The following is a 90,266-nucleotide window of genomic DNA, read 5'->3' on the forward strand; positions in this document are numbered from 1 at the left end:
GGCACGCTGCGGGTGCCCTCCGGGAAGATCACCAGGGTGCCGCCGGCGCGTACCGCCGCCACGCAGTCATCGACCAGGCCGGCGCCGTCGTCGTTGGCGATGTAGCCGGCCGCCCGCACCGGGCCGCGCATGAATGGGTTGCAGGCCACTGCCCGCTTGACCACGCAGTCGGCGTTGGGCAGCAGCGAGATCAGGCAGACCACGTCGATCAGGGTCGGATGATTGGCCAGGACCAGCAGGCCGTCGCGCCGGAGGCGCTCGCCGCCCTCGATCTCCAGGGTCATCACGCCCAGGGTGCGCATCAGCCACAGGTGGCTGGCGAACGCGGCCTGCACCACGCGGCGGGCACGGCGGCGGCGGGCCACGGGGTCACGCATCAGCAGCAGCATCGGCATCACCAGCACGCCCAGCAGCAACCCGCCCACGCCGAATGCGGCGAAGCTCAGCCCGGTACCCAGCACCCGCCAGGCAAGATCGAGGCGGCGCAGCGCCTCACCCACGGCGCCCCCAGCGCCAGCGCTGGCCCTGGGTGACATGCTCGAGCGCCGAGGCGCCGGACAACAGGAAGCGGTGCAGGTCCAGTGCGTGCGGCAGGCTGGCCGGCGCAGTGCCGGCCTCGACTTCGGCCGGCTGCCACTGCAGCGACAGGGTCGGCCGGCCCTCGCTGGGCGCGGTCAATCGCCAGCACCATGCGAAGAACGGGTCGGGTTCGTCGGCGAACGTCTCGTAAATCTTCGGAAGCGGCGACTCGTAAACAACCACCCGCACCTCGCGGGCGCCGTCGGCCAGCAGGCCCGCAGCCTCCAGGCAGGCGCTCTCCACCGTGGCCTGGCCGGCGGCCAGGGCCAGGTAATTGCCGCGGTGGCCGCGGGCAATCGAGTACAGCGCGGCGATCGCATTGTGCACCGACAGGCCGAATCCGGTCGGCGACAGTGGCTGGTCGTCAACCAGCGCACCCAGCAGTTCCATCGACCGGGCCACGTCCCCGTGGCGACTGGCGAACACCAGTGGCACCGCACTGTCGGCGCCCTGCCCGTCCTCGCACCAGCACGCGGCCTGGATCGCCATCCGGCCCAGCCGCTCGATGCGGCGGCGCTGCATCGCCGGCACCTCGGCCAACGCCGGGGTGTCCACGCCCTGCGGGAGGTAGGGTGCGTCGGCCCAGCCCAGCCACTGGCTGCGCTCGCTGAGGCCGGGCGCCCAGGCCGCCCAGTCGACGATGGAGAATTCGATCATTTGGCGATGGTGCTTCAATGGGAGAACGATAGGCACGAGCCGTTACGGCGACGCGCGGCGGCCCCCCATTCCTGCAGCCGTGCGTCCGTCCAGGACGTCGCCGGCTGCCCCCTGGCCGCCGGAAAGGAGCGCACGCTAGCACGTCCTGCACGGGGTGTGCAGGTTTCACATTCCTCAACGCGGCCCTGTCGCAGCAGTGGGCCTGCCGCCGCCGCGATCAGTGGTAACCGGTGTCGGCGCGCACCTTGCCGCGGAACACGCGGTACGACCATGCCGTGTAGCCGAGGATGACCGGCAGCAGAATGGCCAGCCCGGCCAGGGTGAAGCCGAGCGAGGAAGCCGGCGCGGCGGCCTGCCACAGTGTCATCGAAGGCGGCAGAAGGTAAGGCCACATGCCCAGCACCAGGCCGAGGAAGCCGAGCACGAACAGGGCCAGGCTGAGCAGGAACGGCGGCAGGTCGCGGCGCGGATGGGTGGCACTGCGCCACAGCGCGGCGGCTACCGCCAGGGTCAGCAGCGGAACCGGCGACAGCCACCAGAAGTTGCCGTCGCTGAACCAGCGGTCCATCAGCCGCGAATCGAGGAACGGCAGCCAGCTGCTGACCAGGCCCATGGCCGCGATCACCGCCACCACCAATGGCCGGGTCAGCTGCCGCGCCAATGCCTGCACGCGCCCTTCCGTCTTCAGGATCAGCCAGGTGCTGCCCAGCAACGCGTAGCCGGCCACCAGCGCAGCACCGGTCAGCATCGCGAACGGGCTGAACCAGGCGAACGCGCCGCCGTGGTAGGCGCCGTCCACCAGGGGGATGCCCTGCACCAGCGTGCCCAGGATCACGCCCTGGGCGAAGGTCGCCAGCAGCGAACCGAGCCCGAATGCCACGCTCCACAGCCGGCGCGAACGATGCGCCTTGAACCGGAACTCGAAGGCCACGCCGCGGAACACCAGCGCTACCACCAGCAGCAGCACGGGCAGGTACAGCGCCGACAACAGCACCGCGTAGGCCTTGGGGAAGGCCGCCAACAGGCCAGCACCGCCCAGTACCAGCCAGGTCTCGTTGCCGTCCCAGATCGGCGCGGCAGTGTTCATCATCAGGTCCAGCTGTTCCTCGTCCTCGGCGAACGGGGCGAGGATGCCGATGCCGAGCACGAAGCCGTCCAGCACCACGTACATCAGCACGCCGAAACCGATCACCGCGAACCACGCCACCGGCAGCCAGGTCATCAGGTCCATCTCAGCGCTCCTCCAGCGGTTCGTCGGCGGCCGACAACGGACGTGCCGGGGTGTGGCTGCCATGGTCCAGCGACGGCCCCTCGGCATACGGCTGCGGCCCATGGCGCAGGATCTTCACCAGGTACCAGATGCCCCAACCAAACACGAAGGCGTAGCCGGTCACGTACACAGCCAGTGACAGCGCGGTCATCCACGCGCTCTGCGGGCCGACCGCGTCGGCAGTGCGCAGCACCCCATACACCACCCACGGCTGGCGCCCCATCTCGGTGACGAACCAGCCCGACAGCAGCGCGATGAAGCCACTGGGCAGCATCCAGTTCCAGCCGCGCAGCAGCCATGGCGAGTCCAGCAACCTTTTCCGCCACAGCTGGAAGGCCGACACCCACGCCAGCAACAGCATCAGCGTGCCCAGCCCGACCATGATGCGGAAGGCGAAGAACACCGGCGTCACCGGTGGACGCTCGCTGGCCGGTACCGAGGTCAGCGGATCGAACGTGCCGTCCAGCGAATGGGTGAGGATCACGCTGCCGAGCTTCGGGATGGCCACTTCGAAATCGTTGCGTTCTTCCTTTTCGTTGGGCAGCGCGAACACCACCAGCGGCACGCCCTCGCCTTCCTGGGTTTGATGCCAGTGCGCTTCCACCGCCGCGATCTTCATCGGCTGGTGCTTGAGCGTGTTCAGGCCATGCATGTCGCCGACGAAGATCTGCACCGGCACGGTCAGCGCAGCGAATGCCACGGCGGCGACCAGCATGCGCCGGCCCGCTTCCACGTGCGTGCCCTTGCGCAGGTACCACGCACCGACGCCACCGATCACGAAACAGGTGGTGATGAACGAGCCCAGCGCCATGTGCGCCAGCCGGTACGGGAACGAGGGGTTGAACACCACCTGCCACCAGTCCACCGGATGCACGATGCCGTTCACCATCTCGTAGCCGGCCGGCGTGTGCAGCCAGCTGTTGGACGACAGGATCCAGAACGTGGAGAACAGCGTGCCCAGCGCCACCATGCAGGTGGAGAGGAAATGCAGGCGCGGCGAAACCCGGCCCCAGCCGAACATCATCACGCCGAGGAAACTGGCTTCGAGGAAGAACGCGGTCAGCACTTCATAGGTCAGCAGCGGGCCGATGACCGTACCGGCGACCTCGCTCAGGCGTGGCCAGTGGGTACCGAACTGGAACGCCATGACGATGCCGCTGACCACGCCCATGCCGAACGACACGGCGAAGATCTTCTGCCAGAAGAAATACAGTTCGCGCCACACGGGCAGCTTCGTGCGCAGCCAGCGCCATTCGATGAAGGCCAGCCAGCTGGCCGTACCGATGGTGAAGGCGGGGAACAGCACGTGGAAACTGATGACGAATCCGAACTGGATCCGGGACAACAACAACGCGTCCAAGGGACGCCTCCTGCCTGCGACCGGTGGGATACCGGACCACTTTAGGAGGATTTCGTTAAGCGGGGATGCGACCGGGTGACGCGCTGCTTCACTTTGTCGCAGTCGGCAATCGCCACGCTGGGCGCCGTGAGGTGCTGCACGCCTGGACAGATCCTGTCGTCCCGGCTGTACCTGCCGGCTGCATCCGAACGGAATGGCGATCAGGCGGTACATGCCGTCGCAGAGGCCCGGGCGGTGCCATTTTGCCGATTCCGCCGCCATGACCTGTGGCCCCTGCCCCGGGCCGGGGTGGCTGCTACCCTTGCCCGGTTTCCTCTTCTGGTGCCGTCCGCCCATGTCCCGAGTGCTGCCCCTGTCCCTCCTGCTGTCGGCCGTGCTGGCCGTACCGGCCGCGCACGCCGCGCCGACGCCGATCACCATCGAACAGGCGATGGCCGACCCGGACTGGATCGGTCCGCCGGTCGAGAAGGCCTGGTGGTCGTGGAACAGCCAGCAGGTGGAATACCAGCTCAAGCGCAACGGCAGCCCGGTGCGAGACACCTTCCGCCAGCCAGTCGCCGGCGGCGTGGCCGCGCAGGTGGCCGATGACCAGCGCGGCACCCTGGACGTGGCCGACCCGGTCTACGATCGCGGCCGCAGCCGCAGCGCCTTCGTCCGCAATGGCGATGTGTTCGTGCGCGACCTGCGCAGTGGCGCGCTGACGCAGCTGACCCGCAGCAACGAGCGCGCGGGCAACGTGAACTTCGCCGCCGACAACGGTGTGATCTGGCGCGTCGGCCAGAACTGGTTCCACTGGACCGCCGCCGGCGGCGTGCAGCAGGTGGCGAGCCTGAAGGCCGAAAAGGACCCGCGTACGCCGCCGAAGGCCGACGTACTGCGCGACCAGCAGCTGCGCACGCTGGAAACCCTGCGCCGCGACCGCGACCAGCGTGAGGCACTGAAGGACCAGGACCAGCGCTGGCGCCAGGCCGACCCCACCCGCGCACCGGGCCCGGTCTACCTGGGCGACGACGTGGAGATCGCTGACAGCGTGCTGTCGCCGGACCTGACCCACCTGATCGTGGTGACCCAGCCGAAGGACTTCGACGACGGCCGCACCAGCAAGATGCCGCTGTACGTGACGGAGTCGGGCTACGAGGAAACCGAGGACACCCGTACCCGCGTCGGTCGCAACGGCTTCGAACCGCACACCCTGTGGTACGTGGACGTGCGCACCGGCAAGGCGGAAAAGGTAGCGCTGGCCAGTCTGCCGGGCATCGGCACCGATCCGCTGGCCGAGCTGCGCCGCAAGGCCGGCAAGGATCCGCTGAAGGGCGAGCGCAGCGTGCAGGTGATGAGCGACTTCATGGGCGGCGGCATCCGCTGGAGCGCCGACGGCCAGCAGGCCGCGGTGATGCTGCGTGCCAACGACAACAAGGATCGCTGGATCATCAGCGTCAACGCCGCCGACGGCCGTGTGCAGAATCGCCATCGGCTGACCGACAACGCCTGGATCAACTGGGGCTTCAACGATTTCGGCTGGATGGCCGATGGCCGCACGCTGTGGCTGCTGTCCGAGGAATCGGGCTTCTCGCACCTCTACACCCAGGCCGGCACCGCCAGGCCGCAGGCGCTGACCAGCGGCAAGTGGGAAACCTCGGCGCCGGTGCCGTCGGCCGATGGCAAGGGCTTCTACTTCCTGTGCAACCAGCAGGCGCCGCATGACTACGAAGTCTGCGCCGTGGACACCGGCAGCCGCCAAGTCCGCGAGCTGACCAGCCTCAACGGCGTGGAAGACTTCTCGCTGTCGCCGGATGGCCAGCAGCTGCTGGTGCGCTACTCCGGTGCCTACCTGCCGCCGCAGCTGGCGGTGTTGCCCAGTACCGGTGGCCAGGCACGCGTGCTGACCGACACCCGCACCGCCGACTACAAGGCGCGCGAGTGGATCCAGCCGAAGCTGGTGGCGGTGCCGTCCAGGCACGGTGCCGGCGTGGTCTGGGCCAAGTACTACGAGCCGGAGCACAAGGAGCCGGGCCGCAAGTACCCGATCGTGATGTTCGTGCATGGCGCCGGCTACCTGCAGAACGTGCACCAGCGCTACCCGGCCTACTTCCGCGAGCAGATGTTCCACAACCTGCTGGTGCAGAAGGGCTACATCGTGCTGGACATGGACTACCGCGGCAGCGAGGGCTATGGCCGCGACTGGCGTACGGCGATCTACCGCAACATGGGCCACCCGGAACTGGAAGACTACAAGGACGGCCTGGACTGGCTGGTCGAAACCCAGCAGGGTGACCGCGACCACGCCGGCATCTATGGCGGTTCCTACGGCGGCTTCATGACCTTCATGGCGCTGTTCCGTGCACCGGGCACCTTCAAGGCCGGCGCCGCACTGCGCCCGGTGGTGGACTGGCACAACTACAACCACGGCTACACCAGCAACATCCTCAACACCCCGGACATCGATCCGGAGGCGTACCGCGTCTCCTCGCCGATCGAGTACGCGCAGAACCTGCAGGACAACCTGCTGATCGCCCACGGCATGATGGATGACAACGTGTTCTTCCAGGACTCGGTGCACCTGACCCAGCGCCTGATCGAACTGCACAAGGACAACTGGTCGATCGCACCCTACCCGCTGGAACGCCACGGCTACGTGCGCGCCGATTCCTGGCTGGACCAGTACAAGCGCATCCTCAAGCTGTTCGAGCAGAACCTGAAGTGAGCAGCGCCGCAGCCACGATCCGGATCGTGGCTGCGGTCATCCTGGATGACCGCAGCCGGGCGCTGGTGGTGCGCAAGCACGGCGCCCGCCGCTTCATCCAGCCCGGTGGCAAGCCCGAACCCGGCGAGGCGCCGCTGCAGGCGCTGGCCCGCGAACTGGACGAAGAACTCGGTGTCAAGCTGCGCGCCGGGACCGCCATTGCGCTGGGCACGTTCGAGGACTGGGCGGTGAACGAGCCCGGCCACCGCGTGCAGGCGCAGGCCTGGTGGGTGCAGGTGGATGGAGCACCGCAGCCGCGCGCGGAGATCGCCGAACTGGCCTGGGTGCCGCTGCGGCCACCGCATGGCCTGCCCTTGGCACCCTTGAGCGAACACCATATCCTGCCGGCCGTCGCCACCCGGGTGACGGCCCGCTGAGCAGGCGGGCGCCGACTGCAAGGACATCGGATGTCAATGTCGATCCCGTCGATCCCCTCGCCGCCTTCCCCGGCCTATCACGCCTGGGTGCGCCCGCTGGCGCAGGCTTCGTTCTGGCTGTCACTGCTGCTGACGCTCTACTTCGTGCTGCAGGGACTGGTGCTGTGGCCGCTGCACAACCTCGCGCTGTGGCGCCTGGTGGAAGGCGAAGTGCGGCACCAGCAGCTGCACAGCCTGATCTGGCTGCTGGCGCACCCGGTGGCCGCGTCGATGGTCGTCGCGCTGTTGTGCCTGGCCTCGACCGTGTCCAGCTGGGGCCTGCTGCGCGAACGTTGCTGGGGCCTGTGGAGCTTCGTGGTGCTGCTGCTGCTGAGTGGCTTGAGCAACTTCGCGGCCGCCTGGTGGCTGGACGTGTTCATGCGCGACCTCATCCCGTTGCTGGCCGATGACCCGGCCCTGCTGCCGGAGCTGCAGTTGAAACGCTGGCTGATCACGTTGACCGTGGTCGGCATGTCGTTCGTGCTCCTCGGCCTGCAGGGCTGGCTGGCCTGGCGCCTGCTGCGGCCGGACGTGCGCGCGCGCTTCCGCTGAGCTCTCGACCCCGGCATTTTTGACGCGAACGGCCCGCCCGGCGCAGACGCCGTGACCGCAGCACAGGCATTCCAGCGGGATTGATTGCGGATCGGCGGGGGCTGGCTATCGTGGCCCGCGTCTTTCTGCCCTGGCCCCCGAAATGTCTGCTTTTGCCCCACGCCACCTGATTCCGGCCTTCATTGCCTTGTTGCTGCTGCCCTGGGCCCAGCAGGCGGCCGCAACCGGTCTGCCACGCTGCGGCGTATTCGAGGCCGAGGGCGGTGGCAACCAGCTGCGCGTGGATGGGCCTGACCGCGGGGTAGCGAAGAACACGCACATCTCTGATCGGCCCTTCGTTGTCCAAGAGATCGAGGGCGAGCTGAGCCTCGTCAACCTCACCTTCGGAGTTGCATCTGGACTGAACGTCCAGCGTGGCGGTCGCGTCCTGCAGCAGGGCAACACGCGCTACCGCCTGATCCGAGGGGCGGCGTGCCTGCCCCCGGTCGAGCACGCGCCAGGCAGCTGCCTGGCAGATGCCCAGCGCTGCCTTGACAGGCATCATCGTGAGCTGAGCCTGCCGGAGCTGGAATCGGCCTGTGCCGAAGGGGTTCCGTTTCTGTGCCAGCTCTTGCCCGAGCGCTATCGCGAGGCTGACCAGGCCTCCGACAGCGATACACCGACCGAAGCACAGATCGCAGTGATACAGGCCACGATGGAAAAGGCCATGACCGAGATGGATTTCCCCCGCCAGTGTCGCGACGATGATCCTGCGGCCGACGCCGAGGCCTGCATGGCCATCCTGGAAGAGCGGCCGGAGCTGGTCGAGGCCGTCGCCACTGCCATCCGCACGGCCTCGATGGCGGCCAAGATGGTTGAAGTGTTCTCGCCTGCAACCAAACCTGCGCTGTCCGACGCGCGATTGCAGCGCCTGCAGGACCTATGCACGCAGGTCGGTGAAAGTGACTTCTGCAAGGAGGTCGCTACGCTGCAGTGGACCGCCGGCAATCTGCAGGACGGCAGGGTGGCGTTGCAGATGGCCTGCGAAGGCCGCGACGAGACCTCCTGCCGGCAGGCGGCTGCATTGCGGGCGCTGGATGGGGAGCTGTTGCCGCAGGCCGCCAGCGCCGTGCCCTGTGGCCACTACGTGGCCTCCGGCGGGCTGTTGGACGAACTGACGTTCGGCGATGGTGGACTGGTGGAGGTCGGCTACGGTTCGCGGGTGCGTGCACGCGTGCAGGACGGCCAGATCCGCATGCGCCACGAGCTGGGGGGTGACTACGTGCTGCAACCCTTGGCCAACGGTGACCTGCTGGGGCTGGACGATTCGATGCGTTTTGAGCGCTTCCAGCGACAGCCGGGAAGTGCCCAGTGCAGCGCACCGCTGGTGTTCGACGAAATCCCATTCCCGCAGGATTGCCCGCGCGCGTCGGTCGACGGCGAAGCAGAAGCCTGCTGCGCGGCCGGCAGGATGCAGGGCTGCAATGTGCTGGGCAGCCGCGCCGCGATGGGCAGGAAGTGGGTCGAGGCCAGCGAGCACTACCAGAAGGTCTGCCAGGCCGGCATCCGCGAAGGCTGTGAAAACCTGGTCAGCGTGATGGAGAACAGCAGCAGTGTGGACGTCCGCCCAATGCTTGAAGCCGTCTGCGAGGCCGATGGCAGTGGCCGCCACGTGGCGTGTGACGTGCTGGCGACGCGCAACTGGAGCTTGCTGGGTTTCGGCCAGGCCTTGCAGCGTGCTGTCCAGGAGCAGTCGGCGGACGAGGATCAGACCGGACCGACGCCACGCACCCCCAACCACAAGCAGTAAGGGGCTTGCCTGCCCGGGCCCTGCGGTAAAGTACGCGCCATGAACGAATTCGAGCGCGTGCGCGCCTACCTCACCGACCTGCAGGACCGCATCTGTGCGGCGATCGAGGCCGTCGATGGCCAGGCACGCTTCCAGGAAGACCTGTGGCAGCGTGCCGAGGGCGGTGGCGGGCGTACCCGCGTGCTGCGCGGCGGTGCGGTGTTCGAGCAGGCCGGCATCGGCTTCTCCGACGTGGCCGGCAGCCGCCTGCCGCCGTCGGCCTCGGCCAACCGCCCGGAACTGGCCGGTGCCTCCTGGCGCGCCACCGGCGTCTCGCTGGTGTTCCACCCCCTCAATCCCTATGTGCCGACCACCCATGCCAACGTGCGCTTCTTCCAGGCGCAGCGCGACGGCGAGGTGGTGGCCAGCTGGTTCGGCGGCGGCTTCGACCTGACCCCGTTCTATCCGTTCGACGAGGACGTGCAGCACTGGCACCGGGTCGCACGCGACCTGTGCACGCCGTTCGGCGAAGAACGCTATGCCGCGCACAAGCGCTGGTGCGACGAATACTTCTTCCTGCGCCACCGCAATGAAACGCGTGGGGTCGGCGGCCTGTTCTTCGACGACCTGCACGGCGGCTTCGAGCGCGATTTCGACTACCTGCGCGCGGTCGGTGACGGCTTCCTCGATGCCTACCTGCCGATCGTGCAGCGGCGCAAGAACATCGCTTACGGCGAACGCGAACGTGAGTTCCAGCTGTACCGCCGCGGCCGCTACGTGGAGTTCAACCTGGTCTACGACCGCGGCACCCTGTTCGGCCTGCAGAGCGGTGGACGCAGTGAGAGCATCCTGATGAGCCTGCCGCCGCGGGTGCGCTGGGAATACGGCTTCAGCCCGGAAGCGGGCAGCGCCGAGGCTCGCCTGGCCGACTACCTGGTACCGCGCGACTGGGTCTGATGAGTATCGTCGCGCTGGGCATGGGCCCGGCGGGCAGGCGATACCCGCTAAGGGGCGGCCGAGCGTGGACTCGGCGCTGCCAGGTCAGGTGTTCTTCCGCGGAATGATGGTGATGTGACCGGTCGTCTCCAGCAGCGCGATCTGTACGTCTTCGATCCGCAGCCCGCCCTGTTGGCGCAGCGCGGCTTCGAAATCGGCGCGGCTGATCAGTTCGCGGCGCAGAACACCGTCGAAAAGCCGGCCATCACGTGCGATCACAGTGGGTTCTCCCTCGATCATGCGCTCCATGCGCCGGCTCCGTGTGGTCACCCAGCCCACCCCGTAGTTCAGCAGGATCAGGGTGGCGGCGAGCAATAGTCCCCCACCCAGGGAAGTGTCCGTACCCAGCAGCGCGTTCTGCACCGCGTTGCCCAGCAGCACGATCAGCAGCACGTCAAACGGCGTGATCTGCCCCAGAGCCCGCTTGCCGCCCAGCCGGACCATGCCCAGCACCACGACGTAGACCACCACCGCGCGCAGGATGAATTCCCACCACGGCATGGCCAGGGCGAACAGGTCGGGCATGGTCTTCCCCTGCAGAACGGTGGCCCAGCCTAGCACCTGGGGTCAGATCCCTTTGCCCCATCAGCGCCTGGGGTATTCCATCGGCACAAATAAAAAGCCCCGCTGACCAGGGGGAGGTCAACGGGGCCGGGGAACGGGCACTTGGGGAGGAGTCCCCGTTCCGAGATCTGCTCCAGGGGATGGGAGAGATCCACAACAGGCATTGCGCCTGTCGAGGGCTATGGAAGCACCCCGAACACTAACGGTTCGTGAAGGGCCCCAATTTAATGAACCTCAATCAGGGAAACATTCATGATCGAGTCAGAAACCTCCAGCGAATGAACAAATTCACGTCGCTTTCGGCCTGAAACGCGTTCAGTGAGCTTCGTCCCAGTTGCTGCCAACACCGGTATCGACCACCAATGGCACCCGCAGTGTGGCCGCTTGCGACATGCGCTCGACCACCTGCAATCGCAAGTCTTCAACAAAACTGCTTTCGGTTTCGAAAACCAGTTCGTCGTGCACCTGCAGGATCATCCGCGCGGGCGCTCCGCTCTCGCGCAGCCACCGGTCCAGATCCACCATCGCCCGCTTGATGATGTCCGCAGCGGTGCCTTGCATCGGTGCATTGATGGCCGCGCGTTCGGCGCCGGCCCGCAGCCCCTGGTTGCGCGCATGAATGTCGTTCAGGTACAGGCGGCGGCCAAACAGGGTCTCCACGTACCCCTGGTCACGCGCCTGCTGGCGCATCCGTTCCATGAAGTCGCGCACGCCCGGATAGCGGCTGAAGTACAAGGCCACGTAGTCCTGCGCCTGGCCACGGTCGATGCCCAGGTTGCGGGCCAGGCCGAACGCGCTCATGCCGTACATCAGGCCGAAGTTGATCGCCTTGGCGGCCCGGCGCTCGTTCGGGGTCACCTCCTCCAGCGTACGCCCGAACACCTCGGCGGCGGTGGCACGGTGGACGTCGGCGCCCTGCTCGAAGGCACGCACCAGGCCCGGGTCCTGGGACAGGTGGGCCATGATCCGCAGCTCGATCTGCGAATAGTCGGCCGCCAGCAGCTGGCAGCCCTCCGGCGCGATGAACGCGCGGCGGATGCGGCGGCCATCCTCGGTGCGGATCGGGATGTTCTGCAGGTTCGGGTCCGACGAGGACAGGCGGCCGGTGGCGGCGCCGGACTGGTGGTAGCTGGTGTGCACCCGGCCGGTGTCCGGATTGACCATCTCCGGCAGCTTGTCGGTATAGGTGCTGCGCAGCTTGGCCAGGCCCCGGTAATCGAGGATCACCCGCGGCAGCTCGTGCTGGTCGGCAATCGCCTCCAGCGCTTCCTCATTGGTGCTGGGCTGGCCCTTGGGGGTCTTCACCACCGCCGGCAGCTTCAGCTCGTCGAACAGCACCGCCTGCAGCTGCTTGGGCGAATCCAGGTTGAAGCTGCGCCCGGCCAGTTCAGTGGCCTTCTGCTGCGCGGCCAGCATGCGCGAGGAGAGGTCCTGGCTCTGCCGGCGGAGTTCATCGGTATCGATCCGCACGCCATTGGCCTCGATCGAGGCCAGCACCGGTACCAGCGGCATCTCGATGTCGCGGTACACGCTGTCCAGCGCCGGCTCGGCCAGCAACTGCGGCTGCAGTGCATGGTGCAGGCGCAGGGTGATGTCGGCGTCCTCGGCCGCATAGCGGCTGGCTTCATCGATACCCACCTGCGAGAACGGAATCTGCTTGGCACCCTTGCCGGCCACATCCTCGAATTTGATCGTGCTGTACCCCAGGTAGCGCAGCGCCAGCGAATCCATGTCATGGCGGGTCGCGGTGGAGTTGAGCACGAAGCTCTCGAGCATGGTGTCGTCGTGATAGCCCTGCACGTCCACGCCGTGTCGGCGCAGCACGTGCAGGTCATACTTGCCGTGCTGGCCCAGCTTCTTCTTTGCGGGGTCCTGCAGCATGGGTCGCAGCGCGTCCAGCACCTGCGGCAACGGCAGCTGTGCCGGCGCTCCCGGATAGTCGTGGCCGACCGGAATGTACGCCGCCCTGCCCGGCTCGACCGCCAGGCTGATGCCGACCAGGCGCGCGCGCATGGCGTCCAGGGCGTCGGTTTCGGTGTCGAAGCTGATCAGCTCGGCCTGCTGCAGGCGCCCGACCCAAGCCTGGAGCTGTTCGACGGTGAGCACGGTCTCGTATTCGCCGGCTGCGGACAGCGCCGGATCCAGGGTTGCCGCGGCCGGTGCCTCTGCGCTGCCGCGGGCAAAGCCGGCCGCAGTGCCACGCAGGCTCGGGGTCGCCTCGCTGGCGGCCGCCGGTGCCGGCACCGGCGCCCCCAGCTCCTTCAACGCCTGGGTAAAGCCATAGCGCGTATACAGTTCGGTCAGCGCCGGTACGTCCTGCTCGCGCAGGGCCAGCGTGGTCGGGCGGGCGTCCAGCACGATGTCGGTGCGGATGGTCACCAGCTCGCGGTTCAGCGGCAGGCGTTCGAGCGCGGCGCGCAGGTTCTCGCCGATCTTGCCCTTGATGCCCGGCGCGGCGGCCATCACCCCATCCAGGTGCTGGTATTCGGCCAACCACTTGGCAGCGGTCTTCGGCCCGCACTTCTCCACCCCCGGCACGTTGTCGACCGCGTCGCCCATCAGCGCCAGCAGATCGACGATCTGGTCGGCGCGCACGCCGAACTTGTCCATCACCGTGGCATCCGAATCCATGCGGCTGCCGGTCATGGTGTTGACCAGTTCGATGCCCGGCCGCACCAGCTGGGCGAAGTCCTTGTCACCGGTGGAGATGGTCACCTTCAGGTCCTGCGCCAGGCCTTGCAGGGCCAGCGTGCCGATCACATCGTCGGCCTCCACGCCGGGAATGCGCAGGATACTGATGCCCAATGCCTCGACGATGCGGCACATCGGCTCGACCTGGCTGCGCAGTTCATCGGGCATCGGCGGCCGGTTGGCCTTGTACTGGTCGTACAGGTCGTCACGGAAGGTCCTGCCGGGTGCATCGACCACGAACGCCACGTAGGCGGGGCGCTCCTTCAGGGTCGAGCGCAGCATGTTGACCACGCCGAACAGCGCGCCGGTGGGTTCTCCCTGTGCGTTGGACAGGGGCGGCAGCGCGTGGAACGCGCGGTACAGGTAACTGGACCCGTCGATCAGGACTAATCTGCTCATGGGTCGATTCTACGCGCCCATGCCCGCACCGCGGCGACACGGCGCGCACGCAGCGATGGGGCATAATCAAGGCTCATTCCAGGCAAAGGCCCCCGCCGATGAAGACCCTGATGCTGGCTTCCCTGCTCCTGCTCCTGCTCGCTGGCTGCGCCAGCATGGGTGGCGCGGGTGCTCCCCCGGTGGACGTCAAGGGTGCGGATGTATCCAGGCGCACCATGGACAACGGCGATGTCATCGAGGAATACCGCGTGTCCGGCCAGCTGCGAATGGTCAAGGTAACCCCGTCGCGCGGCGCGCCGTTCTACATGTATGACAAGAATGGCGACGGCCGTTTCGACAACGACAAGGACGGCGTCTCGCCGGTGTACTGGAAGCTGTACAGCTGGTGATGTGACGCGGGGTCAGGGCCCTTTCCTGCGGAAAGGGATCCGCCCCCCTCGATCCCGGCCCCACAAAAAAACAACGCCGGCGCGCATCCTGCGGCCGGCGTCGGGTTCCCTCCCCGGGAACGCTTGAATCCGTGGGTATGGATCAGCGGATGACCAGCACCGGCAGCTTACTGCGCGCCAGCACTTCAGCGGTCTGGCTGCCCAGCAGTACACGGGTCACGCCACGGCGGCCATGCGAGGTCATCACGATCAGGTCGCTGTTGCGCTCGGCTGCGGTCTCGATGATGCCGTCGGCCGCGTACCGGTCCAGCACGTGCACCGGATTGGCGCTGATGCCCTGCTCGGCGGCCTTGGCCAGCGCCGGCTGCAGCACCTTCTGCGCGCCTTCCTCGCGGTCGGCCTTGTATTCCGGGCTGTTCATGTAGCCCACGCTCCAGCCCATGGCGTCGTACATGCCGACCGCCCACGGCTCGGAGACGGTCACGATATCGACCTCGGCATTGAGGTCCTTGGCCAGCTCCAGGCCCTTGGCCAGGCCCTTGTCGGCCAGCTCGGACCCGTCGGTGGCAATCAGGATGCGCTTGTACATGGTGGGGCTCCGTGGCGGTCTGCCAGATGGGAACGACACCATTGCACACCGGATGTGGAGGCCGCGCCTTGAGCAGGATCAATCCGGGATGCACGGCCGCAGGCACGCGCCATGGCATGATCGGCCGATGCGACGCCTCCGCCTGCCCTGCCTGCTGCTGGCTCTGCTGCCCCTGCCGGTCGACGCGGCCGACGCCATCCTGGTGTTCAGCCGTACCGAGGGATTCCGCCATGCCTCCATTCCCGCCGCTGTTGCCGCGCTGCGCGACCTTGCCGCCGAGCAGGGCTGGCAGGTCACGCACAGCGAAGACCCCGCGCAGTTCACCCCGTCGCGCCTTGCAGGCTTCCGCGCCGTGGTGTTCGCCAGCACCACGGGGAACGTGCTGGACGCCGCACAGCAGGCTGCGTTGCAGGCCTACATCGAAGGCGGCGGCGGCTTCATGGGCGTGCACGCCGCGGCCGATACCGAATACGACTGGCCCTGGTACGGTGAACTGGTGGGTGCCCGATTCGCCAACCATCCCTCCGGCCTGCAACGCACCCGGGTGCAGCAGGTCGATGGACACTCATGGCCGGTCACCGACGAGCTGTACAACTTCCGGCGTAACCCGAGGCCGTGGGTGCGGGTACTCGCGACCGTGGATGAAGGCCGATACAGCGGCGGCACGATGGGCGAGGACCATCCCATCACCTGGTGCCGTCCCCAGGGCAAGGGGCGCAGCTGGTACACCGGGCTGGGCCATGACGCGGCGGTGTACGCCGACCGGAACATGCGCGCGATGCTGAAGCGGGGCCTGGCGTATGCCGGCGGTGCGTCGGCAGAATGCTGGCAGACCCCTGTGGAGCCGGGCCCGCGCCCAGCCTCCGTTGCATGGGCGGGGCAAGCGCGGCATGCTGTCCGCGTCGGTTTGGCCGCACCGGAGATGTCGCATGCAGAATCGCAAGCCCGGTAGATGGAGTCTCCGCAGGAGCATGCTGGTTGTCTGCATCGCGGTGCTGGCCCTGGCGCTGTTCTACGGGGGCTACCAGCTGGGCAGGGACATGGCCCTGCGTGACAATGCCCGGCAGGCTGCGGGCCGGTAACGCTCTTCAGCAGGGCCCCAGGGCCTGGCCTGGCTCCGGATGGATGAGCCGAGCATGGGCTCGGCTCTGCAACAATGTCACTCAGGCGATCTGCACGATGCGCGCGTTCTGGCACAGCGGATAGCTGGCCACGAATTCGTCAATCGCATCGCGCATCGCCGCGAACGACTGGCCGTACATGTACAGCGCGGTCTCGGTCGGGCCCTGCCACCAGCTGCAGATCTCGCCCAGGCCATCAATGCGCTCGGACAGCTGCTCGAACACGTGGTTGGAGTCGCACTGTTCGTAGACCTCGTCGGGCAGGTTCAGGCCATCGAGGTAGATGCCCAGGCCCTCGGTCACGCCGAAACTACGGTCGGCATCGCCCGCGCCCTGGACCTTCGAGCCCTTCGGCGCACCCAGCTGCTCCAGCAGATCGATCAGCTTCGGTACGCCGGCCGCATCGACCAGCGCCACTTCGATATCGCCGTACTCGACCTCACCGAGGTCGGACATCGCGGTGCCGCCGCCAGTCAGCTCGCCCACCTGGGCCGCCTGCAGCAGCGCGTCGAGCGGATCCTCGAACAGTTCGTGGCGATGCTCCGGCTGCAGCCGGGCGTTCAACTTCACGGTGACGTGCAGCGTGGGTTCGGTCATGGGGCGTTCCTGGAAGACGTGCCGCCCATTGTAGAGCCGAAGGTAGCGGCAGGAGCCGCTGCCTTCGGCTCTACAACAGTGCAGTCAACGCAGGAACGGCGTCACCTTGCGCTTCAGCAGCTCCACCAGCACCGGGTCCATGTAGTCGTAGTCATCCGGAATATCCAGGCAGATCACCCGCTTGCCGTTCAGCCATGCCTTGTAGCGGCTGGACAGCCGGTTGCGATGGGCCCTTTCCATCACGAACACCAGGTCGGCCCACTGCAGCAGCTCAGGGCTGAGCACTTCCTCGGCATCGGCCAGCAGCCCGGCCGAGGCGGTCTCGATGCCCGGCCAATCGGCGAATACCTGCTCGGCCGTCGGACTGCGCAGGCGGTTCTGGCTGCAGAGGAAGAGCACGTTGCGGGTCATGAGCGCAGCCTGATCGGGGTCGGATCCCTTTTCCAACGGAAAGGGATCCGACTCCTCGGCGGTGATCAGATCACTGTGAGGTTGGCATACGCCATCACCAGCCACTTGCTGCCGGCGTCGGCGAATTCGACCTGCACGCGGGCGTGTGCGCCGCTGCCTTCGTAGTCGGTCACCATGCCTTCGCCGAACTTGGGATGGGTGACCAGCGCGCCGAGCTTGATCGGCGGTGCCTCGATCGAGGCGTGGCCCATCACGCGGCTGGCGCCCATCGAGGCTGGCCGCGAGACCTGCACCTTCGGGCGCACTTCGTGCAGCAGCTCACGCGGGATTTCGCGCAGGAAGCGCGACGGCAGGCTGTAGTTGTCCTGGCCGTGGATGCGGCGCGATTCGGCGTAGCTCAGCACCAGCTTCTGGCGCGCGCGGGTAATGCCCACATAGGCCAGGCGACGCTCCTCCTCCAACCGTCCACTTTCCTCCAGCGAACGTGCGCTGGGGAACAGGCCCTCTTCCAGGCCGGCCAGGAACACCAGCGGGAACTCCAGGCCCTTGGCCGAATGCAGGGTCATCAGCTGCACGCCTTCTTCGCCGGCCTGCGCCTGCCCCTCACCGGCCTCCAGCGCGGCATAGGCCAGGAACGCGACCAGCTCGTCCATGTCCTCGCCCACTTCCTCGATGTCATCGGCACGGCGCACGAAACGCGAGGCGACCGAGACCAGTTCGTCGAGGTTGTCGGTACGCGACTCCGAATCCAGCGAATTGCGGCTTTCCTTGCTCCAGTGCTCGCGCAGCTGCGAGCGGGCCAGCACGTGGTCCACGCGCTCGGCCAGGGTCATGTGCACGGTCTGCGCCTGCAGCTCGTTGACCAGCCCCAGGAAGCCCGCCAGCGCATTGCGCGCACGTGCGGCCAGCGCACTGCCCTGGGTGACCAGCATCGTCGCTTCCCACAGCGAGATGCCCTGCGCGCGCGCCTCGCGGCGTACTTCGTCCAGGGTGCGGTCACCAATGCCACGGGTGGGCGTGTTGACCGCGCGCTCGAAGGCGGCGTCATCGTTGCGGTTGGACAGCAGGCGCAGGTAGGCCAGCGCGTCCTTGATTTCGGCGCGCTCGAAGAAGCGCATGCCACCGTACACGCGGTACGGCACCTGCTCGCTCAGCAGCGCCTCTTCCAGCGCACGCGACTGCGCGTTGCTGCGGTAGAGCACGGCCACTTCGGTGTAGCTGCCACCGTCGCGCACCCACTGGCGGGCGCGCTCGACGATGTAGCGCGCCTCGTCCATCTCGTTGTACGCCGCGTACAGGTCGATCGGCTCGCCGTCGCCGCTGTCGGTCCACAGCTGCTTGCCGATGCGGTCGGGATTGTGCGCGATCACCGCGTTGGCGGCGCCGAGGATGTTGGCGGTGGAACGGTAGTTCTGCTCCAGGCGGATGGTCTGCGCACCCGGGAAGTCGCGCAGGAAACCCTGCACGTTCTCGACCTTGGCACCGCGCCAGCCGTAGATGGCCTGGTCATCGTCGCCGACCACGAACACGTGCCCGGAATCGCCGGCCAGCACGCGCACGAAGGCGTACTGGATGGCGTTGGTGTCCTGGAACTCGTCCACCAGGATCTCGCGGAAGCGGGCACGGTAGTGCGCCAGCAGCGCCGGGTTGTCGCGCAGCAGCTCATGCGCGCGCAGCAGCAGCTCGGCGAAGTCGACCAGGCCGGCGCGGTCGCAGCGCGCCTGGTACTCGATATAGGCCTGGCGCATGGTTTCCAGCCATGCATCGTGCGGCTCGGGCTGGATGTGCTGCGGGCGGCGGCCCTCATCCTTCTGCGCGTTGATCCACCAGGCGATCTGCTTGGGCGGATATTTGCCGTCGTCCAGTTCCAGCGCCTGCACCACGCGCTTGACCAGCCGCAGCTGGTCGTCCGAATCCATCACCTGGAAGCCTTCGGGCAGCTTCGCGTCCTGCCAGTGCAGGCGCAGCAGGCGGTTGGCCAGGCCGTGGAAGGTGCCGATCCACATGCCACGGCTGCCATGCGGCAGCTGTGCGTCGATGCGGTGGCGCATCTCGCCGGCGGCCTTGTTGGTGAAGGTCACCGCGAAGATGCCGTGGGTCGGAACGCCGAAGACCTCATGCAGCCAGGCGATGCGGTGGGTAAGTACGCGGGTCTTGCCGGAACCGGCACCGGCCAGCACCAGGTGGTGGCCGGGGGGAGCGGAGACAGCGTCGCGCTGGGCCGGGTTCAGGCCGTCAAGCAGGTGGGAGACATCCATGCGCCCATTTTACGGTATTGCCGTCGCGGCTCCTGCGACCACCCGGGTCGCCAGCGCCTGCGCCTGCTGACGCAGTTCAGGCACCGCCAGGCTCTCCCACAGGTTGCCGATACGCAGGCTGCCGAGCACGCCCAGTCGCGCCTGCGGCTGGCCGCCCGCAGCCAGCAGGCGATCGCCGGGCACCGTGCTGTCCAGGCCCAGACCGTGCGGTCCGGGGCGCGCCAGCCCATCAGCCTGCAGCTGTTGCAGCAACGGATTGCGCAGCGCGCCGGCGCGGGTTTCCACGCCGGTGGCGTTGACCACGCCGGCAATGGCCCAGTGCTGTTCGTTGCCGCCGGCATCGTGGCCGGAGAGCTGCAGGGCGTTGCCTTCGCGCCAGACGCGTTGCAGGCGGGACCGGTGGATGCGCAGCTGGCCGCTGTCGCGCAGCGCCTTCAGCTGCGCGTCGACCTCTTCGGCAATGCGATGGCGATGCACGTCCCAATAGCGCACCCCATGGCGCAGGAAGCGGCGCTGGTCGGCCGCGTCGAGGCTGCACCACAGCGCCTGCCCGTGCGGACGGATGCGGTCCATCACGCCCTGCCACGGCAGGCCGTCGGCCTGTGCCTGGCGCGCAAACCCGCGCAACGCACGCAGGCGCTGGCGCAGGTTCATCGGCAACAGCGTGGCCGGGTCGAACGTGGGCAGGCCGCCATGCGCGTGTGGCAGCGGCAGCAGGCCATGGCGCGAGATCACGTGCAGCGGGCCGGTGTGGCCGGCGGCGACCAGTGCCAGCACAGTGTCGGCCATGCTCAGGCCAGACCCGACGATGGCCACGGCCTGCTCGCCGGCCAGGGTACGCACGCCGTCGTAGTCCCAGGCCTCGATCACATCATCGGCGGGCAGTGCCTCGGCACCGGCCACCGGCAGCGGCCGCATGCTGTTGCCGGTGGCGAGCACCGCCTGCGCGGCATGCAGCGCCTGGCCATCGCCCAGTGGCAAGCGGTAGCCATGGTCATCCGGCTGCAGGCCCAGCACCGGCTGCGCGATCACCCGCAGCTGCGCCGGGCTGGCCGCGGCGGCCTCCCGCAGGCGCTGCTGCAGGTAGGCGGCATAGTAGTGGCGGCACACGTAGCGCTCGCCCAGCACCTCGCGCGCCTCGCCCGGGTAGGCGTTGGCGGCCATCAGGTAGTCGAGGAAATCGCCAGGCTGGTCGGCAAACGCACTCATCTTCGCCGCCGGCACGTTCAGCAGATGCTCCGGCCACGGCGTGGCATAGGCGATGCCCTGCGCCAGCTGCGAGGCGGGTTCGAAGATGGCAATCGCCAGCGGCGCCTGGGCCTGGCGCAACACCTGGATCGCCACCAGCACCCCGGCCGCACCACCACCGATGATTGCCAGGTCCAGTTCGCCATTACGCGGTGAATCAGTCATGCGCCGATTGTAGGCCATCGGCAATGACGGGCCGGAGTGCCGGATCGGGCGGCCCGCACTGCCTCACATCAATGCATCGGCCAGCCGCGCGATGCCCTCGCGGCTGCGCCGCCAGGCGGGCCGCTTGCGCCACTGTTTCAGATCCAGCTGCCGCGACTCGCGCAGGTAGCCGTCCTCGATCGCGCACAGCTGCTGGACCAGCGCGCGGTCGTAGCAGATCAGGCCGATTTCGGCATTCAGCGCGAACGAGCGGATATCCATGTTGATCGAGCCGAGCACGGCGATGTCCTCGTCCACGCTCATGTGCTTGGCATGCAGGAACTGCGGTTCGTACAGCGCAATGCGCACGCCACAGCGCAGCAGCTCGTCGTAGTACGCCTCCTGCGCCCACGAAGTCAGCCGCTGGTTGTTGCTGGCCGAGAGGATCAGCTGCACCTCCACGCCGGACAACGCGGCAATGCGCAGCGCACTGAGCGTGGCTTCGTCGGGCACGAAGTACGGGGTGACCATCACCAGCCGGCGCCGTGCCAGATGGATCAGCGCCGCCACCGCATCGCGTGCGTTGCTGTAGGGATAGGCCGGACCGCTGGGCAGCAGCTGGGTGGCGATGTCGTCGCTGCACTCGGGCACATCGGCGATCACGTCCAGGCGCTGGCCGGTTTCCATGTACCAGTCGCTGGCGAACACCGCCTCCAGATGCGCCACCGCGGGGCCACGCACGCGCGCTACCAGCTCACGGTTCGGGTGGCCGGGCACGAACTGCGGGCGCGCCAGGTTCTGCGAGCCGACATAGGCCACTTCGTTGTCGATCACCGCGATCTTGCGGTGGTTGCGCAGGTCCATGCGGCCGCTGCGGCGCCAGCGCAGGCCACCGGGCAGCATCGCGCGCACTTCGATGTCGCGCGCCTGCAGGCGCTTGCGATAGGCGCGCAGGCCGCGCTTGGCGCCCACCGCGTCCAGCAGCACGCGGCACTGCACGCCACGCGCGGCGGCGCGCTGCAACGCCTCCACCATGGCCTCGCCCACCGCGTCATCGAACATCAGGTAGTACAGCAGGTGCACGCGATCTTCGGCCTGGTCGATGTCGGCGATCAGCGTGTGCAGTGATTCGTCGTAGTCGGTCAGCAGGTCGACCGCGTTGCCGTGCACCGGCATGAAGTCGCCCTGGCGCTGCACCAGCGGCACGATCTCGGCGCTGGCGGTGTCCGGCTGCGGAGTCCAGCGCAGGCGATGCTGCAGTGCCTGTTCCTCGCGGATGACCTGCGAGGCCTCGGCCTGGCGGCGGATGCGCTCACGCGACAGCCACGGGTGGCCGAACAGCAGGTACAGCGGCAGGCCCAGCAGCGGCACGAAGCCGACCAGCAGCAGCCAGCTGCGCGCCGCCCCCGGCGTGGTGCGGGTGGGGATCCAGCACAGCGCGACCAGCCGGATCAGCCAGTCGATCAGCAGCAGGTAGGACCCCAGCAACCACTCGAACAGCATCGTGTCGCCCGTCGGGAGGTGATGGGCCATTCTGCCCAGCACGATTTGTAGAGTCGAGCCATGCTCGACTGCCTTTCGGCCGACAGCGGAGCAGCCGAGCGTGGGCTCGGCTCTACAGGATGGCTCAATGCCGCACTGGCACCTCGCATAGCTTCCGCACCGATTCGGCGTGACGGCGGCCGTTGAGCGCCATGCAGGCAATGGCCTGTGCGGCCCGCTCCAGCTGCGCCTCCGGCAGCGGCGACGGCGACGGCGCACCGTTGGCCAGTGCCAGATGGTGGTCGCACAGCAGCAGCGCCATGCCCTCGATGCCTTGCAGCATGCGCTGCAGGCGCAGCCAGCCCAGTTCCAGGTCCTGCCGGTGTGACGGGGTGTTCATGCAACCTCCTTCAACGGATCTGGCCACCGTGAAGGTGGCGGACGATGCGTGGTTGCAATACCGGGAAGCAATCAATCAGCAAACGAACCGGCGGGCACAAGGCCCCCTCGCACCGTCCGCCATAGAGGCAGATAGGTCACCAACCGTCGCCGGAGGGATCTCCGGCGACGGCAGGCGAGTCTACTGATGATTGACTTCACGGGATTGCAAGCCCGACCGCTGCAACCGCAGCGGCCAGCCATCATGGACACGGCGGGGCCCGTCGTTCCAATCGATTTGAACCGTGCGAGGCGCCGGAACCGGTAGGAACAATCACTTATCGCATTCGGCCCTTTGCTTCAGGCAGGGTGCCATTGGCGACAGCGTGCGCAGGGACTGCCCAGTGCCGACCAACGGTCGGCACCCACCAAAAGGGGAATGCCCGAACGGTCGGCACCCACATCTGGATGCCGGGCAAGAAAAAACCCGCCACAAGGGCGGGTTTCTTCGCGGGGACCAGCAATCCGTGCGGATTACTTGATCTTGCCTTCCTTGTACAGGACGTGCTTGCGCACGACCGGATCGTACTTCAGGAATTCCATCTTCCCCGGGGTGTTCTTCTTGTTCTTGTCCGTGGTGTAGAAGTGGCCGGTACCGGCCGAGGAAATCATACGGACCTTATCGCGCTTGCCTGCCATGATGCTTTACTCCTCAGACCTTTTCGCCGCGCGCACGCAGCTCAGCCAGAACGGAATCGATGCCGTTCTTGTCGATGGTGCGCAGTGCATGCGCGGAAACACGAAGCTTGACCCAGCGGTTCTCGCTGGCCACCCAGAAACGGCGCTCGTGCAGATTCGGCAGGAAACGACGACGGGTCTTGTTGTTGGCGTGCGAGACGTTGTTACCCGTCTGCACTCGCTTGCCGGAAACCTGGCATACGCGGGACATTGCGCACCTCGATAGTAGTAGTTGTCAGCCCGTAGCCCGGGCGACGGCGGCCTCGATGGTTACCCACCACACGTCAAGAGAATCAAAGGGTTACGCTGGCGTTGGGCGGCCGGGGACGTGCTTCCGGGGGCGCCGCCCGATGGAAAACCGGACACAGCGAGCCGCGCATTATGCATGGGTTCAAGCACTTGCGCAAGTTACCCACAGGCAAGGATCAGGGCCGGGCGATGAACAACCCGCCAGAGCCGGGTGCCCGCTGCAGCACATCGGGCGCCAGCCGCGCCCGCGCCGTGGTGATGAACAAGCGGCCGTCCGGCGCGAAGCACAGCGCGCCCACGTGCGGTGCCGGCACCGCCAACCGCCGCTGCACCGCGCCGTTGGCCGCCAGTTCCAGCACGCAGGCGCCGCCCCACATTGCCACCCACAGGGTGCCCTGCGGCGACAGCGCCAGCCCATCAGGCTTGCCCGCTTCGCCGAGGAAATCGGTGACCACCTTCGGCTCCCCCAAGGTGCCTGCGGCCACATCGGCTGGATAGGCCAGCAGCGTGCGGGCCAGGGTGTCGATCACATACAGGGTGTCGCCCGCAGGGCTGAACACCATGCCGTTGGCCACCCCCAGGCCTTCGGCCACCCGCCGTGCCGGCGCATCCACCGATGCCGCATGGAACAGCGCGCCGCGCCCAGCCAACAGGCCCCGGTGCATCGACCCGGCCCACAGGCCACCCCGCGCGTCCACGGTCATGTCGTTCAGGCGGCAACCGGGGCCCACCTCGATCGTCGGCCCCGGCTGCAGGCCGCCATCTGCGGCAATCCGCACGAAATGGGTCTCACCGTTGCCGACCAGCCCCTGCGGCGCCAGCGCCAGCGACCACACCGGCTCGGACAGCGGCGTGCGCGAGCAGGTCTGGCCATCCCAGTGCAGCAGCGCCGGCGCGGTCGGCTCTACCCACGCCACGCGGCCATCCTCCCGCACCACGGGCGACTCGCCCACCAGCGTTCCAGCGTCGCAGGCCAGGTGCACGCCACTGGCCGGTACTGCCTGCAGGGCCTGCAGCCAGTGCTGCGCGCGCCGTCCCACGTCATCGGCGGGACGGCCGGGGCGGTACAGATCGGTGCCGATGCCCACCGCGCGCACGCCGGCCTGCCACAGCGCGGGCAGCGCATCGGTGGTGAACCCGCCCACCGCCACCAGCCGCGCCTGTGCCGGCAGCACCGCCGACAGCGCCGCCAGCCGCGGCGCGGAGTCATGCGCCGGAAACGCCTTCAGGTAGCGGGCCCCCGCAGCCAGCGCGGCAAAGGCCTCGGTCGGCGTGCTGAAGCCGGGCATCGGTTCCATGCCGTGCGCGCGGGCCGCCGCAATCACCTCAGGGTTGGTGTTGGGCGACACACAGAAGCAGCAGCCGGTGGCGGCCAGCGCCTCCACCTGGGCCACGTCCAGCACGGTCCCCGCGCCCACCCGCAGACGGTCGCCGAAATGCGCGGCCAGCAGGGCGATGGTGGCCAGCGGATCCGGCGAGTTGAGCGGGACTTCGGCCAATCGCACGCCGGCGTCCACCAGCGCCTGGCCGACGGCCAGCGCCTCGGCCCCGGTCAGCCCGCGCAGGATGGCAACCAACGGCGCCTGTTCAATGGCCGCGTCGAAGGCGGCGTCATTCCTGGTAGTCATGACATTGTCCGTGCGGCCCGGTGCAGGGCGAGGAAGCCGCGGGTCACTGCATCGTGGGACAGCAGGGTGCGTGCGCTGCCACCAAGGGCGTGCACGGCAGCGGCGTACAGCGCGCAGACCGGGGCCGCGCCGACCATCGGCAGCGGGGCCTGCAGCGCGGCGGGCCACAACTGCCGCACGTCGGCCAGTTCGGCGCCGATCAGCACGCCGCGCAGCCACGAAGCACCGTCCACGCGCGGCAGCTCGCCACGGATCACCCGCGCGCGCGCGCCGAACAACAGGCTGCCCAGGCCCAGCCCGCCATCGTGGCCCTGCCGCAGCCCATCGAAGAACGCCGCGCCCTCCACCGCCGGACCGTCCACCACCGAGGCCAGCAGCCCGGCGGCAGTGAGGCGGTCGAAGATCTCGCCGGACATCGCAGTGAGGAAGGACACCACGGCGCCGTCCTGCAGCTGCACCCACTTGCTGTGCGTGCCCGGCAGTGCCACCAGCCCATCCAGCGGCAGCGCGCCGCCGGCCAGCAGGCCGAGCAGCTCGGTCTCCTCACCGCGCATGATGTCCGGTGCATCGTCCTGCGCGCGCCGGCAGGCCAGCCCGGGTACGATGGCCACCGGCACCTGGCCGATGCGGGTGTGGTGCAACTGCGCGGCCAACCGCTGCGGCGTCGCCGGGCAATCGGCATAGCCGGCATCGCTCCAGCCGATGTTCGACCCCACCATGCCACAGGCATACACCGCTGCCGCACCGGGCCAGGCGGCCACGGTCGGTTCCAGCAGCGCCTGCATCTGCATGCGGTCCAGCCCGGCGATGCCGCGCGGCTGTTCTGCGCTGTCCAGCACCCGTCCATCGGCGGCGATGAGGAAGGCGCGGAAATTGCTGCTGCCCCAGTTGATGCCGATGATCGGTGCGTCGGTGTCATGCGTGCTCATCGACGCGTCACCCCGGCGCCGCCATCCAGCGGGACCACTGCGCCGGTCATCCAGCCGCTGCGCGGCGAGGCCAGGAACAGTGCGAGCTCGGCAGCATCGGCCGCGGTGCCCAGGCGCTGCAGCGGGTGGCGCTGCACGTTGCGTGCGCGGGCCACCTCGGGCTCATCGCTGCGCGCGAACGAACCCTGCAGCATCGGCGTATCAACCGATGCCGGTGCGATCACGTTGACCCGGATGTGCTCGTCGGCCAGTTCCAGCGCTGCGGTGCGTGCCAGCGATTCCAGCGCCGCCTTCGAGGCGGCGTAGGCGGCCAGCCCGGGCGTGGCGTAGCGGGCGTTGATCGAGGACAGCAGCACGATGCTGCCGCCCCCCTTCGCGCGCAGGCCGGCCAGCGCATGCCGCATCAACCGGCGCGCGCCCAGCACATTCACTGCATGCACCTGCTGCCACAGCGCGTCATCGTCATCCCAGGTGCCGGCCGGCGGGCACCAGCCGGCGCAGTGGATCAGGGCATCCAGCGGCTGGCCCAGATGCGGCGCCAGCGCGGCATCGACCGCGCCGGCATCGGCCAGGTCGGCTACTGCCTGCGTGGTTGCCGCCGGCACCGGCATCCGGTCCAACGCCAGCACCGTGGCACCCTGCGCCTGCAGCTGGGTCAGTACCGCCGCGCCGATGCCACTGGCTGCACCGCTGACCCAGACGTGGCGGCCCTGCCATTCGCCCTGCATTGCGTCGTTGCCCATGCTCAGAACCGGTAGGTGAGGCTGGCCTTGTACGAGCGGCCGAACACCACATTGGTGCGCAGGCCCTCATCGTAGCCGTCGAAGGTGCGCTGCTCGCTGTCCAGCAGGTTGTTGGCTTCCACCTTCAACGACAGGCGGTCGCTGAAATCGTAGCTCATCGACGCCGACAGGTCCTTGTAGGTGTCGTTGAAGATGCCGGTGGCGGCGCTGGACAGGCCGACCAGGTACTCATCCCGCCAGTTGTAGGCCACGCGGATCCCGAACGGGCCGTTTTCGTAGTATCCGATCAGGTTGGCGTTGTTCTTCGACAGCCCCGGGAAGGTCATCGCGTTGCCGTTGATGTCGGTGATCGGGGTCTCCGAGTCGATCCAGGTGTAAGTGGCCACCACCCCGAAGCCCTCGAGCATGCCGCTGAACGGCACCTGCGCCAGCAGCTCCACGCCTTTCACCTTGGCCTTGTCGCCGTTGATCTTGCGCAGTACCAGGTAGTTGACGTTGTTGTAGGTTTCCGCGCTCTGCCGCTGCACGATGAAGGTCGATACGTCCTTGTAGAACAGGCCGGCCGAGAGCAGGCCCTGGCCGCCGTAGTACCACTCCAGCGACAGGTCGTACTGGGTGGCCTTGAAGGGATCCAGGTCCGGGGCGCCACCGCTGCCGGTGCCCGGCGAGGTCTGCACGCCGTTCGCATCGAATACGGCGTTGTTGTTGAGGGTCACGCCATTGTTGAGGTCTTCGGTATTCGGGAAGGCGACCACCTTGGCCGCGCCGCCGCGCAGCACCAGGCTGTCGGTGATCTGCAGCTTGGCCACGGCCGAGGGCAGTACTTCCCGGTCGTCACGGTCGAAGGTGGACGGAGTAAGCGTGCCGGTGCCGCTGATCAGGTTGCCGCGCGAGGTCATGTCCCGGCCAACGAAGCGCACGCCGATGTTGCCGCCCAGTGCCATGCCGCCGACATCGGTATCCCAGTTGAGCTTGGCATAGGCTTCCAGCAGGTCTTCGTCCACCCGGAAGGTGGCCGCATGGGCCTGCGTGGTGTTGCGCGGATCCAGGCACTGCGCGTTCTGCGCGATCTGCGGCACCGCGCTGAAGCTTTCGCAGCCACCGAAGGTGCTGCGGAACGCCCCCAGGTAGCTGCGTGGCAGGCCGCTGAATTCGCCGGGCAGGAAGTCGTTGTTGCGGTAGACGCGGATGTACTGTCCCATCTGCGTAACCGGAATACCGCCGGCGGGACGGATGTCGGCCCGCAGCGGGTCCTGCACGCTCTCCAGCCGGCTGAAGCGCGCGCCGAAATCCAGCGAGCGCAGCGGGCCGTCATCGAAGGCCAGGCTCCAGTCGCTGCGCAGCGCACGCGAGTCGGTCCTGGCGCGCCAGTCGTTGTCGAACATGATCGTCATGCGCCACTGCGCCGGATCGGTCACGTCCACGCCGCTGACGTTGAAGCTGCCGAAGTTGCCGCTGCGCAGGTCGAAATCGGTCACCGAGGTCAGCCCCGCCATCGGTGCCAGGCGCATGTAGCGCTGGTCATACTTCGCCGTGGAACGGCCCCAGTCCAGCTCCACCGAGCCGTCGAGCCTTTCACCGACGCGGAAGCTGGCGCGCAGTGCGCTGGAGAGCGTGTCCGAATCGATGTCGGCGGCCTCGGAGTTGAGCAGCACGGTCCCGGTGGAACGGCCGGCCAGCAGGATGTCGTGCTGGGAATAGACTGCATTGCTCAGGCCGGCGGAGGGGTTGAAGGCGATCCAGTAACGGTCGCGCTCGGCCTTCTGCCTCGAATAGAACGTATCCCAGGTCAGCTCCACACCATCGCTGGGGCGCCATTGCAGCACGGCGCTGACGCCAACCTTGGTGCGGTCATCGTCGATGTTCTGCGCACGCATGTCGGTGCTGCCGAAGCGGGTGGTGCCCGGGCTGGCCGGGTCGGTGTAGCGGGCATAGCCGGAGAAGGTATCCAGGCCCTGCTGCACCACGTTGCGGCGGCCGTAGGTGGCCGAGAGCAGTGCGCCGAAGCGGCGGTCATCGCTGCGCCGCGACACCAGGCCGAAGGCGTTGTGGCCCCAGGCGTCGGCCATCTCGTCATAGGTGCCGGCCACGCTCACCACGTTCTGCTCGGCATCACCGGACAACGGCTGGCGGGTATGGATATCGACGATGCCGCCGAGGCCGCCGCTGAGCTGGTCGGCACCGGCCAGCTTGGTCACTTCCAGCCGCGAGATCAGTTCCGATGGCACCAGCGAGAGCAGGCCATAGGTGGATGTGGCCAGCTGGTCCAGGCCATTGCCGCCGCGGCCGGTGGCATCGACGATCTGTCGCCCGTTGTACAGCAGGACGTTTTCCTTCAGGCCGCGCACCAGGATGTCGCTGCCCTCGCCCATGCCGCGCTCCAGCTGCACGCCGGCCACGCGTCCGAGCGATTCGGCCACGTTGGTGTCCGGCAGCTTGCCGATGTCGTCGGCAACGATCGCATCGACGATCTGGGCCGAGTCGCGTTTCAGATCGCGCGAGGCCTCCAGGCTGCCGCGGATGCCCACGACGCTGACCGCGTCCAGGGTCTGCGCCTGCTGCTGGCCTTCGCTGCCGGGGGTGGCCGGGGTCGTGTCCTGCGCTGATGCCAGTACGGGCATCAGCAGACAGGTTCCCAGAGCGGTGAACAAGGTCGAACGTGGAAAACGATGCATGGATCGGGCCCTCTCCCAAGGTTGGGATCCAGGTGGCACCGACCGGAGCCGGCACGGACCCCCGGTCCGCTGCTGCGCCCCACCCCGCCTGCCGAACTGCCACCTGGATCCAGCGCTTTTCCGGTCGTTGCTGCTGCACTGCGACTTGGCAGTGATGTAGCTAATATAGCAATATGATTGAGCCGCGCACGCTGCATTGCAGCGAAGAAGTACGGTTCCTTCGCGGTGAAGGCGGGAACCTCCCTCTCATTGTGTTGCTAAAACAAGCACACCCTATCCAACAAGGACCCGGCGCAATGGCCGCTCTGCAAGGTGTCTTCCCGATTCTTCCCACGATCTTCGATGCCCAGGGCGCGGTGGACGAAGCCGGTACCCACGGGGTGTTCGAGTACCTGCTCGCGGCCGGCGCCGCCGGTGTGGTGTTCCCCGGCCTGGCCAGCGAGTACGACATGCTGGACGTGGAGGAGCGGCTGCACCTGACGGCCTGCATCGGCCGCTGGAACCACGGGCGCGTGCCGTTCATCGTTGGTGGCAGCGCCAGGACGCTGGACGATGCGGTGCGCCTGACCCGTGCCGGCGGCGAAGCGGGTGCGGCTGCCGCGATGGTGCTGACCCCGCATGCGCTGGCTGGCGACAGCGAGGGCATGGCGGCGTTCTTCACCCGCCTGGGCGCGGAATCGGGCGTGCCGATCATGCTGCAGAACGCGCCGCCCCCCATGGGCGTGGGGCTCGGCGTGGACGCGCTGCTGGCCCTGGCCACGCAGGTGCCGGCCATTGCCTACGTCAAGGAAGAAACGATGCCGTCGGGGCATCGCATCACCGCGTTGTCCGAGCGTGCCGGCGGTGCCGTGCAGGCGGTGTTCGGTGGTGCCGGCGCGCGCTACGTGCTGGACGAGCTGGCGCGGGGTGCGGTGGGCACCATGCCGGCCTGCGAGATCACCGAAGTGCACGTGGCGATGCTGGCCGCGCACGCCGCCGGTGACCATGAGCACGCGCGCGTGCTGTTCGAGCGCACGCTGCCCCTGCTGAGCATGCAGGCGGTGTTCCGCTGGCGGCTGACCAAGGCCGTGCTGCTGCGCCGGGGCATCATCGAATGCGAGCACGTGCGTGCACCCGGCCCGGCCCTGGATGCCTGGGACCGCCGCGAACTGGATACCCTGTTGGCCCGCATCGCCGACCTGCTGCCACTGGACGTGGTGCCCGGCCGCCCACAACGGAATCCCGCATGAGTGCCGTCATCCGCGTCGAGACGTTCATCCTCACGGTACCGCGCAGCACGCCCTACCTGGGACCGCTGGGCGCGGGCGAACGGGTGAACGGGCGTGGCTACCTGGTACGCAGGGGCAACGGCACGCTGTACCCGACCGTGGACCGCTCGGTGCTGGTGCGGGTGACCACCGCCGACGGCGCCGTGGGCTGGGGCGAGACGTATGGCATCTGCGCACCGCGCGCCACCTGCGAGATCGTCAACGATCTGCTGGCACCGGAGCTGCTGGGACGCGAGCCGGAAGACGTCGAGGCGATCTGGGACGACCTGTACGGCCTGATGCGCGTGCGGGGCTGCGGCAGCGGGTTCCATACCGATGCCATCGCCGCGCTGGACATTGCCCTCTGGGACCTGCGCGCGCGTGCGGCAGGCCAGCCGCTGTGGTCGCTGCTCGGTGAGCGGCGCCATGACAGCATCGCCGGCTACGTGTCCGGCCTGCCCGCAGCCACGCTGGCGGAAAAGGTGGCGATGGCGCGCACGTTCCAGCGGCAGGGCCATACCGCCTTCAAGGTGCATGCGGTGGTCAGTCACGAGGGCATCGCCGAGGAGATGGCGGCGCTGCGCCAGGCGCTGGGCGCAGAGGCCCAGCTGATGGTGGACCTGCACTGGAAGTTTGATCTGGAAGGTGCGCTGCGGCTGGCCCGCCAGCTGCAATCCGTGGGTCTGACCTTCATCGAGGCGCCGTTGAAGCCGGAAGACGTGCCTGGGCTGATAGCGCTGGGCCAGCAGAGCCCGATCCCGGTTGCCGCAGGCGAGGAGTGGCCGACAGACTACGTGGCCCGACCGCGCCTGCAAGGCGGCAGCCTGGCCTATGTGCAGCCGGAGATGGGCCACACCGGCATCACCCAGTTCCTGCGCATCGCACGCCTGGCAGCAGCCCACGGCGTGCAGGTGGCACCGCACGCCACCATCGGCGGTGGCATCTTCATGGCCGCCAGCCTGCACGCGTCGGCGGTGATCGACGGGCTGTGGCGGCACGAGTGGCAACACTCGATCTTCTCGCGCTCGGTGCAGATGCTGGACACCGACATGGCCTATGCGCAGGATGGCTATCGACTGCCCACTGGACCCGGCCTGGGCGCAGTACCCAACGCCTCGTTCTGGCAACACGCCGAAGCCGTGGCCTGACCAGGCCTGGCCCGGCCTGCGCAGCGTCGAGCCTGCTCGACTGCGGGAAGGCGGTCGAGCATCGCCCGACTCTACAAAGGCGGGCCGACCAGCGTCAGCGGCGAACGCCGCGCCTGGCGCAGCGCGATCCACGCCAGCACCACGGCAATGGGGTGCAGTACCGCCATCAGCACGAACGCGCGGTCGAAGTTGCCACCGGCCACCAGATGCCCCACCACCTGGGCCGAGACCATGCCACCCAATGCGCTGCCGCAGCCCACCAACCCCGCCACCGACGCGATGTAGCGCGACGGGAACAGGTCCACCGTCATCGTGGTCAGGTTGATCTGATAGGTGAGGTGGGCAAACGTCACCAGGCAGGCCAGCCCCAGCAGCACCGGAATGGGCGGGTGCAGGGCGACGAAGAGGCCGACCGGTGCCAGGCACGCCGCGCCGATCATCGTCCGCAGGCGGGCCCGCACCGGGTCCATGCCGCGCTTCACCAGGCGGCCGGAAATCAGGCCACCGCCCACGCTGCCGATGTCAGCCGCTACGTAGACGATCCACGCCAGCGACGCGACCGCCATCAGGCTCATGCCGCGTGCATCGCCGAGGTACTTGGGGAACCAGAACAGATAGAAGTACCAGACCGGGTCAGCCACGGCGCGCGAGGCGACCAGCGCCCATACCGTGCGGTCGCGTGCCAACTTCCCCCAGACACCCTTCATGCCCGGCGGCGGCGGCGCGGGAACCGGCTGCGCGACGGGCATCGCTGCATTGCTCGCCGCTGACGCGGTGGCCTGCGTGCCGGCGCCGCGCGGGTAGGCCCACCACCAGCCGATCATCCACACCAGGCCGGCGGCGCCGGTGATCCAGAACGCCGCACGCCAACCATGGGCAAGGGCGATACCGCCGATCAGCGGCGGCGCCAGGGTGGCGCCGATCATCGCGCCTGCGGTGTACAGTCCCAGGGCAAGGCCGCGTTGGCGCGGCGGGAACTGTTCGGACACCACCTTGGTGCCGACGGTATAGTTGCCCGGCTCACCCAGGCCCAGCGCGAAACGCGCAGCACCCAGTTCCAGTGCGCTGCGCACGAAGCCGGTGGCGATGTTGGCAAGCGACCACCAGCCCACGAACAGCAGCAGCGCCACCCGCGCGCCCAGCCAGTCGGTGATGCGACCGGCCATGACGTAGGCGGCGGCATAGGCGAACAGGAAGACCTGCACCACCCGCGCGTACTCGAGATCGGACAAGCCCAGGTCGGCCTGGATGGTCGTCGCCAGGATCGACAGCGCCTGCCGGTCCAGGTAGTTGATGACGGTGGAAAAGAACAGCAGCCCCAGCAGGATCCACTTGGTCTTGCCCGACCCGCTCACGCGTTCCACCGCTTGGCCATCGACAACGCCTCCCCATTGGAAGGCTGCAACCTATTGCTATTGTAGCAACAGGTCAAGTCGCACTGCGGCAGCCCCCACCGGCACCCTCAGCCGATCTCCGCCGCCGCCGCGCGCAGCGCCGCCACGAGTTCGTCGGTGGCCGATTCGGGAATCCAGCCGGACATGGCAATGCCGGCGTGGACCGGGTCGCCCATGGCGATGGCGACGATGTGGTGGTCGCGTTCGTCGGCGACATGGACCCGGGCATGACCCTGCGCGCGGGTCACTGCCAGGGTCGCCAGCAACTGGTCGATACCCTCGGGAAACATCGGGATCGGCTTATCCTGGTAGATCTCGCGCACCTCGTCATCGCTCAGCTGGGCCAGCAGCACGATACCGATGCCGCTGGTGGTGGCCGGCAGCAGGCCGATGCGGCCCAGGCCCCGCGCCGCCTCGATGCCTGGCGGCGCATGGAACAGGTAGCTGACGCTGTCGTTCCACAGCACGCCCAGCGCCACCGTGTGGCCGAAGCGGCGCAGGCTTTCCAGCACCGGCAGCGCGCGGCGGATCAGCCCGGAGGCGAACAGGCTCTGTGCGGCCAGCACGTGCATGCCCGGGCCGGCCGTGTACTTGCGGTCGGCGGTCTGTCGTGCGATGCCCAGGTAGGCCAGGGTCTTGAGCAGGCGGTTGACCCGCGTCGGGTTGGCGTCGAGCTGGCGGGCCAGTTCACGGCAACCGACCGGTTCGGGCGACGACGCCAGCGCCTGCAGGGTGGCGATGCCATCGATCAGGCTCTGGTTGGGCTGGGCATTGGGCTTGGTTCGCATGCGGGAAGCGTACTAAGCGGCCCCGCGCAATGCCACCAATAGCAACACGCAGACCCGTTCGCACGGCCTTCTGCGAGCCGCGGCGATACTGGCGCCCCCCACCCGCGAAGGCCCCCGATGCGACTGCTGGCCCTGACCTATGGAACCGAAGGCGACACCCGGCCACTGGTGATGCTGTGCCAGGGGCTGCGGCGGGCCGGCCATGAGGTGATGCTGCTGGCCGGACAGGGCACGCTGGGCAGCGCGCGCGATCTGGGCGTGCCGCATGCCGCACTGGAGGGCGATATCCACGATGAAGTGATGGCCCTGGTGGCACGCGGCAACAACCCGGCCGCCGCCTCGCGCGGGCTGGCGCGGATGGCCGGCCGCCACGTGCCGGCCTGGATGGCACAGGCCGATGCGGCCGCGGTCGGCTGCGATGCGGTGTTGACCGGCGGGCTCGCCGCGCTGGTGGGCCTGAGCGTGGCCGAGCGCCACGGCCTGCCGGCCATTGGCAGCGGCATGATCCCGCTGACCCCGAGCCGCGCCTTTGCTTCACCCTTCCTGCCGCCGGTACCGCTGCCGGGCTTCCTGCGCCGGGCCAGCTACGGGCTGGTCAACCAGGCGGTCTGGCGCACCTTCCGCGGGCCGATCAACGCGGCGCGCGCCGCACTGGGTCAACCGCCGCGTCGCTCGCTGTGGTCCGACCTGCCGATGCTCTATGGCGTCTCGCCGCAGCTGCTGCCGCCTCCTGCGGACTGGCCGGCCGACCACATCGCCTGTGGTCAATGGCGGCTTCCTGATGCGCCCTGGACGCCCCCTGCCGATCTGCAGGCCTTCCTCGATGCCGGGCCGCCACCGGTGTACCTGGGCTTCGGCAGCATGACCGGGTTTGATCGCGAGCGCGTGGTGCTGGCGCTGCTGCAGGCACTGGCGCCTCGCCGTGTGCTGCTGTTCCCGGGCTGGGCCGGGCTGCCTGCGATGCCCTTGCCCGATCCGGTCTTCGTGCTCGGCCCGACGCCGCACGAAGCGCTGTTTCCACGCTGTGCGCTGGCCATCCACCACGGTGGCAGCGGCACCACGCACTCGGCCTGCCGCGCCGGCATTCCCTCGCTGGTGATGCCGTTTGCCGCCGATCAGTTCTTCTGGGCTGATCGCCTGTATCGGTTGGGCGTGGCACCGGCACCGTTGTCACCGAAGCGACTGGATGCAGCAACGCTGGCGGCAGCCATCAGCTTCGTTGAAACCGACGCAACACGCGCACGCGCGGCGGCCCTGGGCGTGGCGATGAGCCATGAGGACGGGGTGGCCTGTGGCGTGGCGATGATCGAGCGCTGGTTACGGCCGGTGTAACAGCGGCCAGGCCTCAGCGCAGGTGCGGAATCACCTGCGCCAGCAGGTGTGCATCCTTCAACGCGCCGTGCAGGCCGCGCTGGCTGGGAATGCGCAGGCGCTGCAGCACATCGTCCAGCTTGTTGCCCTGGCCGGGCCAGCGCCCGCGCGCCAGCTTCAGGCTGCAGGTGATGCGGCAGTGCTGGGCCAGCGTACCGGGGATGCCGGCCAGGCGCAGCTCGTTGTCCAGGAAACCCACATCGAAGGTGGCGTTGTGCGCGACCATCTCGCTGCCGCGCAGGAAATCCAGCAGTTCGGCGGCCTTGCTGGAAAACAGTGGCTTGCCCACCAGCATCGCATCGCTGATGCCATGCACGCGCTGTGCGCCCCAGTCCACTTTGCGCTGCGGCTGCAGGTAGGTGTGGAACTGGCGGCCGGTCAGCTGGCCGTCGATCAGTTCGACGGCACCGATTTCGATCACGCGATGACCGAGCCGATGGGAGATGCCAGTGGTTTCGGTATCCAGTGCGACGATGCGGCTCATGCGTGGCGATGTTTCCCGTTGCGTGCTGTGGTCATTTTCGCATGCTGGTAGAGCCGAGCCCGCGCTCGGCTGACGCGCGTGGCGCGGGCTTTGTGATGCCGCCACCGGAAGCAGCCGAGCGCGGGCTCGGCTCTACAAGTGAGCGGTATCACCCCAGCGCTTCCACCACCCAATCGATGAACACCCGCAGCCGCTGGCTCATGTGCCGGTTCGGCGGGAACATTACATGCATCGGCATCGGCGGCAGCTGCCATTCCTGCAGCACCGGAAGCAGCTCACCACGCGCCACGTGCGGTTCGGCCATGTAGCTGGGAAGCGCCACCACGCCCAGGCCCGCCAGCGCTGCGGCCAGATAGGCATTGCCGTCGTCGAAACCGACCGTGTAGCGGCCCTGCACTTCGATGCGCTCATCGCCGCGCTGTGCAACGAACACGCGTGCGCGGCCACTGCGCGGACTGAGGAAGCCGACCATGTGGTGATCGGGCCCCTCCAGCGCGCGCGGATCGGTCGGCAGGCCGAAACGCTGCACGTAACCGGGACTGGCGTGGAAACCGATCGGCAGCGCAGCCAGCGGCCGCGCCACCAATGCCGGGTCGGCCAGGGTGCCGCCACGGATCACGCAGTCGACGTTGTCGGCGATGACATCGACCTCGCGGTCACTGACGCCGATGTCCAGCTGGATCTCCGGGTAGCGCGCCTGGAACTCCGGCAGCGCCGGCACCAGCCGCAACCGTGCGTACGGCCCCGGCACGTCCACGCGCAGGCGTCCGCGCGGTTGGGTGGCTGCGTCGCCCAGCCCGCCCTCCACTTCTTCCAGTTCGGCCAGCAGGCGGGCGATGCGCGGGTAGTAGGCCGCGCCATCGGCGGTGACGCTGACCCGGCGCGTGGTGCGGTTGAGCAGGCGCAGCCGCAGGTGTGCCTCCAGCTGCTGCACCAGCTGGGTGACCGTGGTGCGGCTGATCTGCAGGGTGTGCGCGGCGCGGGTGAAGCTGCCGGTTTCCACTACCCGGGCAAAGGCCCGCATTGCCTCGAAACGGTCCATGGCAGCCACGATTGTTTGGGGATTGCAATCAATCTAGGCCGATCATCGCGGTTTATCCAGACAGCGCTGACGGGGAGGATGGCGTTCTCTCCCACGGGACCTTCCCCATGTCACAGCGTGATGTCGTTTTCCCCGCCGGCCGCCAGGCCCTGTACGAGCGCAACCGTTACTCGCCTGCGATCCGATCCAACGGCTTCCTGTTCGTCTCCGGCCAGGTCGGCAGCCGCGAAGACGGCTCGCCCGAACCGGACTTCGAAACCCAGGTGCGCCGCGCCTTCGAGAATCTCAATGCGGTGCTGGCCGCTGCCGGCTGCACCTTCGATGACGTGATCGACGTGACCGTGTTCCTGGTCAATCCGGAGAAGAACTTCGAGAAGGCCTGGGCGATCGTGCCCGAGTACTGGGGCGAGGCACCGCACCCGACCCTGACCGGTATCGGCGTGAGCTGGCTGTACGGGTTCCAGTTCGAGATCAAGGTGATCGCGAAGCTGCCATGACCTTCGCTGTAGAGCCGAGCCCATGCTCGGCTGAGCGCGCAAGAGCAGCCGAGCGTGGGCTCGGCTCTACAGAAGCGCAGCCCGGTGGGTCGAAAGGCCCGGCCCACCTGAACGGGAGATTCCGACGAATTCCCGAAACGGCCATTGATATTGTATCCGTCGAAAACCGCTTGCTAGCCTCCCGTCCATGCGCCGGATCGCCCGCCACCTTCGCTCGACCCTGCTGATGCTGCTGATGGCGGCATTCGTGGTCGTGCCGGTGGCCGACGTGCTGGCCTGTGCGGTCGAACGGCACGAGACAAGCACGGTGCATGTGGAAAGCAACGCCAACGATGCCGATGGTGACAGCGACAGCAAGCACGCCGGTGCGTGCAGCCACAACCACTGCCACCACTCCAACCTCAGCCTGCCGGCCAGCACCCTCGCCGCCTTCGGTGCGCCACTGCCGGCGCGCTGGATGAATGCCGGCGACGCGGCGACCTACGCGGTCGCCCAGGATGAATTGACGCGTCCCCCCCGGGCGTGAGTTGAGCGCGTCCCGCGATCGCGGGCCTCGGTTCCCCTCACTTCCGGAATTTCTTCATGTCGACCCTGACACGTCGGCCGCTGCGTGCGGCCGGGCGGGTCGTCGCCGTACTGCTGGGCCTGGCCCCGGCGGCATCGGTGATGGCACAAGCCGCCCCTTCCTATGACACCCTGCTTGAACGCCTGGACCAGCTGCCGGGCACCCGCGTCGGTACGGCGCTGGCCGAGGCCGCCGATGCGCGCGCCGACCAGGCCCGCGCGTTGCCCAATCCTTCCCTGTCCTGGTCGGCCGAGAACGCCTGGGGCACCGGCTCCTATGGCGGCATGGGCAAGGCCGACACCGTGCTCACCCTGTCGCAACCCCTGGAGGTCTGGGGCCAGCGCGGCGCGCGCATGCGTGCGGCCCGCGCCGAAGCCCAGGCGGCGAACCTGCGCGGCGCGCAGGGCCGCAGCGACGTGGCCAGCCAGCTGGCGGTGGTCTACGCACAGGCGGAAAGTGCGCTGCGCCGCTACACCCTGGCCGAAGAGGCACTGAGTCTCACCCGCGACGACGCCAAGGCCGTCAATGCGATGGTCAGGCAGGGCCGCGAACCACAGTTGCGCGCGGTGCAGGCGCAGAGCGAAGTGGCCAATGCCAGCGCCGCGCTGGATGAAGCGCAGGCCTTCCGCGATGCTGCGCTGGCACGCCTTGCCAGTGCTGCACTGCTGGACGCGCCGGTGCATTCGATCGACGACAGCCTGCTCGACCGTGCGCCGCCGCTGCCACGTGGCGCCACCGATGTGGCGCTGGCGGTGCGCATCGCCGAAGCCGAAGCCGACGCGGCAGGCAGGCTGGTCGAGGTGGAGCGCAAGCGCGCCCTGCCCGACCTCAGCGTCACCGCCGCGCAGACCCGTTTCCGCGAAGGCGGCGAGCGTGCCTACACCCTCGGGGCCACCCTCAGCATCCCGCTGTTCGACCGCAATCACGGTGGCATCCGTGCCGCCAATGCCGAGCAGCGCGCGGCCGAGGCACGCCTGGACCAGCAGCGCCGCGACAGCGAGGCCGAGCGCCTCTCCGCGGTGGCCGGGTTGAAGGCGGCGGGCAGCCGTACCCGCGCCGCCGATGAAAGCGTGGTCGCCGCCGAAGAGGCGTATCGCCTGGCCCGCATCGGCTTCGAGGCCGGGCGTATCTCGCAGCTGGAACTGCGCAGCACGCGCAGCGCCCTCATCGCCGCCCGCGGCACCGCCGTGGATGCGCGCCTGTCGCGCGTCGCCGCGGAAATCGATCTTGCCCGCCTGGAAGGGCGCGCGCCGTTTGTGGAGGCCCCATGACTCTCTCCCGTACTTTCCCGCTGATCGGCGGCGTGTTGCTGAGCGTCCTGCTGGCCGGCTGCGCCGGCAATGCGCAGACGCCTGCAGATGAAGGCCCCGCCGCGGCCAGGGCCGGCACCGGCGATGGCCATGGCCATGCCGCCGACAGCAAGGAGGCCAAGGCCGAATCCGCAAAGGCACCCGCAGATGCCGATGAGGGCGTGGTGCAGCTGACGCCGCAACAGATCAAGGCGTCTGGTATCGAAGTGGTCGCCGTCGGTCGTGGCGGTGGCGGCTCCACGCGCCTGTCCGGCCGGGTCGAACCGTCGGTGGGCGCACGCGCCTCGGTGGCCTCGACCGTGACCGGCCGCGTCGAGCGCGTGCTGGTCGCGCCGGGCACCGCGGTGAAACAGAACCAGGCACTGGCCATCGTGGTCAGTGGCGAAGCTGCCGTGTTCCGCGCCAATGCGCTGGCCGCGGCGGCCGAAGCCGAGGCCGCGCGCCTGGCCTACGGCCGCGACAAGGCGCTGGTCGACCAGGGCGTGGTCGCCCGCCAGGAGCTGGAAGCCTCACGTGCACGTTCGCTGGCGGCACAGGCCCAGGCCGCTGCCGCGCAGGCCCAGGCCGCCGCCAACGGTGCGGCCGATGCCAGTGGCCGCGTGCGCATCACCAGCCCGGTGGCCGGCATCGTCGGCAACGTGCAGGTCACTCCGGGTGGCGTGGTCGCTGCTGGCAGCGCGGTGGCCGACGTCGCCGACCCGGCAATGAACGAACTGGTGTTCACCGCACCGCCGGCGTTGGCGGCACAGGTCATGCCCGGCATGAAGCTGGAAGTGAGCGTGCCGGGGGGCAGCTTCACCGCTACCGTCACCGGTGCGGCCGCCGATGTGCGGCAGCAGGGCGGCGTCGCGGTGATCCGCGCCACGCCGGTGGATGCGTCGCTGCCGCCGGCCGGTTCGCCGGTCTCGGCTGTGGTGGTCACCGAAGGCCAGGACGGTTCGCTCAGCGTGCCCGCCGATGCGGTGCAGAACGTTGATGGCAGCAGCGCGGTGTTCGTCGCCGTCGAAGGCGGCTTCAAGGCGCAGCCGGTGCTGGCCGGGCGCCGTGCCGGTGACCGCATCGAGATCCTCGGTGGGCTGAGCGGCAACGAACGCATCGTCGGTGCCAACGCCTTCCTGCTCAAGGCCGAACTGGCCAAGGGCGAAGCCGAGCACGGCCACTGAGGAGGCGACCATGTTCAAGCTGATTATTGAAACAGCGGTGCGCCACCGCTGGCTGGTGGTGTTCATGGCCGCGCTGATCGCTGCCGTGGGCCTGTTCCAGCTGGGCAGGCTGCCGATCGACGCGGTGCCGGACATCACCAACCGTCAGGTACAGATCAACACGGTGGCACCGGCGCTGACACCGGAGCAGATCGAGCGGCAGGTGACCTATCCGCTGGAAACCGCGCTGGCCGGCATTCCCGGCCTGACCACCACGCGTTCGCTGTCGCGCAATGGCTTCTCGCAGGTCACCGCGATCTTCACCGATGCCACCGACATCTACTTCGCCCGCCAGCAGGTGGCCGAGCGCATGCGTGAAGCCTCCGGAGACCTGCCCGACGGTGCGTCGCCGATGCTGTCGCCGGTCACCACCGGCCTTGGCGAGGTGCTGATGTGGACGGTGGACTTCACCGCGTTCGATCCGGCCAAACTGGTCAAGCCCGGTGAAGCCGGCTGGCAGGCCGGCGAGGTCTACCGCACGCCGGAAGGCAGCCTGCTGCGTACGCCGGAAGAGCGCGCGACTTACCTGCGCACCGTGCAGGACTGGATCATCGCACCGCAGATGCGCTCCAGCCCGGGGTTGGCTGGTGTCGATACGGTTGGCGGCTACGTGAAGGAGTACGGTGTGCATCCGGACAGCGCACGGCTGGCCGCGCACGGCCTCGGCCTGGCCGACCTGGTCACCGCCCTGCAGCGTTCCAACGTGCAGGCCGGTGCCGGTTTCGTGCAGCGTGCCGGCGAGGGCCTGGTGGTACGTGCCGACGGCCTGGCGCTGACCACCGACGACCTGGCACAGGCCCCGGTAGCCACCCGCAACGGCGTAGTGGTGCGCGTGGCCGATGTGGCCGAGGTCGGACTGAGCCGCGCACCGCGCCTGGGTGCGGCCAGCCGCAACGGCCACGAAGCCGTGCTCGGCACCGCGCTGATGATTGCCGGTGGCAACAGCCGCACCGTCGCGCAGGCCGCTGCGGCGCGCCTGGAGCAGGTGAACAGATCGCTGCCGCCCGACATCGTCGCCGCGCCGGTGCTGGACCGCAGCGTGCTGGTCAATTCCACCATCAAGACCGTGGCCAGGAACCTCACCGAGGGCGCGTTGCTGGTGGTGGTGGTGCTGTTCCTGCTGCTGGGCAACCTGCGTGCGGCGGCGATCACCGCGCTGGTGATTCCGCTGTCGTTCCTGTTCGCAGTGATCGGCATGAACCGCTTCGGCATCAGCGGCAACCTGATGAGCCTGGGGGCGCTGGACTTCGGCATCCTGGTGGACGGTGCGGTGATCGTGGTCGAGTCGACCCTGCTGATGCTGGGCCAGCGCCGCGCCGAACTGGGCCGTGCGCTGACCGCGATGGAACGCCTGCGCGTGGCCGCCGATGCTGCACTCAAGATGGCGCGACCGGCAGCGTTCGGCCAGCTGATCATCCTGCTGGTGTTCGCGCCGATCCTCACCCTGGAAGGCGTGGAGGGCAAGACGTTCCACCCGATGGCGGCCACGTTCATGCTGGCCCTGGTCGGTGCCTTCCTCTTCTCCTTCACCTTCGTGCCGGCAATGGCCGCGCTGCTGGTGCGCGAGCCCAAGGTGAAGGATGGTGATGCACATGCCGATGACGGCGAGCATGAAACCAGGCTGATCCGCATGCTGCGTGCGCGCATCGAACCGGTGGTGCGCAAGGCCGTGGCGCATCCGCGCACGGTGCTGGCCGGTGCGGTGATGATGGTGGTGGTGGGCATCGGCGCGTTCTCGCTGCTGGGCCGCGAGTTCATGCCGACGCTGGACGAAGGCAACGTGGCGATGCAGGCCCTGCGCGTGCCGTCGACCTCGCTGGAGCAGTCGCTGGCGATGCAGCTGGCACTGGAAAAAGCGATCGCCAAGCAGCCGGAAGTGGAAACCGTGTTCTCGCGCACCGGTACCGCCGAGGCGGCGATCGACCCGATGCCGACCAACATCTCCGACAGCGTGATCGTGCTGAAGCCGCGCAAGGACTGGCCCGATCCGAAGCTGGACAAGGAGGCACTGGTGGCACGCTTCGAGAAACTGGCCCGGCAGCAGCTGGGCAACAGCTTCGAGTTCAGCCAGCCGATCGAGCTGCGCTTCAACGAGCTGATTTCCGGCGTGCGTACCGACCTGGCGGTGATGATCTTCGGCGATGACTTCAGCCAGCTGCAGAAGGTGGCCGACCAGGTGGCGCTGAAGCTGCGTGCGGTGGACGGCGCGGCCGACGTGCGGGTGGAACAGATCTCCGGCCTGCCCACCCTCAACGTGGCGATCGACCACGTGGCGGCGGCGCAGTACGGGCTGACCGCTGCGGATGTGAGTGATGCGCTGTCCACCGGCATCGGTGGTACCGCGGCCGGCAAGATCTTCGAAGGTGATCGCCGCTTCAACGTGGTGGTACGCCTGGATGACGCCTCGCGCAACGATCCGGACCAGCTGGCCTCGCTGCCGATCGCCACGCCGGCGGGGCGGGTGATTCCGCTGTCGTCGGTGGCGCGCATCACGGTCAGCGAAGGGCCGAACCAGATCAGCCGCAACAACGGCAGCCGCCGCGTGGTGGTGCAGGCCAATGTGCGTGGCCGCGACCTGGGCGGCTTCGTCGGCGAGGCGCAGGCGGCGGTGGCCGACGTGGCGCTGCCGCCGGGTACCTACCTGACCTGGGGCGGCCAGTTCGAGAACCTGCAGCGCGCGGAGAAGCGGCTGGCCACGGTGGTGCCGGTGGTGTTCCTGCTGATCGGCAGCCTGCTGTTCATGGCCCTGCGCAGCGGCAAGGAAGCGGTACTGGTCTTCAGCTGCGTGCCGTTGGCGCTGGTCGGCGGCATCCTGGCGCTGCTGCTGCGGGGCATGCCGTTCTCGGTATCGGCGGCAGTCGGCTTCATCGCGGTCTCCGGCGTAGCGACCTTGAATGGCCTGGTGTTGATGCAGGCGATCCGCGAACGCCTGGACGCCGGTGACCTGCCGCTGCAGGCGGCGATCAACGGTGCCTCCAGCCGCATCCGCGCGGTGCTGACCACGGCGCTGGTGGCGATCGTCGGCTTCATCCCGATGGCGATTGCCAGCGGTTCCGGTGCAGAGGTGCAGAAGCCGCTGGCTACGGTGGTGATCGGTGGCCTGATCACCGCCACCGTGCTGACTCTGCTGGTGCTGCCGACCTTCGCTGCGAGGGTGGCCAGGGCGCGGGCGGTGGGATGAGGTGACAGGGGGTCGGAGCCCCGCCCATCGGGCGGGGCTCTGACCCGATCACACGACGGTCAGGCCTTCTTGCGCTCGGCGATGTAGGCCTGGATCTGCTGTTCCAGCACGGGCAGCGGTACCGACCCCTGCTTGAGCAGGGTGTCGTGGAAGCCCTTGATGTCGAACTTGTCGCCCAGTTCCTTCTCGGCCTGCGCACGCAGGCGCACGATGGCGATCTCGCCCAGCTTGTAGCTCAGCGCCTGGCCCGGCCAGGAAATGTAACGGTCCACTTCGGTGGTCACTTCATGCTCGCTCAGCGCGGTGTGGTCACGCAGGTAGGCCAGTGCCTGCTCGCGGGTCCAGCCCTTGCTGTGCACGCCGGTGTCGATCACCAGGCGTGCGGCACGCCACATCTCGTAGGTCAGCCGGCCGAAATCCTCGTACGGGGTTTCGTAGATGCCCATTTCCACGCCCAGCTTCTCACAGTACAGCGCCCAACCCTCGCCATAGGCGGAGATGTAGGCGTTGCGGCGGAACTCGGGCAGGTTCTTCTGTTCGGCGGCGATGGCACCCTGCAGCGCGTGGCCCGGATCGGACTCGTGCAGGGTCAGCGCCGGCAGGTTGTACAGCGGGCGCGACGGCAGGTTGTAGGTGTTGAGCCAATAGGTGCCCATGCCACCGCGGCCGGCGGTCCAGAACGGCGCGATGTCCGGCGGCACCGGCACGATGGTGAAGCGCGCGCGCGGCAACGTCATGTATTTACCCAGCTGGCCATCGGCGCGCTTGGAGATCCACGCGGCACGCGACAGCAGTTCTTCCGGTGTCTTGGCATAGAACTGCGGATCGGTGCGCAGGAAGGCCAGGAACTCGGCGAAGCTGCCCTTGAACTTCACCTGCTTGATGATGTCGTTCATTTCCTTCTGGATGCGTGCCACCTCATCCAGGCCGATGCGGTGGATCTCCTCCGGTGACAGGTCCAGCGTGGTGTATTCGTGGATCTGCTGCCGGTAGTACGCCTTGCCGTCGGGCATCGCTTCGGCGGCCAGGGTGGTGCGCGCCTGCGGCACGTATTCGTTGACGAAGAAGGTGCGCAGCTGCTGGAACGTCGGCACCACCTTGGCGCTGATCGCTTCACGCGCCTGCGCCTGCAACCTGGCCTGTTCGGCGGCCGGGATGCTGTTGGGCAGCTTCTTGAACGGCGCGTACAGCGGCGATTCGGTCGGGTCCTTCAGTTCGGCGACGGTGGCGATGGACACCTCGCGGCCATCGAGCACGGCGCGCGGTACGCTGAAGCCGCGCTTCAGCCCTGCACGCATGTTTTCCGTCTGCTGGCCGAAGTAGCGCGGCACGTCGTTCAGGCGGGCAATATAGTTCCGGAAATCCTGCACGGTCTTCATCTCGCGCCGGGCCATGAAAGCCAGGTTGGACCAGAACGAGGAGTCGGCGTTGAACGGCATTTCGTAACCGCGCAGGCGCGTCTCTTCGGCCAGGTTGAAGACCTGGTCGCGATAGATCGCGTAGTTGACCTGGTTGTCGGGCGACAGGGTCTTCGGGTCGATCTTCTTCAGTGCGGCCAGGGTCTCGTCCCACACCTTCAGGCGTGCCTGCTGCGCGGCCGGGCCGACGTCAGGCATGCGGGTGGCGTTGGCCGGAGCGTCCTCGTCCTCGCTGGCCTCGCCACCTCCCTGTTGGCGCCACTTCCACTCCTTCTCGTACAGCGCGCGGAAGGCGGCGTCGGCGGGCGATTCGGCGGCCACGCTGGCCGGTGCGACGGTGGCGGCGGGTGTGGCCACGGCCACGGCAGGGGCGGACAGGGCGAGCAGCAGGGCAACGGCAAGACGGGTTTTCACGAGCACAGGTTCCCGGGAAGGCAGGCCACGATGATGGCACCGCCCACCGCCCGTGGCATGGGACGAAGGTCCTGCCTGCAGCGCAGGCAGGACCGGGAACCGGCCGCAGGCCGGAGCCCCAGCGCCGGAGGCGCGTGGTAGAGCCGACTGGGTAGAGCCGGCTGTTAGTCGGCTGCTCTTCCGCCAGACGCGGCAAAGCCCGCGCTCCGCGCGAAAGTCGACTGACAGTCGACTCTACCCACGGCAGGCAGGGCCGGGAACCGGCCGCCGAACATGCATTAGATCCACGTCATGCCTGGATGCGCCGCGGATCCGGACGGGGTGATCCGGACGGGGGCAGAGCCCTTTCCTGCGGAAAGGGATCCGACCCCGGGCCCTCAGTGGCTGGCCCTGTCGCGCTTCCAGCCGCGGTGCTTGATGTCCAGCTGCAGGCTGTACAGCGCCGTGAACGCCGGGAACAGGTTCTGCAGCACGCCCACCGAGTCCTGCTTGGCCGAGAACAGGAAATAGCTCAGGGTCATCAGGCTGCCGACCACGCTCATGTACCAGAACAGGCGCGGGATGACCGGCTTGCCGGCACGCTTGGAGGCAATGAACTGGACCAGCCAGCGGCCGCCGAACATCAGCGCGCCGGTGTAGCCGATCAACTTCCAGCCGGTCACATGCAGGCCGGTCCAGTACAGCCAGGTCAGCGGCTGGTCCAGCCAGTGCAGCTCCAGGTCCATCAGCGCTCCTCCACTGCGGTGCGCTTGCTGCGGGTGATCAGCCACGCCACGCCGCGCAGGTCGCGGATGCCGACCAGTGCACGGCCCAGGTTGTTGTACTTGGACACGCCGGCAGTGCGGTGGCGGTGGTTAACCGGCACGCTGGTGGTCTTCCAGCCGGCGCGCTGCATCAGCGCCGGCAGGTAGCGGTGCATGTGGTCGAAGTACGGCAGGTCGAGGAACGCACTGCGTTCGAACAGCTTGATGCCGCAACCGGTGTCGGGCGTGTCATCGTGCAGCATGCGTGCGCGGATGCGGTTGGCCCAGCGGCTGGCCCAGCGCTTGCTGCCACTGTCCTGGCGGTTGACGCGCCAGCCAGCAAACAGCTTTACCTGCGGGTCGGCGGCGTCGCGCGCAGCCAGCAGCTTGGGAATGTCCGCCGGATCGTTCTGGCCATCACCATCCAGCGTCGCGATCCACGGCGCCCGCGCGTGCTTGACGCCGGTGCGCACGGCGGTGCTCTGCCCGCTCTGGTTCACGTGGTGCAGCACGCGCAGTTCCGGGGTGGTCGCCTTCAGGCCCTGCAGCACGGTCAGGGTGTCATCGCGCGAGTGATCGTCGATGTAGACGATCTCGAACGGCAGCCGGCCACGCAGCGCAGCGGTGATTTCGGCGACCAGCGGGGCGACGTTGTCGCGCTCGTTGAACACCGGGACGACAACGGAAAGCTCGGGTTGGCTCATAAGGCACTCGGCCAAAGGGGGGACAAAGACCGCGCATTCTCCGCAGCCGAGGTTATCCGAAGATGAACCCGATTGCGTGAGGATCCGTCCTCAGGCGCGGTCGCCAAAATACTCGCGGCACCACTGCACGACCGGCGGAAGCCCTGTCTCGATCGGGGTCACCGCATCGAAGCCGAAAGCGTCATGCGCGCGCCGGGTATCAGCCATCGTGCGCACCATGTCGCCGGGCTGCATCGGCTTGTAGACCTTCCGCGCGGGGCGGCCGGCGGCCTGCTCGATCACGCCGATGAAGCGCTCCAGCTCGACCGGCGTATGGTTGCCGAGGTTGAACACCCGGTGCGGCACCGGGCCGTCGGCCGGATGCGCGAGCGCGCCGAGGATACCTGACACGATGTCGGAGACATGTGTGAAATCGCGCTGCATGCGGCCTTCGTTGAACACATCGATCGGCCGCCCGGCCAGCACTGCGCGCGAGAACAGCAGGGGTGCCATGTCCGGCCGGCCCCAGGGGCCGTACACGGTGAAAAAGCGCAGGCCGGTGGCATGCAGGCCGTACAGCTGCGCATAGGTGTAGGCCATCAGCTCGTTGGCGGCCTTTGTCGCCGCGTACAGCGAACGCGGCTGGTCGACGCGCTGGTCCTCGGAGAACGGCGGCGTGGCCGAGTCGCCGTAGACCGAACTGCTGGAGGCGTATACCAGGTGCTGCACGCCACGATGGCGGCACAGCTCGAGCATGTTGACGAAGCCGACCAGGTTGCTGTCGACGTAGGCATGCGGGTTTTCCAGCGAATAGCGCACGCCGGCCTGCGCGGCCAGGTGGATCACGGCGGTCGGCTTCACCTCGTCGAACAACGCGGCCAGGCCTTCGCGATCGGTCAGATCGAGCGTGCGCAGATCCAGTGCCGGGCACAGCGCGGCCACGCGGTCGCGCTTGATCTGCGGGTCGTAGTAGTCGTTGAAGTTGTCCAGGCCGACCACCGACCGGCCGGCCTCCAGCAGCGCGCGGGCGGTGTAGGCACCGATGAAACCGGCAGCGCCGGTGAGCAGGAGGGTCATGGCAGGGGCCTGGAAGCAGAAGTTCAGGCCCCTGATGTTACCGGTCCCAGAACAAACCGAAACGCTTCTTCGCAACGTTGGTGCGGCCAGGCTCGATCACATCCTTGATCTTCTTCGCATCGAAGCGGTCGAGCAGTGCCTCTGCGCCCTTCTTCAGCTTCAGGTCCATCTCTTCCGGGTACAGCGGGACCAGGGTCATGAAGCTGATGGTCTTGCCGCCGTCCAGTTCCAGCGTGCCGAAGTCGTCCGGGGCGGTCACCGGCGGCAGCACGATGGCGCCGTCGAAGCCCACGCCCGGCGCGTAGGGCTCACTGGGATGGCCGTTGGGAATGGTGTGGCCGAAGCCCAGCCAGGTGTCGTACTCGTGCGGCAGCCGCGCCATGCCCTTCAGCAGGCGCACCGGCCAGTAGTTGCGTTCGTCCTTGAAGGCCTCCTGCGAGATCGGCCAATCGGCCGGCAGGGTCACCATCAGTTCCATGTAGCGCGGCACGTCCGCGCCCACCTCGGCGGGCACGGTCATCGGCAGGTCGCTCATGCCGGAGGTGACCAGACGAAGGTACGGGCAGTCCCCATTGGCCGGCACCACGTGCACGTCGATATGCACCAGGTCGGAGATGATTTCGTGGAAGACACCGGACACCGGGCCCAGATGGCGTTCGATGTGGGCGCTGATCGCCTCGATGTGCTGCTCTTCGCCGATGGCGAGCTCAAAGTCCTTTTCGCGCCGGTGCACCAGGATCGGGCTGCCGCCCGGGCTGACGTCGTCGAATGTGTTGCTCATGTCCTGCTCCCTGGATGAGGCGACGGGCGGGAAGGCAGTGCATTCCCCGGCGCCGCGGCGGTACGTTCCCTGTCATTCGCGGGGCGCGGCAGGAACAGGCCGCCCCCCGACGTGGCACCGGGCTCAGCCCTGGCGCGTGCGCAGCTTTTCCAGCACGCCGTCCAGGGTGTCCAGGTCGGTGTAGTGGATGATCAGCTTGCCCTTGCCGCCGCGGCCGTGGTTGATCGCCACCTTGGCGCCCAGTGCTTCGGACAGTTCGGTTTCCAGCGAGGCGATGTCGGCCTGCTGCACCTTCGGCGTGGCCACCGGGCGGTTGCTCGGCACCTTGCCAGCCGCAAAGGCCTGCGCACGGCGCTCGACCTCGCGCACCGACCAGCCTTCATCGGCCGCTTCCTGGGCCAGCTTGCCGGCCAGTTCCGGGGCCAGGGTCAGCAGCGCGCGGGCGTGGCCCATTTCCAGGCGCCGGGTTTCCAGCAGCAGGCGGATCGCCACCGGCAGTTCCAGCAGGCGCAGCAGGTTGGACACCGCCGCGCGCGAGCGACCGACGGCCTCGGCGGCCTCGGCATGGGTCAGGGTGAATTCGCTGATCAGGCGCTGCAGCGCTTCAGCCTCTTCCAGCGGATTGAGATCTTCGCGCTGGATGTTCTCGATCAGCGCCATCGCGATGACGGTGCGGTCTTCCAACTCGCGCACCACCACCGGCACTTCGTCCAGGCCGGCCAGCTGCGAAGCGCGCCAGCGGCGTTCACCGGCGACGATTTCGTAATTGCCTGCCGGCAGCTGGCGCACCAGGATCGGCTGGATCACGCCCTGCGACTTGATCGAGTCGGCCAGCTCGGAGAGCTTGCCCTCGTCCATCTCGCGGCGCGGCTGGTACTTGCCCGGCTGCAGCTGGCCGACCGGCAGCTTGCGCAGCACCTCACCCGGCAGCGGCTCGATCACCGCAGTGGTGGCCTGCACCTGGCTGGCCGCGCCTTTCGGGCCCAGCAGCGCGTCCAGGCCACGGCCGAGGCCTCGCTTCTTGGCTGCCGGCTTGCTGCTGGTCATCAGACGGTCTCCACGGCCTTGGTGGCCTTGTTGCGTTCGTTGTTGCGGCGGATGATCTCGCCGGCCAGGCCCAGGTAGGCCACGCCACCGCGCGAGGCGCGGTCGTAGCCGACGATGCTCTGGCCGTGGCTGGGCGCCTCGGCCAGGCGCACGTTGCGCGGCACGATGGTGCGGAACACGCGGTCGCCGAAGTGCTCGGTGAGCTCGGCCGACACCGCGTTGGCGAGGTTGTTGCGCACATCGAACATGGTGCGCAGCACGCCTTCGATCTCCAGCGCCGGATTGAGGTTGGCACGCAGCGCTTCGATGGTTTCCACCAGCGCGCTCAGGCCTTCCAGTGCGTAGTACTCGCACTGCATCGGCACGATCACCGAATCGGCGGCGGCCAGCGCGTTGAGCGTCAGCAGCGACAGCGCCGGCGGGCAGTCGATCAGGATGTAGTCGTACTCGTCGCGGATCGGCGCCAGCGCGCGCTTCAGGCGCTGCTCGCGTTCGCCCTGCGCCATCAGCTGGATCTCGGCGGCGGTCAGGTCGATATTGCCCGGCAGCAGGTCGTAGCCCTCGGCGGTCTGCACGCGCACGTCGGCAGCGCTGTTATCGCCAAGCAGCAGGTCGCAGGTGGACGCGGCCAATTCGCGCTTGTCCACGCCACTGCCCATGGTCGCGTTGCCCTGCGAATCCAGGTCGACCAACAGCACGCGCTTGGGTGCGTTGGCCAGGGAAGCGGCCAGGTTGACGGCGGTCGTGGTCTTGCCGACGCCACCCTTCTGGTTGGCGATGGCGATGATGCGGGCCATGCGGGTGTGCCTCGTCGACGGATGCTGGGACCGGTCATTATGCGTACAACCGGCCCCGGGCGGAAATCGTGGATCGCCAACCCGTTGTTCCACAAGGGGCTGACGGCCGGGATCACGGGCCTGCGACGGTGACCAGGTGGCGTTCGCCGCCCAGGCCGGGCACGCTCAGCGGGGTCACTTCACGCACCTGCCAGCCCGCCGGCAGGGCCGCGATCTCCTCATGCGGGTAGACGCCCTTCATGGCCAGCAGCACGCCACCCGGGCGCAGCAGGTGGCCGCCGACGCGGACAATGCCGGCCAGGGTATCCATCGCGCGGGCAGTCAGCTGGTCGTAGCGGCCGGACTCGCCCAGCGCTTCGGCACGCGACTCGGCCACGCGGGCATTGCCCAGGCCAAGCTGGCGTACTGCCTCGCGCATGAAGCGCGCCTTCTTGCCGTTGCTCTCGACCAGAGTGACCTGCAGGCCCGGACAGGCGATCGCCAAGGGGATGCCGGGCAACCCGGGACCGGTACCCAGGTCGGCCAGGCTGCCATCGGCGACGAACGGCTGCATCGCCAGCGAATCAAGCAGATGGCGGGTGACCATCTCCCGCGGGTCGCGGATGGCGGTGAGGTTGTAGGTGCCGTTCCAGCGGTGCAGCAGGGCCAGGTAACGCAGCAGCGGGGGTGCCAGCGCGGCATCCAGGCCCATGCTGGCCAGGCCCTGCTCCAGCGTGGTCGCCACGCCGGCGGGGAGTTCGTGTTCGCTCATGCCGGCATTATCGCCGGTTTTCCCCGCCGATTCCCCGCGTCAGTGCGGGAACCAGGCCAACGCGGCGCGGAACTGCCCCGTCGCCTGCCATTCGTGCAGGTGCCAGCGCGTGGCCTCGCCCAGCTCCGGGTCGCACCAGCGCAGGTGCAGGGCGCCATCGGAGCCCGGCGCCAGCTGCAGGCGATGCAGGCCGAACGAGATACCCTGCCCGTGCGCCTTCAGCATTGCCTCCTTGGCGCACCACACGCGGAAGAACCAGTGTTCGCGCCCGGCCTCGTCCAGGCTCTCCAGCCAGGCCACTTCCTCGGGGTGGAAGAAGCGCCGCACGATCTCCAGCAGGCGCGGGCGCGGCCGCAGCAGTTCCAGGTCCACGCCCAGCCGCACACCCTCGCCGAGCGCGACCAGCAGCACCTCGCCGCTGTGGCTCCAGCCGGTGCCGTAATGGGCCAGTGCGCCGCCCAGTTCCGGCCGGCCCTTGTCGTCACGAACCAGCGGCAGCGTCTCCGGTTCCGCATCCAGCGCCTGTGCCAGCACCTGGCGGGCCTGCGGCTCACCGCGCTGGCCAGGGACATGCGGGCGCCGCCAGACCGTTACCGGACCGAAGCGCCACGGGCCGTCGAGCGTCGCTGGCAGGCTCATCCGCACGCGCCCATCACAGGACTGCACGACGGGTTCACGGCCAAGCGCGTCAACTGGTGGCGGTTTTCCACCGGAGACTCGATCATGGGCATCATCATCTGGCTGATCGTCGGCGGCGTCGTGGGCTGGCTGGCCAGCATCATCATGAAGCGCGATGCCCAGCAGGGCATCATCCTCAACATCGTGGTCGGCATCGTCGGCGCGCTGATTTCCGGCTGGCTGTTCGGTGGCGGCATCAACGAAGCCATCACGATCCGCACGTTCCTGTTCTCGCTGATCGGTGCGGTGATCCTGCTGGCAATCGTCAACCTGTTCACCCGCAAGAGCATACGGTGAACCGAGCGGTGGCGCCGGGCCATGCCTGGCGCCGCCGCATGCATTACCCCAGCCGCACCCACGCCGGTGCGTGATCGCTCGGGCGTTCCCAGGTACGCGGCTCGCGGTCGATGCCCGAGGCCAGCGTGCTGCCCCTGAGTGCATCGGAAACCAGGGTCAGGTCGATGCGCAGGCCCAGGTTGCGACGGAAACCGGCCGCACGGTAGTCCCACCAGCTGAAGGTGCCGGCCTCGTCGTTGTGCAGGCGGAAGCCATCGTGCAGGCCCAGCTGCAGCAGCTTGCCCAGCGCGCCCCGCTCGGCGGTGGAGGTCAGGATGTGGTTGTCGTTCCATACCTCCGGATCGTGCACGTCGCGCGCGTCCGGCGCGATGTTGAAGTCACCCATCACGATCAGCTTCGGGTGGCGTTGCAGCTCCTGTTCGATCCACGCATGCACTGCGTCCAGCCAGCGCAGCTTGTAGGCATACTTGTCGGTGCCCACGTCCTGGCCGTTGACCACGTACAGGTTGATCACCCGCAGGTCGCCGAAGGTGCCGGCGATGACGCGCTTCTGCTCGTCCTCGAAACCTGGAATGCCGATCTGCACGTCCTGCGCCGGCTCACGCGACAGCAGCGCCACGCCGTTGTAGGTCTTCTGGCCGGCGAACACGCTGCGGTAGCCGGCGCCGATCAGCGCCGAATCGGGGAACTTGTGGTCCTCCAGCTTGGTTTCCTGGATGCCGACGATGTCCGGGCCGAAGTCCTTGAGCCACTGCTCCAGGTGCGGCAGGCGGACATTGAGCGAATTGACGTTCCACGAGGCGATCTTCATGCGGGCATTCTACCCGGGTGGGCCTGGGTTGCCTTGTAGAGCCGAGCCCACGCTCGGCTGCGTCTGCCTGGACCAGCCAAGGGCAGCCGAGCGTGGGCTCGGCTCTACAGAAGAATCGGGCCCTGAATCAAGTAGAGCCACGCCATGCGTGGCTTCACCGCAGCAGCAGCTTCAACAACCCCGCAATCTTCGAATACGGCGGCCGCAGCCGGTCGCTGGCCGCCCAGCGCGACTGCCACAGCACCGGCAGCCGCTTGCTCATCGCATCGAACCCGGCCCGGCCGTGGTACGCGCCCATGCCGCTGGCCCCCACCCCGCCAAACGGCAGGCCATCGGCGGCGAAGTGCAGCAGCGTGTCATTCACCGTCACCCCGCCGGCCACCACCTGGCCAAGGATGCGCTCCACGGCCGCCGTGTCGTGGCTGAAGGGGTACAGCGCCAGCGGCCGCTCGCGGGACAGCACGTCGGCCAGCGCGGCTTCCAGATCCGGGTAGGCCCGCACCGGCAGAATCGGGCCGAAGATCTCCTCGCGCATCAGGTCCAGGTCATCCGGCGGATCCAGCACCACGGTCGGCACCAGCAGGCGCTCGCGGTCGGCGCGCGCGCCATCCACCTGTGCCAACGGAATCACCGGCACGCCGCGTTCGCGCGCCTGCGCCAGATAACCCTGCAGGCGCCGGTACTGGCCTTCGTTGATGATGCGCGTGTAGTCCTCGGCATCGCTGAAGTCGCCATAGCGCTCGCGTACCTGCTGCTGCAGCACCTGCACGAACTCGCGCTGGCGCGCGCTGTCGATCAGCACGTAATCCGGCGCGATGCAGGTCTGCCCGGCGTTGAACCACTTGCCGGTGGCCAGCCGCGCAGCAGCCTTTTCCAGCGGGAAATCGCCGCAGACGATCGCCGGCGACTTGCCGCCCAGTTCCAGCGTGAGCGGCACCAGATGCTCGGCGGCGGCGGCCATCACCTTGCGGCCGACCGCCGTCGAACCGGTGAACAGCAGATGGTCCAGCGGCATCGAGGATACCGCCGCGGCCACGTCCGCCCCACCCTGCACCACCGCCACGCGCTCGGGCGGGAACACGCTGGCCAGCAGATCGGCCAGGAACGCGCTGGTGCGCGGTGTGTGTTCGGAGGGCTTGAGCAACACGTGGTTGCCGGCGGCGATGGCGGTAGCCAGCGGCACCAGCGCCAACGTAACCGGGTAGTTCCAGGGTGAGATCACCCCGGCCACGCCCAGCGGCGTCGGTCGCAGCTGCGCGCGCGCTGGCCACAGCCGCCAGCCGGCGCCCACACGCTGTGGCTTCGACCAGCGCCGCAGGTGGCGGCGCAGGTGGTCGATGGCCGACAGCACGCTCATGCCATCGGCCAGCTTCGATTCGACGTGGGCGCGGTGACCGAAGTCCTCGGCGATGGCCTGGGCCATTTCATCCAGCCGCGCCTTCAGCGCCTCGCGCAGGCGACGCAGGTCGGCTTCGCGCTGGTGCAGCGATGGGCGCTGCGACTGCCAGGCGCTGCGCAGGGTATGCAGAATGGCGGGGAGGTCTTCCGGCGTTGTGGTGGTCATGGGCCGACTATACGACCTGCCGCACATTTGGATGGGGGTCAGATCCCTTTCGCGCACGAAAGGGATCTGACCCCGGGCGCGAGAGGGCCTGCGGCTTCGGATGCCTGTCAACCGCGATCACGGCATTGAGCATTGTCTGTTCGCGTCTGCGGATTCCTGTGCCGCGCGTTGCGCGGTCGCCGAGCATGGCTCGGCGCTACAGGGAAACGAAAAGGCCGTGGTCTGCACCACGGCCTCTCCTTCATCCGATGAACATCATTCCTACTGGGTGATATCCACGTTCTTGGTCTCGCGCAGGAACAGGCCGCCGATCACCACCGACATCAGTGCGATCGCGATCGGATACCACAGGCCGTAGTACAGGTTGCCAGTGCCGGCCACCAGCGCGAACGAGATCGCCGGCAGGAAGCCACCGAACCAACCGTTGCCGATGTGGTATGGCAGCGACATCGAGGTGTAGCGGATGCGGGTCGGGAACAGTTCGACCAGGTAGGCGGCGATCGGGCCGTAGACCATGGTCACGTATACCACCAGCAGCCAGAGCATCAAGACGGTACCGGCGTAGTTGATGCGCGCGCCGTCGGCCTTGGCCGGGTAACCCGCGCTGGCCAGGGCGGTCTTCAGTTCAGCGCCGAAGGCATCGGCCTTGGCCTTGCCTTCTTCCTTGGTCAGGCCTGCGGCCTCGTACGAGGTGACGCTGGCACTGCCCACGTTCACCATCGCCAACGAACCTGCGGCGGCGGGCTGCACGTCATACGGCACACCGGCCTTGGTCAGCGCGGCGGTGGCCACGTCGCAGGAGCTGGTGAACTTGCGCAAGCCGACCGGATCGAACTGGAACGAGCAGGTGGCCGGGTCGGCGACGACCAGCGCCGGCGAGCTGCTGCGCGCTTCTTCAATGGCCGGGTTGGCGAAGTGGGTCAGGCCCTTGAAGATCGGGATGTAGGTGATGGCCGCCAGCAGGCAGCCGGCCAGGATGATCTTCTTGCGGCCGATGCGGTCGGACAGCCAGCCGAAGAAGATGAAGAACGGCGTGCCCAGTGCCAGCGCTGCGGCGATCAGCAGGTAGGAGGTGGTGGCATCGACCTTCAGCATGCTGCTGAGGAAGAACAGCGCGTAGAACTGGCCGCCGTACCAGACCACGGCCTGGCCAGCTGCCGCACCAAGCAGCACCAGCAGCATCAGCTTCAGGTTGCCGCCCTTGAGGCTGTCGCGGAACGGGGTCTTGGAGCCCTTGCCTTCGGCCTTCATCTGCTGGAACAGCGGCGACTCGCTCAACTGCAGGCGGATCCAGACCGAGATGCCCAGCAGCAGGATCGAGACCAGGAACGGAATGCGCCAGCCCCAGGCCTCGAAGGCCTCGTTGCCCAGTGTCATGCGGCAGGCCAGGATGATCAGCAGCGACAGGAACAGGCCAAGGGTGGCGGTGCACTGGATGAAGCTGGTGTACAGGCCACGCTTGTCGTCCGGTGCGTGCTCGGCCACGTAGGTGGCGGCACCGCCGTACTCGCCACCCATCGCCAGGCCCTGGGCCAGGCGCAGGATGATCAGGATCACCGGTGCGGCGAAGCCGATCGAAGCGTAGTTGGGCAACACGCCGACCAGGAAGGTCGAGATGCCCATGATCAGGATGGTGACCAGGAAGGTGTACTTGCGGCCGATGCGGTCGCCGAGGCTGCCGAAGAAGGCCGCGCCGAACGGGCGCACGAAGAAGCCGGCGGCGAACGCCAGCAGGGCGAAGATCATGCCCGTGGTTTCATTGACGCCACTGAAGAACTGCTTGGCGATGATCGCGGCGAGCGAGCCGTACAGGAAGAAGTCGTACCACTCGAAGACCGTGCCGAGGCTCGAGGCGAAGATGACTTTCTTGTGGCCCTTGGTCAGGGTGCCCGCTTTATGTGCGGTGCTGGGTGTACTGGACATGGGACGCTTCCCCTCCGAAGCAATCGTTGTTGGTGGGTGCCGACCGTTGGTCGGCACTCAATTCGGTAGATGCCGACCTTGGCCGGCACCCCATCTCTGTAGGTGCCGACCTTGGTCGGCACTCCTTTAGAAGCTGTACTTCGTGGTGAACTGCAATCGGGTGATGTCACCCTTGTTGCCGTTCTCGATCTCGCGGCGGCCGTACATCAGCTCGGCACCGACATCGACCTTGGGCAGCGGCGAATAGAAGATGTTGCCGCGGATGCTCTGCACGCTCTTGGTCACCAGCGGGCCAAGGACGCTGTCGTTGTCGTAGTCACTGCGTGCGTAGATCAGGTTGGTGCGCAGCTTCGGCGAAAATGCATGGCGCCAGCCCACGTAACCGGCCAGCACGCCGGTCGGGTTGAGCTCGTCGCGGGCCACGTCGTAGGCACTGTCGGCGGTGATGCCCAGGCCGATGTAGCGCGCGATGCCTTCGCCGCCGGTCAGCTGGTAGTGCAGCGAATCGCTGTCGCCCATCACCCACTTGCCACCCAGGGTCAGGCCGCCGGCCACCTTGTCCGCCTTGGCGCCGGTGGTCTGGTTGTCGACCTTCAGCTGGCGGACGATGCCGCCCACACCGAAGGTGCCCCAGTCGCCCTTCCAGCCATAACGCAGGGTCAGGTCAGGCAGGCTGCCGCGATCGGAGTTGGCGCTGGTATTGGTCCAGGCACCGGTGACCGGATTGCGGGTACCGGTGAGGGTGGTGGTTTCCGGGTTTTCCAGCGCGACGCTGAAGCCGCCCTGGGTGTAGCGCACCTGCGCCTGGCGCACGAAGATCACGCCATCGGTGGGGCCGACGAAGTCCGCCGCTTCCGGCAGCGCGGCCGCGTCCATGAAGTTGGACCAGGTCTGGCCGGCCAGCCAGTTGTTCCAGTACATGTAGGCGTGGCGCAGGGTGACGCCATAGGTGTTGGTGGCGGTCTGGTTGCCCAGCGAGTTGCCGAAGAAGTCCATCTCGAAGAACGCACCGGCCTTGTTGCCGGATTCGCTCACGTTGTCGATGCCCAGGTTGAAGCGGGAGAACTTGGCGTGGGCGTTGAAGTCCGTGCCCGATCGCTTGCCGCTGCCGCCGGCGCCTTCCACCGGGGTCTGGCCCGGCAGGTACAGCGAGCGGCCGGTGGCATCGTCTGCCAGCTGGCCATCGCTGGTCTGGGTGGCCAGGAAGTCAGCCTTGATGAAGCCGCCGATCTTGACCGTGGTGCCCGGCGCGGCGCCCGGGGTGATGGTGGTGACCTGGATCGGCTGCTTGCCGGCCGGCACCTGCGCAACCGGCTTCTGCCCGGCCTGCACCGTGCGCACTTCGGTCACCGCCTGCTGGGTCTGGGTGATCTGGGTCTGCTGTTGTTGCTGCGAAGACAGCAGTAGCTGGACCTGGCGTTCCAGTTCGGCAACGCGTGCTTCCAGTGCTTTCTCTTTGGCGGTCTCTGCGAACGCCATGCCCGGTGCGACCAGGGCGACCAGCAGGCAGGCCGCCAGAGGTGTGCGCACGGTTTTCAACGTACGGTGGCTCATGTTGCCCTCTCTCCCAAGTGGCAAGGTGATGCCGCGCGTGGGGCACGGTCGAGCCGAGACTGCGGGGCGATTATGTATAGCGGCTATTCGCCATTGGTCGAACCCGGCCCTGCAAGGCGCTCACTTTCGACCATGGTCTAACCAGAGTGGTGACGCGGCCGGGGGTGGATGGGGCAAACTGAGGGGGATCGGTCGCTGCGATGCTGCGACCGCACATACAAAGTCAACGTGCAAGTGAGGGTGCCATGGCTGATATCTACCCCGTCGATCCGCAGTTCGCCGCCAAGGCACGCATCGACAAGAAGACCTATGAACAGCAGTACCAGGCCTCGGTATCAGACCCGGAGGGCTTCTGGGGCAAGGCCGCCGAGCGCCTGCAATGGATGCGCAAGCCGACCAAGATCAAGAACGTCAGCTACGACCTGTCCGACTTCCACATCAAGTGGTTCGAGGATGGCGAGCTCAATGCCAGCGTGAACTGCCTGGACCGCCAGCTGGAGAAGCGCGGCGACAAGACCGCCCTGCTGTTCGAGCCGGACGGCCCGGATGCACCGGCCCGGCACGTGACGTATCGCGAGCTGTACGAGCGTACCTGCCGCCTCGGCAATGCGCTGCGCAACCTGGGGGTCAAGAAGGGCGATCGCGTCACGATTTACCTGCCGATGATCGTCGACGCCGCAGTGGCCATGCTGGCCTGCGCACGCATTGGCGCGATCCATTCGGTGGTGTTCGGTGGCTTCGCGCCTAACTCGATCGCCGACCGCGTCAGCGACTGCCAGAGCAAGTTGATCATCACCGCCGATGAAGGCCTGCGGGGTGGCAGGAAGATTCCGCTGAAGGCCAACGTGGATGCGGCGCTGAAGCTGCCCGGCACCCACACGGTCGAGACCGTGCTGGTGGTGCGCCACACCGGCGGCGCGGTGGACATGCAGGCCCCGCGTGACCGCTGGTTCCACGACGTGGTGGACAGCCAGCCGGCCACCTGCGAGCCGGAACGCATGAACGCGGAAGACCCGCTGTTCATCCTCTACACCTCCGGTTCCACCGGCAAGCCGAAGGGCGTGCTGCACACCACCGGCGGTTACCTGCTGTACGCGGCCTACACCCATGAAGCGGTGTTCGACCTGCGCGAGGACGACATCTACTGGTGCACCGCCGACGTCGGCTGGGTCACCGGCCACAGCTACATCGTGTACGGGCCGCTGGCCAACGGCGCGACCTCGCTGATGTTCGAAGGCGTGCCGAACTACCCGGACACCTCGCGTTTCTGGAACGTCATCGACAAGCACAAGGTGACCATCTTCTACACCGCCCCCACCGCCATCCGTGCACTGATGCGCGAAGGCGAGGAGCCGGTGAAGAAGACCTCGCGCGCGTCGCTGCGCCTGCTCGGCAGTGTCGGCGAGCCGATCAATCCGGAGGCCTGGCGCTGGTACTACGAGGTGGTCGGCGACAGCCGCTGCCCGATCGTCGACACCTGGTGGCAGACCGAGACCGGCGGCATCCTGATCTCGCCGCTGGCCGGCGCGATGGACCTCAAGCCGGGGTCGGCCACCCTGCCCTTCTTCGGCGTGCAGCCGGCGCTGGTCAATGCCGATGGCGAGATCCAGGATGGCCCGGCCGAGGGCAACCTGATCATCCGTGATTCGTGGCCGGGCCAGATGCGCACGGTGTACGGTGACCACCAGCGGTTCATCGACACCTATTTCCGCACCTACCCGGGCAGCTACTTCACCGGCGACGGCTGCCGCCGCGACGAGGACGGTTATTACTGGATCACCGGCCGCGTCGACGACGTGATCAACGTATCCGGCCACCGCATCGGCACCGCCGAAGTGGAAAGCGCACTGGTCTCGCACCCGAAGGTGGCCGAGGCGGCCGTGGTCGGCTTCCCGCACGACGTGAAGGGCCAGGGCATCTACGCCTACGTGACCCTGGTGGCCGAAGAGGCACCGAGCGATGAGCTGCACAAGGAGCTGATCGCCTGGGTCCGCAAGGAGATCGGCCCGATCGCCACGCCGGACCACCTGCAGTGGGCACCGGGCCTGCCGAAGACCCGCTCGGGCAAGATCATGCGGCGCATCCTGCGCAAGATCGCCGAGAACGCGCCGGACCAGCTGGGCGACACCTCGACCCTGGCCGACCCGTCGGTGGTGGCCTCGCTGGTGGACGAGCGCAAGGTCCGCTGATGCAGAACCCCGGGGTCAGATCCTCCGGGGTCAGAGCCCGTTCCTGGCGGAACGGGATCCGACCCCGGGGATCTGACCCCATGCAGTTTCCCCCCACGGTTCCCCCCCGACCATGACCACCCTCCTGATTGCCGATGACCACCCGCTGTTCCGCGAAGCCCTGCGCGGGGCGGTACAGCGGGTCATCCCCGGCGTGCAGTTGTTCGAGGCCGACAGCGTGGAGGCCCTGTATGCGCTGGCCGACCAGCACAACGACGCCGACCTGGTCCTGATGGACCTCAACATGCCGGGCGCACAGGGTTTCAACGCGCTGGTGCACATGCGCTCGCTGCACCCGCACCTGCCGGTGGTGGTGGTGTCCGCGCGCGAAGAAGCCACGGTGATGCGCCGCGCGCTCGACCACGGCGCGCTGGGCTTCATTCCGAAGTCAGCCGACTCGGACACCATTGGCCACGCGTTGACCACCATCCTCGATGGTGAAACCTGGGCGCCGCCGGAAGCGCACAACGTGCCGCCAACCGAGCGCGAGGAACGCGAGGTCGGCCAGCGCCTGCGCGAGCTGACCCCGCAGCAGTTCCGCGTGCTGCAGATGCTCGGCGCCGGCCGCCTGAACAAGCAGATCGCTTACGACCTCAACGTCTCCGAGGCGACCATCAAGGCCCACGTGACCGCGATCCTGCGCAAGCTCGGCGTGACCAACCGCACCCAGGCCGTGTTGATGGCCGGCAAGCTCGCGATCGACGACGACGCCATCGTGCTTCCGCCGGAAGAAGACTGATCGTGCTGGGCGATGGAGCCAAGCATGGGCTCGGCTCCACAGACTTCATGATGCCCGTGTAGAGCCGAGCCCGCGCTCGGCTGCTCCTGGCCTCAATACCCATCACCCCCAAAGCGGCCATCGACTCCACACATAGGGGTATTCCCCGATGCGCGTGGCCAATCCTGCACGCACGGGATTGGCCGCGATGTACATCGCCTGCGTGCGCAGGCATTCATCGCCGCGCAGCGCATGATCGTAGTATCCCGGCTGCCAGATCGGCGCGCTCGCATCAACGCGCCTGGCGATGGATCTTCCACTCCGGGACTTCAGGATCTGCATGCACCCGGCGAGCGTTCCGCATCGCAGCTCGATCAGCCAGTGAAGATGATCCGGCATGATCACCCAGGCGAGGGAACACGTCCGTCCTGTCCGCTCCACCGTACGGAGCGCCTCGATCAGAAGGTCGACGTTGGCTTCATCGTCGAACCAGCGGCGACGCGCGTGTGTCACCGTGGTGATCGCGTAGACGTTGCCGGTCTGCGACCAGCGGCCAATACGAAGTGCGGGGCTGGACATGCCCGAAGACTATGCTTCGACCGACAGGCTCTCCATCGGGGCAACACTACAAGTCCCGTCAGCCGTTTCCCGGCTGTAGAGCCGAGCCCATGCTCGGCTGCGTTTCGCCTGAGAACCGCGCTACGCGCGTGAGCCGAGCGTGGGCTCGGCTCTACAGGTTTCCCTGCTCACCCCACGCCCTGCAGGTGTTCGTACAGGATCGTCGCGCCGATGATTACCAGGATCACGCCACCGATGATCTCGGCACGCTTGCCAACCATGCTGCCCAGCACGCGGCCGAGCATGATGCCGGCGCTGACCATGGTCAGCGTGCACAGGCCGATGACCGCGGCCATCACGCCGATATGCACATCCATGAAGGCCAGGCCGATGCCCACCGCCATCGCGTCGATGCTGGTGGCGAAACCGGTCAGCGCCAGCTTCCAGAAGCTCTGGTGCCGGGAGGAATCTTCGTCTTCCTCGCTGTTGTCCGGACGCAGGCCGTTGTAGATCATGTGGAGGCCCAGCAGGCCAAGCAGGCCGAACGCGATCCAGTGGTCGAAGGCCTCGACGTACTGCAGGGCGGCGCGGCCGAGCAGCCAGCCGATGATGGGCGTGATCGCCTCGATGACACCGAAGATGATGCCGGCGCGCAACGCGTCGCGGAACACCGGCTTGCGCATGGCCGCGCCCTTGCCGATCGCCGCAGCGAAGGCATCGGTGGACATGGCGAAGCCGATCAGGAGGATCGAAATGGGGGACATGGACTGCTGCTGAGGTCGGGCAAGGACGGACGCACGGCTCGCGCTCGCGCCCAACCTGACGTTGCGCGCGCGGGCCGCTGGTCTCGCCAACCATCATGGTTGTCCACGCCACGGCGCACTGGCCGAGTATGTTGACGTGGACGATTCCTGCGAGGGAATCCGGCTACTCCCCAAGGGGACGCGAAGCTTAGCATCGCGATCCGCGCGTGGTGCATTTCCGGAGAAACGCGCAGGCAGGGCTGTTTTTTATAGCGCTGGCTATAACCGCACCTCGCTGCGCGCGGCAGCCGAGCGCGCGCTCGGCTCTGCAGAGGGTGCGCGGCACTGGATTCTTGTAGAGCCGAGCCAATGCTCGGCTGCTGTTCAGCCCGGCCACGGAACACCATGCCTCGCGCAGGAGCCGAGCGCGGGCTCGGCTCTGCATGTGCCATCAGGCATCGCTGTTGCCGGCGTCACGCAGCGCGCCCAGGAAGGCACGCAGCGAAGCCGGCTTGATCGGCTTGGTCAGCACGCGGTAGCCACGCTCGCGCGCCATCCGCTTCAGCTCGTCGCGGCCATCGGCGGTCAGCAGCGCACCCGGCAGCGGATAGCCGGCCGCCTCGCGCAGCGCCACCAGCGCATCAAGGCCGTCCATGCGGTCATGCAGGTGGTAGTCCACCAGCATCACCTGCGGGCGCTCGGCGATCTTCTCCAGCGCCTGGTCGACGGTGGCGGCAGTGATCACCTGCACCTGCCACCGGCCCAGCAGCGCGCGCATGCCGTCGAGGATCTCCTCGTCATTGTCCACGCACAGCACGCGCAGGCCGGACAGTGAATCGCTGCGTACCGGCGCGGCCACCGCCGTGACCGGCGCAACCGGCTCGGTGTAGCCAGGCAGCGGCGCCACCCGCGGCAGGATGATCGAGAACATCGATCCCTTGCCGACCCGGCTGCGCGCATTGAGCCGGTGGTCGAGCAGGCGCGAGATGCGCTGGCAGATCGACAGGCCCAGGCCGAGCCCCTGCTCGCCCCAGTCGAACGGCTGCTGGTAGCGGTGGAACTCATCGAAGATCTGCCGCATGTGGTGCTCCGGAATGCCGGGGCCGGTATCCCACACCTGCAGTTCCACTTCGTCGCCGCGCTGGCGCACCGCCAGCACGATGCGGCCCTGCCGGGTGTAACGCAGCGCATTGGCCAGGAAGTTCTGCAGCACGCGGCGCAGCAGCCGGCGATCACTGCGTACCCAGGCCGGGCGCGCGAACAGGTCCAGGCGCAGGCCACGACCGGCGGCGACCGGGGTGTACTGCGCGGCCAGTTCGCGCATCAGGGCGCTCACGTCGAATTCGCCGATCACCGGGTGCAGGCCACCCGCATCCAGCCGTGACACGTCCAGCAGGCCATCGAGCAGCTCCTCAGCCGCTCGCAGCGACGCATCCACGCGTTCGGCCAGGTGCTTCTGTTCGTCGCTCACGTGATCACTGTCGCGCAGTGCGGACGCAAACAGCCGCGCTGCATTCAACGGTTGCAGCACGTCATGGCTGATCGCCGCCAGGAAGCGGGTCTTCGACTGCTGCGCGACCTCGGCCTCATGCGAGCGCTCGGCCACGCGCTGTTCCAGCGTTTCGTTGGCTTCCAGCAGCGCCTTTTCCGCATGCTTGTAGTCGGTGATGTCGTTGTAGCTGGTCACGTAACCGCCGCCGGGCAGTGCCTGGCCGCGCATTTCGATCACCTTGCCGTCGCTGCGGGTGCGCTCGAACACATGCGGTGAGCCGGCGCGCATGTAGCCGATGCGGCGGTTGATCTGCACTTCGATATCGCCCTCGCCCAGCTCGCCGCGCTCGGCGTTGTAGCGGATCAGGTCGGCGACCGGGCGGCCCACGTAGAGCATGCCGTCGGGGTAGCCGAACATGTCCTGGTAGCGGCGGTTCCATGCGGTCAGGCGCATGTCCGGATCGACCACGCTGACCCCGGCGCTGATGTTTTCCAGCGTGGTCGACAGGATCTCGCGGTTGAAGCGCAGTTCCTGCCCGGCTTCGTCCAGAACCGCCACCACTTCGCCCAGGTCCATGCCCGAGCCACGCAGCAGGCTGGTCAGCAGCAGGCGTGCCGACGCCGCGCCGATCGAGGCGGCCAGCAGGCGCTCGGTGAACTGTACCCACGGACGGTCCGCAGGCGCCGAGGATTGCAGCTCGCGGCCCAGCGACTGCGCCTGCTCGAAGAACGAACGCCGCGCGTGGCGTTCGCCGACCACGCGCGAGGCCAGTGCCAGCAGGTCGCCCACATGCACGTGGCCGGGCCAGCCGCCGGCCACCGACGGGCGCTCGGCATACGGGTCGAGGAACGGCGCAGCGCGCAGGCGCTCGTCGACGCCGGGCCGCCAGCGCGCGGACACCAGCATCATCGTCGCCGCGTTGACCAGCAGCGACCAGAAGGTGCCGTGGGTCAGCGGATCCCAGCCGGTCATGCCGAACAGCTGCTGCGGGCGCAGCCACTCGATGCCGAATGGGCCATGCTGCACCCAGGCCGCGTCGACCCAGCCGGCCATGGTCATTGCCGGCAGCAGCAGGGTGTACAACCAGGTGGCAAAGCCCAGCAGCATGCCCACCTCGACGCCGCGCCGGCTGGCACCGCGCCAGTACAGGCCGCCGATCAGGCCGGGCGCGAACTGCGCCACCGCTGCGAACGCCATCAGGCCGTACGAGGCCAGCGTGCTGTCGTTGCTGCTGCTGCGGTAGTAGCTGTAAGCCATCAGTGCCAGCAGCAGGATCGCCAGGCGGCGGATCCACAGCACCCGCGAGGCGACGTCGGCGGCCTCCTGGTGGTCACCGCTACGGCGCAGCAGCACCGGCATCACCAGGTCGTTGCTGACCATGGTCGCCAGCGCGATCGAGGACACGATGACCATGCCGGTGGCGGCCGAGAAGCCGCCCACATAGGCGATCAGGGCCAGCGCGTTGCGGCCTTCGGCCAATGGCAGGGCCAGCACCATCGAATCATCGGCGACGCTGCCGCCGGTGCCGAACAGGGTCACGCCGGCGGTGGCGATCGGCAGCACCATGGCCGAGATCAGCACCAGGTAGCCACCGAACATCCAGCGCGCGCGGCGCACGTCGCGCACGTCACCGCACTCGACCACGGCTACATGGAACTGGCGCGGCAGGCAGATGATGGCGAGGAAACTGAGCAGGGTCTGCGAGATGAACCCCACCGGCGGCAGCCCGGTGAACAGCGTATGCACCGATTCCACGACCGCGTCGGTGCGGTTGCTCAGCCACAGGTAGGCGAACACGCCTACGGCCAGCATCGCCAGCAGCTTGATCACCGACTCGAAGGCGATCGCCAGCATCATGCCGTGGTGGTGCTCGGTGGCATCGACCTGGCGGGTACCGAACAGGGTGGCGAACAGCGCCATCAGCAGCGCCACGTACAGCGCGGGGTCGGTGAAGAAGCCGGTCGGGCCGGTGTTGCCGGTCAGTACCTGCAGGCTCATCGCCACCGCTTTGTACTGCAGCGCCAGGTAAGGAACGATGCCGATCAGTGCAATGATCGCCACCAGCGCCGCCAGCCGCCGCGAACGGCCGAAGCGCGAAGAAATGAAATCTGCGATGGAGACAACGTTCTGGCTGCGCGCGATCAGCGCCAGGCGCTCGATGATGCGCCAGCCGAACAGCAGCAGCAGCAGCGGGCCGATGTAGATGGGCAGGTAGCCCACGCCATTGCGCACGGCGGTGCCGACCGCGCCGTAGAAGGTCCACGACGAGCAGTACACGGCCAGCGCCAGGCTGTAGACCACCGGCCGGAGCCACGGCCGGTCAGGGTACATGGGCCGGCGGTCACCCCACCACGCCACGCCGAACAGCAGCGCGGCATAGGCAACCGAGACCAGCAGCAGGATCCAGCTGGAGACCACGCGTGCGTTTCCCTCAGGGCAGGGGTCAGTAGATCACGACCGTTGGTCGTGAGGCTAGGTCACGAGGAAGGACCGCAAGGGTGGGGCACGGCGGTGGGTCACGATCGTTGATCCGTCTGGTGGGTCACGACCGTTGGTCGTGACGGGGACATCCGTGCCTACTAACAGTGGGCACCTACCGGGAATCAATGGGCACCCACCTGGAAGCGGTGGGCACCTGCCAGGCACCGGCGTTATTCCGCCGGCACGCCCATTTCCTTCAGCAGCTCCGGCGCCGGGTAGACCTTGGCCAGCAGCCAGCGCAGGTAGCGCATGTCCACGTGCACGGCGCGCTTGTAGCGGGGATCGAACCACCAGCTGGCGCTGACCGACTCCCAGTTGCTGTCGAAATTCAGGCCGATCAGTTCACCCTTGGCGTTGAGCACCGGCGAGCCGGAGTTGCCTCCGGTGGTGTCCAGATTGGTCAGGAAATTGACTGTCTGGGTCTTCAGCACCGGGTCGGCGGTGCTGCCGAAGTCGCCCTTGGCGATCGCCGCCAGCAGCGGCTTCGGCGCGTCGAACGGATAGGCGTTGGTGTTCTTCTCGACGATGCCGGCCACGGTGGTCACCGGCGAGTAGGTCACGCCATCGCGCGGGTGCAGCGCCTCGACCCTGCCGTAGCTGATGCGCAGGGTGCGGTTGGCATCCGGGTACACCGCACGGCCCTGCTTGGCGCGCCAGGCGAACAGCGCCTGCATGTAGGCCGGGCGCAGGCGCAGCTGCTCGCCTTCGCGGGTCTTGCTCTCGTTCTCGATGCGCAGCTGCGCGGCCACCAGCGGTCCGGCCGCGGCAATCAGCGGATCGGCGGCCAGGGCCCTGCCTTCGCGGGCAGCAGCGAAACGCGACAGGCGCTGCGCCTCGTCACCCAGTTGGGTACCGGCATACAGGGTGTCCAGCGCCTTGGCCAGCTGCTGCGGGGTACGGCCGAAGGCCGCGTCGAACTCGGCCACGCGCTGCGCGTCCGGCAACTGCTGGTAGCGGGTCAACAGGGTGGTCAGCAGTGCCTTCTCAACCTCCGGCGCGTAGCGGCGCTGGACCTGCTTGAGCACGCCTTCGATCATCGCCTGGTCGCGCTGCTGGTAACCGCTCTCGCGCTGCGCGTCCGGCTTGGCCGATTCGATGCGCAGGCGTTCCAGCAACAGCGCCGAGCGCAGCAGCTGGCTCTGCGCGGCCATCTGCTCCAGCAACAGGTCACGTTCGCCCACTGCCGCACCCTGCGACAGATTGGCCAGCAGCGCCTTGATGTCGCCCTGGTACCTGCGATCGGTGGCGGCCAGCATGGCTGTCTCGTCGGCGGCACGCTGGGCCTTGGCATCGCTGCGCAGCAGGCCTTCCAGCTCGCCGGCGGCGCGCTTGCGGTTGTTCTTCAGTGACTGCAGCTGCGAGGCGTAGCGGGTGCGTGCCTGCGCGTCCTTGGCAGTTGCCGCCTCGATGGTGTCGATCATCTGCTGGAACACGGACACGCGGCGCGGCAGCACGGTGTCGATCTGGCCGGCGAACTCGGCGGCGGTGCGGTGGCGGTAGGTGATGCCCGGGTAACCGGCCAGCATCGCGTAGTCGCCTTCCTTCGGGCCTTCCACCGACATCTGCAGGTGTGCCGGCGCCTGGTACGGCACGTTGTCCTTGCTGTAGGGCGCCGGCTTGCCGTCCTTGCCGACATAGGCGCGCAACAGGGTGAAGTCGCCGGTGTGGCGCGGCCACATGAAGTTGTCGATCTCATCGCCGTAGTTGCCGATCGCACGCGGCGGCGCGTACACCAGGCGCACGTCGCTCAGTTCCAGCTGGGCGATGCGGTAGAAGTCGGTGCCGTAGTACATGTTGGCGACCGAGCAGCGCACGCTGCCGTCCTTCTCGCACTCGGCCACGATCTGCTTGCTGGCCGCATCGACGGCGTCGAAGTACGCGCGGCCGGTCTTGCCACGGGCCTGCGCCAGCACCTGGTCGGTCACCTTGTCGAAGCCGACGGTGACCAGCACGCGGAAGTCCGGGTTGGCCGGGCGCTCGTCGGCACGGTCCTTGGCGATGAAACCACCGTTGATCATGTCGTGCTCGGGCGAGCTGTTGTACTGGATCACGCCCATCGCCACGTGGTGGTTGGTCAGCAGCAGGCCATCGGCGGACACGAACGAGCCGGTGCCGCCGCCCGCGCGCACCACCGCGCTCAGCGGCGGCGCGGTGACGTTGGCCAGGTCAGCCGGATTGCCCTTGAACCCTGCCGCCTGCAGCGGTTTGGCCAGGCCCGGCAGCTGCGTCGGCATCCACATGCCTTCGTCGGCGTGGGCACCGGCGGCGAGGGTCAGGCCCAGGGCCAGGGCGGTGGGAAGGGACTTGCGTGATGACATGAGGCGATCCGGCACGACAGAACAGCCCGGGACCATAGCCCGTGGGGCCGGATGGGGCAACGGCCGATGGTTGGGGACCTGACAGGTAGAGCCGAGCCCATGCTCGGCTGCTCTTCCGTCAACCCGCGCTGCACGCAGAAGCCGAGCATGGCTCGGCTCTACAGGGATGCCACGGCGGATTACTTCTCCCGTCGCCAGTTGATCGACCCGCGGTTTTCCACCGTGCTCGACTCCACTTCCACGTCGAAGCCGCGGCGCAGCAGGTACTTCAGCGTGATCACCGAACCGGCACCGACCAGCGACACGCCATAACCCACGTACAGCTTGGGAGAAATGTACTTGCCGACGCCGATCACCGAGCCGCCCAGCGCGCGCGACTGGCTCACGCCGGCATCGTCCAGGCCCAGCTTCGCGCCCAGCTGCGAGGCCAGCAGCCCGCTGCCGGCCGAGAGCGCCGCCGAAGCCGCGTTGACCTGCTGCGCCTGGTCGCTGCTGGCACCGGTCAGGCTGCGTCCCAGCACCAAGTAGGCCAGTGCTTCGGACTGCGACATCGCCGGATCGGACCACACGTCCGCACGGGGCTGCTGCGCACGCCCGGTGACGTCGATGCCGGCGGTGACATCCCCGATCCGGCGCTCGGCACGGATGTTGATGCGCGGGTCGGAGACCGCGTTGTAGTTCCAGTTGAGGTTGCCGCGGGTGATGGTCAGGTCCTGACCATAGGCTTTGTAGCGGCCACTGACCTCCAGGCCGCCGTTGGCGGTCATCTCGCGGCCAGGCTTGGCCCAGACCTGCATCTTGCCGGTCAGCGCCCCCTTCAGGCCGAAGCCCGTCATCTTCACCTTGTCGCCGAGGCTGACGGTCAGGTCCATGTCCAGCGGCGAGGTGCGCGACGCTTCCGGATCGGCCGGATCCAGCACCACCACATCTTCGGACACCGAGGTGCCGCGGTCCAGGCGCTCGATGTCGATGTCGGCCTCCGGCACGTGCACGGTGCCACGCAGCTCCATCGCCGCCTTGGCCAGGGTGAAGTCCAGGTTGGGGTTGGCGACGATGCGCAGTTCGCTGGTGTTGGACAGCAGCACGTTCTCGCCGTGGATCTTCAACTGCAGCGGCTGTGCATCGCCGAACCACGACAGGCCGCCATCCACGTACAGCGTGCCCTGGCCCGAGTTGGCCTGTGCAGTGATCCTGGCCGACCCATCGGGCTGGGCCACGAAACTGCCCTTGCCCTGGTCGAAGGTCAGGCCCAATGCGGGGAATTCGCCCTTGAAGTTGCTCAGCTGGGCGTCACCGCCCAACGACGGTTGCCCTCGCGTGCCGCGCAGGCTGACGTGGCCTTCGATCAGGCCGGTCGGGCGCACGATGTCCGGCGAGAACAGCTCCAGCCAGTACAGCCGCGACATGTTGAGGTAAAGCTCGCCATTCAACGGCGCGCCGGCTTCCCAGCCGGTCTGCAGCTTCGCGTCGACGAAGCCGTTGCCCTGGAAGCCCATGCCCAGGTAGCCCTTGATGCTGGCCGGGGTCATGTCCAGCTTCAGCGAGAACTGGTCGTAGCGCACCAGCTCGCCACGGGTGGTATCGCCCACGGTGTTGCGGTTCTCGCCCAGGCGCACGCCGCCTTCCTTCGAGCGCACTTCCACATGGCCTTCCCAGGCCGTGCCGCGCGGGCGGATCTGCGCGTCCAGGCTGACATCGCCGCGCAGGTAGATGCGGCGGCCGGACTGCGGCGGCAGCCACGGCTGCACCAGCGCCAGCGGCAGCGCGTCACTGCGCACCACCAGGCCCTCGCGTGGCCAGTTGGCCTGTGCACACAGGGCGCCACTGCTGGCAGCGGCCAGGCAGGCTTCGGACAAGGTGTAGGTGCCGCCGTTGATCGCGAACGCCGCCGGTGCACGCAGCGACCACGCATCGCCCTTCACCGGGGCGATGCGCAGCGAGGCCAGCTCGCCACGCCACTGCGCGCCCTGCTGGCGCACGCTGCCCTGCAGCTCGATCGCACCCATCTCGTTGCGGGTCTGCGCAGCCAGCCGCAGGTTGGAGACACTGCCCTGCGCATCCACGTTCAAATGCTCCAGCAGCATGCCGGCGTTGACCTGCTGGCCCTGGATCGCCAGCGCGCCGCTGTCGCCGCGCCACGGCAGGCGGCCCTTGATGCTCACGCTTTCGGCGCCGTAGCCGTCCCAGTCGAGGTTGTTGCCGACCAGGTCGGCGGTGATGTCCGGCGCGTCGCGCGGGCCCTTCACCTGTACCTGCCCACGCAGGCCGCCGTCGGCGCCCGGCAGCAGGTCACTCAGCTGCAGCGGTTCGAAGCGTGCATCGATGTCGAGGCGATCACCGACCTTGCCCGAGGCGGTCACCCGGCTGCTGCCCAGCGCCAGCTTCAGGTCACCCTGGCCCTGCGCGCCCTGCAGCGCGAATTTGCCCTGTGCGTCGAGGTTGCGCTGGCGCAGCATGCCCTTCAGTGATGGCAGGTCCACCGTGGCTTCCAGCATACCGGCGGTGCCCGGTGCGGCATTGGCCGGCGGCGGCAGCTGGCGGCCCTTGGACGCCAGGTTGCCGGACAGGCGGCCGTTCCAGCCCGGCACGAAATAGCCGGGGTCGAAGTCCTTCAGCGTGGCCTTGGCGTCCCAGTCCAGCTGCGGCGCCCAGGCCACCTGGCCTTCCACCTGCAGCTGCCCACCCGGTGTCTGCGCCTGCAGCTGGTGGATCGACGCGGCCTGGTCGTTGCCACGCACATCGAAGCGCAGCTGCGCCTTCTGTCGTTCGCGCTCGACCTCGGCACGGCCGATCGCCGCCCAGGCCTTGAGCGTGCCGGCCAGGCCGAAGCGTGCTTCCTTCAGTGTCACTGGCACCGGCGCACTGCCGGCCGTGTTCGGATCGGGCGCCGGAACGTAGGTCAGATTGCGCGCGATCACCGAGAAGTTGAGTTTCTGCTGCGCCTCCTGGCTGAAGTCGGCGGTGCCTTCCAGGCGTGCCTCGCCCCCGAGGCCCTTCACCTGCAACGGCGAAACCTTCAGCACCTGGTCCTGCAGCGACACCACCGAGGGCGCCAGCTCCAGTTCCTGGTCGCCCTGCTTCACCCTGCCGCGCAGGTTGGCATTGCCACCCTTGCCGGCCGCAGTGAAGTCCAGCGCCAGCGGCGCGATTGCCGAGCCCGCCAGGGCCGGCGACAGCAGTGCCGGGTCCAGCTCGTCACTGCGCACCGTGGCACTCCAGGTCGGGTCGGTACGGCCATCGAACACCAGCATCGCCTGCAGCGGCTTCGGTGCGCGCCCTGCCACCGCCACCTCCATGTGCGACAGGTCCCCCCGCGCAACGAGTCCCAACGCCGCCGCGGTGCGCCCGCGCGGCGCCGGCAGCACGGCGGTGACCGTCACGTCGGTGTCGTAGTCCCGGGCCGGGATGTAGTGGCCCTGGGCGGTGAAGTTGCCCATGTCACTGTCCACGACCAGCGCGCGTGCCTGGAATTCGCCGTTGGCGATCTCGATGCCGCCACGCACGCGGCTGATGTCGATCACCGGCTCATTGGCCTGGCTGATGCGGAAGCCATCGATGGCGATGGCATCGGCCTGGATCGCCAGCGGCATCTCGATCTGCGGCAGCGAATCAGGCCACGACGGCAGTTTGAACGGCTCGTCGCTCTTGGCCAGGTTCAACGTCGCGTTGGTCAGTTCCAGCCTGTCCAGCAGCAGCTTGCGGCCCAGCAACGGGCGCAGGTCCGGTTCCAGGTGCACGCGTTCGGCATGGAAATGGATGTCGTCGTAGCGGAAGTCGACGTTGTACAAGGTCAGCGGACCGGCCACCGGGCCTTCCACCTTGTCCCAGGTGAAGCTGGCGCCCACCGGCAGGCGCGCCACCACCTGTGCCAGCAGCACATCGCGGCCAGCCACGGTCTGCAGCAACCAGTACCCCGCCAGCAGGGCAAGCAGTACCAGGCCCAGAACACCGGCGCCGGACCAGGTCCAGAAACGGCGGCGGCGGTAGAAGCGCACGCGGGGCGCCGGTGTCTTCGGGTTCGGGGCCGGTGCCGGTGTACTCACAGGTCCGCTCCGATGTTGAGGTACAGCTGGACCTGCGAATCCGGATTGTTCAGGCCGTGCGCGATATCCACCCGCACCGGGCCCACCGGCGATTTCCAGCGCACGCCGAAGCCAACGCCGGTGTGCAGGTCGATGGTGTTGTCGAAGGCGCTGCCGGTATCGACAAACACCGCCGCGCCCCACGGACCGCCGTTGAAGTAATGCTCGTACTCAGCCGAACCGATCACCAGGTGCTTGGCGCCCAGTGCGTACTTGTCCGGCTTGGGCGTGCGCGGGCCCACTTCCCGGTACGCGTAGCCGCGGATGCTGCGGTCACCACCGGCAAAGTAGCGCAGGCTCGGTGGCATCGCCACCAGGTCGCTGGTCCAGGTGGTGCCCCCTTCGCCGCGCAGGATCAGCCGGTTGCTCTCGCCCACCGGGATGTACCAGCGCAGCACGGCGTTGGCCTGCACGAAACTGGTGTCCGACCCGGCCCCTTCAATACCGGCGCGCACCGTCGCGGCGCCACTGATGCCCTTGCGCGGGAACATCTCGTCATCGACATTGACGTAGTCGGCGACCATCTGCGGGTACACCAGCGTCGAGGTGTTGTAGACCGCGTCTGTGAACTCGGTGCCCGAGGCGTAGCGCCAGCGCTCGCGCAGGGCGTTGACCGAAGCGATCGCGGTCCAGTGCTCGTTGATCTCGCCACTGCGACTGGCGATCAGCTTGAAGTTGCGCAGGTCGATGTAGTCGGTCTGCTCGTCGTACGCGCTGGCCGCAAAGGTGTACCAGCCGTCAAGCCAGGCGAATGCGGGAATGCGGTAACTGGTCACCAGGCTCTTGCGCTTCTGCGCATAGTCCAGCTGCGTGTTCATCTTGTGGCCACGGCTGTTCATGAACCGCCGCTCGACGCCACCGCGCACACCCGCGCCACTCTCGCTGCCGTAGCTCACGCCGGCGGTGTAGATGGTGCGCTTGGCGCGGGTCAGTTTCACATCCACCGGCACCTCGCCGTTCTCGTCGGCCTGGTCCGGCCGCGGCTGGATGTCGATCACGCTGAAATAGTCCAGCTTGGTCAACGACTCGCGCAGGCGGTCGAGCTTTCCTTCGTGGAAGTAGCTGCCCTGCTCCCAGTACACCAGCGGGTCGAACAGCCTGTCGACAAAGTAGTTCTGGTGGAAGCGCACCGGGCCCATGTTGTAGCGGCGGCCACTGTCCCAGGTCAGGTCGATGTCAGCCGCATTGTCGGCGCGGGTGATCTGCACCTGGCGCTGGGTATAGTCGGCATCGAAGTAGCCGCGTTCGGCCAGGCGGCGGGTGATGGTGATCTTGCTGGCTTCGTACTGGGTGTGCTCGAAGCGCTGGCCCTTGCGCGGCTTGAACGCGGCCAGGTCGTCCTGCAGGTACTGGTCGTACATCGCCGGGCCAGTGATATCGATGTGCTCGCGGCGCACGGTCACCGGCGGCCCCTTGTCGACGTGGATCACCACCTGCACGTTGTCGTCCTGCCGGGGCGCCTCGACCCTGATCACCGGGTTGTAGTAGCCGAACGGCTCCAGGGCCTGGCGGGTCTGGCGCTCGGCCTGCGACAGCAGGTACTCCAGGCGCGACTCGCCCTGTACCTTGCCGATGGTGTCGTACAGCGACAGCGATTCCTGGATGTTCTCGATGATCGCGGCGTCGTCGCCCTTGTCCAATCCCTTGATGTCCACCTTGTCGATGGTGCCGCGTGCATGCGCCACGGAGGTGGCGGCCAGCGACAGGACCATCAACGGCAGGGCGTAGTTCTTTGGCTGCATGCGGCACAGCATACCGACCGGAAGTGATGATGCGAAATGCAGTGCTTCATCAGGGATCGGTTGTTAAGTGACAGTCAAAAGGCGCGCCCTTATGGCGATCACCGGGATCGCAGGCGGGGATGCCGGCATCGCGCGCGACGCCGGCGATGGCCCCGATGGACTTCTGCCAGCACTACCGGTGGGTGCCAAGCTTGCTTGGCACCCCTTCTCAACTCGACAGATGCTCGATCGCGGCGACCTTGCCCAGGCGCTCGCCCAGCATCGTCAGCAGCGCCAGGCGGTTGCCACGCAGCGCAGGATCCTCGGCGTTGACCATCACGCCATCGAAGAAGGCATCCACCTGCGGGCGCAGGCGCGCCAGCCGGGCCAGCACGGCCACGTAATCCTTGTGCTGCAGGCTGGCGCCGGTGTCATCGATGGCCGCAGTGACGGCTTCGGCCAGCGCGCGCTCGGCGTCTTCCTGCAGCAGTGCCGGGTCGATCTGCGCCGGAATCCCACCCTCGGCCTTGCGCAGGATGTTGCGGATGCGCTTGTTGGCCGCCGCCAGCGCCTCGGCTTCCGGCAGCGTGGCGAAGGTGCCGATCGCATCCAGGCGCCGATCGAAATCGTACAGCGAGGCCGGCTTCAGCTCGGCGACCGCGTTGAAGTGCGAGGCCGGCACGCCCTTGTCGGCGTAGTAGCCCTTCAGGCGGTCGAGAACGAAGTCGTACAGCTCACCGAGATCAGCCTGCACGTTGCGTGCCGCCAGGCCGGCATTGGCGCTGGCCAGCAGTGCGCGCAGGTCCAGCTCGAAGCCGCTTTCGATGATCGTGCGGGCCAGGCCCAGCGCATTGCGGCGCAGGGCGAACGGATCCTTGTTGCCGGTCGGCTTCAAGCCAGCAGCGAAACCACCGGCCAGGGTATCGGCGCGCTCGGCGATTGCCAGCACCTTGCCCAGCGGCGACAGCGCGATGTCGTCACCGCCGAAGCGCGGCTGGTAGGCCTCGTCGATGGCCAGCGCGACGTCCGACGGCTCACCACCGGCCACGGCGTAGTGACGGCCAGCGATGCCCTGCAGCTCCGGGAACTCGTTGACCATGCGCGACTGCAGGTCGTTCTTGGCCAGTTCGGCAGCCCGCTTGGCCTGCGCGGCGTCGGCGCCGACCTGCGGTGCGATCACTTCGGCCAGGGCGGCCACGCGTGCCACCTTGTCGGCCACGCTGCCCAGCTTGGCCTGGTAGGTCACCGTCTTCAGGCCCTCGCCCATCGACACAAGACCCTGCTTCAGGTCCTCGTCGAAGAAGAACTTGGCGTCGGCGAAGCGCGGGCGGATCACGCGCTCGTAGCCTTTGGCCACTTCGGCCACATCCTTCGATTCGATGTTGGCAATGCCGATGAACTTCTCGGTCAGGGTGCCGCTGCCATCCAGCACCGGGAAGAACTTCTGGTTGATCTCCATGGTTTCGATCAGCGCTTCCTGCGGCACCGCCAGGAACGCGCGCTCGAAGCTGCACAGCACCGCCGACGGCCATTCGACCAGGTTCACCACCTGCTCCAGGTTGTCCTCGGTGATGCGGGCGCTGCCGCCGGCCCTGGCCGCAGCGGCCTCGACCTCGGCGACGATGCGCGCGCGGCGCTCACTGGGGTCGACCAGCACGAACGCGGCGCGCAGCGATTCAACGTAGTCCTGCGGCTGTGCCAGCGACACGGCCTGGTCGTGGTGGAAGCGATGGCCACGGCTGTCGCGACCGGCCTGCAGGCCGAACAGCTCGGCCTCGACCACAGTGGCACCATGCAGCAACACCAGCCAGTGCACCGGGCGGGCAAAACCCCAGGCATGGTCGCCCCAGCGCATCGGCTTGGGAATCGGCATCGCCGCGATCGCCTCGCGCAGGATCTCCGGCAGCAGGCTGGCGGTGCTCGCGCCCGGGGTCACCGCGCGGTGCACGAAGCGCTCACCCTTGTTGTCGGTGGTCTTCTCCAGCGCCGTCCAGTCGATCCCGGCCTTGGCAGCGAAGCCCTGCAGGGCCTTGGTCGGCTGGCCTTCGGCGTCCAGCGCGATGTTCAGGTAGGGGCCCAGCACTTCGCTGTGCTGTTCCGGCTGTTGCAGGCCGACGCCCGGCAGCAGCACGGCCAGGCGGCGCGGGGTCGACAGCGGGCGCGCATCGCCCAGTTCCAGTGCAACGCCGCGCTTGCGCAGGCCTTCGACAACACCGTCGAAGAACGCCTGGGCCAGGCCCGGCAGCGCCTTGACCGGCAGCTCTTCGGTGCCCAGTTCGATCAGCAGGGGGGACAGTTGGCTCATCGTTTCAATCCTGTGGTGGGGGCGCAGCGCGCGACGCGTCCGGCGCCCCGGAGTAAGGGGGAGAGCGCGGCCTTCAGGCCTTCTTCGCGCCCGGGAAGCCCAGCTTCTCGCGCTGCTCGTAATACGCCTTGGCCACCGCCTGGGCCAGCGCGCGCACGCGCAGGATGTAGCGCTGGCGCTCGGTCACGCTGATCGCGCGGCGCGCATCGAGCAGGTTGAAGGTGTGGCTGGCCTTCATCACCTGCTCGTAGGCCGGCAGCGGCAGGCCCACTTCGACCAGCTTCTGCGCTTCGCGCTCGCAGGCGTCGAAACGGTGGAACAGTTCATCCACGTCGGCGTATTCGAAGTTGTAGGTGCTCTGCTCCACCTCGTTCTGGTGGTACACGTCGCCGTAGGTCACCGGCTGGCCGTCCGGACCGTAGGTCCAGACCAGGTCGTAGACGTTGTCGCAGTTCTGCAGGTACATGCACAGGCGCTCGAGACCGTAGGTGATCTCGCCCAGCACCGGGCGGCACTCCAGGCCACCCGCCTGCTGGAAGTAGGTGAACTGGGTCACTTCCATGCCGTTGAGCCAGACTTCCCAGCCCAGGCCCCAGGCACCCAGGGTCGGCGATTCCCAGTTGTCCTCGACGAAACGAAGGTCGTGGACGAGCGGATCGATGCCCAGTGCCTTCAGCGAATCCAGGTACAGCTGCTGGATGTTGTCCGGCGCCGGCTTCATCGCCACCTGGTACTGGTAGTAGCGCTGCAGGCGGTTCGGATTCTCGCCGTAGCGGCCATCGGTCGGGCGGCGCGACGGCTGCACGTAGGCCGCATTCCAGCTTTCCGGACCGATCGCACGCAGGAAAGTGGCCGGGTGGAAGGTACCGGCGCCCACCTCCAGGTCGAGCGGCTGGATGAGCACGCAGCCCTGCTGGGCCCAGAACTGGTTCAGGGTCTGGATCAGGCCCTGGAAGGTGATCGGAACGGTCGGGGTCGCGGACATGCGGACGAGTCTTGGCCGGCAAGGGGGTGCGCTAGTATAACGGCCGACCTGCGGGGCATTCCGCACCCGGGAGGAGCAGGCAGATGGAACATCGGCTGCCGGTGGGCACGCCCGGCGAGGCGGGCAGTGCCCCGTTGCCCTGGGGACGCCTGCAGTTCGAGCAGATTGCCGCGTCCCTCATCGCCGATGGCCTGGTGGCCGAGCAGGACCGCGAGCGCATTCGGTTTTCCGCGCAGGGCGCACGCAATGCCAGTGAAGTGCACCCGCTGGTGCTGCTGTCCAACCTCAAGCTGGCCGCCCGCGACGGCGGCGAATTGACCCTGGAACGCCTGACCGAGTGGCTGGCGCGACGGACCGGCAGCCGCTACCTGCGCATCGATCCAACCCGGGTCGACGTCGCTGCGATCACCGCCCTGGTGTCCCACGCCTACGCGCGCCGCCACCGCTTCCTGCCGCTGGCGGTGGATGCCGAGCGGGTGCTGGTGGCCACCAGCGAGCCGCTGGTACAGGAATGGCGCCGCGACCTGCAGCACCTGACCCGCCGCCGCATCGAGCTGGCGGTGGTCAATCCGCTGGACCTGCACCGCTACACCATGGAGTTCTACGGGGTGACCCGTTCGGTGCGCGGCGCCCGCGGCGACGTGCGCGGCGAGGCCAGCCCCACCCTGCCCAGCTTCGAGCAGCTGGTCGAGCTGGGCCGCACCGGCGACGTCAATGCCGACGACCAGCACATCGTGCACATCGTCGACTGGCTGCTGCAGTACGCCTACGAGCAGCGCGCCTCGGACATCCATCTGGAACCGCGCCGAGAGATGGGGCGCATGCGCTTCCGCATCGACGGCGTGCTGCACAAGGTGTTCGAGGTGCCGCCGGCGGTGATGACCGCGGTGGTCAGCCGCATCAAGGTGCTCGGCCGCATGGACCTGGCCGAGCGCCGGCGCCCGCAGGACGGCCGCATCAAGACCCGCTCACCGGGCGGTCGCGAAGTCGAGATGCGCCTGTCGACCATGCCCACCGCCTTCGGCGAGAAGTGCGTGATGCGCATCTTCGATCCCGATGCCGCCTTCAAGAGCATCGACCAGCTCGGTTTCAGCCCGCAGGAGGCTGCCGGCTGGAATGCGCTGGTCGAACGCCCGCACGGCATCGTGCTGGTCACCGGCCCGACCGGCTCGGGCAAGACCACCACCCTGTATTCGACGCTGAAGCGGCTGGCCACGCCGGACGTGAACGTGTGCACGGTGGAGGATCCGATCGAGATGATCGCGCCGGAGTTCAACCAGATGCAGGTGCAGGCCAACATCGACCTGGACTTCGCCAGCGGCGTGCGCACCCTGCTGCGCCAGGACCCGGACATCATCATGATCGGCGAGATCCGCGACCTGGAAACCGCGCAGATGGCGGTGCAGGCCTCGCTGACCGGCCATCTGGTGCTGTCCACCCTGCACACCAACGACGCGCCATCGGCGGTGACCCGCCTGCTCGACCTCGGTGTGCCCCACTACCTGCTGGCCAGCACCCTCAACGGCATCCTTGCCCAGCGCCTGGTACGCACGCTGTGCCCGCACTGCAAGCAGCCGCACACCCTGAGCGCCGCCGACTGGGCGGTGCTCGCTGATAGCCAGTCTGCATATCCAGATGCCGCCACGCCGTGTCGGCCGGTCGGCTGCCTGGAGTGCCGACGCACCGGATTCCTCGGCCGCATTGGGCTGTATGAGCTGCTGCCATTGGGTTCGCGGCTGCGCGGACAGATCCGCGCCGACATGGACCTGGCCGGTTTCACCCGCGCCGCGCGTGCCGAAGGGCTGCGGACCCTGCGCCAGGCGGGGCTTGAAAAGGTGGCGCAGGGGCTGACTACAATCGAGGAAGTCCTGTCAGTCCTGCCTCCCCCGGATGAGCCCAGCCCCGTTCCTGATCGTTGAAACCGGCCGCCCGGTACCGTCGCTGCGCCGCTATGGGCGCTTCCCTCACTGGATCCGCGTCGCCGCCGGCCTGGAAGAACGCGAGACGGTGGTGGTCGACGTCGAGCACGGCGCTGCGCTGCCCGACCCGCGTGGCTTCGCCGGCGTGCTGGTGACCGGTTCGGCCGCCTTCGTCACCGACCACGCCGAGTGGAGCGAGCGCAGCGCCGCGTGGCTGCGCCAGACCGCCCACGACGGCCTGCCGGTGTTCGGCATCTGCTACGGCCACCAGCTGCTGGCGCACGCGCTGGGCGGCGAGGTGGCCTACAACCCGGCCGGCCGCGAGTCCGGCACGATCGAGCTGGAGCTGCAGCCGCAGGCGGCGCAGGATCCACTGTTTCAGGGCCTGCCACGGCATTTTGCCGCCCATGCCACCCACCTGCAGACCGTGCTGCGCGCGCCCGATGGCGCCGAAGTGCTGGCCCGTTCGCCGCTGGACGGCTGCCACGCCTTCCGCTGGGGGCGCCAGGCCTGGGGCGTGCAGTTCCACCCCGAATTCGCCACCCACCACATGCGTGGCTACGTGCGCGCCCGCGCCGACTGCATCGGCCGCCACGGCGGCTGTGCACGCAGTATCGAGCGCGCGGTCAGCGCCGCACCGCTGGCCCGCCAGCTGCTGCGCCGCTTCGTGCGCCAGGCGCGGCGGTCTTCAGCCCAGCCGGCGGCAAAACAGGGATAATCGGCGCCACGGGCAGCCGCCCGGCCCCCTCCTGTCCTTCCCGGATGTCCATGAAAGAGATTCGCAAGCTGCCGGCCTCGGCGGGCGCCCAGTGGTTGCTGGATACGTTCTCGCTGTATCGGCGTGCGCCGCTGCAGCTGGCTCGGATCGGCCTGGCCTGGCTGCTGGTGAGCTGGGTGGTCACGCTGTTGTCGACGCTGATTCCCGGCGCCGCCGGCATGGCCGTGCAGCTGATGACCCTGGCCATCTCGCCGATCATGTTCGGCGGCATGCTGTATGCCGTGGGCGAGATCGACGAAGGCCGACCGGGCCTGGCCTCGCACCTGCTGCAGCCGATCCGCGACCACCGCGTCAGCCACCTGCTGGTGCCGCTGGCGATCCAGGTGCTGGCGGTGCTGCTGCTGGGTGCCCTGCTGTACCTGATGATCGGCCGCGAGGGCTTCGCCGCCTTCAGCGAGGTCATGACCAGAATGGAAGAGATCAGCCGCAGTGGCCAGCAGATCAATCCGGAAGACGCCGCAGCACTGGTCGCCAACCTGCCGGCCAAGCGCATCGCACTGTGGATGCTGCTGGTATTCCTGAGCGCGGTGGCGCTGTCGTTGGCCATGTTCACCCAGCCTGCCCTGGTGGTATTCGACAAGCAGAGCGGCATGCATGCGCTGCGGCTGAGCCTGCAGGGCTGCATCGAGAACATCGGCGCGATGATCGTGTTCGCGGTGCTCGGCCTGATCGCCACGTTCTGCATCTACATCCTGTTCGTGATCGTGATCCAGATCGCGATGCTGATCGGCGGCCCACTGGCCGCCGCCTTCATTGCGCAGCTGGTGCTGACCACGGTGCTGATGCCGCTGTATGTCGGCGCGGTCTACGCCGCCTGGAAGCAGATGTTCGTGCACCGCGGCAGCCGCGCGGCACCGCCGGTCCCGACCACGCCGCCCCCGAGCGACATCTTCCACGCCTGACAAAAAAAGGGGACGGAGGGGATTAAGTCGTTTGTGCCACTGTGCCGCTAACGACTTAATCCCCTCCGTCCCCTTTTTTCAGGCGGCGGGTTTCTTCACTACGGACGAGGGCACCAGCCAGCGTGCGGCGTGGATGCCCAGTTCGTACAGCAGGCACATCGGGATCGCCAGCATCAGCTGCGAGACCACGTCCGGCGGGGTCAGCACCGCGGCCAGCACGAAGATGCCGACGATCGCGTAACCGCGGCCTTCCTTGAACTGCTGCGGCGTCACCCAGCCCAGCAGCACCAGGATCACCATCGCTACCGGCAGCTCGAAACTGCCACCGAAGGCGAAGAAGATCGCCAGCACGAAATCCAGGTAGGCATTCGCGTCCGGGGTGATCGCGATCACATCCGGACTGAAGGTGGTCAGGAAATGGAACACCGCCGGCAACACCAGGAAGTAGGCAAACGCACAGCCGGTGTAGAACAGCAGTACCGACGATACCAGCAGCGGCACCGCCAGGCGCTTCTCGCGCGCATACAGTCCCGGGGCGACGAAGGCCCACAGCTGGTACAGCAGCCAGGGCACCGCGACGAACAGGGCGACGAAGAAGGTCAGCTTCAGGGGTGCGAAGAACGCACCGGCCGGGTTGGTGGCGATCATGGTCTGGCCGTTGGGCAACTGCGAGACCAACGGCTCGGCCAGGGCGTTGTACAGCTTCTGGGTGAACGGCAGCAGCGCCAGCAGCGCCACGCCCAGCCCGATCAGCGCACGGACCAGGCGCCCCCGCAGTTCCACCAGATGTTCAACCAGCGAGCTTTCGCCGAAATCCTGTTCACTCATGGCGACGCTCCGTATCCTGCGTCGGCAGCGTGGCGCCCGCGTCGGCGGTCGTCGCCGGAGTCGCCCCGGCAATCACGTCGTCCTGCGCCGGCAGCCCGGCATCGGGCTGGGAGCGCATGTGAGGCGGCAGTTCCGCCGCCGCCGGCGTACGCAGTTCCTGCGCCAGCGCGTCGCCCTGCTGCTGGGCCTGCTGGGCTTCGCGGCGGATCGCTTCGCCACTGGCGCGCAGCTGGTTCGCGGTGTCCTGCATGCCCTGGCGCACGTCCTGCATCTGCCGCTTGATCTCGTCAGCCTGCAGTTCGCGCTCCAGTTCCTGTTTCACCGAATCCCACTGATTGCGGGCACGACGCACCCACAAGCCAGCGAAGCGGGCCGCCTTGGGCAGGCGCTCGGGACCGAGCACCACCAGAGCGACCACCGCAATCACCAGCAGTTCGCTGAAGCCGATATCGAACACCGCGACCGCTCCGGATCAGCGAGCGTTACGGTCGTGCTCGTCCTGCACGCTACGCGAGGCATCCTGGCTGCGCGATTCATCGCCCAGCTGCGCGTTCGGCTTGTCCTCGTCGCGCATGCCCTTCTTGAATTCCTTGACCGCCGAGCCGAGGTCCTTGGCGCCGCTGGTCAGCCGCTTGGTGCCGAACACCAGCAGGACGATGGCCAGCACGACCAACCAATGCCAGATGCTGAAACTGCCCATAAAGACGCTCGTTACGTTAGTGATCAGGCTGTCGAGCATAGCGCACCGGCTGTGAGCCGGCGCGCGTGACGAAAGTCAGTTTCCGCCCAGCGTTTCCGTGCGGATTTCGCCCTCGCTCACCGGCTGGAAGCCCTGCTGCTGCGGCGGTGGGTTCTGCGGCACATTCTGCAATGGAGCGGTGACGGCCTCGGCCGGTGCGGCCGGGGCTGCCTGAACAGGGGCGGACACAGTGGCGGGCGCCGGGCGCGGTACATTGCCGCCATTGCCGCTGCGGTTGTTGCGGGCAGCGTAGGTGGCCTCTTCCAGGCGATCCCTGAAGGCAATCACGTCCATCGAAGGCGCGCCCGCAGCGCGGCCTTCGAAGATCATCCGCGGCGTGGTGTTGCTGCCGTACGCGTCAAGGTTGGCGGCGTCATCGATCTGCAGCACCGCACCGTCCAGAGCAACTCCGGCAAACAGGCCACGGGCACGCGACCACGACCAGATCTCGGCCTTCAGCTGGCCATCCGTGGCAGCGGCCGCATTGCGGCCAACCGGGCCGGCCGCAACACCGGCGTCAGCACCCAGGGTGAACTTGCCATTCACCAGGTTGTCCAGGCTGCGGTCGTTGCGGAAGACCAGCACCACGTCGGAGGATTGCACGCCGGCCTGGAAACCGATGCTGCCCCCGGTCAGCTTGACGAACACAGGATTGGACCAGGCGCCATTGGGCATGCGAACCGACATCAGGCCGTGGCCGCGGCGGCCACCGATGACCAGGCCAGCCTTGATCGTGTCGGGAATGACGATGACCGCGCGGCCTTCGTCGAGCAATTTGTCCGGAATGCCCTGTTCAGGAATTTCCTGGATTTCAGCCAGCACGCGCACGGCGTTGCGGGCGCGCTGGTCTTCCTGCGGTCCGGCCATGGCCTGGCTGGACAGCAGGCTGGCGGCGATCAGCAGGGCTTGGATCGGGCGACGCATGGCAGGCTCCAGAAGTCAGTCCATAGGAAGATATAGCAAGTAACTGAAATTAGTAGTGTTGCCATGAATCGCCTATGAGCGTTCCCAGCGCAGTGATGCGCGCAGTGCCGGCAATCCGGAGCCTGCCTGCCGACGCAAGCCGGGATCGGCGACAATGCACCCATGCTCGACGCTCCCGATACCGCCGTGCTGGTGGTCAACCTAGGCACCCCCGAGACGCCGACGGCCCCGGCCGTGCGGCGTTACCTGGCTGAATTCCTGTCCGACCCACGCGTGGTCTCGATCCCGGCATTGCTGTGGCAGCCGCTGCTGCGCGGGCTGATCCTGCCATTGCGCAGCGGCCGCTCCGCAGCCAAGTACGCGCAGGTCTGGCTACCCGGCGGGTCTCCGTTGATGGTCTACACGCGGCAGCTCGCGCAGGCCATGCAGGCGCTGCTGCCCACCCTGAAGGTGCGGCATGCGATGCGCTATGGCGAGCCGGCGCTGGACGGCGAGCTTGACCGCCTGGCTGACGACGGTGCGCGCCGCATCGTGGTCCTGCCGCTGTACCCCCAGTACTCGACCACCACCACCGCCTCGGTCGAGGACCGCGTCGATGCCTGGCAACGCCGCAACCCGGGCGTGGCGGTCAGCCTGGTACGCGACTATTCGGTGGATCCGGGCTGGGTCGAAGCGGTGGCCGGTTCCATCCAGCGCTACTGGGAGCAGCATGGCCGTGGCCAGAAGCTGGTGTTCTCGTTCCACGGCATCCCACAACGCCTGGCCGATGCGGGCGATCCGTACCCGCAACGCTGCGAAGCCAGCGCGCAGGCCATCGCCAATGCACTGGGCCTGGACAAGGACGGCTGGCAGATGGGTTACCAGTCGCGCTTCGGCCGCGAGCGCTGGCTGCAACCGTACGCCGAGCCCAGCCTGTGGGCGCTGGCGGAGTCCGGCGTAAAGCAGATCGACGTGGTCTGTCCTGGCTTCGCCACCGACTGCCTGGAGACGCTGGAAGAAGTGGCGATGGGCTTCACCGAGACTCTGGCCGAGCGCGGTGCCAGGATGCGCTACATCCCCTGCCTCAACGCCGAACAGGCGCATGCGCGGGCCCTGGCGCGGCTGGCCGTGGCCTCGCTGGCATGAGTCTGCAACCGTTTGAACTGCAGGTCGGTGGCGCGCGCGTTGCCGGCCTGCGCAACCACGGCGACGGCCCACGCGTACTGGCCCTGCATGGCTGGCTCGACAACGCCGCCAGCTTCGTGCCGCTGGCGCCGCACCTGCCATCGTTGCAGCTGGTCGCCATCGATCTTCCCGGCCATGGCCACAGCGCGCATCTGCCGGCCGGCGCCAGCTACACCACGCCGGCAGCAATCTGCCACGTCCTCGACGTTGCCGACGCACTGGGCTGGGACCGCTTCAGCCTGCTCGGTCATTCGATGGGCGCGGGTATCGCCAGTCTTACCGCGTCGGTCAGCGATCGGGTTGAACGCCTGGTGGCGATCGAGGCACTCGGTGGCCTGCGCGGGCCCGAGGAAGAAACCGCGCACCGCCTGCGCGAGCACGTGAATGCCACGCGTGCCCTGGCACGCAAACAGCTGCGCGTGTTCCCCGACCTCGCCGCACCGATCCGGGCGCGGATGATGACCAACCAGCTCAGCGAGCCCTGCGCGCGGTTGCTGGTCGAGCGTGGCGTCGAGACGGTTGAGGGCGGTTATCGTTGGTGCAGCGATCCCCGCCTGATGCTGCCCACCGCGATCCGCCTCAGCGAAGCCCAGATCGACAACCTGCTGCAGGCGATCGCCTGCCCGACGCAGGTGATCTATGCCACGCCTGCACAGTCCTACTACCCCGAGCCGATGCGCAGCGAGCGCCTGCGGCATCTGCGTGATGGACGGCTTGCGGTGTTTCCCGGCAACCATCACCTGCACATGGAAGATCCGGAGCGGATCGCCGAGGTGATCCAGCGCTTCTTCAACGGCGACAACAGCGGCTGAGCGCAGCCGCGCAGGCGCCGCCGCGCTTCACTCTCCGCGTTTGCGGCCGATACATCAGGTGCGGGCCCCTGCGCCCGCGGCACGTGGGCCCGGTCGGGCCTGCGGCGTGTGTCTGCTCCTGCAAGGAAGTCCGCATGCCCGCTCCATCGCGCACCGTCACCCATAGGATGGGGTCACGGCGCGTTGTCTCCGTGGCGTCGATGACGCCGCATTCCCCTCTTCCCCGTCCATGCCCCGGCCACGCGCTCATGCGTGCGCCAGCGCGTGGGCGTCGTCGTTTGTTGATCCAGGAGTCGCCGATGTCCGTTGCACCTTCCCGTCCCCCCGATAATCCGCGCCTGCCGTATCTGCAGGAGCTCGCCCGCTGCGCTGATCGCTGGCTCCTGGCATGCAGCGCGGCCCTGGCTGTGGCCGGGCTGGTGCTGGGCCTGCGGGGCCCGCAGGTACTGCCCGCTTGGCTCATCGCGACCGCGATCGTCCCAGCGTTGTGGCTGGGCGGTCCGCAGGCAGGCCGCAGCATCGCCCGCAATGGCCTGGCGATCCTGTTGTCGCTGCAGCTCGTCCTGGTGTGTGCGATCGCCGGCCTGGCGCCGGCGATGCCGATCGCGCTGCTGCTGGGCGCACTGCTCGGCCATCGTGACCGCCTGCCGGTGTGGTTGGCCGGTGGCATCGGCACGCTCGCGCTGCTGGCCCCGCTGCTGGCAGGCGCTGCAGCATGGCCGACGCTGCTGCAGGCCGGGATGCTTGCGGGCCTGGCCCTGTTCCTCGGCCAGGTTGCACTGCGGCTGCGCCAGCAGACCGAAGCACTCGGCCACGGCCCCCGCCGGCTGGCCGCACTGGCGCGCGATATCGCCACCGGTTCGGATCTGGGCGCACATGCGGACACCGCCACCTGCGCGCCGGGTTCACTGGCCCATGCGTTGGCCGATACCGCGCGCCATGTGCAGGCCCAGCGCTGTCGCGAGGCCGAAACGCATGCCGGAAATGCGCAGATCCGCCAAGCACTGGATGTCTCGCGTACGGCGATGATGTTCGCCGACAACGACCACGTGATCCGCTACGTGAACCGCTCGGTCGTGGCCCTGCTGCGCAACCAGCAGGCGACCCTGCGGCAGGCGTTCCCTGATTTCGACGCCGAGCACCTGGTGGGCAGCAGCATCCATCGCTTCCATGCCAACCCGGACCGCATCCGCGCCATCCTCAACGGCCTGCAGCTCGCGCACAACGGCAAGGTGCAGATCGGCCCGGTACATTTCGCACAGGTGGTGACTCCGGTCTTCGACGCACAAGGCGCACGCCTGGGCTTCGCCGTGGAGTGGCATGACCGTACCCACGAACTGGCGCTGGAGAACGCCGTCGCCGGTATCGTCGCCGCCGCCGCCGCCGGCGATCTCGACCAGCGCCTGCAGGCCACGGAGGGTGCCAGCTTCCTTGATGGCCTGACCGGTGGCATCAACCAGCTGCTCGATACGCTGGGCAGCACCGTCGACGAGGTGCGGCAGATGCTCTCGGCACTGGCCAACGGCGATCTCGATCGGCGCATGCGGGGCGAGTATCACGGCGCCTTCGCCGCAATCCAGCGCGATGCCAACGCCACCGCCGGCCAGCTGGCACGCATGGTCGGCCGCATCCAGCAGTGCGCGTCTTCAATCAGTACCGCGGCCAGCGAAATCGCTGCGGGCAACGGCGCGTTGTCCGAGCGCAGCGAGCGCCAGGCCGCGCACCTGCAGGAAACCGCCGCCTCGATGGAGGAACTGACTGCCACCGTGCGCCAGAACGCCGCCCATGCCCGGGAGGCGAGCCAGCTGGCAATCACCACCCAGACCGCCGCCAGCGACGGCAATATCGCCATGCAGCGTGTCGTCGACACCATGCAGGCAATCGAAGGCGCCTCGAAGCGCATCGGTGACATCACCGGCGTCATCGATGGCATCGCCTTCCAGACCAATATCCTCGCGCTCAACGCAGCGGTGGAAGCCGCACGTGCCGGTGAGCAGGGCCGTGGCTTCGCCGTGGTCGCCAGCGAGGTGCGCGTGCTGGCGCAGCGTTCGGCCGCCGCCGCACAGGAAATCAAGAAGCTCATCGATGAGGCCGGTCGCCAGGTAGGCGAAGGCGCCCAGCTGGTGGCCGACGCCGGCCAGCGCATGCGCGGCATTGTCGCGGGCGTGGAGGACGTCAGTCACCTCATGCGCGAGATATCGACCGCTTCGCTGGAACAATCGGTCGGCATCGAGCAGATCAACCAGACCGTGGTGCAGATGGATCAAGCCACGCAGCAGAACGCTGCACTGGTGGAAGAAGCGACGGCGGCTGCACGCGAGCTGCAGACGCAGGCAGGCACGCTCACCGAGGCGGTCTCGGTCTTCCGCCAGCGGGAATCGCACGAGGTCGCGCGGGCCGCCTGATCGGGGCTTTGAATCCGGGCCTGATCAAGACGGCGCCCGCAGGGCGCCGTCTTTCCATGCGTCACCCGCCCTGCTTCGCAGGGACATTCCATCCGCGCATGGCGTGCATGAACGGGTCGTGCCGGCCGCTGGCCGGCAAGCGCCGTGCGGGCCAGGTGTTGGTAGCAGCCAACCGTGGTGGGCGCCATGGTTACGCGCGAGGAGCATCCACGCACCCGCATGGATCTACCGGGCGATGCAGGGTCATGCGATTGCCGGCCAGCGGCCGGCACGACCCGCATTTTCCTGCGTACAAAGAAAAACCCCGCTGCGCAAGCAGCGGGGTTTTGGGTGTAAAACCCTGGCGATGACCTACTCTCGCATGGCTTGAGCCACACTACCATCGGCGCAGCTGCGTTTCACTTCCGAGTTCGGGATGGGATCGGGTGGTTCCACAGCGCTGATTTCACCAGGGAGACGGTTGCAGCGGCGCTTGCAGCGCCAGCTTCGCGATCCTGCCCTTGCGGCGGAAGATACCCGGATTGCGGTGCCTTCACTTAATAAGAAAAACCCCGCTGCGCAAGCAGCGGGGTTTTGGGTGTAAAACCCTGGCGATGACCTACTCTCGCATGGCTTGAGCCACACTACCATCGGCGCAGCTGCGTTTCACTTCCGAGTTCGGGATGGGATCGGGTGGTTCCACAGCGCTGATTTCACCAGGGAGACGGTTGCAGCGGCGCTTGCAGCGCCAGCTTCGCGATCCTGCCCTTGCGGCGGAAGATACCCGGATTGCGGTGCCTTCACTTAATAAGAAAAACCCCGCTGCGCAAGCAGCGGGGTTTTGGGTGTAAAACCCTGGCGATGACCTACTCTCGCATGGCTTGAGCCACACTACCATCGGCGCAGCTGCGTTTCACTTCCGAGTTCGGGATGGGATCGGGTGGTTCCACAGCGCTGATTTCACCAGGGAGACGGTTGCAGCGGCGCTTGCAGCGCCAGCTTCGCGATCCTGCCCTTGCGGCGGAAGATACCCGGATTGCGGTGCCTTCACTTAATAAGAAAAACCCCGCTGCGCAAGCAGCGGGGTTTTGGGTGTAAAACCCTGGCGATGACCTACTCTCGCATGGCTTGAGCCACACTACCATCGGCGCAGCTGCGTTTCACTTCCGAGTTCGGGATGGGATCGGGTGGTTCCACAGCGCTGATTTCACCAGGGAGGCTTTTGGAGAGTCGCACTCGTCCCTGCGGGACAAGGCGCCAGCCTCGCATAGTTCTTGTGACGTAGCGTGCACCTGGATGCTCTTACGACGCTGTCGTAAAGCCAAGGCAACTTGAGGTTATATGGTCAAGCCGCACGGATCATTAGTATCAGTTAGCTCAATACATTGCTGTACTTACACACCTGACCTATCAACCACGTAGTCTACATGGTTCCTTCAGGGGGCTTGTGCCCCGGGAGATCTCATCTTGAGGCGCGCTTCCCGCTTAGATGCTTTCAGCGGTTATCGCTTCCGAACATAGCTACCCGGCAATGCCACTGGCGTGACAACCGGAACACCAGAGGTTCGTCCACTCCGGTCCTCTCGTACTAGGAGCAGCCCCTCTCAAATCTCCAACGCCCATGGCAGATAGGGACCGAACTGTCTCACGACGTTCTGAACCCAGCTCGCGTACCACTTTAAATGGCGAACAGCCATACCCTTGGGACCGACTACAGCCCCAGGATGTGATGAGCCGACATCGAGGTGCCAAACACCGCCGTCGATATGAACTCTTGGGCGGTATCAGCCTGTTATCCCCGGAGTACCTTTTATCCGTTGAGCGATGGCCCTTCCATACAGAAC

Annotated in this window: 72 protein-coding genes, 5 rRNA genes and 1 riboswitch (1 of these 78 cut by a window edge); of the genes, 24 read left to right on the forward strand and 53 right to left on the reverse strand. The window is 67.7% G+C overall.

The genetic code is table 11. The features are described from left to right. From A9K58_RS05435 to A9K58_RS05450, 4 genes are all read right to left on the reverse strand, one after another. A protein-coding gene (locus tag A9K58_RS05435; protein WP_065198376.1) for a lysophospholipid acyltransferase family protein crosses the window boundary here: on the reverse strand, positions 1-500 show its 5' portion. It extends 298 nt beyond the left edge of the window; 500 of the gene's 798 nt are visible here — the first part of the coding sequence; the start codon lies at positions 498-500; the stop codon falls past the left edge of the window. Continuing rightward, entirely contained in the window at positions 493-1,236 is a 744-nt protein-coding gene (locus A9K58_RS05440) for a beta-ketoacyl synthase chain length factor (protein WP_065198377.1), read from the reverse strand. The genes A9K58_RS05435 and A9K58_RS05440 overlap by 8 nt, the downstream gene beginning before the upstream one ends. A 217-nt stretch (positions 1,237-1,453) precedes the next feature. Further along, positions 1,454-2,467, reverse strand: a complete 1,014-nt coding sequence (cydB, locus tag A9K58_RS05445) for a cytochrome d ubiquinol oxidase subunit II (protein ID WP_065198378.1) — start codon at positions 2,465-2,467, stop codon at positions 1,454-1,456. A gap of 1 nt (position 2,468) precedes the next feature. Next, on the reverse strand, positions 2,469-3,866 hold the full coding sequence (locus tag A9K58_RS05450; protein ID WP_065198379.1) for a cytochrome ubiquinol oxidase subunit I: 1,398 nt from the start codon (positions 3,864-3,866) through the stop codon (positions 2,469-2,471). A gap of 334 nt (positions 3,867-4,200) precedes the next feature. Here A9K58_RS05450 and A9K58_RS05455 point away from each other — a divergent pair, with 334 nt between their 5' ends. The 5 genes from A9K58_RS05455 (at position 4,201) to hemF (ending at position 10,302) form a co-directional block, all read left to right on the forward strand. Beyond that, the gene (locus A9K58_RS05455; RefSeq protein WP_065198380.1) at positions 4,201-6,570 is read left to right on the forward strand and encodes a S9 family peptidase; all 2,370 of its coding nucleotides are present in this window, start codon (positions 4,201-4,203) and stop codon (positions 6,568-6,570) included. After that, the gene (locus A9K58_RS05460; protein ID WP_065198381.1) at positions 6,567-6,986 is read left to right on the forward strand and encodes an NUDIX hydrolase; all 420 of its coding nucleotides are present in this window, start codon (positions 6,567-6,569) and stop codon (positions 6,984-6,986) included. Before A9K58_RS05455 ends, A9K58_RS05460 begins: the two co-directional genes overlap by 4 nt. Before the next feature lie 30 nt (positions 6,987-7,016). Then, positions 7,017-7,577, forward strand: a complete 561-nt coding sequence (locus tag A9K58_RS05465) for a hypothetical protein (RefSeq protein WP_065198382.1) — start codon at positions 7,017-7,019, stop codon at positions 7,575-7,577. Positions 7,578-7,719: 142 nt separating this feature from the next. Continuing rightward, positions 7,720-9,366 carry a hypothetical protein gene (locus tag A9K58_RS05470; protein WP_065198383.1) on the forward strand — a complete coding sequence of 549 codons (1,647 nt, stop codon included), beginning with the start codon at positions 7,720-7,722 and terminating at the stop codon, positions 9,364-9,366. Positions 9,367-9,405: 39 nt separating this feature from the next. Then, on the forward strand, positions 9,406-10,302 hold the full coding sequence (gene hemF / locus A9K58_RS05475; RefSeq protein ID WP_065198384.1) for an oxygen-dependent coproporphyrinogen oxidase: 897 nt from the start codon (positions 9,406-9,408) through the stop codon (positions 10,300-10,302). Between the two features lie 84 nt (positions 10,303-10,386). On the opposite strand, the gene A9K58_RS05480 is transcribed toward hemF, so the two are convergent. Beyond that, complete coding sequence (locus tag A9K58_RS05480; RefSeq protein WP_065198385.1) at positions 10,387-10,866, reverse strand: DUF421 domain-containing protein; 480 nt, start codon at positions 10,864-10,866, stop codon at positions 10,387-10,389. A gap of 354 nt (positions 10,867-11,220) precedes the next feature. Next, positions 11,221-13,995, reverse strand: a complete 2,775-nt coding sequence (gene polA, locus A9K58_RS05485) for a DNA polymerase I (protein WP_065198386.1) — start codon at positions 13,993-13,995, stop codon at positions 11,221-11,223. A gap of 98 nt (positions 13,996-14,093) precedes the next feature. On the opposite strand from polA, the gene A9K58_RS05490 reads away from it, so the two are divergent. After that, positions 14,094-14,384, forward strand: a complete 291-nt coding sequence (locus A9K58_RS05490; RefSeq protein ID WP_065198387.1) for a DUF2782 domain-containing protein — start codon at positions 14,094-14,096, stop codon at positions 14,382-14,384. 142 nt (positions 14,385-14,526) lie between these two features. On the opposite strand, the gene A9K58_RS05495 is transcribed toward A9K58_RS05490, so the two are convergent. Continuing rightward, positions 14,527-14,973 (reverse strand): universal stress protein, encoded by a 447-nt coding sequence (locus tag A9K58_RS05495; protein ID WP_065198388.1) that lies wholly within the window; start codon positions 14,971-14,973, stop codon positions 14,527-14,529. 127 nt (positions 14,974-15,100) lie between these two features. Here A9K58_RS05495 and A9K58_RS05500 point away from each other — a divergent pair, with 127 nt between their 5' ends. After that, positions 15,101-15,925: a ThuA domain-containing protein gene (locus A9K58_RS05500; RefSeq protein WP_065198389.1), complete on the forward strand. Its 825-nt coding sequence runs from the start codon at positions 15,101-15,103 to the stop codon at positions 15,923-15,925. A 211-nt stretch (positions 15,926-16,136) separates the two neighbouring features. On the opposite strand, the gene A9K58_RS05505 is transcribed toward A9K58_RS05500, so the two are convergent. The 12 genes from A9K58_RS05505 to A9K58_RS05560 form a co-directional block, all read right to left on the reverse strand. Beyond that, the gene (locus tag A9K58_RS05505) at positions 16,137-16,691 is read right to left on the reverse strand and encodes a hypothetical protein (RefSeq protein WP_065198390.1); all 555 of its coding nucleotides are present in this window, start codon (positions 16,689-16,691) and stop codon (positions 16,137-16,139) included. A gap of 84 nt (positions 16,692-16,775) precedes the next feature. After that, the gene (locus tag A9K58_RS05510) at positions 16,776-17,102 is read right to left on the reverse strand and encodes a low molecular weight protein tyrosine phosphatase family protein (RefSeq protein ID WP_012481619.1); all 327 of its coding nucleotides are present in this window, start codon (positions 17,100-17,102) and stop codon (positions 16,776-16,778) included. 65 nt (positions 17,103-17,167) lie between these two features. Beyond that, positions 17,168-19,360 (reverse strand): DNA helicase II, encoded by a 2,193-nt coding sequence (gene uvrD, locus A9K58_RS05515; RefSeq protein WP_065198391.1) that lies wholly within the window; start codon positions 19,358-19,360, stop codon positions 17,168-17,170. 9 nt (positions 19,361-19,369) lie between these two features. Next, positions 19,370-20,791, reverse strand: a complete 1,422-nt coding sequence (locus A9K58_RS05520; protein ID WP_065198392.1) for an FAD/NAD(P)-binding protein — start codon at positions 20,789-20,791, stop codon at positions 19,370-19,372. Between the two features lie 45 nt (positions 20,792-20,836). Further along, a complete protein-coding gene (gene cls / locus A9K58_RS05525; RefSeq protein WP_065198393.1) occupies positions 20,837-22,255 on the reverse strand; it encodes a cardiolipin synthase in 1,419 nt (472 codons plus the stop codon). Positions 22,256-22,379: 124 nt separating this feature from the next. After that, the gene (locus tag A9K58_RS05530) at positions 22,380-22,634 is read right to left on the reverse strand and encodes a hypothetical protein (RefSeq protein ID WP_065198394.1); all 255 of its coding nucleotides are present in this window, start codon (positions 22,632-22,634) and stop codon (positions 22,380-22,382) included. A gap of 512 nt (positions 22,635-23,146) precedes the next feature. Further along, positions 23,147-23,314, reverse strand: a complete 168-nt coding sequence (gene rpmG, locus A9K58_RS05535; protein WP_169411268.1) for a 50S ribosomal protein L33 — start codon at positions 23,312-23,314, stop codon at positions 23,147-23,149. 10 nt (positions 23,315-23,324) lie between these two features. Beyond that, positions 23,325-23,561, reverse strand: a complete 237-nt coding sequence (gene rpmB / locus A9K58_RS05540; protein ID WP_005411638.1) for a 50S ribosomal protein L28 — start codon at positions 23,559-23,561, stop codon at positions 23,325-23,327. Positions 23,562-23,775: 214 nt separating this feature from the next. Next, a complete protein-coding gene (locus A9K58_RS05545; RefSeq protein ID WP_065198395.1) occupies positions 23,776-25,227 on the reverse strand; it encodes a 2-dehydro-3-deoxy-6-phosphogalactonate aldolase in 1,452 nt (483 codons plus the stop codon). Further along, positions 25,224-26,156, reverse strand: a complete 933-nt coding sequence (locus A9K58_RS05550; protein ID WP_081283980.1) for a 2-dehydro-3-deoxygalactonokinase — start codon at positions 26,154-26,156, stop codon at positions 25,224-25,226. The genes A9K58_RS05545 and A9K58_RS05550 overlap by 4 nt, the downstream gene beginning before the upstream one ends. Continuing rightward, complete coding sequence (locus A9K58_RS05555; protein WP_081283981.1) at positions 26,153-26,899, reverse strand: SDR family NAD(P)-dependent oxidoreductase; 747 nt, start codon at positions 26,897-26,899, stop codon at positions 26,153-26,155. Before A9K58_RS05555 ends, A9K58_RS05550 begins: the two co-directional genes overlap by 4 nt. A 2-nt stretch (positions 26,900-26,901) precedes the next feature. Next, positions 26,902-29,520 (reverse strand): TonB-dependent receptor, encoded by a 2,619-nt coding sequence (locus tag A9K58_RS05560; protein WP_196769159.1) that lies wholly within the window; start codon positions 29,518-29,520, stop codon positions 26,902-26,904. Positions 29,521-29,870: 350 nt separating this feature from the next. On the opposite strand from A9K58_RS05560, the gene A9K58_RS05565 reads away from it, so the two are divergent. Next, a complete protein-coding gene (locus A9K58_RS05565; RefSeq protein WP_065198397.1) occupies positions 29,871-30,803 on the forward strand; it encodes a dihydrodipicolinate synthase family protein in 933 nt (310 codons plus the stop codon). Next, entirely contained in the window at positions 30,800-31,969 is a 1,170-nt protein-coding gene (locus tag A9K58_RS05570; RefSeq protein WP_065198398.1) for a mandelate racemase/muconate lactonizing enzyme family protein, read from the forward strand. Before A9K58_RS05565 ends, A9K58_RS05570 begins: the two co-directional genes overlap by 4 nt. Positions 31,970-32,040: 71 nt before the next feature. Here A9K58_RS05570 and A9K58_RS05575 read toward each other — a convergent pair whose 3' ends face one another. Beyond that, complete coding sequence (locus tag A9K58_RS05575; protein ID WP_155760439.1) at positions 32,041-33,324, reverse strand: MFS transporter; 1,284 nt, start codon at positions 33,322-33,324, stop codon at positions 32,041-32,043. Between the two features lie 107 nt (positions 33,325-33,431). Then, on the reverse strand, positions 33,432-34,151 hold the full coding sequence (locus tag A9K58_RS05580; protein WP_065198400.1) for an IclR family transcriptional regulator: 720 nt from the start codon (positions 34,149-34,151) through the stop codon (positions 33,432-33,434). A gap of 117 nt (positions 34,152-34,268) precedes the next feature. Between A9K58_RS05580 and A9K58_RS05585 the strand changes: the two genes are divergently transcribed. Continuing rightward, complete coding sequence (locus tag A9K58_RS05585) at positions 34,269-35,483, forward strand: glycosyltransferase (protein ID WP_065198401.1); 1,215 nt, start codon at positions 34,269-34,271, stop codon at positions 35,481-35,483. A gap of 13 nt (positions 35,484-35,496) precedes the next feature. On the opposite strand, the gene dnaQ is transcribed toward A9K58_RS05585, so the two are convergent. Further along, positions 35,497-36,006: a DNA polymerase III subunit epsilon gene (dnaQ, locus tag A9K58_RS05590; RefSeq protein ID WP_065198402.1), complete on the reverse strand. Its 510-nt coding sequence runs from the start codon at positions 36,004-36,006 to the stop codon at positions 35,497-35,499. 148 nt (positions 36,007-36,154) lie between these two features. Further along, the gene (locus A9K58_RS05595; protein ID WP_065198403.1) at positions 36,155-37,048 is read right to left on the reverse strand and encodes a LysR family transcriptional regulator; all 894 of its coding nucleotides are present in this window, start codon (positions 37,046-37,048) and stop codon (positions 36,155-36,157) included. Between the two features lie 107 nt (positions 37,049-37,155). On the opposite strand from A9K58_RS05595, the gene A9K58_RS05600 reads away from it, so the two are divergent. The 5 genes from A9K58_RS05600 (at position 37,156) to A9K58_RS05620 (ending at position 43,803) form a co-directional block, all read left to right on the forward strand. Further along, entirely contained in the window at positions 37,156-37,545 is a 390-nt protein-coding gene (locus tag A9K58_RS05600) for a RidA family protein (RefSeq protein ID WP_065198404.1), read from the forward strand. A gap of 187 nt (positions 37,546-37,732) precedes the next feature. Further along, positions 37,733-38,071, forward strand: a complete 339-nt coding sequence (locus tag A9K58_RS05605) for a hypothetical protein (RefSeq protein WP_065198405.1) — start codon at positions 37,733-37,735, stop codon at positions 38,069-38,071. 56 nt (positions 38,072-38,127) lie between these two features. After that, positions 38,128-39,381: a TolC family protein gene (locus tag A9K58_RS05610; RefSeq protein ID WP_065198406.1), complete on the forward strand. Its 1,254-nt coding sequence runs from the start codon at positions 38,128-38,130 to the stop codon at positions 39,379-39,381. After that, positions 39,378-40,583 carry an efflux RND transporter periplasmic adaptor subunit gene (locus A9K58_RS05615; protein ID WP_065198407.1) on the forward strand — a complete coding sequence of 402 codons (1,206 nt, stop codon included), beginning with the start codon at positions 39,378-39,380 and terminating at the stop codon, positions 40,581-40,583. Before A9K58_RS05610 ends, A9K58_RS05615 begins: the two co-directional genes overlap by 4 nt. 10 nt (positions 40,584-40,593) lie before the next feature. Next, a complete protein-coding gene (locus A9K58_RS05620; protein WP_065198408.1) occupies positions 40,594-43,803 on the forward strand; it encodes an efflux RND transporter permease subunit in 3,210 nt (1,069 codons plus the stop codon). A 59-nt stretch (positions 43,804-43,862) separates the two neighbouring features. On the opposite strand, the gene A9K58_RS05625 is transcribed toward A9K58_RS05620, so the two are convergent. The 9 genes from A9K58_RS05625 to A9K58_RS05665 all read right to left on the reverse strand — a co-directional run bounded on the left by A9K58_RS05625 (position 43,863) and on the right by A9K58_RS05665 (position 52,153). Continuing rightward, a complete protein-coding gene (locus A9K58_RS05625) occupies positions 43,863-45,635 on the reverse strand; it encodes a DUF885 domain-containing protein (RefSeq protein WP_065198409.1) in 1,773 nt (590 codons plus the stop codon). A gap of 377 nt (positions 45,636-46,012) precedes the next feature. Continuing rightward, the gene (locus tag A9K58_RS05630) at positions 46,013-46,360 is read right to left on the reverse strand and encodes a lipid-A-disaccharide synthase N-terminal domain-containing protein (protein WP_005411648.1); all 348 of its coding nucleotides are present in this window, start codon (positions 46,358-46,360) and stop codon (positions 46,013-46,015) included. Beyond that, the gene (locus A9K58_RS05635; protein WP_065198410.1) at positions 46,360-47,082 is read right to left on the reverse strand and encodes a glycosyltransferase family 2 protein; all 723 of its coding nucleotides are present in this window, start codon (positions 47,080-47,082) and stop codon (positions 46,360-46,362) included. Before A9K58_RS05635 ends, A9K58_RS05630 begins: the two co-directional genes overlap by 1 nt. Before the next feature lie 90 nt (positions 47,083-47,172). Beyond that, positions 47,173-48,138: an NAD-dependent epimerase/dehydratase family protein gene (locus tag A9K58_RS05640; protein WP_065198411.1), complete on the reverse strand. Its 966-nt coding sequence runs from the start codon at positions 48,136-48,138 to the stop codon at positions 47,173-47,175. A 37-nt stretch (positions 48,139-48,175) separates the two neighbouring features. Then, positions 48,176-48,919 carry a suppressor of fused domain protein gene (locus tag A9K58_RS05645; RefSeq protein WP_065198412.1) on the reverse strand — a complete coding sequence of 248 codons (744 nt, stop codon included), beginning with the start codon at positions 48,917-48,919 and terminating at the stop codon, positions 48,176-48,178. 123 nt (positions 48,920-49,042) lie between these two features. Further along, positions 49,043-49,966 carry a ParB/RepB/Spo0J family partition protein gene (locus tag A9K58_RS05650; protein WP_065198413.1) on the reverse strand — a complete coding sequence of 308 codons (924 nt, stop codon included), beginning with the start codon at positions 49,964-49,966 and terminating at the stop codon, positions 49,043-49,045. After that, entirely contained in the window at positions 49,966-50,763 is a 798-nt protein-coding gene (locus A9K58_RS05655; protein ID WP_065198414.1) for a ParA family protein, read from the reverse strand. Before A9K58_RS05655 ends, A9K58_RS05650 begins: the two co-directional genes overlap by 1 nt. Before the next feature lie 112 nt (positions 50,764-50,875). Then, the gene (gene rsmG / locus A9K58_RS05660) at positions 50,876-51,514 is read right to left on the reverse strand and encodes a 16S rRNA (guanine(527)-N(7))-methyltransferase RsmG (RefSeq protein WP_065198415.1); all 639 of its coding nucleotides are present in this window, start codon (positions 51,512-51,514) and stop codon (positions 50,876-50,878) included. A gap of 39 nt (positions 51,515-51,553) precedes the next feature. Next, positions 51,554-52,153: a 4'-phosphopantetheinyl transferase family protein gene (locus A9K58_RS05665; protein WP_065198416.1), complete on the reverse strand. Its 600-nt coding sequence runs from the start codon at positions 52,151-52,153 to the stop codon at positions 51,554-51,556. An 84-nt stretch (positions 52,154-52,237) separates the two neighbouring features. Between A9K58_RS05665 and A9K58_RS05670 the strand changes: the two genes are divergently transcribed. Continuing rightward, positions 52,238-52,489, forward strand: coding sequence for a GlsB/YeaQ/YmgE family stress response membrane protein (locus A9K58_RS05670; RefSeq protein WP_065198417.1), 252 nt, complete (start codon positions 52,238-52,240; stop codon positions 52,487-52,489). A gap of 43 nt (positions 52,490-52,532) precedes the next feature. On the opposite strand, the gene xth is transcribed toward A9K58_RS05670, so the two are convergent. The 4 genes from xth to A9K58_RS05690 form a co-directional block, all read right to left on the reverse strand. Continuing rightward, on the reverse strand, positions 52,533-53,300 hold the full coding sequence (gene xth, locus A9K58_RS05675; protein ID WP_065198418.1) for an exodeoxyribonuclease III: 768 nt from the start codon (positions 53,298-53,300) through the stop codon (positions 52,533-52,535). 154 nt (positions 53,301-53,454) lie between these two features. Then, positions 53,455-54,864, reverse strand: coding sequence for a coniferyl aldehyde dehydrogenase (locus tag A9K58_RS05680; RefSeq protein ID WP_065198419.1), 1,410 nt, complete (start codon positions 54,862-54,864; stop codon positions 53,455-53,457). 261 nt (positions 54,865-55,125) lie between these two features. Next, positions 55,126-56,787 (reverse strand): MFS transporter, encoded by a 1,662-nt coding sequence (locus tag A9K58_RS05685; protein ID WP_065198420.1) that lies wholly within the window; start codon positions 56,785-56,787, stop codon positions 55,126-55,128. A 126-nt stretch (positions 56,788-56,913) separates the two neighbouring features. Further along, positions 56,914-58,341 (reverse strand): DcaP family trimeric outer membrane transporter, encoded by a 1,428-nt coding sequence (locus tag A9K58_RS05690; protein WP_065198421.1) that lies wholly within the window; start codon positions 58,339-58,341, stop codon positions 56,914-56,916. A gap of 245 nt (positions 58,342-58,586) precedes the next feature. Here A9K58_RS05690 and acs point away from each other — a divergent pair, with 245 nt between their 5' ends. Continuing rightward, entirely contained in the window at positions 58,587-60,530 is a 1,944-nt protein-coding gene (gene acs / locus A9K58_RS05695; RefSeq protein ID WP_065198422.1) for an acetate--CoA ligase, read from the forward strand. Between the two features lie 112 nt (positions 60,531-60,642). Further along, positions 60,643-61,308 carry a response regulator transcription factor gene (locus tag A9K58_RS05700; protein ID WP_065198423.1) on the forward strand — a complete coding sequence of 222 codons (666 nt, stop codon included), beginning with the start codon at positions 60,643-60,645 and terminating at the stop codon, positions 61,306-61,308. A gap of 102 nt (positions 61,309-61,410) precedes the next feature. Here the strand turns inward: A9K58_RS05700 and A9K58_RS05705 are convergent, their stop codons facing one another. The 8 genes from A9K58_RS05705 to glyQ all read right to left on the reverse strand — a co-directional run bounded on the left by A9K58_RS05705 (position 61,411) and on the right by glyQ (position 77,972). After that, positions 61,411-61,866, reverse strand: a complete 456-nt coding sequence (locus tag A9K58_RS05705) for an REP-associated tyrosine transposase (protein ID WP_065198424.1) — start codon at positions 61,864-61,866, stop codon at positions 61,411-61,413. A gap of 167 nt (positions 61,867-62,033) precedes the next feature. After that, a complete protein-coding gene (locus tag A9K58_RS05710) occupies positions 62,034-62,609 on the reverse strand; it encodes a manganese efflux pump MntP (protein ID WP_065198425.1) in 576 nt (191 codons plus the stop codon). Between the two features lie 88 nt (positions 62,610-62,697). Then, positions 62,698-62,787: riboswitch (yybP-ykoY riboswitch) on the reverse strand. A 252-nt stretch (positions 62,788-63,039) separates the two neighbouring features. After that, positions 63,040-66,498: a hybrid sensor histidine kinase/response regulator gene (locus tag A9K58_RS05715; protein ID WP_065198426.1), complete on the reverse strand. Its 3,459-nt coding sequence runs from the start codon at positions 66,496-66,498 to the stop codon at positions 63,040-63,042. A gap of 233 nt (positions 66,499-66,731) precedes the next feature. After that, complete coding sequence (locus A9K58_RS05720; RefSeq protein WP_065198427.1) at positions 66,732-68,879, reverse strand: S46 family peptidase; 2,148 nt, start codon at positions 68,877-68,879, stop codon at positions 66,732-66,734. Between the two features lie 179 nt (positions 68,880-69,058). Continuing rightward, positions 69,059-72,922, reverse strand: a complete 3,864-nt coding sequence (locus A9K58_RS05725) for a translocation/assembly module TamB domain-containing protein (protein WP_065198428.1) — start codon at positions 72,920-72,922, stop codon at positions 69,059-69,061. Next, positions 72,919-74,715, reverse strand: a complete 1,797-nt coding sequence (locus tag A9K58_RS05730) for an autotransporter assembly complex protein TamA (RefSeq protein ID WP_081283982.1) — start codon at positions 74,713-74,715, stop codon at positions 72,919-72,921. Before A9K58_RS05730 ends, A9K58_RS05725 begins: the two co-directional genes overlap by 4 nt. Before the next feature lie 196 nt (positions 74,716-74,911). Next, the gene (glyS, locus tag A9K58_RS05735; RefSeq protein WP_065198429.1) at positions 74,912-76,987 is read right to left on the reverse strand and encodes a glycine--tRNA ligase subunit beta; all 2,076 of its coding nucleotides are present in this window, start codon (positions 76,985-76,987) and stop codon (positions 74,912-74,914) included. Positions 76,988-77,060: 73 nt separating this feature from the next. Next, positions 77,061-77,972, reverse strand: coding sequence for a glycine--tRNA ligase subunit alpha (gene glyQ / locus A9K58_RS05740; RefSeq protein ID WP_065198430.1), 912 nt, complete (start codon positions 77,970-77,972; stop codon positions 77,061-77,063). Positions 77,973-78,055: 83 nt separating this feature from the next. Between glyQ and A9K58_RS05745 the strand changes: the two genes are divergently transcribed. The 3 genes from A9K58_RS05745 to A9K58_RS05755 are packed head-to-tail and all read left to right on the forward strand — an operon-like array spanning position 78,056 to position 81,571. After that, on the forward strand, positions 78,056-79,891 hold the full coding sequence (locus A9K58_RS05745) for a GspE/PulE family protein (protein WP_065198431.1): 1,836 nt from the start codon (positions 78,056-78,058) through the stop codon (positions 79,889-79,891). Beyond that, the gene (locus tag A9K58_RS05750; protein ID WP_065198432.1) at positions 79,863-80,609 is read left to right on the forward strand and encodes a glutamine amidotransferase; all 747 of its coding nucleotides are present in this window, start codon (positions 79,863-79,865) and stop codon (positions 80,607-80,609) included. The genes A9K58_RS05745 and A9K58_RS05750 overlap by 29 nt, the downstream gene beginning before the upstream one ends. A 50-nt stretch (positions 80,610-80,659) precedes the next feature. Further along, on the forward strand, positions 80,660-81,571 hold the full coding sequence (locus tag A9K58_RS05755; protein WP_065198433.1) for a BPSS1780 family membrane protein: 912 nt from the start codon (positions 80,660-80,662) through the stop codon (positions 81,569-81,571). Positions 81,572-81,649: 78 nt separating this feature from the next. Here A9K58_RS05755 and tatC read toward each other — a convergent pair whose 3' ends face one another. The 4 genes from tatC to A9K58_RS05775 all read right to left on the reverse strand — a co-directional run bounded on the left by tatC (position 81,650) and on the right by A9K58_RS05775 (position 84,062). Next, positions 81,650-82,399, reverse strand: a complete 750-nt coding sequence (tatC, locus tag A9K58_RS05760; protein ID WP_065198434.1) for a twin-arginine translocase subunit TatC — start codon at positions 82,397-82,399, stop codon at positions 81,650-81,652. Then, the gene (tatB, locus tag A9K58_RS05765) at positions 82,392-82,856 is read right to left on the reverse strand and encodes a Sec-independent protein translocase protein TatB (RefSeq protein WP_065198435.1); all 465 of its coding nucleotides are present in this window, start codon (positions 82,854-82,856) and stop codon (positions 82,392-82,394) included. Before tatB ends, tatC begins: the two co-directional genes overlap by 8 nt. 15 nt (positions 82,857-82,871) lie before the next feature. After that, positions 82,872-83,099, reverse strand: coding sequence for a Sec-independent protein translocase subunit TatA (gene tatA / locus A9K58_RS05770; protein WP_065198436.1), 228 nt, complete (start codon positions 83,097-83,099; stop codon positions 82,872-82,874). 75 nt (positions 83,100-83,174) lie between these two features. Continuing rightward, positions 83,175-84,062 carry a lipid-binding SYLF domain-containing protein gene (locus tag A9K58_RS05775; RefSeq protein WP_065198437.1) on the reverse strand — a complete coding sequence of 296 codons (888 nt, stop codon included), beginning with the start codon at positions 84,060-84,062 and terminating at the stop codon, positions 83,175-83,177. A gap of 162 nt (positions 84,063-84,224) precedes the next feature. On the opposite strand from A9K58_RS05775, the gene hemH reads away from it, so the two are divergent. The 3 genes from hemH (at position 84,225) to A9K58_RS05790 (ending at position 88,443) form a co-directional block, all read left to right on the forward strand. Next, positions 84,225-85,187: a ferrochelatase gene (gene hemH / locus A9K58_RS05780; protein ID WP_065198438.1), complete on the forward strand. Its 963-nt coding sequence runs from the start codon at positions 84,225-84,227 to the stop codon at positions 85,185-85,187. Beyond that, a complete protein-coding gene (locus A9K58_RS05785) occupies positions 85,184-86,038 on the forward strand; it encodes an alpha/beta fold hydrolase (protein ID WP_065198439.1) in 855 nt (284 codons plus the stop codon). Before hemH ends, A9K58_RS05785 begins: the two co-directional genes overlap by 4 nt. A gap of 299 nt (positions 86,039-86,337) precedes the next feature. Beyond that, positions 86,338-88,443, forward strand: a complete 2,106-nt coding sequence (locus tag A9K58_RS05790; protein WP_065198440.1) for a methyl-accepting chemotaxis protein — start codon at positions 86,338-86,340, stop codon at positions 88,441-88,443. Positions 88,444-88,781: 338 nt separating this feature from the next. Here the strand turns inward: A9K58_RS05790 and rrf (A9K58_RS05795) are convergent. From rrf (A9K58_RS05795) to A9K58_RS05815, 5 genes are all read right to left on the reverse strand, one after another. Beyond that, positions 88,782-88,896, reverse strand: a 5S ribosomal RNA gene (gene rrf / locus A9K58_RS05795). 132 nt (positions 88,897-89,028) lie between these two features. Then, positions 89,029-89,143 (reverse strand): 5S ribosomal RNA (gene rrf / locus A9K58_RS05800). Positions 89,144-89,275: 132 nt separating this feature from the next. Continuing rightward, positions 89,276-89,390 (reverse strand): 5S ribosomal RNA (rrf, locus tag A9K58_RS05805). 132 nt (positions 89,391-89,522) lie between these two features. Beyond that, positions 89,523-89,637, reverse strand: a 5S ribosomal RNA gene (gene rrf, locus A9K58_RS05810). A 126-nt stretch (positions 89,638-89,763) separates the two neighbouring features. Continuing rightward, positions 89,764-90,266 (reverse strand): 23S ribosomal RNA (locus A9K58_RS05815); the annotation flags it as partial.

Origin of the sequence: Stenotrophomonas maltophilia, from assembly GCF_001676385.1 — a bacterium.
GTDB lineage: Bacteria > Pseudomonadota > Gammaproteobacteria > Xanthomonadales > Xanthomonadaceae > Stenotrophomonas > Stenotrophomonas maltophilia_J.

Excerpts from the sequence above, each read along its gene's own strand:
- A9K58_RS05440 (WP_065198377.1), bottom strand. The coding sequence starts at position 1,236 with ATGATCGAATTCTCCATCGTCGACTGGGCGGCCTGGGCGCCCGGCCTC.
- cydB (WP_065198378.1), bottom strand. The coding sequence starts at position 2,467 with ATGGACCTGATGACCTGGCTGCCGGTGGCGTGGTTCGCGGTGATCGGT.
- A9K58_RS05455 (WP_065198380.1), top strand. The coding sequence starts at position 4,201 with ATGTCCCGAGTGCTGCCCCTGTCCCTCCTGCTGTCGGCCGTGCTGGCC.
- A9K58_RS05465 (WP_065198382.1), top strand. The coding sequence starts at position 7,017 with ATGTCAATGTCGATCCCGTCGATCCCCTCGCCGCCTTCCCCGGCCTAT.
- A9K58_RS05470 (WP_065198383.1), top strand. The coding sequence starts at position 7,720 with ATGTCTGCTTTTGCCCCACGCCACCTGATTCCGGCCTTCATTGCCTTG.
- hemF (WP_065198384.1), top strand. The coding sequence starts at position 9,406 with ATGAACGAATTCGAGCGCGTGCGCGCCTACCTCACCGACCTGCAGGAC.
- A9K58_RS05480 (WP_065198385.1), bottom strand. The coding sequence starts at position 10,866 with ATGCCCGACCTGTTCGCCCTGGCCATGCCGTGGTGGGAATTCATCCTG.
- polA (WP_065198386.1), bottom strand. The coding sequence starts at position 13,995 with ATGAGCAGATTAGTCCTGATCGACGGGTCCAGTTACCTGTACCGCGCG.
- A9K58_RS05490 (WP_065198387.1), top strand. The coding sequence starts at position 14,094 with ATGAAGACCCTGATGCTGGCTTCCCTGCTCCTGCTCCTGCTCGCTGGC.
- A9K58_RS05495 (WP_065198388.1), bottom strand. The coding sequence starts at position 14,973 with ATGTACAAGCGCATCCTGATTGCCACCGACGGGTCCGAGCTGGCCGAC.
- A9K58_RS05500 (WP_065198389.1), top strand. The coding sequence starts at position 15,101 with ATGCGACGCCTCCGCCTGCCCTGCCTGCTGCTGGCTCTGCTGCCCCTG.
- A9K58_RS05505 (WP_065198390.1), bottom strand. The coding sequence starts at position 16,691 with ATGACCGAACCCACGCTGCACGTCACCGTGAAGTTGAACGCCCGGCTG.
- A9K58_RS05510 (WP_012481619.1), bottom strand. The coding sequence starts at position 17,102 with ATGACCCGCAACGTGCTCTTCCTCTGCAGCCAGAACCGCCTGCGCAGT.
- uvrD (WP_065198391.1), bottom strand. The coding sequence starts at position 19,360 with ATGGATGTCTCCCACCTGCTTGACGGCCTGAACCCGGCCCAGCGCGAC.
- A9K58_RS05520 (WP_065198392.1), bottom strand. The coding sequence starts at position 20,791 with ATGGCCTACAATCGGCGCATGACTGATTCACCGCGTAATGGCGAACTG.
- cls (WP_065198393.1), bottom strand. The coding sequence starts at position 22,255 with ATGCTGTTCGAGTGGTTGCTGGGGTCCTACCTGCTGCTGATCGACTGG.
- A9K58_RS05530 (WP_065198394.1), bottom strand. The coding sequence starts at position 22,634 with ATGAACACCCCGTCACACCGGCAGGACCTGGAACTGGGCTGGCTGCGC.
- rpmB (WP_005411638.1), bottom strand. The coding sequence starts at position 23,561 with ATGTCCCGCGTATGCCAGGTTTCCGGCAAGCGAGTGCAGACGGGTAAC.
- A9K58_RS05545 (WP_065198395.1), bottom strand. The coding sequence starts at position 25,227 with ATGACTACCAGGAATGACGCCGCCTTCGACGCGGCCATTGAACAGGCG.
- A9K58_RS05550 (WP_081283980.1), bottom strand. The coding sequence starts at position 26,156 with ATGAGCACGCATGACACCGACGCACCGATCATCGGCATCAACTGGGGC.
- A9K58_RS05555 (WP_081283981.1), bottom strand. The coding sequence starts at position 26,899 with ATGGGCAACGACGCAATGCAGGGCGAATGGCAGGGCCGCCACGTCTGG.
- A9K58_RS05560 (WP_196769159.1), bottom strand. The coding sequence starts at position 29,520 with ATGCCCGTACTGGCATCAGCGCAGGACACGACCCCGGCCACCCCCGGC.
- A9K58_RS05565 (WP_065198397.1), top strand. The coding sequence starts at position 29,871 with ATGGCCGCTCTGCAAGGTGTCTTCCCGATTCTTCCCACGATCTTCGAT.
- A9K58_RS05570 (WP_065198398.1), top strand. The coding sequence starts at position 30,800 with ATGAGTGCCGTCATCCGCGTCGAGACGTTCATCCTCACGGTACCGCGC.
- A9K58_RS05580 (WP_065198400.1), bottom strand. The coding sequence starts at position 34,151 with ATGCGAACCAAGCCCAATGCCCAGCCCAACCAGAGCCTGATCGATGGC.
- A9K58_RS05585 (WP_065198401.1), top strand. The coding sequence starts at position 34,269 with ATGCGACTGCTGGCCCTGACCTATGGAACCGAAGGCGACACCCGGCCA.
- dnaQ (WP_065198402.1), bottom strand. The coding sequence starts at position 36,006 with ATGAGCCGCATCGTCGCACTGGATACCGAAACCACTGGCATCTCCCAT.
- A9K58_RS05595 (WP_065198403.1), bottom strand. The coding sequence starts at position 37,048 with ATGGACCGTTTCGAGGCAATGCGGGCCTTTGCCCGGGTAGTGGAAACC.
- A9K58_RS05600 (WP_065198404.1), top strand. The coding sequence starts at position 37,156 with ATGTCACAGCGTGATGTCGTTTTCCCCGCCGGCCGCCAGGCCCTGTAC.
- A9K58_RS05605 (WP_065198405.1), top strand. The coding sequence starts at position 37,733 with ATGCGCCGGATCGCCCGCCACCTTCGCTCGACCCTGCTGATGCTGCTG.
- A9K58_RS05610 (WP_065198406.1), top strand. The coding sequence starts at position 38,128 with ATGTCGACCCTGACACGTCGGCCGCTGCGTGCGGCCGGGCGGGTCGTC.
- A9K58_RS05615 (WP_065198407.1), top strand. The coding sequence starts at position 39,378 with ATGACTCTCTCCCGTACTTTCCCGCTGATCGGCGGCGTGTTGCTGAGC.
- A9K58_RS05620 (WP_065198408.1), top strand. The coding sequence starts at position 40,594 with ATGTTCAAGCTGATTATTGAAACAGCGGTGCGCCACCGCTGGCTGGTG.
- A9K58_RS05630 (WP_005411648.1), bottom strand. The coding sequence starts at position 46,360 with ATGGACCTGGAGCTGCACTGGCTGGACCAGCCGCTGACCTGGCTGTAC.
- A9K58_RS05635 (WP_065198410.1), bottom strand. The coding sequence starts at position 47,082 with ATGAGCCAACCCGAGCTTTCCGTTGTCGTCCCGGTGTTCAACGAGCGC.
- A9K58_RS05640 (WP_065198411.1), bottom strand. The coding sequence starts at position 48,138 with ATGACCCTCCTGCTCACCGGCGCTGCCGGTTTCATCGGTGCCTACACC.
- A9K58_RS05645 (WP_065198412.1), bottom strand. The coding sequence starts at position 48,919 with ATGAGCAACACATTCGACGACGTCAGCCCGGGCGGCAGCCCGATCCTG.
- A9K58_RS05650 (WP_065198413.1), bottom strand. The coding sequence starts at position 49,966 with ATGACCAGCAGCAAGCCGGCAGCCAAGAAGCGAGGCCTCGGCCGTGGC.
- A9K58_RS05655 (WP_065198414.1), bottom strand. The coding sequence starts at position 50,763 with ATGGCCCGCATCATCGCCATCGCCAACCAGAAGGGTGGCGTCGGCAAG.
- rsmG (WP_065198415.1), bottom strand. The coding sequence starts at position 51,514 with ATGAGCGAACACGAACTCCCCGCCGGCGTGGCGACCACGCTGGAGCAG.
- A9K58_RS05665 (WP_065198416.1), bottom strand. The coding sequence starts at position 52,153 with ATGAGCCTGCCAGCGACGCTCGACGGCCCGTGGCGCTTCGGTCCGGTA.
- A9K58_RS05670 (WP_065198417.1), top strand. The coding sequence starts at position 52,238 with ATGGGCATCATCATCTGGCTGATCGTCGGCGGCGTCGTGGGCTGGCTG.
- xth (WP_065198418.1), bottom strand. The coding sequence starts at position 53,300 with ATGAAGATCGCCTCGTGGAACGTCAATTCGCTCAATGTCCGCCTGCCG.
- A9K58_RS05680 (WP_065198419.1), bottom strand. The coding sequence starts at position 54,864 with ATGACCACCACAACGCCGGAAGACCTCCCCGCCATTCTGCATACCCTG.
- A9K58_RS05685 (WP_065198420.1), bottom strand. The coding sequence starts at position 56,787 with ATGTCCAGTACACCCAGCACCGCACATAAAGCGGGCACCCTGACCAAG.
- A9K58_RS05690 (WP_065198421.1), bottom strand. The coding sequence starts at position 58,341 with ATGAGCCACCGTACGTTGAAAACCGTGCGCACACCTCTGGCGGCCTGC.
- acs (WP_065198422.1), top strand. The coding sequence starts at position 58,587 with ATGGCTGATATCTACCCCGTCGATCCGCAGTTCGCCGCCAAGGCACGC.
- A9K58_RS05700 (WP_065198423.1), top strand. The coding sequence starts at position 60,643 with ATGACCACCCTCCTGATTGCCGATGACCACCCGCTGTTCCGCGAAGCC.
- A9K58_RS05705 (WP_065198424.1), bottom strand. The coding sequence starts at position 61,866 with ATGTCCAGCCCCGCACTTCGTATTGGCCGCTGGTCGCAGACCGGCAAC.
- A9K58_RS05710 (WP_065198425.1), bottom strand. The coding sequence starts at position 62,609 with ATGTCCCCCATTTCGATCCTCCTGATCGGCTTCGCCATGTCCACCGAT.
- A9K58_RS05720 (WP_065198427.1), bottom strand. The coding sequence starts at position 68,879 with ATGTCATCACGCAAGTCCCTTCCCACCGCCCTGGCCCTGGGCCTGACC.
- A9K58_RS05730 (WP_081283982.1), bottom strand. The coding sequence starts at position 74,715 with ATGCTGTGCCGCATGCAGCCAAAGAACTACGCCCTGCCGTTGATGGTC.
- glyS (WP_065198429.1), bottom strand. The coding sequence starts at position 76,987 with ATGAGCCAACTGTCCCCCCTGCTGATCGAACTGGGCACCGAAGAGCTG.
- glyQ (WP_065198430.1), bottom strand. The coding sequence starts at position 77,972 with ATGTCCGCGACCCCGACCGTTCCGATCACCTTCCAGGGCCTGATCCAG.
- A9K58_RS05745 (WP_065198431.1), top strand. The coding sequence starts at position 78,056 with ATGGAACATCGGCTGCCGGTGGGCACGCCCGGCGAGGCGGGCAGTGCC.
- A9K58_RS05750 (WP_065198432.1), top strand. The coding sequence starts at position 79,863 with ATGAGCCCAGCCCCGTTCCTGATCGTTGAAACCGGCCGCCCGGTACCG.
- A9K58_RS05755 (WP_065198433.1), top strand. The coding sequence starts at position 80,660 with ATGAAAGAGATTCGCAAGCTGCCGGCCTCGGCGGGCGCCCAGTGGTTG.
- tatC (WP_065198434.1), bottom strand. The coding sequence starts at position 82,399 with ATGAGTGAACAGGATTTCGGCGAAAGCTCGCTGGTTGAACATCTGGTG.
- tatA (WP_065198436.1), bottom strand. The coding sequence starts at position 83,099 with ATGGGCAGTTTCAGCATCTGGCATTGGTTGGTCGTGCTGGCCATCGTC.
- A9K58_RS05775 (WP_065198437.1), bottom strand. The coding sequence starts at position 84,062 with ATGCGTCGCCCGATCCAAGCCCTGCTGATCGCCGCCAGCCTGCTGTCC.
- hemH (WP_065198438.1), top strand. The coding sequence starts at position 84,225 with ATGCTCGACGCTCCCGATACCGCCGTGCTGGTGGTCAACCTAGGCACC.
- A9K58_RS05785 (WP_065198439.1), top strand. The coding sequence starts at position 85,184 with ATGAGTCTGCAACCGTTTGAACTGCAGGTCGGTGGCGCGCGCGTTGCC.
- A9K58_RS05790 (WP_065198440.1), top strand. The coding sequence starts at position 86,338 with ATGTCCGTTGCACCTTCCCGTCCCCCCGATAATCCGCGCCTGCCGTAT.